The organism is Microbulbifer variabilis (assembly GCF_056232115.1).
On record NZ_CP174325.1, the window covers coordinates 1,615,282 to 1,730,624 of the forward strand.

Here is a 115,343-nt window from a genome sequence, read left to right on the forward strand (position 1 = left end):
TAGATTGGTTGATGCTGGCTTAGGTTGCCCCGATTGGCCTGGTTGTTATGGACACCTCACTTGGCCAGATGAGGCTCATGAAATTCAGTCTGCCAATAAAGCCTTTCCTGATGCTCCTGTGGATGGCAGCAAAACCTGGCCAGAGATGGTTCACCGCTACTTTGCAGGGATACTTTTATTGGTGGTTGCTACTTTGACTTACTTGAGTTGGCGTAGCCCAAATAAACGCACGCTTAAGCAAACTAATTTGTTGATGGCTCTTATTGTTTTGCAAGCAATATTTGGGATGTGGACTGTAACGTTAAAACTCTGGCCGCAAGTGGTTACCGCTCACCTACTGGGAGGCATGGCCACATTGTCTATGTTATGGCTTTTGATAGAACGTATGAGAAAAACCCCCATTTATATTCCGGTGGATAAATACCGTGCTCTACAGAGGTTACGTCCGCTAGCGTTTTTGGCCGTTTTAGTTATCGTATTGCAGATCGCTTTGGGTGGATGGACAAGCTCCAATTACGCAGCACTCGCATGTCCGGACTTTCCTACCTGCCATGGAGAGTGGTGGCCACAGGCTGACTTCCAAGAGGGATTTAATATTACTCAACAAATAGGGCCGAACTATTTGGGGGGGGCTTTGGAGAGTGATGCACGTACGGCTATCCATCTTAGTCATCGGATCGGCGCTCTACTGGTGACCTTGGTAGTGTTCACGTTGGCGATACTGAATTGGAGAGTAGGTCTACATCGTTGGGCACTGATTCTAAGTGGACTTCTTTTATTTCAGTTAGGTCTGGGTATAGCAAATGTCATTATGTTTTTACCTTTACCTATTGCAGTTGCACATAACGCGGGTGCGGCCTTACTACTGTTAGTCACTTTGACTTTTTATTATCGTATTCAGATTGTTCAACCATCGGGTATAGAAGATAGTGAAGCTCAAACTAATTTAGTATTACCAAGGTCTGCTCTGACTGGCGAACTTTAACAAGAATAGGTTCATATCAGGGAAGTTAGGAGATCAATAATATTATGACCATACAAACTGCTAAATTAAATTCAACAAACTGGCGTGACTACTACGAGCTGACTAAACCTCGAGTAGTTATGCTGATGATACTAACTTCAGTAATTGGTATGTTACTTGCGGTGCCGGGTATGGTGCCATTGCATACTTTGATATTGGGGAATATTGGGATTGCACTATGTGCTGGGAGTGCTGCAACAATTAATCATTTAGTTGATCGGTATATCGATACTAAAATGGCGCGCACCAGTAACAGACCAGTAGCGAAGGGGAGGGTTGAGCCACGTAAGGCACTGGTTTTCTCCCTGGCACTTGGACTGCTTGGTATGGTTGTGCTTTTGGTTTTTATAAACGCTTTAACTGCCTGGCTCACACTCATATCGCTATTGGGTTATGCAGTTATTTATACTATGTTCCTTAAGCATGCCACTCCACAAAATATTGTAATTGGCGGCCTTGCCGGGGCTGCGCCGCCTTTACTTGGTTGGACGGCGGTTACTGGTGAAATCCATGGCCATGCCTTGTTGCTTGTGCTGATAATTTTTGCCTGGACCCCACCACATTTCTGGGCGTTGGCAGTACATAGGAAGGATGATTATGCCAGAGCTAATGTTCCTATGCTTCCTGTTACCCATGGCGTGCCATATACCAATTTGCATATTTTGCTGTATACATTCATCTTATTCGCAGTAAGTCTTTTACCCTTTGCCACTGCTATGCTGGGTTGGCTTTACCTCTTGGGTGCGATTGTACTTGGCTTGGGATTTATTTATTGGAGCCTGGTAATGTTGCGTGGCAGAGATCCCAATGCAGGCATAGAGACATTTAGGTATTCCATTATTTATTTGATGGCACTTTTTGGCATTATGTTGCTAGATCACTACTTAATAGCGGTGTAAGAATATGAATCATAGTGGATTAAATAATAATGATATGCTAACTGAGCAACGTCAGAAACGTGGTATTCGTGTCACAATTGCTATTTTACTGTTATTCATAGTAGCAGTATTAGTCGGCTTTGTTCATAAGTTGAGCCAGCCACGAGTAATAACAGATTCCGAATTGCGATTAAATGGTGCGGTAAAACTTCAGAAGGCAAGGATATTAGATAATTTTCAGTTGGTTTCAGATACTGGAGAAGTATTTCATACCGATAGCCTAAAAGGCCAATGGACTTTAGTTTTTTTTGGTTTCACACACTGCCCAGATATTTGTCCTACCACATTATCCACTTTAAATAGTTTTTATCAGCTCCTTGACGGTAATACCCGGAGTAATACCGAAATAATTCTGGTCACTGTTGATCCGGCCAGGGATAATCCAAAAATTTTACATGATTATGTACGTTACTTTAACAAAGAGTTCCATGGAATTACTGGGGATTTTTTTGAAATAAAGCGTTTTGCTAGCCAACTCAATGTTCCTTTCAACAAAGTAATGCTGGATGAGGGCGGTTATACGGTTGATCATGGTTCTCAGGTGGTGTTAATAAACCCCTTTGGCCATTATCATGCTTTTTTTAAGGCACCTTTGGATCCTGCTAAGTTAAAATTAACTTATCGCTCAATTCGGGCGACATTTAATGGTTGATTTTCAGTTATATTCATTATATTTAAAGAGGGGGAGGATCGCTTTCCAAACGGTGATCTGAAGATGCGAAATAGTATTTCTGAGACTAGAAATTTATTAGATAGAGAAGGTATTCCCTGGGGAGCACCAGCTCTTTTATCTCTGTGTGTAATTCCTTTTGGTTGGGCGGGTCTGCTAGCACCAGTTATCTGGTTTGTATTGGTAGGGTTGGAAGTAAGTAAAGGTTGGCGGCGCTTTACCCTATATTTTATTGCGGTTATTTCTATGCTAGTGGCTGCTTCTAATATCATCCCTGGCAGTAATCGCTTACACGTCTTGCCACCTTATTCAGATAGTAGTGGAAATCTCATATATGCTGGTTTTAATGTCGGTAAAGCAATTGTTTCAATTGCAATACTCGCTTTTATGTTACGATTACGTCAGACGATAAGAATTTCTGATCTCCGCTATCTACTCTTGGCTATTATTATTCCTGTAATTACAGGTATGTTCCTTTATGGTCCATCGATAAAATTATCTTGGGTGATTTTTTTTGCCGCGCTTATTAACTTAATTATTGTTTGTGTTAGTGAGGAAGGTTTTTTCCGTTGGATATTACAGAGAGGTCTGGAGGAGGGGCTGGGCCGCTTACGATGGATTTCCGTTCCTATTATTGCAACTCTGTTTGTTCTACTACACACTGGCTGGTCGGCCAATTCTGCTGCTGTTTTGTTATTGGGGATCGCCTCATTATGCTATGCAATACTGTGGTATATGTTTAGAAACTTTTGGATCTGTGTGTTGGCACATTGGGGGGTTAATTTCCTCCATATGCTAACTCTCCCTTATCCGTTGCCTGGCTGATTGATGAATAACAAGCCTTTTAAAACTGATAAATTATCCTGTAAAAAATTGATTAGTCTGGGTGATAATTGAATTCTGGAATTTATTTTATGAAAAAGTATTCTCTTATTCTGATAATACTGTTGACTGCTTGTAGTAATGAAACAAATGTTGACTTGCAGACTCGGGCACGAAAACTGGTTCAAGAAAATATTTTGATTGATGGTCACATCGATGTTCCTTATCGTTTATCTAAGGAAAATGTGGATGTTGGGTTATCGACTACAGGAGGCGATTTTGACTTTCCAAGAGCGAAAAGTGGAGGTTTAAATGCGCCCTTTATGTCGATTTATATCCCGGCAGAAAAAGAGAAAGATGGTAGCGCTAGAGCGTATGCGGATCAGTTAATAGATAATGTTGAAGAACTGGTGGGCAAACACCCTGATAAATTTGCTATTCCTATGTCCTTGAATCAATTGAATAGACAGGTAGCACAGGGCAAGCTCTCCTTCCCTCTAGGAATGGAAAATGGTGCTGCTATTGATGGTAGTATCGAAAACCTCCGGCATTTCTATAATCGAGGGGTGAGATATATCACTCTGACTCACTCAAAGAGTAATCATATCTCTGATTCCTCCTACGATAAAGAGCGCCCTTGGCAGGGGCTAAGTGATTTTGGTAAGCAATTAGTTCAGGAAATGAATGTACTGGGTGTCATGGTTGATGTATCTCATATTTCTGATCAAGCTTTCTGGCAGGTACTGGAGATTTCCCAAGTTCCTGTAATAGCTTCTCATTCATCAGCGAGGCACTTTACGCCTGATTTTGAGCGCAATATGAGTGATGAAATGATCAAGGCCCTCGCCAAAAAGGATGGCGTAATAATGATTAATTTTGGTTCAACGTTTATCAGCGCCAAGTCCAGAACGTCTTATGCTGAAATTAATTCGGCGGTCGATAATTTTATAAAGGAGAGAAACTTAGTAAAAGAAAATACTGAGGTGAAAAAATATACAGAAAAATTACAAAAAGATAAATTCATTTACGCAGATCTAGATGATGTCCTTGATCACTTTGATCATATTCGAGATTTAGTAGGTGTTGATCACATAGGAATCGGTTCTGATTTTGACGGCGTTGGAGATAGTTTACCCGTCGGCTTGAAAGACGTATCTGAATATCCTAATTTGGTTCTTGGTCTGTTGAAACGTGGTTATAGCAATGACGATATTAGAAAGATTCTTGGGGGTAATTTATTACGTGTTTGGCAGAGGAATGAAGATTTTTCTGCCATGCAGAAGATTTAAGTGCCTGTTGAAACGTCATTATTAAACTATGCTGTCACTAGTTTATTCTCTCAGATGTCATAGCGGATAGTAAATCTGTTGAAGAAAAAGGCCGACACCGTTAGTCGTTCTAAGAAATTCCGATTGGTAATTGGTTGGATCGGATTGTTGGTAGCTATGCCATTTTTCTTCTGGGCTTTGTTTGGCCTTTTGGGAATGGTTCCTTCAATACTTCAAGTTTTTGGAATAACAGGGATGCGAATACCTGCAAGCATTACAATAATCGGTTTGTTAATGGCGGCTGTTGGATTTTGGGATTATGACTAGCGTAAAGGGGAAATAAAGTGCTAAAAATGTCTGATCTTTTTATCATGTTGGCAGTTTTCATATCTTTTTTCCTGTCGGGGTTCTTATGGTTCAATGGATATAAAGAACAAGGAATTTTTACTGCCTTGTGGGTGCCGAGTATTTTAGGGTTTGGTATCTACTTTAAAGTGTCTGCACTACTAGCGCGCTGAGGCTAAATGTGTCTGATTCATTTATTTTATTGATTGGAATAGGCGTTTTTATTTGCCTGTTGATTGGTGTTACTTTAACTGTATATGAGTTTCATAAAGCGGGCTCAGAGTTGGTGAAAAAAAAGTCTAACGAGAATTAAGCTATAGAATTGTAAGAACTGAGTATTGTTGCGCTAGTTGATTGTTGAAAATAAAAAAGGGGAAGCTTCAAGCTTCCCCTTTTTTATTGGATCAGTGGTTACTTTTTATTTAAAAGGTGTAAGTCATCTTGCCGTAGATAAAGCGGCCACGAGGATCGTGTTGAGATTCAACATAACCATACAGGTCAGTGTTTCCGTCGCCAATCGCAAATGGTGGCTCTTCATCGAATACATTGTCGGCACCCAAGCTCAGAATCATATTTTCAAAACCGGTAAAGCGTGCCTGTAGATTCATGGTCATAAATGAATCTACGGTGCGTGAGCTGTTGGTGTCATAGTCAAGGGTGCCATCGAAATCAATATCTGGCGTATCCTCAAACTCACCAATGTAACTCAGACCAGCACTGAAGCCGAAAGTATCAAAGGTCCAGTCAGCAGTAGCATTCCATCGATGCTGTGGATACTCGTATTCTCCAGCTAAATCCCTGGTGAGGAAGGCGCTGCCCTCAGAGTTCAGTTCTACTCTTTCAAACTCTGCCAGGTAGGAATAGTCCAGGCGAAGTCCTAAATCACCGCCTGCCAACTCGAGCCCACTATAAACTACGCTTAGATCTACGCCCGATACCTCTTGTTCGCCGATATTAGTGAAGCCGCTGCGAATAGATTGTAGAGCTCCCAAAGACTGACCGGCTACCGGTGTATCCCGACGGCAGATAGTGCTGCTTTGGTCATTACAGTACTTGTTGTAAAGGTAGCCAAAAGGTACTTCATCAATCTTTCCTTCTTGGGTGATATTCCAGTAATCCAGCGATAGCTGTAGGCCTTCGAGGGGCTGGAAAACACCACCGATATTGAAGGATTCTGATTCCTCAGCATCCAAGTCAGGATTTCCGGAATAAATAATGGTGTAGTCGGTCTGGTTGCAATATGTATCGTTAACCTCACATCCATAGGTGTCGATGAAGAATAGAGACTCTTGTGAATCTCCAAGACCAACCTGCGCCAGTGATGGAGCACGGAACCCGGTACCCCAGGACGCGCGAAGGGATAGCATATCGTTGGCTGTCCACAGGAGGTTGGCCATGGGATTGGTGGTGCTGCCGAAATCGCTATAGTCGTCGTAGCGGCCAGCCAGGCTCAACTCAAAATTGGCTGGCAGTGGAATGGCAAACTCAACATAGGCCGAGGTGATATCCCGGCTGGCTTTGGCGGAAACTGATTCTGTACCAAAGATCAGGCCACGCTGGAACTGGTCGTCGGGGATATCTGAGGCTTTTTCCTCACGGTACTCAAGGCCTGCTGCCATGGCGATAGTCCCGTTACTGGTATCAAACAAGTCGCCATTAATGGAGAGGTCGTAAGCGGTAAGATCAGACTTGCCCTGGCGAACCAAACTGGTGGTAATCGCATCAATCACTGAATCGGGGTTTTGGACCCCACCAAAGGGGTTGTAACGCCCGGCATTGATTTCCTGCTGGAGCAGGTCGGTGCGCACCCAGCCCTGGGAACGGTCCCCGGTTTGGGTCGATTCGCTGCGTGAACGCTGTACAGAGGCTTCCCAGTCCCATTCAGCAATACTACCGCGCAGGCCGAAAACACCGCGCAAGTTGTCTGTCTCGATATCCCATTGGCGCGCACCGGCATCCACGGTGCGGTAGCGGAAGATGTCCACATCCTCACCGAAAGGATTGTTGGGGTGATCGGCAGGTACATAGAGGCCTGCATCACCATCCAAGGGCGTTGGGGCTCCTTGGGCTACAGAAGTATTGTGTTGAACAGCGATTTCGCTGAAGAATTCGATATTCTCATTGAGGTCTGTATGGCCCAGCATTAATAGGCCTGTTCGCTCGGCCTCCGGGGTAATTAAGGTCCAGGGGCCGTAGTCATATACACAAACCTCGCCAGTATCGCGATCCTCCGGGCAATTGGGATCAGGCAGAATGGTCCCATTGCCCAGGGTAAAGCTGCCTGGGTAACCGCGGGAAGAGCGAAAATCCATACCGCCACGTCCAGACTGATTCGCTGTATCCAGGCCGCTGCGCTCTGTACTCGCCAGGCGGCTGTTTTTGTGGTGATCCAATATAACGGTGAAATTGGAGTTTTCCCCATTGATGCCCCAAACTGCGGAGAAAGACTGCTCGTCATATCCATCTGCACTGCCATAATCCATGGATACTTCAGTGCCTTCAAAGTCCTTGCGCAGTACCAGGTTGACCACACCGGCTACCGCATCAGAGCCGTAAATAGCCGAGGCGCCATCCTTCAAGACTTCCACACGCTCAACCGCAGCCAGGGGAATACTGTTGATATCCACGAAGTTAGTGGTAATGCTTTCGGCGAAAGCGCTGATAGCGACTCGCCTGCCGTTGACCAGTACCAGGGTGGCGTCGGCGCCCATACCGCGCAAACTAACTGCCGCTGCGCCATTGGCGGTAGAGTCCTGGTTGTTGCCGCGGGTGGAAAAGGTGCCGTTACCAGCTGCGGGGTTTTTCTCAAACAGCTGCTGCAGGTTGGTGTAACCAGACCTCTCGATGCTTTCGCGATCCATTACCTGGACCGGAGTGGCATTTTCAAATTCTGAATTGCGACTGATACGGGAGCCAACAACAGTGACTTCCTCTATAGCACCTTCCTCTGCAGCAAGGAGGGTTTGCGGGGTTGTTGTTGCGGCCGCAGCCAAGATGGCGCTGGCCAATACGTTGCGACGGAGAGTGAATTTTTCCATGTTTTTGCTCAACCTTTTTATTGTCATAGTCCGTGACTGGCCCAAAGTGGCTGGTCGTCGGGCAACACTAGCAATGGCGATAAATTGAAACAATTGGCTGGAGGCGGGGCTCAGGCTTATTGGGGAAATAGGTGATATGAGTCACCTTAAATAGATCATATGTGCGCCAAAATACGACAAGTGGCATTTATCGATTGATTTATACAGTGAATATTATTTTGGCGTTACTTGCTTCTGGATAGGCGTATCTGGCAGACGAGAAAAAATATTGCAGCAGCCAGGACGATAGAGGGGCCGGCGGGCGTATTCCACAAAATTGAAGCCATCAGGCCAAGTATGACGGCAAGGCAGCCGATCAGAGAGGCTAGCAGTGCCATCTGTTCCGGTGTATGGGAAAGTTTTCTGGCGGCTGCTGCGGGAATAATCAGTAATGCAGTGATTAGCAAAACACCGACTACTTTCATGGCAATAGCGATCAGTAGTGCCAGCATCAGCATCAGAGTCATGCGTACCCTTTCCACCGGTACGCCTTCGACGGAAGCCAGCTCTTCGTGCAGGGTAAAAGCCAGAAGTTTTTCCCACAGGAAGTAGAGCAGCGTCAGAATTCCCACCACCGTGATGCACATAAGTAGCAGGTCCTGACCGCCGACAGCGAGAAGGTCGCCAAGTAAAAGGGAGAGTAAGTCCACTTTTATTTTGAACAGGCTTACTGTCACTATGCCAAGGGCCAGCATTGAATGGGATAGAATGCCGAGCAGGGTATCCACTGCCAATTTCTGTCTGCGCTGTAGATACATCAATAATATTGCCAATAGACAGCAAGTGGCGCCTACAGCCAGCGTCGGCATGATATGCAGGATAAAGCCTAGAGTGACGCCGAGTAGAGCGGAGTGAGCCAGAGTGTCACCAAAGTAGGCCATGCGTCGCCATACGGCGAAGCACCCCAGGGGGCCACTTACTACAGCGACTAGCAGGCCGGCACCGAGGGCGAACCAAAGAAATTGACTGTGCAGTAATTCGCCGAATTCCACCACTTATTTTTGCTCTCTTTTTTTGCCGCTGGAGGCTGTATCGGAGTGGTCGTGGGTGCAGTCCCCTACAATCGCTATATCACCGCCTAATTTGTGCTGGTGGTTATGTTGATGGGTGTAGGGAGCCACCTTGTCACCAAAGAGTTCCAGGTATGCGGGATCCCGGCTCACCTGCTCCGGATGACCATGGCAGCAGATATGCTGGTTTAGGCAGAGCACTCTGTCTGTAGCGGCCATTACCAGATGTAGGTCATGTGAAACCAGTAGTACCCCGCAACCGAGCTCGTCGCGGAGAGTGGCGATCAGCTGATACAGCTCGCTCTGTCCACTCACGTCTACTCCCTGAGTGGGCTCATCCAACACTAGTAATTGCGGTTTGCGGGATGCGGCGCGGGCGAGGAGGACTCGCTGCATCTCGCCGCCGGAAAGGTTGGCCAGGTTGGCTTTGAGTAATAGCCCCGCTCCCACTCTATCCAGTGCTTCTTGCGCCTGAAGAGGGGTCATACTGGCTTGGCCCAGCAGCAAAAAGCGCTCGACGGACATTGGCATGGAGCTGTCGATATGCAACCGCTGGGGCATATAGCCAATGCGCAGCCCCTTTTTGCGCCAGATGTTGCCACTGGTTGGCTTAGTAAGGCCAAGTAGTAACCGCAATAATGTGGTCTTGCCGGCACCGTTCGGGCCGATCAGGGTGACAATTTCTCCCTGATCTAGCTCCAGGGAAACGTCCCTAAGCAACTGCCGGCCGGCAAGTTGTAAAGCTATGCTGTCGGCGGTAATTAGTGGCGCTGAAGAACTCAGGTTGTTATCTCCGGAGTTGGCGGGGAAAACCATATTATGTTTGTAGGCCCTTGGGTGCTTGGTTGCCAGATGCACCGAAGGGTAATCGGGCTGGCGGCTTAAGGCCGCTTGTGATTATATCGCAGTTTTGTGTCGTTAAATGTCTCCCATGTCTCTCTCTGTACGTACTTTGTTTTCTTCTGCGCTGATTGTGCTGATTTTATGCCTATTCGCTTGTGGTAAACCTCAACCTGTCGATAGGACGGAGCTGGTTGTGAGTGTGCGTCCTTTGGCATTGATTGCTCGCGAAATCGCTGGTGAGGAGACACCGGTGCGGATACTGATTCAGGGGAGTGATCCACATCATTACGCCCCTAGTGTGTCTGAGCGCGCCCTTCTGGAGCGCTCGCTACTCCTGGTATGGTTGGGGCCGCAGATGGAAGCTGTTCTCGCGAAGCAGGCGACCTTCTTGCCTGAACAAAGGCAGTTGCAACTGCTTGGCGCGGCCGACTATGAGTTCCAGGGTGCGAGTGCCACTGACCCACATGTCTGGCTGCGCCCACGTAATGCGGCGATTGCTGCGGCCCAGATAGCAGAGCGCCTGGCCGAGCTGCAGCCTCAGCGGGCCGAGATCTACCGGGCGCGGGCGCGGGATTTTTCCAAGTCTATGGCCAGCCTGCAAAAGGTGTTAGATCGGGCACTGTGGGGTTACCGCGATGTGCCGGTAGTGGTGACCCACGATGCCTATGGGCATTTCTTCGGCTCTGCCGGGGTACAAACCCATGCCCTCAGTGATAGCAGTGGCGTCAGTCACGGTGTTCGGGCAATGCTTGATCTATCCGCGGTAGAGAAGGGCTGCCTATTTGGCGGGATACCGGAGAATGATCGCGACAGACAGTTGGCCCTGCATTTGGGCCTGGAGTATGCGGCTCTGGATCCTCTAGGGGAGAAATTAGCCGCCGGCGCCAGCTATCAAGACCTGATCGAGTCCCTGTTAATTCAGGCTCGTGCTTGTCTAAGCCAGATTCCTGATAATACAACCAAGCTGGGCGAAGTACCGGGTTGATGTTCAGGAGGCTTGTGGAGTTTGGAGAAGGTGCCCGGCAATAATCTTGCCGGGCATGAAAGAGGTCGGTGGTGGTTAACCAGCATTGGTGGTATCACTTTTCAATTGCTGTAATTTCTCGGCGCGCACCGCTTCGCGTTCAGCTTGCTCGCGCAGTTTTTCCAGTTGGCGCATCTGGCGTTTTAGTAAGGCTTTTTCTTGTTCCCTTGTAGCCTGCTCCAGCATCAACTCGTGCCCCTGCGTGTGTGGAAATACCGCTGTGGCAGAATTTGCCTTTTGGGTCTTCTCCGTTTCACAGGCTGAAACCGCACCAGCCGGTGTGGCCAGAGAGTGGGCGGCAAGTATAAGAGCGGCGTACATCACTCCTCTCATAGTTAGAATCCTTCCTTTAAACATCTGATGGGTATCGTTTTCCGGAAAATAAAAGGTCCCGCGCCGCCTGCAGGCAGCCAGTTGCCAGAAGTTCCCGGGGAGATAGCGAATGGTTAAGTCGCTACCCGCAAGACTAGTAGAGACTGGAAATATGGTGAGGTTGCTGCGCCGATAGTTATCGACCTTACGTCGAGGCGAGTTGGCTTTGATGCAATGTGGGGTACAGAGGCGGCAATTGCCTGTGAAGGATCTCGATAGGCGGAAAAACTATGTGAAGGGCGTTATCCTATCAGCCTGCCATTCGCGCCAAGCGCCCTAATAAGCAAGCAAGATTCCCATAATTTATGAGTAAACAAGATACCCACGCCGCCCCTCTGATCCTGGTGGATGGCTCGTCCTACCTTTACCGCGCTTTTCATGCCCTGCCGCCACTGGCTACCACCCAGGGTAAACCCACCGGGGCAGTGCGTGGTGTGATCAGCATGCTGCGCCGCCATTTGAAGGAGCATCCGGATAGCCCTGTAGTGGTGGTATTTGATGCCAAGGGCAAGACTTTTCGCGATGAGATGTTTGCTGAGTACAAGTCCCATCGCCCGCCTATGCCCGACGATCTGCGTGAGCAGATTCAGCCGATCCACGACATCATCGACGCCATGGGACTGCCGCGCCTGGTAGTTGATGGTGTTGAGGCGGATGACGTAATCGGTACCCTGGCTTTGGAAGCCCAGCGCAAAGGTCAGGAAGTCATTATCTCCACCGGTGATAAAGATATGGCGCAACTCGTGCGCCCCGGCGTCACCCTGGTCAATACCATGTCCAACACTGAAATGGATAGTGATGGTGTTGTAAAAAAATTTGGGGTTGGGCCTGAGCTGATTATCGACTTCCTCGCCCTGATGGGAGATAAGTCCGACAACATACCCGGTGTTCCCGGAGTAGGTGAGAAAACTGCACTGGCATTGTTACAGAATCTAGGCGGAATCAAGGATATTTACGCCAATCTGGATGCTATTGCGCCTCTAGGTTTTCGCGGTGCCAAGACCCTCGGCAAGAAAATGGCGGAGCATCGCGAGGCGGCAGAGCTTTCCTACAAGCTTGCGACCATCAAAACCGATGTAGAAATGCCTTACCATCCACAGGACCTGCACAATGCTGAGCCTAATACAGAGGCATTGATAGAACTGTTTACACAAAATGAATTTCGCGGCTGGTTGGAGGAGCTGACCAGTGAGGAAGCCGATGAAGCTATGGCTGAGGCTGTTGAGCGGGATTACGTTACAGTGACGGATATGGCGGAATTTGATGCTTGGCTGCAGCAGCTAAAAGACTCAGATATGTTCGCCTTTGATACCGAAACCACGAGCCTTAACTATATGCAGGCAAAACTGGTGGGGGTGTCTTTTGCCGTTCAACCACACTGCGCCGCGTACGTTCCCCTGGCCCATGACTATATGGGGGCACCTGAGCAGTTACCCTTTGAAGAGGTTTTGCAAAAACTAAAGCCCCTGCTGGAGGATGCCAGGCAGAAAAAAGTGGGTCAGAATCTCAAGTACGATAGTCATATTCTGGCCAATTACGGCATAGAGCTCAGCGGCATCACACGGGATACCATGTTGGAATCCTATGTGCTTGATAGTACCGGCAGTCGCCATGATATGGACAGCTTGGCGCTCAAGTACCTTGGTGAGCATACGGTGCACTTTGAGGATATTGCAGGAAAAGGTGTAAAGCAGCTCACTTTCAACCAGATTGAGCTGGATAAGGCTGGCCCCTATGCGGCTGAAGACGCGGATATCACCCTACGGTTACACAATGAGTTGGATTCACGGTTGAGGCGGGAGCCAACTCTAATAAAGGTGCTCGATGAGATCGAGATGCCACTGTTGCCGGTACTCGCGCGTATGGAACGTAGTGGTGCCTATATTGATGCGAAGATGCTCGCGGAGCAGAGCGCGGAGCTTGAGCAGAAAATGCGAGAGCTGGAGCAACAGGCCTACGATGTAGCAGGTGAGGAATTTAACCTGGGCTCCACCAAGCAGCTTGGCGCCATCTTATTTGAGAAACTTCAGATTCCGGTAATTAAAAAGACCCCTAAAGGAGCACCTTCTACGGCAGAGGCGGTGCTGCAGGAGCTGGCTCATAACCATGAGCTGCCGGCCCTGATCATGCAGTACCGAGGTTTGGCAAAGTTGAAAAATACCTATACCGATAAACTGCCAAAAATGATCGACCCCAGCAGCGGGCGCGTGCATACCTCTTATCACCAGGCGGTGGCGGCCACAGGTCGCCTGTCTTCCAGTGATCCCAATTTGCAGAATATTCCTATTCGCACTGAGGAAGGACGTCGAATTCGTCGAGCTTTTACTGCCGACCCCCGAATTAATGGTGGCAGCGAAATTATCGCGGCGGATTATTCACAGATTGAGCTTCGTATCATGGCGCATTTGTCTGGCGACAGGGGGCTTCTGGATGCCTTTGCCCAGGGAGCGGATATCCACCGCGCCACCGCAGCCGAGGTCTTTGAAGTGGCTTTGGGCGAGGTGAGCGACGAACAGCGCCGCCGCGCCAAAGCGATCAACTTTGGTTTGATCTATGGCATGTCCGCTTTTGGCCTGGCAAAGCAATTGGATATTCCGCGCGGCGATGCACAGACTTATATCGATCGTTATTTCGAACGCTACCCGGGTGTGTTGCGCTATATGGAGGAAACACGTGCCCAGGCTGCAGAAAAAGGCTATGTCGAGACGCTGTTTGGTCGCCGGCTGTATCTTCCGGAAATTAATTCGCGCAATGGTATGCAGCGCCAAGCCGCTGAGCGTACAGCGATCAATGCGCCCATGCAGGGCACCGCCGCTGACATTATCAAGCGCGCTATGATCGCCGTTGATGCCTGGCTCACTGAAGAAAAGCTGTCTAGTAAGCTGATTATGCAGGTGCACGATGAACTAGTGCTTGAGGTACCCAAAGGGGAGATAGAGACAGTGGCCAATGGTTTAGTGGAACTGATGCAGGGTGCCGCCCAATTGCATGTGCCGTTAATTGTCGATGTCGGCCGTGGCAAAAGCTGGGATGAGGCCCACTGATTTTGCCTTAGCTGGGATGAGGCCCACTGATTTTGCCTTAAAAGCACTTTGGCGCCACAAGATGGATATACCATCGTGACTTTTGTCACCTTGGCGGTTACACAGGTGCTTGTTTGAAGAAAATAGCGCCAATCTTCGTGTTTTGATCGGCGTTTTTACTTTCTTTGCATAAATTCGTGGAACTGTTCCGGCGACAGACTTTCTAAAAAGGCAAGATTGTTGGAATGCGTCATCATCCCCCAAGGAAGTCAGATGTTTGCCCCGGAACTCCCCCAAGTCCGGGGCATTTTTTTTGCCCTAAGACTTCTAACTCCCACAACCTAAACTGTTAATGGTTTAAGCCATTTGGCTCCAATTGGCAGAGCTTCTGGCGTTCTGCTGGTCTAGTCTGAGCACAACAGAGAATTTATTCATTCTGGTTTTTCTTCAGGCTTCTTTATCCCAGGGACACTATCGTGCCTGGCCAATTGTCTGTTGGAGGCAGTGGATGCAGAGCCAAGCCATAGCGCTGGCGACAGAAGACATAACTTTGAACGCCTCGCTCACGCTGCCACAGGGGGCGCGGGCACTGATAGTGTTTGCTCACGGCAGCGGCAGCAACAGGGCCAGTCCGCGCAATCTGACTGTTGCCAGTAGACTGAATGATGCTGGTTTTGCCACATTGTTGTTTGACTTATTGAGTGTCGAAGAGAGTCGCGCCGATGCTTCTACTTGCGAGTACCGCTTTGATATCGACCTGAGCGCAAGGCGCCTTGTGGAAGTTCTGGACTGGTCGGCCCATGAGGAGAGCACTGAGCACCTGAGAGTTGGTTTGTTCGGTGCCAGTACAGGTGCCGCCGTAGCCCTAGTGGCTGCCGCTGAGCGGCCGTCCCTGGTAGGCGCAGTGGTCTCGCGCGGTGGTCGGCCGGATCTTGCTGGCTCTGATCTGCCGCTGGTGAAAGCGCCGACGCTGTTGCTGGTCGGAGGGGATGACAAGCAGGTATTGGAGATGAACAAAGAGGCCCTGACGCATATGGTAAATGGTCCTCGGTTACAGATTATTCCCCATGCGGGTCACCTGTTTGAGGAGCCCGGCGCCATGGATGAGGTAGTGCATCTTACTAGCCGCTGGTTTCGCACGAACCTGTTATGAGCCGTTTGAAACTTTTCAGTCTGGATGCCGGTGCCGATTTTGGCGGGCGAGTGGCGGCAGCCCTTGGAGAGCCACTGGCTCGACATGAAGAGCGCTATTTTGCTGATGGAGAGCACAAAGTGCGCCCCCTTGATGATGTGGAGGGGGCAGACGTATTCCTGGTGCAATCCTTATATGTCGACCCTCATAGCAGTGTGGATGAAAAATTGTTGCGCAGCTTGTTTTTCATTGGAGCTTTGCGGGATGCCGGTGCAATGCGGATAACCGCGGTGATGCCTTACCTGTGTTATGGACGCAAAGATCGGCGCACCAACCTGCGCGACCCACTGCCTACCCGCTATCTCGCCAGCTTATTGGAGGCGGTGGGTGCGCACACAGTAGTGACATTGGATGCCCATAATCTTTCCTCCTTTGAAAATGCTTTCCGCTGTCGCACAGTACATTTATTGGCCGAATCTCCACTGTTGGATTTCGCCGTACCGCGCCTGGCGAATGAAACGCGGCCATTGGTTGTGCTGTCTCCGGATGAGGGTGGCATAAAGCGGGCGGAAAAATTGCGCAAGGCACTGGGTGAGCGATTACAGCGTCCGATTGGTAGGGTGTTTGTCGAGAAGTACCGGCGTGGAGAGCAGCTGACTGGTGGCACATTGGTCGGTAAAGTTGCCGGGGCTGCGGTCGTTATCGTAGATGACTTGATTGCCAGTGGCGCTACGCTCTGCTGTGCCGCAGGTGCTGCGCAGAGAGCAGGAGCGGAACGGTTATTGGCGCTGGCCAGTCACGGCCAATTTAGTGGTGATGCTCGAAATGAATTGGCGCGCCTCCCCTTGGAGTGTCTGGCTGTCACTAATTCTTTGCCTCAGGTGAACTTGCCCAAGAATTGTGAATTGGTGGATTGTGCCCCCCTGGTGGCCGAAGCAATCCGCCGCCTGCATACCGCCGGCCCGGTGAGTGAGCTAACTATTTGAGGGCGCGTGGGAGTTGAGAATAACGCCACAATTGTTACTGGCGCCTGCTTCGTTGATCTGGTTGCGTTGGTTTCAACGGATAGCTGGCAGTTTACATTTATTTACGCAAGCCCTGGGAACAAATGGGGGTGGTGATGTATCAGAAAGTACAGATCATTGTTGCTCCCTAACCCCAAAGCGTTCAGCTTTTTAACCCCGGACTTCCCCAACTCCGGGGTTTTTTTTGTCCCAGAAGATTTTTTCTTACGAGAGTTACCCTCCGTAAGTCTCCTTTTCATTGCGTGAATGGAATCTATTTCCTGAATTTATTTCTCTGTGAGCATAGTATTTACAGTTCTTCGATGATACCGGTTGGTGGCTGGGAATGTTTCTGGCACCAGCCTAGCCTTCAAGTAGGTTAAGGATGTGTTATCAAGGAACCCTCAGGCGTATCCGTCCCCCTGGATACGTCTGGAAGTGCCCCACCCCAAGGGCACTGACCCCTAGCCGGCAGCCCCCATCTGCCGGCTTTTTTTATTCGGTGTAGCCCCCTCGCAGATTTGCAGAAAAACCTTCCTGACTTACTTGCAAATGATAATGGTTCGCATTAATGTTAATTGAGTTCTAACAGGGGGGTTACCGTGAATTTACGTTACCTATGTGCAAATCACCGTCAATGGTTGTTCGATAACAGGGATCGTGCAGAAAAGGCGTGGTTAGACTGGATGGAGCGCGGCAGGCTCCTTATAGAAGATGGACATCACTCGGAGGCTATTCCTTATCTGGGGTGTGCTTTTGATGTTGCCGGTATGTTGCTGGCACGCCAGTGGCCCAGCTATGCCGTTTCTGCGCAGCGCTTTAGCGAGAGCGCGGCCAGCCTGATGGAAGCTTACCGGGAGCAGGGCGATGAAAAATTACACCACTACATCCTCGCGGGAGCCAGTTCAGTACTCGCCCGCCAGCTGGGAGAGCGCGATAAAAATAAGGTTGCCGCTGAATGCATTAGTGCCCTCTACCCAGATGGCTCAGGAGAATTCATGTCAGCAGTCCCCAGAGGCAAAGCCGCAACTGGAGCCGAAACGAGTTGGCGCCTGCACTGAGGAACAGTCTCCCGCTGGGGAGCCTTCGGATTTGCTCACAGTTGCTATTCGCGAGGAGACTCTTGTTGAGTTATTGGCACAGCGGTACCTCTCTGCTGAAGAGCTATTCTGTCCAACGCCCAGGGCGCATCAACGGTTGCGCAAGGTCTTATTACGTGCCCTGATGCCAGTTGCGAAGCGCGGTTAGGCCCAGTGGGGTTAAATAGATCTGGCGGCCTTTGAGTCCCCGACCTCTCTGGTCGCCACCTTATTGATATCTACTGTACAGGTCTTGAGCGGTGGGAAAGGTATTGGTGGCAGTTTGGAGCCTGATCTGGGATTCGTCCCCCCGGTTGAGGCTCCTTCGGCAAGTGATACATTAGCCCCCTGCTGTATTTCCCTCTACTGGTGGGGCAAGCCATGCGTTTAATTTACGCTCCAGTTTGTCCAATCCAGCTTTCTTGGTGGAGGAAAAAGTCTGCACCGTTACACCACGGTCGAGGCCCTGCTGTTTGATGGCCTTTTCTACAGCAAAGCGGGCATTGTTAGCGGGGCCATTTTTTAGTTTGTCTGCCTTGGTGAGTAGGATATGCACAGGCAGACCGGCTTCAACGGCCCATGTGAGCATATGTATATCGAACTCTTTGAGAGGTTGGCGAATATCCATCAATAGCACCAGGCCTTTCAGGCAGGTGCGCTGCTCCAGGTATTCGGCCAGGTGGCGTTGCCATTCGTCCTTCATGGCGCGGGCTACTTTGGCGTAGCCGTATCCCGGCAGGTCCACCAGGCGCTGTTGCTCAGAAAGGCTGAAGAAGTTGATCAGCTGGGTGCGACCAGGGGTTTTAGAGGTGCGTGCTAATTTGTTATTGCCGGTAAGGGCGTTTATGGCGCTGGATTTGCCCGCATTGGAGCGGCCGGCGAACGCTACCTCCGCACCTGAGTCCTCTGGACACTCAGTCAGGGTGGGGGCACTGGTAAGAAATCGTATAGTACGATAGTTCAGTTTTTGCGGTTGGGCTTCAAATTCGGTAATTGACATCGTTTAAGTCTGCTGATTCGGTACACTCGCTTGGCGCGCAAGTATATAATGCCGCGGTTTTCGCGTCGCAGGACTATTGGGGGCGACACGAAACGCCATATCTCAGCGCGCAACGGGACGACGTATGAACAGCATTATCAAGAACACTGCTCTGGCACTCGGTTTGGTTATCGGCCTGGGGGCCGTACCCTTTGCAATGGCCTCGGGCGATGCTGCTGCGGGCAAGGCGAAAGCCGCCCAGTGCGCCGCTTGTCACGGTACTGATGGCAACAGCCTGGCCCCGGCCTTCCCAAAAATTGCCGGCCTCGGCGAAAAATATCTCTATAAGCAGCTCAAGGACATCCAGGACAAAACCCGCGATGTGCCGCAGATGATTGGCCAGCTGGATAACTTCAATGACCAGGATCTGCAGGATATTGCCGCTTACTTCGCTTCCCAGCCCATGCAACTCTCCGGTTCCGAGGCGATCGCCATTAAATTAAACAGTGGAGACAGTGTTGACGGCCTGGCGTTCGGGCGCAAGCTGTACCGAGCCGGCAATATGGAGACCGGGGTGCCCGCATGTATGGGTTGTCACTCTCCCACTGGATTGGGCAATGCGCCCGCTGGTTACCCGCGTCTGTCCGGTCAGTATCCCGAGTACATTGAGGCTCAACTTAAAGCTTTCCGCGCTGGTACCCGCGATAATGATGGCGATACCCGCACCATGCGTACCGTAGCCAAGCAGCTCTCTGATGCAGAGATTAAGGCTGTGGCCAACTACATTGCTGGTCTGACAGAGTAAATCACCCAGTCACAGTAACGAGAGGCCGGTCACACACCGGCCTTTTTTGTACCCGAAGCTCGCTTAAAGGCCGGGGAATTGGGTAAAGTATTGCAGCTTTTACGGCGTTTCCTTGCGAGTGGCAACGGGAACTTAAATAATCTGCGTTGTCTATTGTGTCCTCTGTGGTCCGCCAGCCAGTCGCAAGCCGGTATTCGAATCACGAATGTACAAGTTGGAGAAGACTTATTATGAGAGCAGTTCTCGCCCCAATAACGATGGTAGTGGCTGTATTGTTCAGTCTGGTGGCCTGTGCCCAGGAAAGCGGCGAGTTTAAGGCTGGCCAGCACTATCAGGTACTACCACAGGCGGTTGCACAAAAGAGCAATAACAAAATCGAAGTTACTGAAATGTTCTGGTACGGCTGTGCTCACTGCTACCATTTCGAACCTACTCTGGATCGCTGGAAAAAGAATATGCCCAGTGATGTTGCTCTGCTTAAGTTGCCCGCCATTTGGCAGCCTGTGATGGATGTGCACGCGCGCCTGTTCTACGTGGCTGATGCTATGGGTGTTCTGGAGAAAATGCATACTCCGCTGTTCAATACTATCTACAACCAGCGCCAGATGCTGGCTACCCGCGAGGGACGTAATTGGAAGCCGGACCTGCAGGCAATTGAAGCCTTGTTTAACAAGCACGGTGCTGACGGTGCCAAGGCTGCCAAGCTGATGAACTCCTTCGCCATCAACAGCAAGGTTAAGCAAGGTATGGCCAATCAGCGTGCCTACAAAATGACAGGTACTCCAGAAGTGGTTGTAGCCGGAAAGTATCGTATCAGTTCCTCATTGCCAGGCTATAAGGGCAAGAGCAACTCCCAGGAAGTGATGCTGCAGGTGGCGGATTACCTAATCGCTAAGGAACGCGCAGATCGCGGTTGACATTCCTGTTGAGACAAACCCCGCCTTGAGCGGGGTTTTTTATATCCGGCGTTCCTGTAGGACCAATCTTTAGACCAAACTTGTGCCTATGCGGCGCTCTTTGGCTGCAATGCCCACCGGGAAGTACCCATGAGATACAAATGGATCTGGCTCTGCCTTTGCTTCCTGGCCCTGTCCCCTGAAATTCTGTTGGCACAGCTTGCCCCAGAGAACGACAGGCTGGCTGCGCGAGCCAGCAACCTCCTCTCCTATATCGCAGTGGACTACGGCGACGCTGTGGATGGTGGCAAGTTGCTCGACACCGGGCTCTACCAATTGCAGCAACAACATGCCACTCAGGCTATGCAGTTGGTGCTGCAGCTACCAGATCGGCCTGGCCGTAACTCTCTAGAAAAGGGAATCACCGAATTAAGTAAGGCTATAGAGCGCAGGGAGAGTGGGAAAACGGTGAGGCGGCGCGCCAATGAACTGGCCGACCGATTGGCGGCTCTTTACCAAATGCAAAGGTCACCGGCCCACACACTGCCGGCAGCGAGCCTTGCTATGCCTCTCTATCAAGAGCGTTGTGCCAGCTGTCACGGTGGCCAGGGTGAGGGTGGAGTGAGCGGGCCGGGTTTTCTCGAAGCATCCCGAATAGGCAATTTCAGTCTCTATGACCTCTATAACACTTTGGACCCCACGGTTGATGAGATTCATGGACTTGATATTGATGGCAGTCTGACTGTCTGGCAGCGTTGGGCACTGGCAGTGACCGTGGCTGCTTTTTCAGTTCAAGGTCAGTTGCCTCCGGCTGCAGATATCGCTGAGCGTTACCCAGCCCTGGTGGGCTTGCCCGGTCTGGCGGTCACACGCCCGGTAGAATTGCCAGCTGATGCACAGAAGGCTTTGATGTGGTGGCGTGCCCACCCTCACTTAGTGCGCGCGCTGGAGCCCCCATTGGCCAGGGCTGATGGCCTGCTGCAACTGGCGCTCACGGATTATCGCAGTGGAGATAAAGCCGGTGCCTACCACAAGCTGATGCTCGCCTATCGCGAAGGTTATCTCCCACTGCGGTCACAAATTGAAGTTCGGGACCAAGTACTAATGAGCCAACTACAGTCGCGATGGCAGCTGCTTCGCAGTCAAGTATTAACAGGTGCGCCGAATACTAAGGTAATTGCCTCCTTCCAAGACCTGCGAGCCATGCTGGCTTCGGCACAGACCCGAATCGAACCAGCAGTGGACAGAGGCTATAAATTCTTTGGAGCTTTGCTGCTCTTTATCGTGGCCCTGGTGTTGGGATTAACTCTGTGGTGGGGGCTGCGGCGGAAAAAGCTGTCTAAACTTTAAGGAGGTTTGTGCGCCAGAACAGAGGTCGTTAGCTGAGGAAGTCCCAATGGCAAGATCCTTCGTTGCATCACTGGTTCTTTTTAGTAGTCTAACGGCCCAGGCCGCGGAGCCACTGGACGCCTTCCCGGTGGAAGTGGAGGGAAAGCAGCGCCATGTTATTCAGCTGCCAAAAGTAGTGGATGAAAGCCGTTTTATGGTGGAACTGGTGCCAGGAAAGAGTGAAGTCGCAGATTGTAACCTGCAAAGCTTCTCTGCACCGCTGGAGCGCCAGTTATTACCGGGCTGGGGCTATCCCTACTATGTTTTGTCTGAACTGAAGGCAACACCTGATACACAAAAGGTGTGTGCGCCGGGGTCTGAGTCGAGGCGCTTTATTCGCGTGCGGGCTGAAGGCCTTATACTGCCTTACAGAAGTAGCCTGCCGCTGGTGGTGTACATGCCACAAGGTGTACAGCTCAAGTATCGCGTGTGGCGGGCGGATAAAAATATGTCTGATGCGCGCACCCGGTAAAGACCGCTCTCCTTCTCTTGATCAAACCTATTTATTCCATACGCCTTTCTGGCGTCTCATTTAATATTTTTAATGCTTCTAATGCCACTGTGGGATTTTGCGTCTAGCCTTACTATGCAAAGGATGTGAAAAGGAGCGCCTAAGCAACTTTTCACGCCGGTCGCCAAGGCTGTAACCGGACAGGAAAATTGGTGGCAACCTGGCCGCCGTTCGCAGAAACTCCACCTCGCGGTAGCTTCCGCGGGCTGACACAGTAGAGTAGCGCATGAAGTATTTGCGTCTTTCCCTATCGAATCGTGTCCTGGTTTCCCTCTTTCAGACTTATGCCGTCGTCTTGGTGCTTTTTCTGCTGTTGCCACTAGCAGCTGCAGCGGAGTCAGCGCAACAGAAATGGGCTGGCAACTGGCTGGTGGTTAGTGAGGGTGATGACCAATTGGTTTGGCAGCTGAACGCCGATGGTTCTGGCTATGCCTATGGCTTTAACTCTGGCGGACGCCTGACCCATGGATTCGCAATCAACTGGCAACTCGATGGTGATCGAGTGCGGGTTCGCACCGGCGCTTCGGTTCACTGTAAGGGCGGTGTGGTGTCAGTGGCATTTCGGGGTTGGAGTAAATCCACGCTGCTATTCGCAGTGATTGATGGTCGACACTGGCTGCAGGCGGGAGGTGGCTTACTGAGCTTCCAGCGTCGACTCAGCAGCTGGCGTACACCGAAAGCGGGTAGCAATTGTCCGGATATTGCCAGCTGAGCGCTTTTCAATGTCATTTCAGGCTCGAAATGTCAAAGCCAGGAGTAATCTACTCAGGGAAGAATTTGCCAACCTCCGGAGAAGCTTCGTGATTCAGAGGTGCCTGACTGTCGCTCTGATATTTATGCTCACCTGTACCTCGGTATTTGCGAAAGAGGAAATTAATAAGAAAGAAAAAGAGAAAACGCGAGTCGATGGTTGGCATGCACAGTCTCGCCTTAATGCCAGTCAGTGGGTTGGCGCCTGGTTAATCTCCAGAGATGGTGAAGCCCGCCATGTCTGGAGTTTAAAACCAGATGGTACTGGTCGCTCTTACGCATTTCTACCGAATAAGAAAGGGAAAATGCAGTTTGCTTTTGGGTACGATATACATTGGTACTTTGACCCATTCACACAGATGGCAAATATCAAAACCGGCCGCAGGATTATTTGTCGTCGTGGAAAAATATATCCGTATTTCCTGACCCTGAAATCTTATGAAAGTGACTATGCAGTGCGGGGAAAGTTTGCTTGGCAGACTACCTGGACGGAAGTGAGTATCGGCCGCAATAGGCTGCATAAATCTCTGGTGGTTTTTGTTGCCCCCCTCTCTGCTTGGCACGACCCGGAACGGGATGCGCCTTGCCCGGAATTTCCTAGCCTGGATCTTGAGAAAGATATCGATTCAGCCTTGAAAAGCTGGGAGAGAGAGGAGTCCCCGGATTTAGAAGTGGATACTACTCCGGCTCAAGGTGAACCGGAATTTGAGGGGGAGGAATTAAAAGAAACTGCAAAAAAAGGCGTGAAGAAGCGCAAGCGAAATTAGAATAAAAATCTCCAAGCCTAAGGGGTGCTCCTAAACAGAACATGTTCAGAGCATCTGGTCATTTTTCCAAGAATTCATAGCTGGTGGCTTGTGGATACAAGGTAGCTATTGGTTTTCAATCGCTGAAGGTCTTCAAAAAAATGGCATTAGGATATGAGTGCTGAAGTCTCCCTCGCCAAGATCTTGCGAAATATGTATCCAAAACTGCAGGAAGAAACTTTCGTTTTTTGTCAGGTGTCTGATACTCGTCTCGAGGAAATACTGGCGGAAAGCCTGTGTATCTTCCGCGAAGGGGAGGGCATGAGTGCAATAATGCCTTTACACCTGGCCCAACAATATGGCATCGCCTCTAGCGCACCATTTCGACAGATTACTTTACAGGTATTTTCTGGACTCAGTGCGGTGGGGTTGACTGCAACTATCGCTGGGGAGTTGGCAGAAGCCGGTATCGTTGCCAATGTGGTGACTGCTTTGCGTCACGACCATATCTTTGTTCCGGAAGACAGCGCCGAACGCGCCCTGCAGCTATTGCGGGGTATAAGCAATCGGGTGCAGTACACCTGAGCGAAAGCCAGTGCGAATCAACTATCCACAGGCCCAACCCCACGGAGAGATTCGCCAGCTCTTGCCAGATCTGTTCTGCGTTCCGGGCACCGTAAAACTGGCTCCTGGTGTGACTATTAATCGTAATATGGCCATAGTGCGTTGGCGAGAAGATCTAACTTTGATAAACCCCGTACGTCTGCGTCCTCAACAGGAGGAAAAGTTGCGCGATCTCGGTAGCGTCCGCCATGCAGTCCGTCTCGGTTACCATCATGGCCAAGATGACCTCTATTACCGAGATCATTTCGACCTTACCTTTTGGCGGCAGGTTGGCTCTGATTTTTATCCCCCTGGTGCTGACCGGGTGATCAGGGAGAATGGAGAGTGCCCTATACCTGATGGACGTTTCCTGGAATTTTGCCACAGCCGTTTTCCAGAGGCAGTGCTTTGGTTGCCGTTTAATGGTGGTTTGCTGCTGAGCTGTGATGCCTTGCAGTATTGGGGTAGTTGGGGTGGTTGTAACTGGTTTGGCCGCAATCTCTTGCGCTTATCCGGTTTGCGTTGTGGAATGCAGATTCCACCTGCATGGCGCATGCGTATGACCCCGGATGGAGGTGACCCCAGTTATCATTTACAGGTCGACTTTCGGCGTTTGCTAGGCCTAAGTTTCCTACATCTATTGGCTGCCCACGGTGAATTTTGTCCTGATTGCGCCTATGAAAAGGTAGTTACCGCCGTGGAGCGGGCTTTCCCGGGGATTGATAAGGCAGCCTGAAAGTTATTCCGATACCAATTTTGGGTAAATAATCGCTAACGGTATTCTGCACGCAGTTACTGTCTATCGTGATAAGCTTGCGCCCCTTTTACTGGCGGCATCAACCCGTCGCGATGGTTTATTGAGAAGTAGAGCTCCCATGAGAAGCAAGATCCTGTTCAGTGCCCTTTTGGTGGCCCTGTTGGTGGCCTGCACCACTGTCCCCACGACTTCCGCTCCCAGTGCCAATACCGACCATATCCGCCGGGATGTGGATTACTTGGCATCGGCTGAACTGGAAGGTCGCGATACCGGCAGTGAGGGTTATCGCAAGGCTGCACAGTATGTTGCGGAACAGTTCGAACGTATGGGGTTGGCCCCCGCCGGTGATGAGGGTTACTTCCAGGACGTGCCTTTCCGCAGTGCAAGCTGGAATGGTGCAGAGCCTAGCTTTGTCCTGAAAGGGAAGAGTGGGCATGTCACTTTCCGTTTTGGCGAGGACTTTATCGCAGGTCCATCGGCGGTCAGTGAGCGCAGTAGCCTGGAAGCAGATTTGGTGTTTGTTGGTTACGGAATCGAGGCCCCTGAGTACAACCTCAATGATTATGCTGGCTTAAATGTTCAGGGCAAGGTGGCGGTGATCCTGAGTGGACGTCCCGAGAGCCTACCCAGTGAAGTTGGAGCCCACTACGCTTCAAGCCGTAATAAGCGTGAAACTGCCGCCCGCCACGGGGCCGTCGGCTACATCACCGTATATACCCCGGAAAGGGAAAAGCGTCGCCCCTTTGCCCGCTATGCCGAGCATCGTCACGATGACACCTTTGATTGGGTTAATAGGGAAGGCAACCCGGGCAGTGCAACTTCCGGGTTGCACCCAGGCGTTATGCTCAGCAGCGAAGCAGCGGCCAAGCTATTTGTCGGTGCGCAAAGCAGCCTGGAAAGCATCTTCAGCGATATTGAAAAAGGTCAGAATCCGAAGGGATTTCCACTGCCTTACAGTACAGCACTAGGTACTAGTTCCAAACATAAGGAAATTACCAGTCCCAATGTGGTGGCAGTATTACCTGGCAGTGATCCCCTTTTAAAAAATGAATATGTAGTCTTCTCGGCCCACCTTGATCATATTGGTAAAAAAGAGGATGGCCAAATTTACTATGGTGCCCAGGACAATGCAGCTGGCATAGCAGTAATGCTGGAAACTGCGCGTCTGTTCGTGGAATCCGGTCATGCACCACGGCGCTCACTATTATTTGTGGCTGTGACCGGAGAAGAGAAAGGGCTGTTAGGATCAGATTACTTTGCTGAATATCCTACCGTTCCTTTGCAGTCTATAGTAGCCAATATCAATCTTGATATGCCTATGCTGCTGTACCCGTTTCGCGACATTATCGCCTTCGGTGCCGAGCACTCGTCCTTGGGGCAGATTGCCGAGCGTGCCGCAGTGCGCAGTGGCTTAAAACTGAGCCCAGATCCCATGCCGGAAGAAGTGATCTTTGTTCGCAGTGATCACTACAATTTTGTGCGCCGAGGTATTCCCTCAATTTACCTGATTACTGGACGAGAGGCTCAGGATCCAAATATTGATGGTACCGCTATGCAAGTGGCCTTCCTGAAAGAGAGCTATCACAAGCCCGGGGATGCTCCCGATGCAGGGGTGAATTATATAGCTGCCAAGCAGTTTACCGAGGTAAATTACCTAATTGCCAGGGAAGTGGCAGATGCTGAGGGCAAGCCATCCTGGTATGAGGGGGATTTCTTTGGGGAGTTGTTTGGAAGGTAGCCCGTAAAAACTTCTTATTAAATCTATAAAAAATTTGTGAATGGATTCTTTTCTTCTGCAAGCTATACGATTGAATGCCATATGGCTGGTTACAAAGAGCAGAGCTTTCAAATTCAACCTGGTCTGAATGGTTGGAACATAGGTAATATTCTAATTGGCGGCCTTATTGGTATGCTGATAGTGGATCCTGCTACTGGTGCAATGTGAAAATTACCTAAATCGGCAAATATAACTTTACAGTCAAATACTGCATCTATTCCTAAGGGCGGACTGACAATAGCTTCTATTGATGAAGTTCCAGATGAAGCAAAATCACAGTTGGTACGAGTGAAGTAACTTAGGTAGTTTTGCTGGAAAAACCACCCAAAGGGTGGTTTTTTATTCTGATGATTCCTGTTTACATAACTCCAGCCATCGTTCAATTCCCGCACTTCTATATTTTTGTGTGTGCAAAGCGAAATAAAACTCTCTGTGAAAATCCCGTTGTGGTACAGGCAGCGCAATTAAAGAGCCTCGTTTTAATGCGTCAGCCAGTGAAACTTTAGATAGACAGCTAATTCCAAGACCGGCTTCCACGGCCCGTTTGATAGCCTCTGTGTGCTGTAGCTCTAAAAGAATGTGCAGACTGGGAAGTAAGCCAGCCATAGCCCGGTCAAAAGTCTGGCGTGTACCGGAACCGGGTTCCCGGGTAATCCAGATGGCTTTGAGCAGATCTCTGTCTGTTAGGCGCTTGCGTTTGACCAGGGGATGAGAGGGGGCGCAAAAGACGACCAATTCATCACTGCGCCAGGGAATCATTTCCAGATCCGGGTGATTAAATTCACCCTCGATAAGCCCAAGGTCCAGCTCAAAGTTAAGCACCCGCTCTGTGATTACTGATGTATTAGCGACCTCCAGCTCCACTCGTGTGCCGGGCTGCTCTTCCATGTATCGCGCCATTACGTTTGCTGCCAGGTAATTGCCGATGGTTAGTGTTGCTCCTATTTTTAGGCGCCCGAGATCACGATGACTGGCCAGGCTCTGTTCCAGTTCCTGTGCCCTTTCCAGCAGCTCCTCCGCCTTGGGCCATAGTTGCCTGCCCAGCTCATTCAAGCGCAGGCGCTTGCCGGTGCGCTCAAACAGGCGCAGCTCAAACTGCTGTTCGAACTCCTTAAGGGCGGTGGAGGCGGCGGACTGGGACATGCTCAGGCTCTCTGCTGCGCGGCTCACATTCTCGTGATGAGCACAGGCAAGGAACACCTCCAGTTGGCGCAAGGTATAGCGCAAAGGGAAATCTCCACTTGATCGTTAAAATAGATAAGGAATATCGAAATATCCCACTTTGCCAATAGATCTTCCAGGGCTAAAATTCAACTATCAAGAGACTCGTGGAATAACCGGTTTTAAGTTTATGTCCAAATTGAATATAGAGAAGGTGTTGGAAGTCCGTCATTGGAACGACACGCTGTTTAGCTTCAAGACCACCCGGGATTCGGGTTTTCGCTTTGAGAACGGACATTTCACGATGATCGGCTTACAGCAGGACAACGGTCGTCCACTACTGCGCGCCTATTCCATTGCCAGTGCCAACTACGAAGATGAGTTGGAATTCTTCAGTATCAAGGTTCCCGATGGCCCCCTGACTTCCCGCTTGCAGAAGATTGTGCCGGGCGACGAGATCTACGTGAGCCAAAAACCCACCGGTACCTTGGTGGCCGATCACCTGCTGCCGGGCAAGCGCCTGTGGTTGCTGTCTACGGGCACCGGCTTGGCACCTTTCATGAGCATTATCAAAGACCCCACTGTCTATGAGCGTTTTGACCAGGTAATCCTTACCCACGGGGTGCGCTATGTCTCTGAGCTGGCCTATCAGGAGCAGATCGAGAATGAGCTACCTGAGCATGAGTATTTTGGTGAGATGGTACGCGAGCAACTGCTCTACTACCCGACTGTGACCCGTGAGCCCTACCGCAATACCGGTCGCCTGACCGACTTAATGTTGTCCGGAAAACTTTTTACAGATCTGGATGTGCCCAAGCCGAATGTTGAAGAGGATCGCTTTATGCTGTGCGGTAGCCCGGCAATGCTGAAGGATCTCACCAATATCCTAGATGACTGGGGATTCAAGGAGACACGCGCAGGGGTACCGCACGAGTATGTGATCGAGCGCGCTTTCGTCGAAAAATAAGTTGGCCAGTCCAGCGATAAAAAACCACCCTTGCGGTGGTTTTTTTATGGGTGAAATACAAACTCTCGAAACTATCCTGACCTTGTGAAACCCTTGTCTTCTATTTTGATTTGAGGGTGAATTTGCTGGGAGTGGCTAGATGAAGCAGTTTTCCCTGGGAGTACTACTGTTTTCCTTCCTGTGGTTAGGTGCCTGCACGCGGGTACCGGAGGGGGTTGAGCCAGTACAGAATTTCCAGCTGCAGCGCTATTTAGGCCACTGGTATGAAATAGCCCGTTTGGATCACTCTTTCGAGCGCGGGTTGACCCTGGTAACTGCGGACTACAGCCTCAATCCTGATGGTTCCGTCGCGGTCATCAATACGGGTTACTCAAAAGCACGTGATGCCTGGCAATTAGCGGAGGGGCGGGCTGAGTTTGTCGGTTCCAAGGATGTAGGCCACTTGAAAGTATCTTTCCTTGGTCCCTTTTACTCTTCCTATATCGTAATTGCCCTGGCAGATGATTATAAATATGCGATGGTGTCCGGATATGACAAATCCTATTTGTGGATATTGTCCCGCACCCCAACTATGCCAAAGGATGTACTGGAGCAATTTATACAGAAAGCCAAGGCGATGGGTTATCCCGTCGATCAGCTGATATTCCCCAAGCAGGAGGCGCAGCCGGGTAATAAACCCTCCGCGCAGTCTTCAAGATAAGGGCCTGTTTAAGATTCTGCGCTCCCTCCACCAGCTTGTGCAGACCAATAACAGCAAAATCAAAGCCGGCCATTGGCGCTCAATAGGCATTTTGCCTGAGTGACGATTATCAACTGGCCCCAAGCGTGCGGCGGCCATTTGTCGGGCCTCCCTGGCATTTAGGGACCGTTGCCACTTGGGCCAGTCCTGTTTGGCAAAGATATAGAAGTTTAATACCGGCTCCCCATCCATATCAGTCTTAAGCTGATGCCAGCCAGAACCCTGTGGCCAGAAGCTGTAGCACTGGCCCTGGGAATTACTACTTACGGCGACACCACTGATGGGTAGGGAGTTTTCTTGGGAGCTTAATAATATTGGTCTCTGATTAGAAAAAAGTGGGCTGCATAGGGTGGTGCGTTCCTGAGTCCGCGGTAACTTATTGGAGAGGGTTACTGGCGGCTGACTACCCAAATGCTTGAGTTGGTAATCAATAATGGACTTCCACAGGCTGGCGAATTCAGTAGCAAACCCACTGGTTAGCCAGCGGTGGCTGTCGCTAAATAGAATAAAACCCAAGTGCTGCGTCTGGGTTGAACGTCCCCAGAAAAGGGGAGTTTCTTCATTATCCAGTAAGAAGTCACTGGAGCTGGGCTGCACGGCTATAAAGCCAGAATTGCGCAGTGGGGGAATCTCCGCATTGGCCGCTTTTTGGTAGCCAAAGCCGGAGTGTAAACGGGTATCTTCTCCCTTTTGCAGAGGCATGGATTGGGCTGCAGCGTATTGGAGAAACTCTTCAGAGCTATCGCCACTGACTAACCATAACAGTGACTTTGTGGTGGCCAGCTCGCTGAGCTGATGTTTTTGTTGAGAGGAGAGTTGCGGCCACAAACTGCTATCGAGAATGACTAAATCGAAGGGACTTTCCTTTGTGAGTAGATCCGCAGACTCGGTAAGTGGAAGCCCATTGAGAGTCTCTTTTCTACTAATTTCAGGTGCCAACTGGGTCATCACTTGTGCTGCTACACCGGATTGACGCAGCCAGCGGGAGAGGGCGGCTGTCTCAAAAGAGGGGCGTGCCAGCCACAGTAACAATTTGGGCTGGAGCGGTTCTCGCACCAGGATGGGTAAAGGATCTGTATGGATTTCGCCGGTTTCGCTTTCCGTCCGTACCCGGTATAGCTGGGGGCCCGCGAGTTTTGGAGTGGCAGTGAGTTGTGCCTGAATTGCTTCTCCCACTTTCAGCTCAAGACTGTCTTCAATATGGCCGTAGGGATTGAGCAGACTAATTTGTCGGTTTTCAGTCAGTGGCTGGTTGTTGTGAACCTTTAACTTTAAAGAATCACCCAGGGTAATTCGCCGCTGCCAGTCGAATTCCCAGCTGCTATCAGATTCCTGGATATTCGATAGCTCCAGGCGCACTGGTGCCAGGTCCCGCAGTTTGTCGCGGCCGAGTGGCTCCCCATTGAGGGAGATATTTTCCACACCATTGAGATTTATTGGATGTGAACTCGCCAGCGCTTTGCTGTCGATAGAGATATTGCGCTCGGCGGGAATGATTGCCGGTGGCTGCCAGAGCATCCAGGCACTCAGCCAAATCGCCAGTTGCAGGCCATAGTCGAACGGTTTGGCGCCTCGGCGCAACAGTACGAGTGATGCTAAACAGGCCAACAGGCACAGGCCGGGTATCAAGAAATCAATCACAATGATTTCCCCCCTTGCTGGTGTAGCCAACGGCTGAAATGGCCGTCGGCCTCTGTTTGCAAAGGCAGTGAAGGCGCAGATTCCGGTGCTGGCAGTAGCTGATAGAGCAGCTGATTCAGGGAGTTTGTGCAATCAATGCAATTCGGTTGCTGGTGGCGCTGCTGGTATAAACGCAGCTGTTTGGATAGCTCCAGGCCAAGATCCAGTGATTGCTCTGTGGCTAGCTCATTTATCTGCACCAGCAGATCGGTATCGAGTTCGGCGCCAGCATCTACCTGGGCCATTAGGGCGAGCACCTGTGCTCTTTGTTTTTGTTCAAAGGCACTGTCGACAGTTTCTGGCGCTACGTCTTCCCGTTCACCGCTAAGCCGGCGGCTTTCGTCTATGGGGGGCGCCTCGAACCCGACTCTCTGTAAGTAAATACGCGAAGCCTGCTGTACTTCCTTGATAAAGCGCAGAGCTCGGTGCTGATGGGGCAGGGAGGCCTGGGGCTCTATAACCGACAGGTCGCGCCAGGAACTCCACATGGCATTTAGCGCGTTGCGCAGTAGCTCCTTGGTCTGGGGGTCGAACAGGGTGGCATGTTCAGAGCTGTCATGCTGATGCCCGGCGGAAGCGACTATGCGTGCTGCCTGTTGGAAGTGGGAATCCCGCTGTACGAAGGGAGTCGCATTTTCTTCGCCATGTGCCTGGTGCTCACCTTGTTCTGTATGATCGTGGCTATGGCCGTGTTCGGACTCCTCTTCATCATCGTGCTCCTCGGTCTCTGCGCCAGAATGCTCCGCTTCCGAATCCTCTTCGCCGAGAAAGCGGCCGTAGCGCATGCGCAGCAAATTCTGTTCATAGGCTAAACCCTCGGAGCGTTTGCGAAATGCCTCCGGATGCAGCTGTTCTCGCTCGGATAGCAGGGCCTCGGTATCAATAATCAGCTGGCGTTGGCTGCGGAAGTACTCCGGCAATATTTTAATCGCCATACCCTCGCTGTCGCTCAGCCCGAAAATCTCTTCTTGCGGCCAGCGCAAGATAAAGTGTTGGCTCTTGGCAACGTTGGCGCTGGGCTCGCGGTTATCCCTGGCTTCCAGATACCAGTAGAGTTCATCTCCCGCTTCCATGGAAAACTGGTGGATGGGCAGGGTGAAATCGTAGCGAGCTGCTTTCTTATCTTCCGAGGGGCTTGTTGATAAAGCAGTGGATTGCAAACTGGTGAGTGGAATACGCTCTTCGCGAAAGCGTAAATTTTCCCCGGTGCCGCTGGCGAGGGTGACCAATAAATCTGCAGAACTCACCTGGTAATCATCACTAATTATTACTTTCACGGGAATACCTTGGGTGCTCCCTTGAATGGTATCGACGCGCAGGCTGGGTGCCTCAAAGGTAAACTCCGGGGCACTGTCTTTATGCACCCGAATATTATGGATTTCCGGCAAAAGTATTTGGCTCTCCGCGAATTGCACTGAAAGCTGGTAAAAGTCTGCCTTAGCGATAGTGCGTTGTAATTGCCATTTTTTACTGGGTAGATTACCTAGCGGAGAAAAGGCGAAGCGCTCAGTTTCGGCCAACATTTCCAGCCCTTGCACCGGCTGATTCAATTCGAGTTGCCACTCGACCTTGGACTGCTCCGGCACATCGATTTGTAGGGATTGGCTTTCGGCTGTGAGCCCAGTGTAGGCGGGCGGCTGGATATGGGTTGCCGCGCGCATTATGGCAAGCTTTTCGGCAACGGGAATAGCTGTATTTTGTTGCGTGGTCTCAGTTTTATCCCCGGTGAAGTGAGAATCGCTCAGTACAAATAACAATAGTCCCAGGCAGGCACCAAAAGCATTTGTCAGGGCACTGCGGAGTTTTTTTGGACCGAGAGGCGACCGGTCGCCACTTTCCAGCAGTTGTTGCAGCGCTGTTTCGATACGCGCGCGCTGTAATTGCTGCAATGGACTTAGGTTGGTTTTCTGTTGGCTAAGCAACTGGCTGCTGTCTTGCAGCTGTGGATATTGTCCATCCAACTGTCGACATAGGCTTTCAGGGCTTGGGCGCCAGCTGCGATCCAATAGAATGGCTACAACAATAATTCCGAGCCAGGCGAGCAATAGCCACTGTGGCCAGCCGAATACAAAAATACCCAAGCCAGCCAGAAGGCTGAGGCCAGTGGCAAGCCAGAGATAGGGCCGCAGGGCTGCCAGTTGCCAGCGCCTGCGCACAGCGTTAAGGGTTAACTGACGCTTATCCATGGTCAGCCTCCCCATTACTAACAGTTGCCATAATGGCTGCAGGTCGCGATAGGGCAATTAGGCGTTCAAAAGCCAGAAGTAACAGTAGGGCGATAATTAACCAGGGTTGCAGTTGTTCAATACGACGGTTTTCCACCTCGCTGTCTTCTACAGGAAGGCCTGCCATTATTTTGCTAGCAGACCAGTGGCCACGATTTTCGTGCTGTAGCGACCAGTCTTGCCCAGACCACTGCTGCCATAAACGTTCAGGTAAATCTGCGCGGCGATAAAACACCTCGCTGTACCAGTCACTTTCGTAGCGCAGCCAACTTCCCCGTCCCACTGAGGCCACCTGAGTTGACTGGCTGTTATCCACAGCAACGAAGTTGAGATTATCGGTAGGGGGGATACTGTTGTCGGTGATTAACAGGCCGCCATCTGTAACAAATTCCAGCACGGCTTGTGGCAGGGGTGCGAGGCCTGTGTAGATCAACCAATCTGTCTGTTCGGCGCTGGGCGCCTTTTCTTGTTCCTGAATATGCACCGATAGTCCTGGCATTTTACTTTGCCAGTCTTCCAGCACTGGCGCCCACCAACTGGGCGGTTTGCCCATTAAAGCGATACTCGGTAATACCGGGCTCGGAGCTGTGGATGCTTTATCGAGGCCATGCCACTGCCAATGGGGACTGACTCTTAGTGCCTGGTGGGACGCTGGAACACCGTTGTTTATCAACAGGATATGAGCCCTACGCAAATCCGCCCGGCGTGATAGTGCTGATAGAGTTTTCCACAGGTCCACATTTTGTGGTGGGGGTGAGGTTACGGAAGGTGTTTCTGGGGATAACCACAGCACTTTATAACCTTCCCCCACAAGCTGCGGCAGTGAATTGTGGATAAATGTATTCGCTTCGCCCGCCCCAATTCTGGGGTCCACCAGTATCACGCCCTCTTGGGGATAAATTTCCCGTTTAATCAGCGGCTGAGCCAACAAACTTGTCAGCAGGGCGACGATTAGCAGGCGCAATAGCAGCAACCACTTGTTATCCACAATAGGGCGGCGCGCGCGACTCTGTGAATATCTTTGTACCCATTGCAGCGCAGCAAAGGAGATCTGCTGTGGATTACTTCGGCGCAGCAAATGAATGGCGATAGGGATAATCAGGGCTGTGAATAGCCATAGCCACTGTGGGGATTGAAATAAGTTATTTATCCACAACATCTCAGCATAACCTGCCGTGCAGTTGAATAAATTGCCGCAATGACTTTTCCACAGGCTGCTCGATAAGGTCGGTCTGTAGTGAACATTCCTGTGTGGCAAAGCGTGCTTTTAACTCGCTCTGTGCATGAGCAAAAGCATTCAGGTAAGACTGGCGTTGCCGCTCGGCGTCCACTTCTAAAGTTGCGGGCGTACTGGCGCTTACTTCTGGATTGAGCAGCTTTAGCTCTCCGCCAAAAGGAAAAGTCTGTTCTGCCTCAATTAACAATTGCAGTGGCAGGCAGGGGCGGCCGGCGGCATGCAGGCGTGCGACAAAATCGCCGATCTCATTACCTTGTTCAAAAAAATCACTCAGCAATACCACCTGACAGGGCCGCTCAAAGTATTGCCACAGCGGCGCCAGTTGAGTGTGATCTGGCCAGTGGTCGCTGGCGTCGAGTTGTTGTAGCTGAAGAGCGATTTGACGCTGGTGGCTCTCGCCCTGGCCTTCCGGCACATAAACCGTCCGACTGCTGTTAAACGCCAATAGAGAAAAGCTGTCTCCCTGGGCGTTGAGCAGCCAGCATAGGCTGGCAATCCAGCACTTGGCGTAATGCAGTTTATTCAGGCTGGGCTCGACAAAGCTTGCCTGGCCCAGGGAGGCGCTGGTATCGAGCACAAAGCACACGTGCATACGGCTCTCCTGCTCGGTCTCGCGCACATAGTAGCGATCACTGCGGGCAAACAGTTTCCAGTCGATATGGCGGATGGAATCACCCGCTTGATAGCCTCGGTATTGATGAAATTCCAGGCCGGTGCCTCGGCGCTGGCTGTGTTGCACACCGAGCATCACGCCCTCGGCGATATGCCGCGACAGCCACACCAGGTCGCGACAACTGGCCAGGGTTTTGGGGGACAGGTATTCCACGCTGATCAGTCCCGGCCCGGTTCCGGCACCGCTGTCAGTAATTCGTCAATCAGCTGTGGCATCTGCACGCCATCGGCCTGGGCCTGGAAGCTGAGCAGCACCCGATGGCGCAGCACTGGCAGTAACAGGCTGCGGATATCCTCGCGGGTGACGGCGAGGCGTCGTTGCAAAAGGGCCCGCGCCTTGGCGGCGAGAATCAGAGCCTGCCCCGCGCGGGGACCGGCGCCCCACTTGATCCACTGTTGCAGGGTATCGCTGCCGCTGGTTTCCATGCGTGTAGCGCGCACTAGTGTCGCCACGTAGCGGTACAGATCGTCGCTGACATGAATTTCCCGCACCAGTTTCTGCATTTCGCGCAATTGCTCTGCATCCAGGCTGGGGCTGGGTTTGACCCTGCTGGCACCGGTGGTGGAGCGCAGGATTTCAACTTCATCCCGCTCATCGGGATAGTCGATATGAATATTTAACAGGAAGCGGTCCAGCTGAGCTTCCGGCAGTGGATAGGTGCCGGCCTGTTCGATGGGGTTTTGTGTGGCCAGTACGAAATAGGGATCGGGCAATTTGAGTGTTTTACCGCCCACCGTTACCGAGCCTTCCTGCATGGACTCCAATAGGGCTGCCTGGGTTTTCGGCGGTGTGCGGTTAATTTCATCGGCGAGCAGGATATTGGTGAAAACCGGGCCCTGCTGGAATTTAAAAAAGCGCTTGCCGGTGCTGTGATCCTCTTCGAGGATCTCACTGCCAAGAATATCTCCGGGCATTAAATCCGGGGTGAACTGTACCCGCTTAAAATCCAGCGCACTGGCATCGGCGAGGGTTTTTACCAGCAGGGTCTTACCCAGCCCCGGCACCCCTTCGAGCAGGGCGTGGCCCCCGGCCAACAGGCAGATCAACATCTGCTCCACCACGGGTTTCTGGCCGACAATCACTCGCGCAATCTCCTGTTGCAGATTGTCGAGGCTGTGCAGTTGTTCTTCGATACTATTTTCCAGGGTGGTCAGCATAATCAGCTCGTCAGTGCGTAAATAACAATGTTCACCGCAAATTTTGTGTTATCGATGGCGAGCCAGCGTTTGTTGCGGTAGTCGTAGTCCCATTCGCAGCCAAAATCTTTGTTGCTGTAGAGCACGGCGATACGGCTGTTTACAACAATGGCTTTCAGGTAGTCGTGTACCAGATCATCACCCCAGCCATTTAATTCAAAGCTGGTTACCGGCAATTCATCGAATTGAAAGAAACAGCGGTAGAGGTCGTGATCGTCCGGGAGCTTTTGCAGGCAGTCTTCGCCAAACAGCTCGGTCATTTGCGCTTCGAAGGATTTGGCAAAGAGACCGTCGATATCGTGGTTGCAGTCGTCGACAAATATAAAGCCACCGCGATTGACGTAATCGCGAAAATTCTTTGCCTCTTCCGTGGTGAACTGCACCAGCTTGTGTCCGGCCAGGTAGCAGAAGGGCGCCAGCAGCATTTTCTTATCGGCCAACGGCACTATGTGTTCTTTGGGGTCAACCCTGAGATTGGTGTACTCCACCAGAGAATTGAGCAGGTTGGAGGGCATGCGCTGATCTACATCCCAGTCACCGGATTCGTACATCAAGCGGGTGAAATAAAAATCGTAGTGCTCCTGCGCACTACCCGGTGCGGTATTTTGCGCGCGTGTACCCAGCGGCAGCGCTGCGGCGCAGCTACCCAGGATCAGGCGCTGGAGAAAAGCCTTGCGGGTGAGGGACACGGGATAACTCTGTTACTGCGTTGGTTTTTATTGTTGAGAGCAAAGGAAAAAAGGTGCTCCATTCGAGACACGCTGTAAATACATCCCTGTACGCTCGTAATCGGCATCCATGCCTCATACGGTCTCAAACGGAGCACTTTCTTTCCTTCTACCCATTTATTTTCAATGCTGGGAGCTGACTGGTTTGCTGGCCAGCTCCCGCCTGGATCAATGGCTAGCCCAGCTTGCGCTTGGTGTTAATCACATTGATACTGTCGAAGCGTGCAGTGGAACTACCGTGGGATACCGCACTGGTTTGCATCGGCTGTCCCTTACCGTCAAAGAAGGAACCACCCAGGCGGTAATCATCTTTGTCGCAGACCTGCGAACAGGCATTCCAGAATTCCTGGGTGTTGGACTGGTAAGCGACGTCCTCCACCATGCCGGTAATCTTGCCGTCTTCAATTTCGTAGAACAGCTGTCCACCAAACTGGAAGTTGTAGCGCTGCTGATCGATGGAGAAGGAACCGGCACCCACAATATAAATGCCTTTCTCCACATCCTTGATCATATCGTCGACGCTCAGCTCCTCCTTGCCAGGCAACAGCGAAACGTTGGACATGCGCTGGAATTGCACGCTGGACCAACTATCTGCGTAGCAGCAGCCGTGGGATTTCTTTTGCCCCAGCATATGTACCTGATCGCGGGTGGCCTGGTAGTTCACCAGCACACCGTCTTTTACCAGATCCCAGTTGCGGGTCTTCACGCCTTCATCATCGTAGCCGACGGCACCGAGAGAGCCGGGCTGTACCTTATCGGCAAACAGATTGACCTTGTCACTGCCGTATTGGAATTTGCCGCTGCGCCATTTATCGATAGTGGCGAAAGAGGTACCGGCAAAATTGGCCTCGTAGCCGAGTACGCGGTCCAGCTCCAATGGATGGCCGACAGATTCATGGATGGTGAGCCACAGGTGGCTTGGGTCCAACACCAGGTCGTACTTGCCCGGTTTGACCGATTTAGCCGTGAGCTTTTCCTTGGCTTGTTGCGCCGCCAGGCGTGCGTCTTCGGCCATATCGTAGGAATCGCGGTAGAGCACTGTCTGCGCTTGGATCTTGTCTTCGGCGCGGCCATCCAGGTATTCAAAGCCGCGTCCTACCGGCTGGCTGAGGCCCTGGCGGGTGCGGAAGCCGCCGGTTTTCTTGTCCACTGCGGTAACCGAGAAGGGCGCCCACAAACGGTGAACATCCTGGTCGATATAGGAGCCGTCGGTAGAGGCAAAATACTTTTGTTCATTCACCAGGTACAACATGGAGTTGATATAGCTGGCGCCGGCATCCATAGCGGACTTGTTCACGTCCATCAACAGATCCACCTTGTCGGCCAGGGGGATCTGCATAGCGTTTTTCTGGATGGGTGTCTGCCAGCTCACCTCGCCGTGGCCTTTTACCGGAGCCAGCTGTACTGGCTCCTGCTGGTATTTGGAGTTGGCCTTGGCCGTGGCTACTGCCTGGCGGGTGGCGCGAGCGACGCCATCGGCTGTCAGGTCATTGGTGGCGGCAAAGCCCCAGGTGCCGTTGGCAATAACCCGAATCCCCATGCCGATAGATTCGGTGTTCACCACGTCCTGCACTTTCATCTCGCGGGTGATCACGTATTGATTCAGGTAGCGACCAATACGCACATCGGCATAAGTGGCGCCGAGTTTAGTGGCGGTATTCAGGGCGACATCGGCAAATTCTTTTTTTACCGAGAGATCAATACCGCTTTGGGTCAGTTTGCTCTCGGCCACCAGATTGCCGGACAGCGGCAACATGGAAACACCCAGGCCGGCACCGCTGAGCTGGAGAAATTTTCTTCTATCCATTTCGTTATCCTCGATGGGTGCTGGCGGTTAAACGGCGTCGGAAAGGCTGCTGAAAGTAAAATCGCGTACTTTCAGTGCGGGAATCATGGCTGATATGCCCCACATCCCCACTCGCTGGGGTACGCCCATATCCTCAATATTGTTGAGCATGATTACCGGGCTCTCGTTGAAGCGGAAGTTCTTCACCGGGTATTTGATCTTGCCGTTTTCGATATAGAAGGTGCCGTCACGAGTGAGGCCGGTGAGCAACATGGACTGGGGATCGACCATACGGATATACCAGGTGCGGGATACCAAAATGCCGCGGCGGGTATTTTTGATCAGTTCTTCGGTGGATTTATCGCCGCCCACCATAATCAGGTTGTTGGGCTCGGGGACCACTTCGCCTTTGCTTTGCTCGGCCCAGTAGCGACTGCGCGCCAGGTTTTTCACCACGCCATTTTTCACCCACTCGATGCGTCCAAGCTGCATAAAGTCATCGTCGGTCCAGGGTTGAGCTGGCACATCGAGACTGGTGGGGTCGGAGTAGAAATTTACGCGCTTGTCGAACATCTTCTCGCCGGTACGGTTGCCGCCGCCCTTCTTGCTCATAAAGCTGCGGCCTTCGTCGGCACTGCGCGCATCGAAGCCGCTCATCATGTAACCCACCAGGCCGGACACCGCATTGGGCTCCAGGATCACGGTGTACTTGCCCGGTTCCAGGGCGCGGGCTTCCTGGGACAGGACCGCCTTGTCGATGGCCACAGAGGAAGTGCTGCCAGTATTCATCGCGCCGAAATCGGTAACGTCACTTTCAGCCCAACCGGAACCCAGGCCATTCTCGGTGCGCATGGTTACGGTGAAGTTGGCAGAGGTAGAAGCGTGGTAACCGAACAGGCCTTTGCTGGTGGCGACTGCCGCAAAAGAGCGCTGGTCTTCCAGGTAACCTGCGGCAACCACTTTCTTTTCCTTGGCTGCAATAATGGAATCTGCCGCAGCCTTGGCGCGCTGGTCTGGAGTGATATCTGCGGTGGACTTGGCGAAGCCGTCTACGCTGACATATTTCTGCGGTCCCAGCATCGGCATGGCTTCCGGGTTTTCCGGAGACAGCTTGGCCAGCTCTTCGGCGCGACGCATCACTTTTTCCAGGGAGGCATCGCTGAATTCATTGATGGTGGCCACACCGGATTTCTTGCCGAAACGGGCCTCTACAGCCAGCTCGATATCGTTGACGATGCCACTGGTGGAAACACTGTTGCGCGCGTAGCGAATATTGCCGGTCTCGCTGCCGGCCAGTTGCGCGCTGGCTTCATCGGCGCGGCTGTATTTTAAAACCTTGTCGAGAATACGCTTCGCTTCACTTCTACTCAGAATTGCCATTGCCTTTTCTCCAATTACTTATTCTTGTGCGCCCTTCAGGAAATCTTGCGCTTGGTATTGATTACATTAATTTTGTCAAAACGGGTGGTGGAGCAGCCGTGGGATACGGCGCTCACCTGGCTGGGCTGGCCTTTGCCATCGAAGAAGGTTCCGCCCAGGCGGTAATCACTGCTGTCGCATATCGCCGAGCAGGAATTCCAAAATTCCTGGGTGTTGGACTGGTAGGCGACGTCCTCAACCTGGCCGACGATCTCCCCGTTTTTGATCTCGTAGAACAGCTGTCCGCCGAACTGGAAGTTGTAGCGCTGCTGATCAATGGAGTAGGAGCCGCGCCCGACGATGTAAATGCCTTTTTCCACATCGCGGATCATGTCTTTGGCTGAGTACTTCTTCTCGCTCGGAGCCAGGGAGACATTGGGCATGCGCTGGAATTGCACGCTGGACCAGCTATCGCCATAGCTGCAGCCGTGGGATTCCTTTTGGTCGATCATATGTACCTGATCGCGGGTAGCCTGGTAGTTCACCAGGATGCCGTCTTTTACCAGGTCCCAACGCTTGGTTTTAACCCCTTCGTCGTCATAAGCGACGGCACCGAGGGAGCCCGGTTGTACTTTGTCGGCAAACAGGGTGACTTTGTCGCTGCCGTACTGGAACTTGCCGCTGCGCCACTTATCCAGGGTGGCGAAGGAGGTTCCCGCATAGTTGGCCTCGTAACCCAGCACGCGGTCCAGCTCTAATGGGTGGCCCACAGATTCGTGGATGGTCAGGCATAGGTGCGAGGGTTCCAGTACCAAGTCGTACTTGCCCGGATCGATGGATTTAGCCGAAAGCTTGGCCTTGGCCTGCTCTGCCGCGAGCACCGCATCCTCGGCCATATCGTAGGAGGCTTTGTAGAGCGTGGTCTGTCCGCGAATCTTGTCTTTATCGTGGCCAGCCAGGTATTCATAACCTCTTCCCACTGGATCGCTGAGGCCATTGCGCGTTTTGAAAGCACCACTCTTTTTATCTACAGCGGTCACCTGCATGGGCGCCCACAGGCGGTGGATATCCTGGTCGATGTAGGAGCCGTCGCTGGAAGCAAAGTATTTCTGCTCATTGACTAAATACAAGGAAGAGCGGATATAGCTGGCTCCGGCTTTGAGTGCACCGTTATTAACATCCATCAGGAAATCGACTTTCTCACTGATGGGCACCTGCAGGGCATTCTGTTTGATCGGTGTCTGCCAGGAAACCGCGCCTGCGCCTTTAACCGGTGCCAAGCGCACTGGCTCGGTCTGGTATTTCGCGTTGGCCTTGGCAACCGCAACCGCCTGGCGTGCGGCGCGGGCAACGCCATCGGCAGTCAGATCGTTGGTGGCGGCGAAACCCCAGGTGCCATTGGCGATTACGCGGATACCGGCGCCGAGGGATTCCGTATTGACGATATTCTCCACGTTGGTTTCGCGGGTCATAACGTACTGATTGAGATAGCGACCGATGCGCACATCGGTATAACTGGCTCCGGCTTTGCGCGCCGTATTCAGCGCGACATCTGCCAAGTGTCGTTTGTGCGAGCTGTGCATGCCCTCATTGAGCAGTTGCTCGGCGCTGACCTGAATGCCCTGTAGTGGTAATAAAATACCACTGGAGCCGACGCCGGCGATCTTGAGGAATTTTCTTCTTTCCATTGGCTACCTTTATCCCCCCAATAGGGTTTGGGGGTGTGCTTATTGTTATTGTGCCCGATACATACAAGAGGCCCGGCCGGGCGCCTTGTCCAGACAACAAACCTATACAGGTAACAGGCCATGATTGCTTTTGTAAAGTGTTGGTTCGGTGAAATGAGGTTTGCTAGGGGCAAATGGTTACGGAAAGAGGAGGCGGATGAATCAAGTTGCTAGATGGCTGCGCGTTGGCGTACCTCAGAAAAAGTCGTTTCTGTAAGCAGTTTACCATTACGAAACACTGGTCTCAGTAAATTCTTGTAATGATTTACATCCTCCAGACGAATGGTTCTGAAGTCGCCATTTTCGCATTGAATCAGGGCCAGGCGTCCGCGCTTGGATTTTTTCTCTGGCCCTGTGCGCGGGTCCTTGTAGATGTCCCGCCAGATACCATTGATGCGAATAGCACTGGCTTTCATGGCAAAGCTCATTAAATCCCTATCGACTTTTTGCAGCAGCCCGCCTCCCATACCGAAAGCTACATTCTCAGCACTTTGCTTATGCTTCTGCATTGCCTGCAGTATTTTGGGAATAGTGAAGCGAGAGATGCTATCTCCCTGGATAACACGAATATACTCAGGCAAAACACGGTAACCTTTGCTGTTGATGTGAGCTCCAAATATATGCATCAATCGCTCTATACAATCGACAACGATCTGCACAGGGTTGCCGGAGTCTGGGCGGATAACCAAGGTCCCACCACTGTTTTGAATCGTGTTTTTTAATTGGCCACCCCAGATATTTTCCACTGCGTGCCATAAATCATAGCTATCACTGACCACAGCAACGGTTTTATTTTTACCGGAAAAATGCTGCAGAATGTTTTGATAGGCCAATGCTTCCCCATCTCGGCCCCACGCAGTGATGGTGCTATGCTCTGCCGCCGGAATAGAAAATCCGGGCATATCGGCATGGTAAAAATTTCTCGCACCTATTATTCCCGAGAGAGTATCTGTTCCGTGAAAATTCACCAGATGAGCCATACCGCCCAACATGGCACTTTCCAAGCTACTGGCCCCACGCGCACCGAAATCGTGTAATTGGAAGGGGAGACTCTTTTGGCTGTCGGCCGTTTGCTGTAAATAATGCGCAATGAGTTTTTTAATTTCCCGGCTCTGTGTGGCGACAGTACAGGGATACCAGAGAGCACGCACTAGTGCGGTCTCAAGATAACTGGTCAACCAGAAACAGGATGGGCAGGTATTAACAATTTGTGCCATGACATTGTGTAAAGGAATGATGCCTCCCTCCTCTACAGCACAAATCTCTAAAGGCAGCAGTCCTCGATGTTTACTGACGATATGTTCCCAGCCTGCGCGATTAAAGGGCAAACCGTGGGTTTCTAGTAGCTTTTTTGCCTCTTCGATATTGGCAATTGTGATAGGTCTTTGTAGGTACTGCTTGATAAAAGCTTGTAAACCAAAAAATACCGTTTCAGAAAATTCCCCGCCGCGGCACTCGATATAGCTGCTAATAAATTCCGTACCTGGTGGATATTGCAGGTAGTGGCTGGCTTTATAGCTATCGACATTGAGAATCAGGTTTTCTATCGACATTACATCCGTCAGTTGGCGATGGAACTACTGGGTGTGTCGCCAAAAGCCCGTTTCTGGGTGTGGGAAACAAAAATATTTTTGCGGAAATTCATCTCTGTTAGGATGTGTAAATTAAAACAACTGGCGGTAATAAGAACAATTCCTTACAAAAGTCTCCTGAATTATAGATAGCACAGTTACTAGCATAATATTTTCCTGCGTCGGTTGGTTCTGCCGTACTAATAAGCCATATGAGTTTTAATTGACCCTGTGCATAGTGGTGTGTACTTTTGTATACATGGCAGGTAAGGGATCATTATGCTCAATAAAACACAATCTATATCGGCACGCCTATCGGCGGAAGATTATGCATATTTGATGTCGATTGATCGCAATGGGGCGGTCACCCAAAGTGAAAAAGTACGCGAAATTATTGCAATGGCGAGGGAGTCTATTGGCGGGGATTGTCTTTCCCGCAGCTATCTCTCCTCTGCAGAGGCCATGCTGCCATTAAAGGCTCGTTATCTGGAGGAAAACCAGCGGAGTCTGTTGATTGAGGCGGTAATGGAGTTGCTCACAGAAGGTGCCGCCATTATCAAAGTTTGTGCGGGTAAAGAGCCAATGGCACCGGAATTGGAGAAAGACTTGTTGCCGAGTGTCGAGGCTTTCCTGGAAAAAATGTTGCTGATGTCACAACAGAGTAATCCACGGAGCATTCACCGTGATTCCGCCGTGAGAATTCGTGAATGCCTAGAAGGTGAAACTGCGGAATAAGTATCCGCACAAATGAGTTTTATGCTTAAACAAGCAGCAGTATTCATCTTGAAATAAAAGCGGTAATTCAGCAGCCCGTTTTGGGAAGTAATTAATAAAGTTTGTCAGAATTTGAGGGACTTGGTCTGGCTTTATTGGAAATTGAAATAGTAAAAGGAAAGATGATCTTGAGAGAAGGATTAATTAAGCGCATTTCACGCTTAATCTCTGTGTCTGCGAATTCAGTCGTGGGCTCAGTTGAAGCCGCTGCGCCAGAGTCAGTAATGGAACAGGCAATTCGGGATGTGGATGATGCGATTAAGGATGTGCGAGGCCAGCTAGGGAAAGCAGAGGCATCTAAGTATCTAAATAGTAGAACGTTAAACGACGAAAATACACGTCATAAAAATTTAGCTGAACAAATTACCATCGCTATAAATGAAGGTCGTGATGATTTGGCTGAAGCCGCCATTGCCAAGCAAATGGATATTGAGGTGCAGCTTCCAATTTTAGAGAAAGCGATCAGTGAAAATGAGATAGAAATAAAGGAGCTAGGCTCCTATATTCTTGCTCTGCAAGGTAAGAAGCGGGAAATGCGTGAGAAATTGCAAGAATTTATCGCGGTCAATAAAAATGTAAGAGGTAGCGTTGTTGCTGATGAATATGGTAGGGATAGAAATTCGAAAGCCCAGGTAGAACAAGCTACAGATGCATTTAATCGAGCAATAGATAGTACAGCTATATCGACATTTGATTCCGAAATAGATGCCAGCAAGTTAGCAGAGCTTGAGGAGTTTGCACGAAAGAATCGTGTGAAAGAACGTTTAGCCAAAATTAAGTCGGGGGGCTGATGATATTCTTGTTGCAAGATCAAAACCTGATCTTCACTGGTGCGCTAATTTTAATGTTTATGATAGCGCTTCTTGAAGGTGTGATGACATTGATTGGTGTTGGTATTTCAGATCTACTCGATAACATGCTGCCGGATATTGATATCGATGGGCCGGATGGTGGTGCAACAGGTGGATTGACTAAAGTTTTGGGCTGGTTGCGCTTTGGCGAAGTACCAGCACTGATTCTTTTAGTGGCATTCTTGGTTGGCTTTGGTGTTACCGGTTTACTGATCCAGGTGTTTGTTGAGTCTACTTTGGGTCTGTTATTACCGGGCGGCCTGTTGGCCCTGGTAGTTTTTTTCCTGGCGCTGCCACAGGTGCGCTTTGTTGGTAATTTACTGCGGCGTTTCGCTGTCGGTGATGAGTCTGAAGCGGTGAGAAGAAACTCCTTTATTGGCAGAGTCGCGGTAATTACTGTCGGTAAAGCCGAGGCAGGATCACCCGCAGAAGCACGCTTTAACGATGAATATGGCACCACGCACTATGTGATGGTGGAGCCTGATGAGAGTGAAACTTTTAACCAGGGGGAAAAGGTGTTACTGGTAGAGGAGTTGGGTGTGCATTTCCGTGTGACTCGTCCAACCAGCGAGCACCTGATGGAAAGTAATTAACTGGAGAATCTAGAAGTGATAGGAAACCTACCCATTGTAGTATTTATTGCCGGTGCAATACTGGTTGGCCTGATTGTAATCGGTACCATTTTCGCGCGGCTTTATACCCGTGCCTCTAAAGAACGTTCGTTTGTACGTACCGGCATGGGCGGGCAAAAAGTCATCATGAATGGCGGTGCATTGGTATTACCGGTTTTACATGAAATTATTCCGGTAAATATGAATACCTTACGTCTTGCGGTATCCCGCAAAGAGCATCAGGCGCTAATTACCAAGGACCGTATGCGCGTCGATGTGCTCGCTGAGTTCTATTTGCGTGTAAAGCCCGATGTCGAGGCGATAGCCAACGCGGCACAAACTTTAGGCCTGCGTACTTTGGACCCCGAAGCCTTGAAGGAAATGATTGAGGGCAAGTTTGTCGATGCGTTGCGCTCTGTGGCCGCTGAAATGGAAATGGCGGAGTTGCATGAACAACGCAGCCAGTTTGTACAAAAAGTACAACAGGTGGTTTCTGAGGATCTGTTGAAAAACGGACTGGAACTGGAGTCTGTTTCTTTGACCGGCCTGGACCAGACTCACAAAGAGTTTTTTAACCAGGATAATGTCTTCGATGCTGAAGGCCTTGCCAGCATGACCCGTTCTATTGAAGCGCGTCGTAAAGAAGTTAACGACGTTGAGCAAGAGACTATGGTACAGATCGAGAAGAAAAATCTCGAGGCAGAGCGTCAGAAACTGGAGATCGATAAAGAAAAACGCTACGCACACTTGGAGCAGCAGCGCGAGTTGGAAAATCGTGAAGCAGCACAAAAAGCAGATATCGCCCGTGAATTGGCTGCACAAGAGAGAGGCGCACGTCAGGCGGAGATCGAAGCTCAGCGTGAGGTTAGCCAGTCCCAGATTGCTGCAGAGCAGGCTACAAAATTGTTGGAGATTGAAAAGGAACGTCGCCTAAAGGAACAGGAAATTGAACGTGAACGTATCCTTGATGAGCAGCGTATCTCCAAAGAGAAATCTGTAGAAATTGCGGAGCAAGAGCGGGCAATTGCTGTTGCGGAAAAATCCAAAGAGCAGTCCCAGGCAGACCAGCAGGCCAACGTTGCACTGGCTGAAGCGGTAAAAGCAGAAGAGCAGGTGCGCACCGCCAAGGACGTGGAAGTGGCAGAGCGTGATAAACGTATCGAGATTATCGAAGCCCAGAAAGTGGCTGAGCGTCAGGCTACCGGTATTAAAGTAATGGCCGAAGCGGAGAAGTCAGCTGCAGAAGATAAAGCCGAAGCACTTCGCCTGCAGGCTTCTGCAGAGGCAGAGGCAATTCGTATTAAGGTTGAAGCAGATCGTGAGAAATATGCGGTGGATGCTGAAGGTCAGCGTCTGATGAACGAGGCATACAACAGTCTCAATGAAGCTCAGATTGCACTCAAGAAGGTGCTGAGCCTGCATGAGAATCTGCCCAATATTATCCGTGAGAGTGTTAAACCGATGGAAAGTATTGAGGGAATGAAAATTATTTCTGTTGAAGGTTTAAATGGTGTGGAAGGTCGTGCGTCCAGTGGAATTCTGGATGGAGAATCGGAAGCTAAAGGCCAAAGCCTGCCGGAAGCTTTAGTCGGTAGCGCTCTGAAGCACCGAGCGATGGCCCCTTTAGTGGATTCTCTCTTGAAAGAAGCGGGTGTAGGTAACTTAAGCAACCCCGTTGAGACTGAGGTTTAATATTTTTCAGATTTTGTAGATAAATGTTATTCAGGCTTTATTTACAAGTTATTCAACTGATAAAAACTCTAATTTATCAACCCAGGTCTTTAAAAAAAACCTGGGTTATTTTCTTAGGGAAAGGAAATTATGAAACGCTGTACCAGTTGTAAAAAAGGTGTGCTCAAACCAGTTGTTATTGAGGAGTTGTTTCGTGCACATACCTGCTCTAGCTGCGGGGGAAACTGGATTCTGGTTGAAGACTATCTGACTTGGAAAAGAAAAACCCCCGAAAATCATTTTTCAGATAACTTAGATGTGCTGAATGAAGTGGTGGCAGAAGATACCAAGAAAGCTATTTTATGTCCGGTAACAGGCATGATCATGCAGAAGTTAAAAATTACTGCAGGCAGTGAACACCGTTTAGATTATAGCCCGGCAATTGGTGGTATTTGGCTGGATAAGGGAGAGTGGGAGCTTCTGAAGGCTGAGGGGCTTGCTGCTTCTCTGAACTCTCTAGTCACTCATGAGTGGCAGAAAAAGGTTAGGGATACTAAAGCACAAGAGACTTTTTCTGAAGTTTATCGGAGCAGATTTGGCGAAGAGCTATATGAGAAAGTAAAAGAGGTCCGTGAGTGGTTGCACTCCCAAGAACAGAAAGCGGATATGCTTGCCTATTTGATAGCGGAAGACCCTTATTCTGCCGAGCGCTAGTTGCCAGTTTTTATAGTGTTATTGATCTGGGGGCAAGATTCACTCCTGTCCCCTTTAGCTAAATAATTGCTACCCAATTGTTATTCAAGTTGACTGTTGTTGGCTCGCTTCTTGATGGCATTAAGAATCACTAAAATCGATTATAAGATCGCTTTAATTATGATATAGAAGCTGCCTACATTTTTGTGATTGAATTTCTTCGTTTCTAAACGAGACGATAGGCTATCTAAGAATGGGAATTGTTTTCCTTATTTAATCGAGGAAAACCTCATTGTCACCTAAATCATCCGTCTCTGGATTTTCTAAATCAATGTTTTAATAGTAAAAAATATTTGTATGAAATTGATAATTTGTTCTCATTTTTTTTCGAGAGGATTTTGTAGGCGTCTTTGAAAATTAAAATCTTGATGTTAATCTAATTTAGGTCGCTAATTTGTTTAACTGTGACAATTAACATATAAAAAAATAATTGAGTTAGGAAGATGACTATTAAAAAATTATTCTTAGCGGTTTCTTTAATTGTTTGTTCTTTTACTGCATTCCCTGCATTTTCTGCAGATCTGGTGTGCAACCTTAATGTGAAAGCTGGAGGAAGTGTATTTGGTAATGGCACGAACCGCTGTGGTGGTCTCGATTTCAGTTTTGGGAATTCAACTTCGGGAAGCTGGGAAATTACTAATATCACCAAGTCTATCGATCGTATTAATTGGGTGAAAGGTTGCAGCTCGGGCTTATACTGTTCCGTGACAGTAAGGGCTTATTCGCCTAACCAAGCTGAAGTCTATATACATTATGTTGATGGAAGTATTGAATACTTGGAAGGCTCAATGTTTTACGAAACTGGACATTAAGTTAGTAATTTAAGCTAGTAATTTGGCGCCGATTGTTCTATCGGCGCTTCTATCTATCAGTGGACATCTGCTTAATCAGATAATACTCACGCCAATTTTCTCGCTTCAATTACATGGCGAACCCTCTCATCATCGGCTTTTATTAAAGCCATGGAATACAAGGACTATTACAAGATTCTCGGTCTGGAGCGAAACGCTGATCAGGCGGAGATTAAACGTGCCTATCGAAAGCTGGCACGTAAATATCACCCGGATGTCAGTAACGAGGAGGGTGCAGAAGAGCATTTCAAGGAGGTAAATGAGGCCTATGAGGTGCTTAAAGACCCCGAAAAGCGTGCAGCCTATGATCAGCTAGGCGCCGGTTATCAGTCTGGACAGGACTTTCGGCCGCCTCCAAATTGGGATCAGGGATTTGAGTTTCATGGTGGTGGTTATACCAATGCTGACCCAGAGGCTTTTAGTGACTTCTTCGAAAGTCTTTTTGGTCGGGGTGGATTCAGCCAGGGTTACGGTGGCAGGCAGAGGCGCCAATTTAGTGCCCAGGGAGAAAATACCTATGCGCGAATTGCCATAGACCTGGAGGATAGCTACCGCGGTGCCACCCGCCAGATCACTCTGAAGCACTCGGTATTGGGTGCGGATGGGCGCCCGCATATGCAGGAGCGTACCCTCAACGTAAAAATTCCTAAGGGTATTACTGAGGGGCAGCAAATAAGACTGGCAGGACAAGGTGAACCGGGTATTGGTGAGGGGAAGCCGGGCGATCTGTATCTGGAGATCAACTTTAATCCCCACCCTCTTTATCGTATTGAGGCTAAGACCGTCTACTTGGAACTGCCTCTTGCACCTTGGGAAATCGCATTGGGCGCTAAGGTACAGGTGCCAACACCAGAGGGGGCTATCAAGCTGACAATTCCAGCTAACAGTGAAAATGGCAAAAAGCTTCGCCTTAAAGGCCGCGGCATTCCCGCCAAACAGCCGGGGGACATGTATGTTGTGTTGCAGACGGTAACACCGTCGGCGTCTACAGATGCACAGCGCGATGCTTACCATAAATTCAGCGAAGCGTTTGAATATAACCCGCGTAAGTCTATGGGGGGTTGGGAGTGAGGATCAAAAAACTTGAGCGGGTGACCGGCATCCTCTTGGATGAAGATAGTGAGCTAAGCCTGAGCGAATTGTGCCGGGCTTGTGGAGTTCCTGCAGAGCGAATAATTGCCCTGGTGGAGGAGGGTGTAATCGAACCCCGCCACCGGGAACCACAGTGGCGCTTCAGTGGTATCTGCGTGCGCCGAGTTCGGCGGGCATATACCCTGGAGCGTGATTTAGGTGTCAATTTGGCCGGTGCGGCTCTGGCTATCGAATTACTAGAGGAAATTGAGAGGTTACAGGCACACTTGGCGCGGCTAGAGGCGCGCCACAGGCGTAAATAATATCTAGCGCACTGATCGCATGTGTGGACCTATAACCTCAATTTTTTCAATCCAAATGGCCCCACTGTAATCTTGTGGCAAGTAGTCTAACTCCTCCGGTTCATAGATACCGGCAAGGCCCCGCTTGCCACCTTGGTGATTTACCGCCATAACCAAGCTTCCCACCTGAGCTACCCGCGCAGAATAGCGATTGGGCCAGCCCCAAAGGGCCCATTTCCAAGTGTTGGGGGCAACCACTATGCTGTTGCGGCAGGCATCAGGCATGTAGCCACTCCAACCAATAAGCACATATTGCAGTGCACATTTCTTTGCACTGGTCTTGCTGAAGGCTAGTGCGTTTGGTCGTAATTCCCGGATCCTTTCTATTGGGCGGGTACCCCCATAAACCATCAGGCGGGAGTCAGTGAGTAATTGGTGCTGGCGTAGATAGGCATCCAGTCGGTCTGCTTCCGTTGGGTCATTGCTTTTTATATTGATAAGGAATTGTCGATTCGGGAAGTGTTGCAGAACCTCCTTTAAAGTAGGTAGCTGTCCAATACCTTGGCCGCGAAAGGGAAAAGTTTCACCACCATCGAAGGTATAGCCGTAGCCAATATCGAGCTTCTTTAAGTCTGCGAGGGAATGTTCCCGAGTAACGCCATTTCCATCTGTACGGCAATCCAGGGTCCAGTCATGAAAAACGGCAAACTCACCATCAGTGGTGGGGTGAATGTCTAGTTCAACAATATTTGCACCGTGAGCAAAGGCAGCCTCCATGGAGGGTATAGTGTTTTCCAGGTAGCTGTGTTCAGGTCGGAATATACGAATAGCTGTGCAATCGTCACGTCCCAGGTTATCGCGATTGTAGGTTTGGTAGACTCCACGATGGGAAATCAGGATGGGGTCCCCCTGGGGAGCCGGTGCCAGCCAGGAAGCATTGAGTAGATAAATCACCCCAAATCCGAGAAGAGAAGTCAGTACTCCAATTTTGATGATAGGACCCCGCCCCATAAAATTGTCTCCGTATTTCCTGTTGAAGGTGCGCCAATACTAGCTGGCTTTGGCTCAAAAAAATGGGCGCTGGGAGGGCAAATTATGGCGAATTGAGGCGGGGAACAGGGCGGCTGGAACCGCCCCGGATCTGACTAGAGTGCGGCCTTCGTGATAGTAACAGTCAGGTAACCAGTGTAGACAAGGTAGGCCGTCAATAGTGCGGCGCCTTCCCACCGATTGATACGTCCCTGGCCGCGGAAGCCGTAGGCGAATATAAATAAAGCAATGGTGAGGCCAATCACCATGGGCCAGTCCCTGGACAAGACTTCAGGGGGTACGCTCGACATAGGTGCAATGGTTCCGGCGATACCCACGACTGCGAGCAGGTTAAACATATTGGAGCCGACCACATTGCCGATAGCGATATCGTGCTCGCCTTTGCGTGCCGCAACTATAGTAGCGGCCAGCTCTGGCAGGGAAGTGCCGAGAGCAACGATAGTAAGACCGATAACCAGGTCGCTGACTCCGAGGGATTCAGCAATCGTAACCGCGCCCCATACCAGCATGCGGGAACTGATAATCAATAAGGCTAGGCCGGCCACCACCCAGAAAATAGCCCGGCCGAGGGGCATGGAGTGCTCCTCCAGTTCGCCAGCTACTTCGCCTTCTAATTGATCGCCCTTGTTACGCAAGGCCGAGAAAACACTCCAGCCGATGAGGGCGAAGAAGCCCATAAGCAGAATAACGGCTTCCCAGCGCTCCAGTTTGCCATTCCACAGGAATGCGCCACCTAATAAGGTAATTGCCAGCAATAGCGGCAGTTCCTTGCGTACGATTTTTGAGTGCACCGTAAGGGGAATAATGAGTGCACTCAGGCCGAGGATCAGGCCGGTATTGGCAATATTGGAACCGTAGGCATTACCCAAGGCGAGACCGGGGCTGCCGTCCAAGGCGGCAATAGCGGAAACCACCATCTCTGGTGCGGAGGTACCGAAGCCAACGATCACCATGCCGATCAATAGTGTGGGCATTCCGGCATGTTTGGCAGTGGCTGCAGCGCCTTCTACAAAGCGGTCAGCACTCCAAACCAGCACAACAAAACCGGCGATAATGGCGAGAGCGGCAAGAAGCATAGGCGATCCTCAATAGTGGGCATTCAGATTGGGGCATTGCCCGACAAACGGGTGGCGATTGTACCGGCTCTCTGCGCTACAAACAGGGTGTTACCCCGATCAACGGCGCGATAAGTGAAAATAAACGTAAATGTCCCGCCAGTCAGACGGTTCTGCTGCCAGTGTGAACTACAGTCAATGCATGGCCCGGTAAATCTGCGGGGTGACCTATGGGCAGCGCACTTTGGCGCGGCGCCTCGTTCAGCTGGTGGAGATGTCGGGTAAATCTACGCGGGTCGCACAAAGCAATGCGCGGCAGATTCCGCGATATCCATGTCACCGGCCACTCGCCGGGTATCTAGGAGGCCTATATGCAACTCAAAGCTTCAATTGGAATACTGGCCGCGGCGCTGGTGCTGACCCTGTCCGCTTGCGAACATCGCAAAAAGGAAGAGGAGATGGACAAGAAAGGGATGGCGACCATGGAGACTGGATGTTGCCAGCACGCAGAGAGCGCCTGCGCGGGTGATGTCACCAAGTCTCAATGTGACCAGATGAGCGGCAAGTTTCACAAAGACCATATGTGCCGCACTGATAATGGTAAGTGTGCCCGTAAGGAGCGCTAGTGATATCGGGTGTGGTTAGAGGCTCATAGGCTAAGGCCACACCCGAATTCCATCCGCTCAATACATTTCCCCATTATCTTTCCCTGATGGGTCATTTCCTGTCTTTTATTTAACTCTCCATCTGAACAAATCTCTGTGACTGAAATTAACCTCTTGGTAACCGCTGTAGGGTCCAATAACAGGGGCCCTTGACATTAGTTACATCTGCAACTAACTTCGTTTGCGCTTTAAATCCACAATCCGCAGCCCCCATCAAAGGCGCTGCGATGATAAGAAATGGAGGACCGCATGGCGGACTTATTTGAAAACCCGATGGGTCTTAACGGCTTCGAATTCGTAGAGTTTACTGCGCCAGAAAAAGGTATCCTTGAAACCGTATTTACTGCCATGGGCTTTGAGAAAGTCGCCCGCCACCGCTCCAAGGATGTTGAGCTATGGCGCCAGGGTGATATTAACTTTATCACTAACTACGAGCCCAACAGCCACGCCTATTACTATGCCCAGGAGCACGGCCCCTCCGCTTGTGGCCTGGCTTTCCGTGTGAAAGACGCAAAGTTCGCCTATGAAGAGGCCCTGCGTAAAGGCGCACAACCTGTACAGGTGAATACCGGCCCGATGGAGTTGCACTTACCCGCGATTAAGGGAATTGGCGGCGCTACCCTGTATTTGATCGACCGCTACGAAGATGGCGAATCCATTTACGATATCGACTTTAATTGGGAAGAGGGCGTCGATCGCCGCCCTGAAGGCTGTGGTTTCCATACCCTGGACCACCTGACCCACAACGTATATCGCGGTCGTATGGACTATTGGGCCAAGTACTACGAAGACCTGTTTAATTTCCGCGAGATCCGCTACTTCGATATCAAAGGCGAGTACACCGGCCTGCTGTCCAAGGCTATGACCGCGCCCGATGGCAAGATCCGTATCCCGCTGAACGAAGAAGCGGCCGGTGGCGGTGGCCAGATCGAAGAATTCCTGATGAAGTACAACGGTGAGGGTATCCAGCATATCGCCTTCGCCTGTGACGACTTGATTGCCTGTTGGGATCGCCTGAAAGAGCGCGGTATGGAGTTTATGACTCCGCCGCCGGACACTTACTACGAAATGCTGGAAGAGCGCCTGCCCGGCCACGGTGAGCCCACCGAAGAATTCCAAAGCCGCGGCATCCTGCTCGATGGCACTACCGAAGGCGGACAGCCGCGCCTGCTGCTGCAGATCTTCTCCGCCAATATGCTAGGCCCCGTATTTTTCGAGTTTATCCAGCGCAAGGAAGACGAAGGATTTGGAGAGGGTAACTTTAAGGCCCTGTTCGAATCTATTGAGCGCGACCAGCTCAAGCGCGGCGTCATTAAAGAAAAGGAATAAAAAACGGAGGCTTCAATGGGTATTAAGCGCATTCACCACGTGGCGTATCGCTGCAGGGACGCCAAGGAGACCGTGGAATTCTACCGCGACCTTCTCGGTATGGACTTCCAGCTGGCCATTGCCGAAAACGAGGTACCCTCAACCGGTGAGCCGGACCCTTACATGCATGTCTTTATGGATGCGGGTATGGGGAATGTGCTTGCCTTCTTCGAAATCCCCAACTCTCCAGAGATGGGGCGCGATGAAAATACCCCCAAGTGGGTGCAGCATATCGCTTTCGAAGTGGAATCTATGGAAGAGATGCTAGCGACCAAAGAAAAGCTGGAAGCGGCCGGGGTCGACGTGCTCGGCCCTACCGATCACACTATTTTCCAGTCGATCTATTTCTTTGATCCCAACGGCCACCGTATCGAGCTGGCCGCCAATACCGCCAAGCCTGGTATGCACAAGGAACTGAAGCGGGTTGCTGAGGATATGTTGGAAGAGTGGTCTCGTACGAAAAAAGCCCCAAGGCATGCCGCCTGGATGCATGGGGAAGAAGAATTTGTGGAAAAAACTGAAGGGGAGGCACAGTGAAGTTAGCCAGCCTTAAATCCGGCCGCGATGGTCAACTGGTTGTTGTCAGCGACGATCTTACCCGCATGGTGCCGGCCGGCGATATTGCCCCAACCATGCAGAGTGCGTTGGACAACTGGGCATCAGTCAGTGGTGAGCTGGAGAAACTGCACGAGCGCCTGCAAAACGGTGAGATCCAGGGGGAGACATTTGATCAAGCCCTGTGCGCTTCACCTCTACCACGCGCTTATCATTGGGCCGATGGCAGCGCTTACGTGAATCATGTTGAGCTGGTGCGTAAAGCCCGCGGTGCAGAGGTACCGGAGAGCTTTTACAGTGATCCGCTCATGTATCAGGGCGGTTCCGATACCTTCCTGGCTCCGCGCGAGCCGGTGAAGATGCCGCAAAGCAATGGCTTTGGCATCGACTTCGAAGCAGAAATAGCCGTGATTACCGACGATGTGCCTATGGGGGTGTCCGCCGAGGATGCGCTGTCCCACATCAAACTGATAATGCTGGTGAACGATGTTTCCCTGCGTGGTTTGATTCCTGCGGAATTGGCTAAGGGGTTTGGCTTCTACCAATCCAAACCCTCCAGTGCTTTCTCACCGGTATGCGTGACTCCAGAGCAGCTGGGTGAAAACTGGCGTGAAGGCAAACTGCACTTGCCACTGGTTTCCCACCTGAATGGCGAGAAGTTTGGTGAGCCCAATGCCGGAGTGGATATGACGTTCCACTTTGGCCAGCTGGTTGCCCATGCAGCCAGAACCCGCCCACTTTGTGCGGGCACCATTATTGGTTCCGGTACTGTATCCAATAAGTTGGATGGTGGCCCTGGTAAGCCTGTCGCAGAGGGTGGAGTCGGCTACAGCTGCATTGCAGAGATCCGTATGATTGAGACCATCCAGAATGGCTCAGCGAGCACGCCGTTTATGGACTTTGGCAATAGCATTGCTATCGAAATGCTCGATGATAAAGGCCAGTCAATTTTTGGTCGTATTGAGCAGACAGTGGAGAAGGTTTAATACCATTTTTTTGCGACGGCTTATACCATAGAAAGGGGTACCCGATGGGGCCCCTTTTTTATTATTTATATTCCAAGTTGGCGCATGGAAAGTAATGGCATTTGCCGCCGTATATTGGTCAGCTTTTCAGCTTCCAACGTGGCAGTGATGACTGCTTCACCCTCGCCGGCTCCGGCCAGGATTTCACCCCAGGGATCGATAATCGCTGAATGTCCCCAGGTACGTCTTTTCTCCGAGTGGATCCCCCCCTGATTGGCTGCAATTACAAAGCAGCCGTTCTCGATCGCACGGGCTTGCAGCAGGGTCATCCAGTGTGCCCGCCCTGTGGTGTGGGTAAATGCTGCTGGCACCAAAAAAATCTCAGCACCGGCTATGGCCAGCTGGCGGTAGAGTTCGGGAAAGCGCAAATCAAAACAGATACTGAGCCCCAGGGCACCCCAGGGCGATGTCGCCACACAGGGCTCGTTGCCGGGTTCAATACTGGCGGATTCACGATAGCTGCCGGTAGCGTCCTCAACTTCCACATCAAATAAATGTATTTTGTCATAGCGAGCCATTAAAGTGCCTCGATCGCCGAATAGCAGGCACGCTGAGCGGCTGCGCTTTCCCTCGGTAGGGCTACCGTCGGCTCGCTCCAGTAAGGGTATCGAGCCTGCGACCAGCCAGATACCCAGCTCCTCTGCCCAACTCGCAAGCGCGTGTTGAATGGGTTGTCTATCTGAATTGGTTTTACCAGAAATGCAAAATGGTTCGGCCACGGAAAAACTACCTTTATCCGAAAAATGTGCAAAGTTTTCCGGTAGCAGTATTAGTTTCGCGCCTCGTCCGGCGGCTTCCTTAAGCAGCTTGTAGGCCTGTGAAAGATTCTCTGTAACGCTTTCGCCGCTTACCATTTGCACCGCTGCGACACAAAGATTTTTCACTGGGGATCTCCTTTTTCTCCAATAGTTTTACGGAGTATGATAAAGCTGGAACCTTACGGGATAAATCTCAAGTACGCTTAAGTGTGCCAACTGTGGGCAGGTTGAGTATGCAATACTTGATAGTGATATTTTTCTCATTGTTAGCCCCGCTTGTCTAAATGTGTTTGTTGATGATTCCTTATCGGTTTAGCAATCTCTTGTTAGCGTAGATCCAAATTTTCAGAAAAATAATTTTCTGTAGATTTACAAAAAAAAATCTATAGAGATTTGTGTTACATGTTATTCATAGTTTTATATCAAATAAAAGAACTATAGATTCTTAGAGGGCATGGTAATTTCGAAGGAATCTCTGATCAGTTAAATTTCTTTATTGAGTGGCTTTAGAGGTTAGCTACCTTTTTATATTAGGTAATAGAAAAACTCATCTTTAATCAACGAAATTTGGTCAGCGTCTCTCAATAATCCCCTTCAAATAACTGTTTATGCGGCGTGAAAAAATAGTGCCAGAGTCGATTTAAAAAGCTTTTTTATTCCCTGTTGAAGTTGAAAATTTTCTGCTTCAATATGATTTAACTTGTTGAATTGGTTGATTTTTTGTGGAGTTGTCAAAGCGGATGGCTCTGAATGCCCAATAGATTAGTCGAATTTAATCAGCTAAATATTGATAATTTTCACTATAAAATTGACCATAAGTTATGGAGAGAAAACATGCCAATGTTAACAGGTAGACGAGGCGAGCTGACTCGTTCAAAACAAGATGTTATTAATGCTGGAGGGTTGGTTCCTAAATTAGGTTTAAATGCCCATAAGGGCGGCTTCAAAGGATTTCTCGATTGTAAAAAAAAGGTCAATGGCGTAATGGGCTGCCAATGTCCAAATATGGATGAAAAATGGCTTTATTACAGGGGCGTGGCTATGATGCGTGGCTTTGCCTTAGATCCGGGGTTACTTACCGTTCATGTAAAAGCTAATACTGCTGGTCTTCTTTCGTGGGCTGGACCTGGTAATGAGTGCTATGCCGGTCAGCAAACTCGATATACCTCACCTGACATGGCTGTATTTGGCTGGGAAGATGGCAAAGAAGCGTTGAAAGAGGTTTATAGAAGGCTCGAGATACCCAGTGCACCAACTAAGACTGCGTTCGATCTTTTTAGGCAACATCAAGTAAAGTTTGCCATGAGCCCTGACATGAAAGTTTTAGCAATGATCGTGAAGAATGGAGTCGAATATAGCTATTTTACACCAATCAAAACAAAAGACATTGAATTTGGTGGCATATATGATGGTGGCCTTCAGCCAAAAGAAGATCCGATACTTAAAATACTGAGAATTAGAAGAATACCGAAAGATTCGTCTCAATATCAAGAAGCTCTTAGGAAAATTGAGCGGGACAAAGCGATTGAATCTAAGCCATTTTTAGACATTGTGACAAAAGCACAACCAGTCAATTTAAAATGGTACCCAGTTAATTTTAGGCTTCCTCAGCCATATAGTGGCCTTGGTGTGGGGAGAAAGGAAAAAATAGGATTGTAATAATTCAAATATGCAACTAAGCCCATGTCAATTTGAATGTTGTGTTCAGGTAGGAGACTTCCGCAACTATCACTAAGTGCGTTGGTTATTGTGGAAATGCAGGGTTTACTCAGTCTTCTGGTATCAGCTCATGTACTTCATGTTCCTGAAGGGTAGCTCTGCTATTAGATCTTACAAGAGCGAGGGACTAGCTGCGTATATTGTGGGGCCGTAGGCATAACGGTTCCCACAATGATTTCACTTTGCACCTTTTCATGTAATCAACTTTCCATAAATCACAACCTTTCTTGGTTCATGGGTCATAGAAAGCAATCTCGCAGAGGGCAACCCATGTTAAGGTTGGTCGATCTAATTCTGATAACTAAAAACCGAGCGATTTAATGGAGAGCAGCGTGAAATCCGGCAAGGCCCTGGCAAAACACATTAAGCGGGTATCTGGTGTTATCTTGGCTACTTGTGTACTAACCCCCGTATCTTGGTCCCTAACAGCAACAGAACAGCTCCAGGGTGTGATTGAAGACCACTGGCAATACAGTCTGCGTGAGGACCCGATTACTGCGGGTCGTATGGGTGTGTCGGACTATAATCGCCAATTGCCGGGGGTGGCTGCCGAGGACAGGGCACGTCGACTCAAAGCCGAAGAGGAATTGCTCCGGCGTCTGCAAGCGGTGGACACCAATGAATTGAACGATTCGGATAGGGTTAATCGCGAGTTACTCGCCTGGGTTTTGGAAAACTCTATTGAAGCCAATGAATTGTTCCTGGAGCGGGTGCCCCTCAATACTTTTTACAGTTTTTATAGCGCTGCCCTGGATGCCAATAGTGGTTTGGCGATGACCCGTGTTGGCGATTATGAGGACTATATCGCCCGCATCCGGGAATTTGGCCGGTATTTCGATGAGAATATTGCCAATATGCGTGAAGGAGTTCGCACAGGTTTTGTCTTGCCCAAAATAGTGGTGCAGGGCATAGCCCCCACCGTGCGAGCTCAAGTTTATAAGGATCCCACTAAGAGCAGCTTGTACAAACCTTTTGTTGAGATGCCTATATCAATTCCCCCTGCAGAGCAGCAACGTCTGCGTGAAACTGGAAAAGCGGCAATTGAACAGGTAGCTATTCCAGCCTTTGCTCGGGTGGCAAACTTCCTTGAGGGAGATTATCTCAAAGCTGCCAGCGAAACTATCGGTGCCGAGAAAATGCGCGGAGGTAGTGACTATTATCGCCACAATATCCGTAACTATGTGACTCTGGATATGGACCCGTCAGAGATCCATCGAACCGGCCTTGCTGAAGTCAAGCGTATCCGTGCAGAGATGGAGGAGCTGATTAAGGAGTCCGGCTTTAAAGGGACTTTTGAAGAGTTTACCCATTTCCTGCGCACCGACCCGCAATTCTATGCTCAGACTCCGGAAGAGTTACTTAAAGAGACTGCCTATATCTCCAAGCGCATCGATTACCTGCTGCCAGAGTTCTTTAACCTGCTGCCACGCACTCCTTACGGAGTGGTTCCGGTACCTAGCGAGATCGCGCCCAACTACACCACGGCTTCCTATAATCCTGCCGCTATTGGTGGTACCCGCGGTGGAGCTTACTGGTTGAATACTTACGGCTTGGATCAGCGCCCTCTGTACGAGTTACCCGCTTTGACCCTGCATGAGGCGGTGCCTGGCCACCATCTGCAGAATGCCCTGTCCCAGGAGCTTGAAAATGTGCCGGACTTTCGACGGAATCTTTATTTGAGTGCTTTTGGGGAGGGTTGGGCACTTTACTCCGAGCGTCTCGGCAAAGAAATGGGCCTGTACACTACGCCTTATGAGCATTTTGGGCGTCTCAGTTATGAAATGTGGCGTGCGGCACGCCTGGTAATTGATACCGGCATCCACTCCCAGGGCTGGACCCGTCAGCAAGCGCTCGATTTTCTATCCAGCAATACTTCACTTTCTCCCGCGAATGTGCGTGCAGAAGTGGATCGTTATATTTCCTGGCCGGGCCAAGCCCTCTCTTACAAAATGGGAGAAATTAAGATCCGCCAGCTGCGTGCGCAGGCGGAAAAAGAGCTTGGTGATCGGTTTGACTTACGTGTCTTCCACGATGCGCTGTTAAAAAATGGAGCCTTACCTCTCTCCATGTTGGAAGAGCAGATGCAAGGTTTTATAGAGGAGCAGAAATCTTCTTAAAATATCGTTTTGCAATCCCGCTCTCAATTGCTAAAGCGGGATTGCAAATGAGAAAACAGATGCGCTTCTGGCTAATTTCCTATTCACGCTAATAGTTCACATAAAGTCTACCCACCCCATGGAGTGGGCGTACTTTATTAGCATCCCGCTACACATAAGAACGACTACTCCTCTCAGGTAGGTAGGATTAATTCTAAATAGGCAGTGTGACCCTATCCACGCACCTATGATTTGTCCAATCATCATTAGGATGCCTACTATCCACGCAATATGTCCGGCAAGTAAAAATATAATTAAAGAGGCTAAATTGGTGGAGAAGTTTAGAGGTTTTGCCATCGCAGTAGATGTCAATATATCTTGTCCCCGGCAAGCTATACCTGACAGGGTAAAAAATGACCCTGTTCCAGGTCCGAACATGCCATCGTAGTACCCAATCAATGGAATTACCCCATATTTATATTTTCTGCTGGATAATTTTGGCTCCTCATTATTCTGAGTCAATGACGGGGAAATTAGGAAATAAACGGCAATAAATAAAAGCACTACAGGAATTATATATGACAAGATGTCAGTGTTAATAAATTGTACTGCTATTGTTCCAATAGCCGCACCAATAAAAGCCGGTAGCATTAAGCTCTTAATCCCACTCCAGCTTATTTTACTGCTCTTAATCATCATATAAGTTGCAGTTGCTGTACCGATACTGCCTTGCAATTTATTGGTGCCTAGGGCGGTTAAGGGCGGTACACCACTCAGAATTAAGGCCGGTACTGTTATCAGGCCGCCACCACCTGCCAATGTATCGAGTAGGCCGGCTATTACGGCAATAAAAAACAAAATAGACAATAATTCAATAGAGAAGCTTGCGAACTCCAAGAGAATACCTCCTATCGCATGTTGCTAAGACTTAACTTTCAATAACCGTCTTTATTTTTCTTCCACCATGTTAGGAAATTTTCCCCAATGGAATGCTGTGGTAGGGAATGGGAATCTCTTTCTATCCCCTGTTCCTTTTCCATTTCAGTGACCTTTTTATTCGCCGTGCTAAACCAAACCTTGGGGTCTTTTATTCCCTGCTGTAGAGCATCGCCATAGAGTGCAGAACTGAACCAGGTGCGCTGGGAGTCGTCGCTGCAACCAAAAGAGGTTCTGTTATCGGCAGCGGAGGTAAATACGATACGATTTGGGGTGCTCAAAGGCTCAATCCACTGGCCGGAATAGCAGGCTGAAATTACTATCCACTGGTACCTTACATTAAGGTTATCCAGCCATTTTTTTCCGTCTGCCACAGAGAGATCCTTTAGTGGCATTTTACCCTCAGCAATTGTTAAGTCGCCATTGCGTGCACCGTGACTGACAAGGTGCACTAGCAGTAGGTCTTCCTGTGGGTCCAGTAACTGATCCAGGGCATTGAGACTTTCTTGGATACTGGTGCGGGTGGCGAGAGGAAAACTGTAGCCGCCACCGTTACTGAGGCGCAGTACACGCTCATCAATACCAAAGGCCTTATCAAGGCGTTCTGACACCCAATCCAATTCTCTGGCAAATACCGGAGAGGTGCCATCACCGCCTACTAACAGCGTGTACACATCGCGTACACCAGGCCTCTGCGGTGCCAGTGCATCAATAGCGCTTTGTAAGCGATCACTCTCGCTGTAAAGGCGTGTTTCCGCCTCGGCTTCAGGAATTTCTTGTTGTGTACGCCAGGCCGCCTCACTGGGAAAATAGATGCCCTTAGCAAAATAGCCGGACTCTTCAATAGTATTTCCCTCGCCATCAATGCTCACACGCTGGCCTTCTCCATCCGCCTCTCCGTAGCGAAAGTTGGCGCGAATAGTGGTCCCATCAGGTTGGGTCAATTCACCAGCGCCAGAGTAAAAGCCGTATTCGAAGTCGCCTTTGTATCTGTAGCCTTTGTTATCTGAGTAGTCTCCGCGTAGAAACATTCCCTGCTCGAAAGTGCCTTTATATTGACTGCCATCTTCAGTGGTCAGCTCACCTTCACCGTGTGGACCGTAATCCAGAAACTCACCACTATAAGTTTCTCTGCCATCCCATTTTGCTGTGCCTCTTTGCAACTCCCCATCATTGAAATGACCCGACCATTCATTTTCACCACAGGTATAGCGGCCTTCGCCATGTGGTTCTCCATTGAGGAATTCACCCTCATAAGTACAGCCATCTGTTTTGGTAAGTAATCCCTGGCCGCTAATGCGGCCATTGTGAAATTCCCCGCGATAGTGATTACCATCGGGCCATTGCAACTGGCCCTGACCATGGAAAAGGCCATCTTGTAAGTCACCTTTGTATACAGAACCATCTGGCAGGGCGGTGCCGCCTGCAAACTGTGTTGGCTCGCAGGCACTGAGAAGAAGAAAAAGAGGGGTTAAGTAGGCGTATCTCATTCCATGGTCCATCATTGATGCTCTGGAGTGAGATTAACAAAATGGTGCCAACAGGGCTCTAGGCTTTATTCAGCTGCTCGAACTTAAGCCCGTATTTTTCCAGCAGCTGGCGTACCCGGTGGGAATCGTTGTTGGATTTTTTAGCTGTGCGGCTTATCTGAAAAAGCCGGCGCCCGGCTTCCGCCATGGAGCTGGATTCCTCACAGACTTGGATCAGTCCTGCCAGTTTGATCTGCTCGTAGTAATCCATCTGTTCAATATTGCCGGGGCCCAGTAGCGCTTCAATACGTGCAATGGGTAGCGATGACTCATTGGTAGAGGCTTGCCACTTTAAGCACAGTCGCTGGATTTCCTCTTCCACCACTTCAGTGGTAATACGCCCACCATCGGCGAGAGTGCCCATGCGCAGGATACTGGCGTTAAGGTCGCGAAAGTTAGCGGACCAGCTGGCCTCTCCTGAATGGCCAAAGTTGAGATATCTCTCCCGTGCCGCTTTATTGAAGCTCACTAAATGGCCAGACTTTCTGGAAAAAGCCTCCAGCTCAAAGTCGATATTGGGTTCCAGGTCTTCAATACGTTCACGCAGGGAGGGCAGGCGGTAAGTCCACAGGTCAATTCGGGCAAGCAGGTCCGCACGAAACTTACCTTCGCGGCTGTGCTGGACAAGATCCCGGTTAGTACCGGCGATCAGCTGGAAGTGACTGCTCACCTCTTTGTCTGAGCCAAAGGGCATAAAACGTTTGTGTTCTATAGCGCGTAACAGCATGGCTTGCTCGTCCAGTCCCAGCTCGCCGATCTCGTCCAGAAAAAGTAGGCCCTTATCAGCTTCCATCAACAGCCCGGGACGATGTGCGGTGGCACCGGTAAAGGCGCCTTTGCGGTGGCCGAACAGAGCGGACATGGCATTTTCGCCGCGCAGAGTAGCGCAGTTTACTGCTACCAACCCGCCTTCCAGCTTACCGCGCTGTTTGCGCAGCTCATAAACACGCTGGGCCAGTTGTGATTTACCCGCCCCCGTAGGGCCGGTTATTAATATTGGGGCGTCAGAGCGGATAGAGACCTGCTCCAGCTGCTCGATCATCTGGTTAAAAGCGAGATTATTAGTTTCAATGCCACCTTTCAGGTAGGTGGTGCCCTCTTGGTGTTCCCTCTGGAATCGCGAGGCAATCTGATCGTATTTGGATAGATCCAAATCGATAATTTGGTACTCGCCCGGCAAACCACTGTGCTTGCGTGCCGGGGATGTTTGTAGCAGGCGCCCGGGGAAATACCCCGCTTCTGTTAATAGATATAGGCAGATCTGGGCCACATGGGTGCCCGTGGTGATATGTACCAGGTACTGCTCATCATCCGGCTTGAAGCTATAGGCGTGGGCGAAATCCAGCAGGTTGCTGTATACGCTCTCGAAATCCCAAGGGTCGTTAAAGTTCACCCGGTGGTGGACCACTTCAGTCTCTGGAGAGACCCGTGCAATATCTTCGGTGACCTGGTCTGCCAGGTTCTTTGAGTGATTGTCGAACAGAAGTTCCAGACGGTCGATAAGCAGGTCTTCGTGCTGGCACATGGATATGTTTGGGCGCCATTTGTCCCAGCGCTTGTCACCTTTGCCGCGCCGATCTTTGCTGGTACCGAGAATACTGATAGCAATTGTCTTCATGATATCTAAAATATTATTTTACTATCAAAAAAGATAGATATTCATGGCTTTGTTATTTCAAAAAAACTCTCAAGAGTTTTGGTATTAAAAATAAATTCCATAAAAAACAACAAGTTATAAAAAATTTCCAACTTTGATAAAAAGTTGGCACTCAATTCGCTATATCAATAGAAAAGTGAAGCGTAAGAATATCGAGCGCGGTTTCAAAAGGAGTTAAAGATGAAACCAATGCCATATGAAGTGATGCAGGCAGGTGGGGTGCCGATTAAGTCCTGGACCCTGGGAGTGCCCTTTGAGGATGAAGCCAAGGCGCAGCTCAAAAATATTTCTCAGATGCCCTTTATCCACAAATGGGTGGCAGCGATGCCCGATGTACACCTGGGCAAAGGCGCCACGATTGGCAGTGTGGTACCTACCCTGGGGGCGGTAATTCCCGCCGCTGTGGGTGTGGATATCGGCTGCGGCATGATGGCGGTGCGAACCAGCCTTACAGCGGCGCAACTTCCGGATAACCTGGCAGGGGTGCGCAGCGCTATTGAACGCGCAGTGCCCCATGGCCGTACGGGCCGGCACCGGGGCAGGGGGAGGGATAAAGGTGCCTGGGAGAATCCGCCGGATGATGCACTTGCCGGTTGGGCGCCATTGGCAGCGCAGTTTGAGTGGCTTAAAGAAAAGCACCCTGTATTAAAAAATACTAATAACATCAACCACTTGGGAACATTGGGCACCGGCAACCACTTTATTGAGATGTGCCTGGATGAGCACGGTAGCGTATGGCTGATGCTGCATAGCGGTTCCCGTGGTGTGGGTAACCGTATTGGTACCTACTTTATCGAGAAAGCCAAGCGGGATATGGAGCGTTGGCATATCCATCTGCCGGATAGTGACTTAGCATATTTCCCCGAAGGCACAGAGCATTTCGATGACTATGTACTAGCGGTGGAATGGGCACAGGAGTTTGCTCGTATCAATCGTGAAGTAATGATGACGCGTACTATCGGTGCGGTGAAGCAGGCTCTGGGCATGGATTTCGAAGCGCGCATGGAGGCAGTGAATTGCCATCACAATTATGTTTCCCGAGAGCACCACTACGGCAAGGATGTGCTGGTGACGCGCAAGGGGGCTGTAAGAGCTCGTGTTGATGAAATGGGCATTATTCCCGGGAGTATGGGGGCCAAATCTTTTATTGTGCGGGGGCTGGGTAATGAGGAAAGCTTCTGCAGTTGTAGCCATGGTGCTGGGCGAGTGATGTCGCGTACCAAGGCAAAAAAACTGGTGTCCCTGGAGGAGCACCGCGCGGCTACCATCGACGTAGAGTGCCGTAAAGACGAAGGTGTGATCGACGAAACCCCATCGGCCTACAAACCTATTGAGAAGGTTATGGCAGCACAAAAAGACCTGGTGGAAATCGTTTACACCCTCAAGCAGGTAGTCTGCGTCAAAGGATAATCGGTGTCGGTCAGGGATAAGGCCTTCAGTATATAAAGAATGCCGGAGATAGTGCCCAACGGGCCGGTTCTCCGCAAACAAGTTTGAGTGTTTTTGTTCCAGTCAGCGGAGCCGGTTCTGTATGCCGGCCTGGCACCACCGCCGCTGGCGGCAGGTGTACCCTCTGGGCCAATCCTCAAACGCTAACTTTGTAGCTCAATTGGTAGAGCAACCGTTTTGTCGGTTGGTTACGGGTTCAATTCCCGTCAAAGTCACGTCGCCTGGAAAGCGATCTTAAGGGAAGGCGAGAGCCTGGGGTTCGAATCCCCGCAAAGAAACCCTCTTTGTTGAAATCTATCCGGGGCCCATTGTGCCTTATGGTTTCGGCAATTCGGTATTATACCAATTGCCAAACAAAAAGGTACTTCGGTGACAGTGTCGCCTTTCGTGGGTTTACACTGTGCGAGCGGATTACAGGTTATGCATTGACTCTATTTTGACCAGGGATGTTGGCTGTATTTCCCAGGAGAGGAGAAAGAAAAAGTCTGCAAAACCGCTGTATTTTGCTCCTACTTTGTACAAGCGCTGGGCCACCCTGGGATCGGGTGGGCCCCACCCAAAAGGAATAAAAGATAAGAGATCGGAGAAATGAAGTCTCTCTTTAAAATATGGAAGATTGTGGATGTGGCTGATAACGAGCGTGCATTGCTGTTTCGCCGCAGTCGATTTGAAAGGGTATTGCCTCCTGGACGTCACCGTATCTGGCTGCTTTCCGGTGATGTGCGGGTGGAGACCTATGATATTACCGAAGTGGTTTTTGATGCGATTAAAGCAAAATTCCTTCTGAATACTTATGGACAAATATTGAGTGAATATTTGCAGTCCTATGAGTTATCTGATCATCAGGTAGGCCTTTTTTACCAGGATGGTCACCTGGTGGATATCCTTCCTCCTGGTACTTATCGCGCTGTGTGGAAGGGTAGTGAAACTGTGCGTGTAGGTATTGTAGATATTTCAAAGGAGTATTCCATTGATGACAATATATTGGGATTGCTTGGTCGTGGGGTGAAGGTCGGACAAATGCGTATTGCCGCTCAGGCGGTTAGCTACAACGAAATTCCCGATGAGCACGTAGGCCTTCTGGTTGTTAATGGCAAACTGGAAAAAACCCTGCAGCCCGGTCGTTATGGATTCTGGAAGTACAATCGCTCCATCCTGGTGAAATTGATGGACATGCGCTTGCAAACTATTGAAGTGAGTGGCCAGGAAATTCTTACCAAGGACCGGGTAAGTTTGCGTATAAACCTGAGCGGTAATTTCAAGATTACTGATCCAAAGCGGGTAGCATTAAAACTCAGTGACTACAAAAGCTATATTTATCGTGAATTGCAACTATATCTGCGTGAAGCAGTGGGTACCCAGACTCTGGATAGCTTGTTGGCGGATAAGGATCGGCTGAATATTGTTATTGCTACGGGCATTCGTAAAAAAATAGCGGAGTACGGTATCGAGATCGTCAGTGTCGGTGTGAAAGACATTATTTTACCAGGCGATATGAAAATGATTCTAAATCAGGTAGTGGAAGCACAAAAAGAATCTGAAGCGAATTTAATAAAACGCCGGGAAGAGACCCAGGCCATGCGTTCCATGCATAACACCGCCAAGATGATGGATAACAATCCTGTGTTACTGCGGTTAAAAGAATTAGAGTCGCTGGAAAAGGTCAGTAATCGTATCGATAAAATTTCAGTATACGGCGGTCTTGAGGGTGTGCTTAATGATTTAGTGAAACTGCGCCCAACTGCTTGAATAAAATAAAGGCATCGAAACCATTTAGTGGTATTTAAGGGAATTATTAGTGATTGAGATTGATGGCGCCCAGGGGGAGGGTGGCGGCCAGATTTTACGGACTTCCCTCACTTTGTCCATGTGCCAGGGAATACCGATTCGTATTAAAAATATTCGAGCAGGCCGCAATAAGCCTGGACTATTACGCCAACATCTCACTTGCTTACGCGCTGCCAAAGCTATTAGTGATGCTGATGTTAGCGGTGAGCAGCTGGGGGCTACGGAAGTTACTTTTATTCCGGGAAAAGTACGATCTGGCGAGTTTCATTTTTCCATCGGCTCGGCCGGTAGTACCAGCTTGGTATTGCAAACGGTGTTGCTGCCTCTTTTATTTGCTGATGGTATTAGTGAGCTGCACTTGGAAGGGGGTACCCACAATAAAAAGGCCCCAAGCTTTGATTTTATAGCCCAGGTTTATTTGCCTCTATTAGCGCGTATGGGCGCGGGAGTGGAGGTGGAGCTAACGGATTATGGTTTTTATCCAGCTGGTGGCGGTGCCTGGCGTGCGCGTATCCACCCCCTCTCCAATTTATCAAAACTGGAACTGACTGAAAGAGGAGAGCTGCTGGAGCGCAAAGCTGTAGCCATATCCGCGAATATACCGGCTCATATTGGCTTGCGTGAACTGGCGCAGGTGAGTAAGCAATGTGAGTGGCCGGCTGAGTATTTGCAGCGAAAACAGGTGCGTTCCCAAGGGCCCGGTAATTTGCTGTCGCTGCGGTTGCAATCTGAACAGGTAACTGAAATCTTCGATTCCATGGGCGAGCAGGGCGTAAGTTCAGAGCGGGTTGCCCAGCGTGCGATTCGGCAGATGCAGCGTTATCTGAATTCTGGTGCGCCGGTAGGTGAATATCTGGCCGATCAACTGTTATTGCCTATGGCTTTGGGCAATGGTGGTCGCTTTTATACATTGAAGCCCAGCCAGCATTTATTGACCAATATTCAGGTGATCCAGAAAATTGCCGGAGTTAATATTCAGTTGCGCGAGTTAGGTGAAGATACTTGGGAAGTAACGGTTGGTGCTATTTAGATGCAAAATTGTAATTGAGGGATACGGGAGTAGCTCTAATGGCGAAAAGTTGGATACAGTTTTTCCTTGTTTTTTGATACTGGGAACGGCACATAATTTCCTTGGCCGGATTCCCGGTTTGCATATTGTTTATTAAATGATTCAGCAAACTCCTTTTCCTCGCTATGTTGCTGATCTTTGAAAACTCAGCTTTATACAAATTGAAGACCAGCGGTTGTAATGGAAAGTGGCCCTACTCTCTATGTTACTCTGGTGGTTGAAAATCATCTAATGATTAATCGTCGCAGTGAGGATTACCGTCAATACAGCACTCCTCCTGCAGGAATTCCACCAGCCTGAATAGTTCTTCATACTGAGGCACACAATAGAGGGTGCGGCCCTCTCGTCGTTGAATGACCAACCCCACAGATACCAAACGGTTAATGTGGTGGGAGAGAGTGGAGCCAGGAACATCCAGCGCTTCCTGTATTTCTCCAACAGGCATGCCCTCTGGGCCACCTCTGACCAATAGGCGGAATATTTCCAGGCGGGTTAAATGGCCTAATTCAGCGAAGCACTTGGCGGCTATGTCTGTCTGCATTGTTGTGTTCCTGGGGCTCCAACATTTCTATATTACTAGAAATAACTTGTAGTCACAAAAAAGCTGCACTAATATATTTCCATGAATCTAGAAATACGGAATTAATGCAATGTCTCCAGAAGTTCTTGTAATGCTTGAAGAGGCGCTGGGCATGTTTGTATTGCTCGGTATCGAGCTGACAGCGTTATTTTTGGTAATCAGTTTTATTATTGGCGTAATTCAGGAATACCTGCCGTCAGGAAAAATCCAGGCTATTCTCAGCTCAAAGAATGGCCGTGGCTACTTTTCTGCAGCGATACTCGGTGGTCTGACACCATTCTGTAGTTGCTCAACCATCCCTATGCTGAGCGGCCTGTTGAAAGCCCGAGCCGGTTTTGGACCAACAGTCACCTTTTTATTCACTTCGCCACTTTTGAATCCCATCATTATTGGTCTATTCCTTGTGACCTTCGGCCTTAATATCACTTTGGTTTATGCCGCAACGGCACTGGCAGTTTCAGTGACTGCTGGGTATGTATTGGAGCGGCTCAACTTTGCTCGCTTCATTCGCCCGGAAGTATTGAAGGGGAATACTGGAAGCGGCTGCTCTGGTGCGAGTAAACCCAGGAAACCAGAGACTGGCGGCTGTGGTGCCAGTGCATCTGCAACTACTTGTACAGAAGAGAAAGCTTGCAATGGACCGCTTCCCCAAGTCGCCGCTTGCGATGGTACCGTTGCATTGAGTGCCGTGCAGGACAATCGCTGGGTGCGGATCTGGCGGGAAACCTGGAGCCAGTTTAAGAAAGTACTGCCCTACCTGTTGATTGGGATCGCAATCGGTGCTTTCACCTACGGCTTTATACCTGCAGATTTCATTGCAAAGTATGCTGGAGCCGGTAACCCTCTCGCCATCCCTTTCGCGGCAGTAATTGGGGTCCCGCTATATATCCGTGCTGAGGCCGTAATCCCCTTATCTGCGGCGCTGCTCGCAAAAGGCATGAGTATGGGGGCAGTAATGGCATTGATTATTGGCAGTGCCGGTGCCAGCCTAACTGAGGTGATCCTACTGAAGTCGATGTTCCGCAAACCAATGGTAGCGGCTTTCCTGCTAGTGATCTTCGGTATGGCAATTTTTGCAGGTCTGCTGTTCCACCTGTTTTTCTCATAAACCCCTGAACCACATGTAGGAGCAATGATGGACTTTGATAAAAATAATTCCGGTGCTGAAAATCACTTTGTGCGTAACAGCCCATCGGCACTTAAAAATATTTTTGGCACAGAGAAAGTAACTCCCTTTTGGGTAGCGGATATGGATTTCAATGTAGCCGACCCTATTAGAGCAGAATTGCAAAGGTTGGTGGATAGAGGGCAGTTCGCCTACGAGTTCTACCCCGAGGGGATCTTTAGTGCAATTAGTAGTTGGTATCAGCGGCGTCACAATTTGCGGTTAGAAACGGATAAATTTGTTCAGGTTACAGGCGTTTTGACTGGTATTGCGCTATTGATCCGTGAGCTTACTGAAAAGGGTAATTCCGTTCTGGTTCAGCCCCCGGTCTATCACCAATTTAGTAAAGTGATCCAAAGTGCAGGCCGTAAAATTGTTAAAAGTCCGTTGCGAATGAGTGATGGAAGGTACCGGATGAACTTTACGGATCTGGATAAGCAGTTCGCAGATCCGGAAGTAAAAGCAATGATCCTTTGCAATCCGCACAACCCGGTTGGGAGGGTCTGGCAAAAGGAAGAGCTGGAAAAGCTCCTGCAATTAGCCAATAAATATAATGTGACCATTATCAGCGATGAAATCCATGGTGATATTATTTATTCGGGTCATCAATTTACCAGCTTGATGGCTCTGGATTCAGAGAAACATGTAGCCTTGATTGGCTCGCCAGCTAAGACTTTTGGTATGCAGAGTATTTCCAATGGATACATCTATACCCAAAACAGCAGGTTGCTACAGGCAGTTAGTGATAAAAGTGAATCCATGTATCTGAATCACGGCAATGCCTTCACCACTTTTGCAACTATTGCTGCTTTTGAAAAGGGGGATGCCTGGCTGGATCAGTTACTGGCTTATCTTCAGGATAACTTGGGTTGGATAAAGGAGTTTTTGCTGGAGGAATTATCGGTTGTAAAAATGACGTCCGTAGAAGGTACCTATCAGGTCTGGCTGGACTTTTCAGAAACTGGCTTTGCGGGTAGAGAGCTTACTACAAAATTGGCTGAAGCCGGCTTTGGCGCATCGCCAGGAACCTGGTTCGACGACACAGCAACACAGTTTGTACGGATGAACTTTGCTGTACCCAGGGCCGATATAAAAAAGGCCTTCCTGCGTTTAAAAGAGGTTTTTGCAAAGCCCAATACAAGTTCTGGGAGCAGTGCCGGTGATAGAAAGTGTTGTGGCTGCTGCGATTAGCTCAAAGTATCATCGTTTGCTAGTTGTCTATTGTTAGTAAGTATTTGGGCGGCCTCCAGTGCCGCTCAAGAAGTTCTTAAGGCTACCAGGTAGATAATGGTCCCAGCCACTTTTGCACATATCCCAACATTTCATCTCAGGGGAAAGGCCAATGTGGGTAAAAGTAACCAGAGTTCCCTTATTTTCCTCAGAAAACTCGAAGCGCAGGGTACTGCCCTTCCACTCCTCGGGGTCATCCACGTTATCGGACACCATATTCGACTCGATGCATTCGAGCTCAATCAGTTTTTCTGGCTTCAATGTTTTGGCGCGGAAAACCCAGTAAGACTCTCCCTTAAAACCGGTTTTGGCAGTGTCGCCCACCTTTAGAAAGGGTGCGCTTACCGGTGTCCACCACTGGGACATTTTTTCGGCTACCGCTTTATAAGCATCTCCCTGGGAGCTTGGGCTAAAAAATGAGGTGGTGTAGTTGGACATTACCGCTCTCCATAAGGTTGTTGTAATTGGCCCAGCAGGGCATTCATTAAATACTATTTATCTTTTACCAATAATCCAGAGACTTCGCCTTTGGGGTCCAGTTTTGTATGCAAGTTAATGAACACTTTATTATCCATTAATCCTTTCCGATAAGGTTCCTCGACAAGCCATTTCCCCATAATAAAACCGCTGTTGCCCTCAGAGCATTTCTTTTTAAGTCCGTGTTTATCCTTGTCTGTTTTGGTAGCGGGCCAGTCTGGGACCATCCCCGGTTGGGTTGGCATACCACAGATAGTTTGAATAATCGGGCCGCTCGCCTTGCCAGGCTTGCAAATAGGAGGTTCCTTGCCGTCGCCCGAACACTGGAGGTGGAAATGCGACATGGCGACTCCACCCTGTGATAGATCACTGTACCCAACCATAAAGCTCAGCATATGCGTCTGGTTGTTATAGGCGCCGATTAAGAAACCATTAGCATCTTTAGGGGTTTGCGGATTGACTTTTTTACCGAGCATATTTTCATTAGCAGTGGTTAGGTCAGCTTTAAAGATGGTAAACCGCTTGTCATCTCCCGCATCAGACCAGGCTTTCTCGCCAGCACCATGTTTAGCGGTTGATGTATCTTTTTCTTTTTTATTGTGGCTATCGGCAGTTGTGAAAGTGGAATAGGCCAGTACAAGCATCGCCATTATTGAAAAAACGGCGATGGGCAATGAATTCAGTTTCATTAACCTCTCCTCTTTATTAAATCAATATTGTCATTGCACGGTGGAAAATGGGATGCCAGCCCCTAAACAAGACTTATTCACCATGATGAATGGGGACAAATCATGGGGTGTATTGGCGATAAGTACTTGTAGCATATGTGGTAGGTATTGGCCTTACGGGGCCAATTTAAAAGACAGTATTTTTTACCCTATTTTTTATCCTGGACATGTTTAAGGTTGGGCGAACCCCGCGGTGGGAGCCTGGTTCACAGCGACCTACTGGCTCACGGAGTGGGGAATCAATCGGAAAATATTGGGATATTTCGCTGAATTTTATTAACAGAGGTATTTGCCAAATTTAAAAAACTGGTTACGGAGCTTATTTATCCGTGCCCAATGATTCTTCCATCTAAAGTGGGGTGCTATCACCCCACATCCTTCCAAACCAATTCCCGCTCCCGGGCATACAGGGGAATAAAGTTAAACCGCACTTCTGTGCCCCCCTCATCGCGCCGGCGAATATTTAATTTGCCGTTCAGGTTGCTGGCGCGCTCCTGCATAATCGACATGCCAAAGTGATTGCGCTTTTCCGGAGAATTGCTGATACCGACGCCATTGTCACGGATACGCACGTTGAGAGAGTGATTCTCGGCCTGGGTAAGGCTGATCTGTACCATATCCCCTTGGGAGTGGTAGACGGCATTTTGCGAGGCCTCGCGCACCAACTGCAAAAGGTGAATTTCCTCATGGGGAGTGAGAGGCACCTCGTTGAGGTGATAGTCGAGCAGGATGGTGATTTGCGGGTGTTGCTCACGGTAAGCGAGGATGGATTGCTCGAGGATATTACGCAGGCCACCGGGGCCTATTTGCAGGCGGAAGGTGGTGAGCAGTTCGCGCAACTGGCGATAGGAGGAGTCCAGCCCCTCCTTCAATTCGGTAATAATTTCCTCCACCTTGGCTTTGTCCATCTGCTCATTGCGGTTGGCGCGATTGAGCCGGGTAACCTGGATTTTCAGGTAGGAGAGGGATTGTGCCAATGAGTCGTGCAGTTCCCGCGCGATTATTGCGCGTTCATCCAGCAGGGCGACGCGGCGTTCCTGGGCTTCACGCTCGTTGATGGCGATGGCAGCGGTAACGCTGTCGGCAAAGGTAGCCAAGCGTTGTTGCTGCTCCTCATCGAGGCTTTCACCGCGGGGTAGGGTGCACATCAGTACGCCGTAATTGCGCTTGTCCACTTCCAGCGGGAAGCGGTACACGCGGTAGTCGCCCTCGTCGGAGGGACCACAGGTGCTTACGCACATGCGGCACTCATTACCGTCACACTGGCTGTTGCCGAGGCCCTGCACCAGGTGCTCGTAAGGAGCTTCGCCCTCGGGAGTCATCAGGCAAAGGTCCAGGTTGCTCAGATCGGCCACATTAGCGAACTCTCCCAGCCATTGTCCCAGCTCAGCACTTGCCAGGGGCCCCTCGCTGATACGTCGCGCCAGGCGGTATTGGAAGTCCAGTGCCTCGTGACTCTTTTGTAATTGTGCAGTTTTGAGTTCTACACGATGGGCAAGGTCACGGTGGGTTGCGTGGATCTCATCGCTCATGTAATTGATGGTGCGCGCCAACACCCCCAGCTCATCCTCACTGTCGATTTCCAGGCGGTGCCCGTTGAAGTCTCCCTGTGCAATGCTCAGGGAGCGGTTGGTGAGTTGCTTGAGTGGTTGTTCCACGGAGCGGTGGAGTATGTAAAGAGACAGGTACACTAGCGCCACTATGGCGAACAGGGAGCCCACCTGTACCAAGCGCAGCAAGCTGATCTTCTCTTCAGCGATGGTTTGGTAGTCGGATACCAGGGTATCTACATCGCCAATAAACGGTTCCAGGCGGTTAGCCAGCTGCAGAGAGTCCATGGGCAAGCGGCCGGCGGCAATGGATTCCAGCAGGGGGCGTATCTCCCCTTCCCAACTATCGATCACCTTGCGGTAGTTGTGTGCTGCGCGCAGGTTGTCGCTGGCGTTGAAGTCGGAGATGCTCAATACCCGAGCCAGGCGCGATGCAACCTCATCGGCGAGTTCGGTAGTGGCATCAATATCGCCGGAGGGGGCGGTAGCGGCCAGCCGGTAGCTCATGGCGCGCAGGGAGCCAGCCAGGTTTACCGCGGCGGCATCGTTTTCGGCGGCATCGGAGATGATATAGGACGCCACCATGGAGCTCAGGGCCACCAGCACGGTGAGCAGCATCAGGGTACCGATGCGGTAGACGATGGATTGTCGGATTCGGTTCAGCATATCTGATTCACTTCGCCCCTGGGCGGTTGTGGGAACTCCTCCCTATTGTGCCGCCCACGGGTGCTCAAATTTGTGAGTACCACCAAAGAACGCCAGTTTTGCACAAAATTTAACCTGATGCCTGCTTTTTAAGCGGAGGCCCAGCCACTCTGCGGTTCGCGCAATACCTTAGCCATGAGTTGGCGCCATTTCCCTACCCACTCTGGGGTAGTTCGTCGCTTTTCTACCCCTTTTTGGTCAGGTGATCCTTCCGCACAGCGCTTTTATATTCCCCGCTAAACCGATGCTTTAACCGCATTTCGATGCCCTGGGAGTACCGCATGAGCCATTTCCTGGACCGACTGAAATACCTGAAGAAACAAAAAGAGCCTTTTTCCGGAGGACACGGGGAAAAGACCGATGACGACCGCAGCTGGGAAGATGGCTATCGTCGTCGCTGGCAGTTCGACAAGATTGTGCGCTCCACCCACGGGGTGAACTGCACCGGCTCCTGCAGCTGGAAGATCTACGTCAAAGACGGCCTGGTCACCTGGGAGACCCAGCAGACCGACTACCCGCGCACCCGCCCGGACCTGCCCAACCACGAGCCGCGGGGTTGCCCCCGTGGTGCCAGCTACTCCTGGTATATGTACTCGGCCAACCGCCTCAAGTACCCGAAGATCCGCAAGCGTCTGGTAAAACTCTGGCGCGAAGCCAAGTTGAGACACAGCGATCCGGTAGAGGCCTGGGCCAGCATTGTTGAGGACCCGGCCAAGGCCAGGTCCTACAAAGAGCGCCGCGGTATGGGCGGATTTGTGCGGATCAAATGGGATGAAGCCAATGAGCTGATCGCCGCTGCCAATGTATACACCACCAAGAAATACGGACCCGACCGGGTAACCGGCTTCTCGCCGATTCCCGCCATGTCCATGGTCTCCTACGCTGCCGGTGCCCGCTATTTGTCATTGATCGGCGGCAACTGCCTGAGTTTCTACGACTGGTACTGCGACCTGCCGCCCGCCTCTCCGCAGATTTGGGGTGAGCAGACCGACGTGCCCGAGTCCGCCGACTGGTACAACTCCAATTACCTGATCGTCTGGGGTTCCAATGTGCCGCAGACCCGTACCCCGGATGCGCACTTCCTCAGCGAGGTGCGTTACAAGGGTGCCAAGACCTGCGTAATCACTTCCGACTACTCCGAGTGCTCCAAGTTTGGCGATACCTGGCTGGCACCGCGCCAGGGTACCGATGCGGCCCTGGCGATGGCCTTCGGCCACGTGATTTTGAAAGAATTCCACGTCGACAAGCCCAGTGCTTACTTCACCGAATATGTGCGCACCACCACCGATATGCCGATGCTGGTGACCCTGGAAGAGCGCGACGGCAAGCTTGTACAGGGCCGCTTCCTGCGCGCCTCCGACCTGGCGGATGACCTCGGCCAGGACAACAACCCCGAGTGGAAGACCATCGCCGTCAACCATGATGGCCAGCTGGTGTCCCCCCAGGGTTCTGTAGGTTACCGCTGGGGCGAGCAGGGAAAATGGAATATCGAACAGCGCGACGGCCTTAGTGGCGAAGAGGTAGAGTTGAAACTCAGCCTGAAAGACTGCGCCGATGAAATTGCCCAGGTGGCCTTCCCTTACTTCGGTGGCCAGAGCCACGAGCACGACTACTTCCAGCACACCGACCACAGCGATGTGATCGACTACAAGGTGCCGGTGAAGTACGTGCGGAACAAAGACGGCGAGGTGCTCAAAGTTGCCAGCGTCTACGACCTGACCCTGGCCAACTACGGCGTGGAGCACGGCCTCGACGATCCCAACTGTGCCCACAGTTACGACGAAGACAAGCCCTACACTCCCGCCTGGCAGGAGAAGATCACTGGCTGTCGCCGTGAGAACGTTATCCAGGTAGCGCGCGAATTCGCCAATACCGCCGACAAGACCCGTGGACGCTCCATGGTGATTGTGGGTGCCGCCCTCAACCACTGGTACCACATGGATATGAACTACCGTGGCCTCATCAATATGTTGATGATGTGCGGTTGTATCGGCCAGAGCGGCGGTGGCTGGGCCCACTATGTGGGGCAGGAAAAACTGCGCCCGCAAACCGGCTGGACCCCCCTCGCTTTCGGCCTCGACTGGCAGCGTCCGCCGCGCCATATGAACGGCACCTCCTTCTTCTACAACCACGCCAGCCAATGGCGCTACGAGAAGTTGGAGATGGACGAAGTGGTTTCGCCGTTGGCCGACAAGAGCAAGTGGCAGGCTTCCATTATCGATTACAACAGCCGCGCCGAGCGTATGGGCTGGCTGCCCTCCGCACCGCAGCTGGGTATGAACCCGCTGCAACTGACCAAAGACGCCGCCGCTGCGGGTATGTCCGCCAAGGATTACACCGTGCAGCAGCTCAAGCGTGGCGCGCTCAAGTTCGCCAACCAGGACCCGGATAATCCGCAGAACTACCCGCGCAATCTATTTATCTGGCGCTCCAACCTGCTCGGTTCCTCCGGTAAGGGCCACGAGTATATGCTGCGCCACCTGCTCGGCACCAAGCACGGCCTGATGGGTAAGGACCTGGGTGAAGCCGGCGGCAAGAAACCGGAAGATGTGGCCTGGCACGATACCCCCAGTGAGGGCAAAGTCGATCTGTTGGTGACACTGGACTTCCGTATGTCCACCACCTGTCTCTACTCCGACATCGTGCTGCCAACGGCCACCTGGTATGAGAAGGACGATCTCAATACCTCCGATATGCACCCCTTTATCCACCCGCTCACCAAAGCGGTGGACCCGGCCTGGGAAGCGCGCAGCGACTGGGACATCTTCAAAGGTGTGGCGAAGAAATTTTCCGAACTCACCGATGGCCACCTGGGGGTGGAGAAGGATCTGGTAACCCTGCCGATCCACCACGATACCCCCACCGAAATCGCCCAGCCCTTTGGGGTGAAGGCCTGGTGGAAAGGCGAGTGTGACCTGATCCCCGGCGTTACCGCGCCGAGCATGATCGAGGTGGAGCGCGACTACCCCAACACCTACAACCGCTTTACCTCTATCGGCCCATTGCTGGAAAAACTCGGCAACGGCGGTAAGGGCATCAGCTGGAATACCGATGACGAGGTGGACTTCCTCAAGAAGCTCAACCGCACCTGGAAAGATGAAAGCGCCCGCGATGGCCGCGCCCGTATCGACAGCGCCGTGGATGCCGCCGAGATGATCCTGTCTCTGGCTCCTGAAACCAATGGACAGGTAGCGGTGAAGGCCTGGGAAGCCCTGGGCAAGATTACCGGTCGCGATCACACCCATCTGGCCAAACCCAAGGAAGACGAGAAGATCCGCTTCTCCGATATCGTGGCGCAGCCCCGCAAGATCATCTCCTCGCCCACATGGTCCGGCCTGGAAGATGAGCATGTGAGCTACAACGCCGGCTACACCAACGTGCACGAGATGATTCCCTGGCGCACCATCACCGGCCGCCAGCAGTTCTACCAGGATCATGAGTGGATGCGCGACTTCGGCGAGACCATGTGTGTGTACAAGCCGCCCATCAACCTGAAAACCGTACAGCCGGTGCTGAACCAGAAGCCCAACGGTAACAAGGAGATCCTGCTGAACTGGATCACCCCGCACCAGAAGTGGGGTATCCACAGTACCTACTCCGACAACCTGCTGATGCTCACCCTGTCTCGCGGTGGCCCCATCGTGTGGATGAGTGAGAACGACGCCAAGCTGGCGGGTATTGAAGACAACGACTGGATCGAAATCTTCAACGTCAACGGCGCCATTGCTGCCCGCGCGGTGGTGTCCCAGCGGGTGCCAGACGGCATGGCCATGATGTACCACGCCCAGGAGCGCATCGTGAATACACCGGGAGCGGAAACCACCGGCACCCGCGGCGGTATCCACAACTCCGTAACCCGCGCGGTGATGAAACCCACCCATATGATCGGCGGCTACGCCCAGCAGTCCTACGGCTTTAACTACTACGGCACTGTGGGCTGTAACCGGGACGAGTTTGTGGTGGTGAGAAAAATGAACAAGGTCGACTGGCTGGATGGCGAAGACGTCAAAGAGCCGACCCGAGAGGAGGTGTAGCAATGAAAGTTAGAGCCCAGATCGGCATGGTGCTGAACCTCGATAAGTGTATCGGCTGTCACACCTGCTCGGTGACCTGTAAAAATGTCTGGACCTCCCGCGAGGGGGTCGAGTATGCCTGGTTTAACAACGTCGAGACCAAACCCGGTGTCGGCTATCCCAAAGAGTGGGAAAACCAGGACAAGTGGAACGGCGGCTGGACCCGCAAGAAAAACGGCAAGTTGCAGCCGAAGATCGGCAGCAAGCACCGGGTGCTGGCGAATATTTTCGGCAACCCGGATATGCCGGAAATCGACGACTACTACGAGCCGTTCGACTTCGACTACCAGACCCTGCACAAGGCGCCGGAGCAGAAGCACCAGCCGGTGGCCCGCCCGCGCTCGCTGATCAGTGGCGAGCGTATGGAGAAGATCGAGTGGGGTCCCAACTGGGAAGAAATTCTCGGTACCGAATTCGACAAGCGCAAGAAGGACAAGAACTTCGAGCAGGTCCAGGCAGATATCTACGGTGAGTTCGAAAACACCTTTATGATGTACCTGCCGCGCCTGTGTGAGCACTGCCTCAATCCCGCCTGTGTGGCCTCCTGCCCAAGTGGTGCCATCTACAAGCGCGAAGAGGACGGCATCGTCCTGATCGATCAGGACAAATGTCGCGGCTGGCGCATGTGCGTATCCGCCTGCCCCTACAAGAAGATCTACTACAACTGGAAAACCGGTAAATCCGAGAAGTGTATCTTCTGCTACCCGCGTATTGAGGCGGGCCAGCCAACTATCTGTTCCGAGACCTGCGTGGGCCGTATCCGTTACCTGGGGGTGCTGCTCTATGACGCCGACCGCATCGAGGAAGCTGCTGCGGTAGAAGACGAAAAAGCCCTCTACCAGGCCCAGTGCGATATCTTCCTCGACCCCAGCGATCCCAAGGTCCAGGAAGCTGCCCGCGCCGAGGGTATCCCCGAAGCCTGGCTCGAAGCTGCGCAGAAATCCCCGGTGTACAAGATGGCCATCGACTGGCAGATCGCCCTGCCGCTACACCCGGAGTACCGCACCCTGCCCATGGTTTGGTACGTGCCGCCGCTGTCTCCGATCCAGAACGCAGTGCAGGCCGGCCAAGTGGAAACCGTCACCGTGGGCCGCAGCGCCGAGATCCCGGATCTCTCCACCCTGCGCATCCCGCTGCAATACCTCGCCAACCTGCTCACCGCCGGCGACGAGAAGCCAGTGGCCCGCGCCCTGGAGCGCATGATTGTGATGCGCGCCTATATGCGCGGCATCCATGTGGACGGCGTGCAGGAACGCGAACTACTGGAAGAGGCGGGCCTGACCGTACAGCAGGTAGAAGAAATGTATCGCTATATGGCCCTGGCCAACTACGAAGACCGCTTCGTAGTGCCCTCAAGTCATAAGGCCTACGCGGAAAACGCCTACGACATGAAGTCCTCCTGTGGTTTCAGCTTCGGCAACGGCTGTAGCACCGGCAACGACAGCACCAATATCTTCGGCGGCAAGCAGCACGCAGTGCGCGAAGTAATACCAGCCAAAGTGGTCGACTGAGGCCGAGGGGAGAATACCGATGAAAGTGTTAAACCTGATTGCCCGCCTACTGGATTATCCATCCGAAGAGCTGGTGGCACACCTGGATGAGCTGACCAACTGGGTGGCGGAGTCCGATGAGCTGGATGCACCCCTGCGGGATATGTTGCTGGCATTTATTTCCCACTACGAGTGTATGGATGCGCTCGACTGGCAGAGTGAATACGACGGCCTGTTTGAGCGCGGCCGCGCCGTGTCCCTGCACCTGTTCGAGCATATTCACGGCGAATCCCGCGATCGCGGCCAGGCCATGGTGGACCTGACCGCGCGCTATCGCAGTGCCGGTCTTGAACTGAATGAACGCGAGTTACCGGACTATCTGCCCACCTATCTGGAGTTCTGCGCAACCCAGGGTGAAGAGGCCTACGGCTGGGTGCATGACATCACTCATGTCATCGCCTTGTTGAGCGCGCGCCTGTCCAAGCGCGAAAGCCCCTATCACTTGTTGATGGACTCACTGCTGCTGATGGCAGGTGTTTTTGTCGATCTGACTGCACTTAAGGAAGAAGTGGCCAACGAGGAACGCGACGACACCCCGGAAGCCCTGGACAAAATCTGGGAGGAAGAGGTGGTCAGTTTTACCGGCGCCAACAATTGCGACCAGTCCATAACGCGGCCCAGCGCAGCGCAGCTGCGCGACGGCCAGCCCCTAACCTGGGCCCCCAGTGCCAAAGATGCAGCGCAGAATTCTGCCCAGCCCGCACCACAGGAGTAACAAGATGAACTATCTGAATACGCTGCTCTTCGCCATTTACCCTTTCGTCGCCCTCACGGTCTTCCTGGTGGGGAGCCTGATCCGCTACGACCGCGACCAATACACCTGGCGCACCGGCTCCAGTCAGTTATTGGAGCGCAAACAATTGCGCATCGGCAGTTACCTGTTCCATATCGGGGTGATCGCCATTCTCGCGGGCCATTTTGTCGGCCTGCTCACGCCCAAAGCGGTGTGGCACTTCCTCGGCATTGAAGCCTCCACCAAGCAGATGATGGCAATGGGGATCGGTGGTTTCTTCGGGGTGATCTGCTTTATTGGCCTTACCATTTTGATCAAGCGCCGCCTCACCAATCCGCGAGTGCGCGCCACCACTTCCAAAATGGACCTGACCATACTGTTGATGCTCTACGCCCAGTTAATCCTCGGCCTGATCAGCATCCTGGTTTCCGCCGGCCATATGGACGGTGCTGAGATGCTCAAACTGATGGCCTGGGCCCAGTCCATTGTCACCCTCGATGGCTCCGCAGCCGCAGCGGCTATCGCCGACGTGAATATCATCTACAAACTGCATATTTTCCTCGGCATGACCCTGTTCCTGCTGTTCCCCTTCAGCCGCCTGGTACACGTATGGAGTGTTCCGGTGCAGTACTTCCGCCGCAATTACCAAATAGTCCGCGCCAAAGCCGCGCGCTAATCCCAGCAATTGTTAACCCGGCCCGCTATGAGCGGGCCTTGTGTGGAGTAGAGTCATGAGTGCATTACTGGCCTCCGACGCCGCCGGGCGCGAATTCGAACTGGCTGAAGCCGTGGCCGTTAACGGCAATGAAATCCCCGCAGACCTGATTTACCAGGAGATGCAATACCAGACCGCCAACTCCCCGCGCCAAGCGATTTACCGCGCAGCGCGGGCCCTGGTTATCGGTTGGCTTTTACGGGAAAAGGCCGCGGGGCAGGGGCTTTGCGCCGCCGATGAAGACCTGCATAGCGAAGCTTTCGATCACGCAGTTTCAGACCTTTTAAAAGGCGAGCTACAAGTGAGCCCGGCCAGTGAAGCCGAGTGCCGCGCCTATTTCGCAGCCCATCCACATAAATTCCGCTCCGATCCCCTCGCCGAAGTGCGCCATATCCTGATTCCGGCCGCACCGGATGACTCCGAAGCTTGCGCCAAAGCGCGCGCCGCCGCCGAGGATATGCTCAAGCAGATCCGTGCCGATGCCAATCCGCTACAGGCCTTCGCCCAGTTGGCCCAATCCCACTCCGCCTGTTCCTCCGCCGAAGCCGGCGGCAGTCTCGGCCAAGTGGGGCGCGGTGATACCGTCGCCTCCTTCGAGCGCGCAGTGTTCGAGCAGGGCACCGGTTTGGTAGCGGAACCCGTGGAAACACCTTACGGTGTACACCTGATTTATGTAGAGCAATGCGAGCCGGGCCGCCCGCTGGAATATGAATATGTTGCGGAGCGAATCGAGGAATACCTGACCGAAAAACGCCGCCGCCAAATGACCAGCGACTACCTGCAAAAAATGGTGCAGGCCGCGCAAATATCCGGCCTGGACTTATCGGGGGAGGCCCACTGAGGTGGCAGAGATTCGCCAACTGTTCGCGCGCAATCGCGCCTGGGCAGAGGAGAGGACGGCAAAGGACCCGGAATTTTTCCAACGTCTGAGCCGTCTGCAGGTTCCCAAATATTTATGGATCGGCTGCTCCGACTCCCGCGTGCCCGCCAACGAGATTGTGGGCATGGCACCGGGGGAGCTATTCGTACACCGCAATATCGCCAACGTGGTGGTACATACAGACTTTAATTGCCTCTCGGTGCTGCAATACGCCGTAGAAGTACTCAAGGTGGAACACGTGGTGGTGTGTGGCCATTACGGTTGTGGCGGCGTACAGGCCGCCATGGGCCACAGCGAATGTGGCCTGGTGGATAACTGGCTGCGCCATATCAAGGATGTCTACGCCCGCCACCAGCAGGAACTGGAATCCCTCGATAAAGAATCGCGTTCGGCAAGATTGTGCGAATTAAATGTGATGGCACAGGTACAAAACCTGGCCATGACCAAGATAGTGCAGCACGCCTGGGACCGAGGCCAACGCCTCAGCCTGCACGGCTGGATCTACGATATTCGCGATGGCCTGATTCGTGACCTGGGTATGCGGATGGACGATCGCGGCCAGGTGCCGGAGATTTATCATGTTTATGGTGGAGTGTCGGAGGAGGGGTGAGGCTTTACTGCGTATCTTAATCAGAAAATCCCTAAGTTATTTTCTGCTCAAGCTTCTAATAATTGGGCGCAGTATAACACCCGTGGTATACACGGCTTTGAAATGAAGGCAAAGTCGAAATGGAAAAGCCGATACCGAGCCTGTGAGTGTTATGTGGCTAGCTCGCTTCCGATCTGCACCTCAGGTGCAATATGATGCAAATCAATATAAAGCTCAAGCGTTGGTCTTCAGCCATAATCATCTCAGTTACAATTTACAGAAATTAACTACTGCTCATCAGCTTGTATTTGTTTCTCGGCCAGAATTTCTTGCTGCTTCTGTTTGGCACGCTCTTCGCGCAGCCTGTTAGACTTTACAACGAACTTACCATCAATAAAGTCAAAGTTTTTTGTAGAAATAAGCGTATATAAATCGTCTTTTTCACCAGAACCCTCTGTAACAAAGACAAAATAATTTTTCCCAACTTGGTCATCCGGTATTCTTAAGGTACAACTGGTATTATAATCATGTACTGCTGAAATAAAATTCTTCTTTTCCCCTTTATATATTTTTATCACTTCAAACTTAGCGACCTGCAGATATGCTGGGACATACATTAAAGATAAAAGTTTGCCTTTAAATACGGATTTTGAACGTTTAATAACTTTCTGAGGGTTTTGAAGAGCAATCGTTCCAGGGGCAATTATACAGGCTGATGTATTCAGGCTAATCAGTATAAAAAAAAGAGCTATAAGAAATTTCATAAAACAAAACATCATTAGCAATTGTAAATTAAGGGGCTGAAGTGATTTTTCCGTTCACCTAAGTTTATTAATTTTGTCCTGCTCCATATGTAGCAGAGGATACGGTTTTCCTTGACCATCTAGCGGAGATCTACTTACTACAGTAAAACCTAAATGCTTATAGAACTCTAGGGCTTGAAGATTCTGTTCGTTGACGTCAACTTTTGTCACACCTAGATTTTCAATGGCATACTTAGTTAAAAAAGTTCCAACGCCTGAGCCTCTTGATTCAGGCGCAATGAACAACATTTCAATATTCCCGTTAAGAACTCCACAGAATCCAAGAATCTTTCCATCCTCATTTTTTGCACACATCAGGTCTACTGAGTCGAAGTATTGTTCTAATATGAGCGGTTTAAGAATGACAATATCCTCTTCTTGCAAAAAATCGTGAGTAGCTCGAACAGAATCCTCCCATATTTCGATCAGCGTTGAATAATCGCTTTTACCTGTTGTCTCTACTTTCATATATTATTCTGATAGATATGTAATACCGTGAGAATCGGCATGCCGTGTGAGGCGTAGCATTTCCAGTAGGGCCTGTAAGGCCGAAATAAAAAGCATATACCTTAGTATATGAGCTTCACTCCTTACATTTTAATTTCTTGAACTTTCGCACTTTTGTACGAATATTTTTCATTGGGGATGAAGTGTTAAATTGAATCATTCGTCCCAGTGTGTAATTTTTATACCAACTTCTAGCATAGAGTTCATCGTTGCTCAGTGACTCGATTAGCTGCAATATTTGCTCGGTAGTTAATTGAAACTCTGATAGCAGATTTTTATAAGACCAATCTCGATATTGCCTGTGAAAATGATGAGCTAACCGACCAAGTTCATTCCATTGATAACCTGTTTCAGGAAAGTCTACCTTAAGTCCTCTTGATGTGAGGTCATACCATTTCAGGACCAGTTTTCCCCATCCAATCAAATATGACAGTGTATCGCAAACACTTATCTCAGTATTCTTTATATTACCTTCAACACCAATTTGTCGTGAGTATTCTTCCGGGATTTCTGAATAATCCGTAAGAAGTTTATCAAAAGTGGTTCGAATGGCTTGATGCAACTCTTCTTTATTATTGGGTATTGATGACATAGTTGATTAATTTACATAATGCCCGGCATAGCGGAAGTTTTGTAGCAAAATGGTTTGCATGCTAATGTCATAGCAAACATAAATGAGCTGAAGGAAAACTATTCAGCTGATGCTAATTGTTTATCTCCAAGAGTACCCTTGGAAATTTTAAATATCCAATGAGCACCAACTAAAATTGGTAAAATCCATGGCGTGGTTACCGGCTTAAACAATTGACTGACACTAACTTCACCAACTAAAAATAAGCAAGCGATACTTAGTACTCCAGACAAATAATAATAAGTACATTTTGTTAATATTAAGCTCACCCTAAACTCAAGAAACAGAAACATTCTCCATAATGAATATACTCCAAGAATACCACCAATGTAAGCTGGAATAATGAATTCAGGACGGAGTAATATTCCAAATGGAAAAAGTAAAGTGGCAAACAAAATAATGGCTGTAGATGGTAGTACCACCACAGTGAACTCAGTCCAATGTATGAAACGCTCAATCATAAAAAGCTAATGCTCTAAAGCGGGTAGCCGTAGAAGCTAGGGTTGCCGGATGCACGTTTTCCGTGCATGAAATTGGTTGGCTTGTATGATAAATATTATCCAATTCCTTAGCACGGAACTAGACTCCCCGCCTGGCCAATAGCTTTAAGGCAGGCATTGAGTGCTTCTGTTGTTATCCTGGCTCCATTAAAAACGATGTCACATAAGATAGCAAAGACAAAGCTCAAGTAACTAACATATGCGAAACCGGTATAGTCATTGTAAATTATGGTGTAGAACCAATTCTGCTCAAAGAGATAAAAATATGAGCATATACCTGTTGATGCCAGCATTAACCCAGTAGGCAAGAATAATTGTTTGATAGCCCTAGGCTGCATAAATGAAGCAATTAATAAGAGGATAAAAACAATTGAGTTAGTGGCCAAAAAAATACGTACGTCCAAAGTTAATTTATGGACAATTTCCATGTACTTGATATGGCTGAAATCAATTAGTTTGGTCTTGGCAGTCTCAAGCGAGGCAAGCTTTGACTGCATAGATACCCTGATTGATCGTTCCCATTTTCTTCGACATTCGCAATCCAGATTTCGAAGTTTTGCAATTTGATTTGCAAGAATGGCTGGTGCATCTTCTTTGAGCTGTTGCTTTACCTTTTCAAGATCCCGCTCAGTTTTAGCTCGAAACTCTCGCGCTTTGGCACCTAGCAGACCTTCTAGCTTCGTTGGCGCAGGAAGTCGTAAGGCATCAATCCTTTTATCGGCTTCAGATTTAAGCTTCCATTCGATAAAGGAACTGCCTGATTTTTCTATGATATGAGGAGCGGCGAATGTAAATAGAAATAGAGGAACAAATAAAAGCACCCCTAGAAGCCCCCAAATTCTTAGTGACACTTTTTCCATGTATTACTCTGGTACCATTTAATAGCGTATTAAAAATAAATTATATTATATCTTGTTATTCTATTCCTTTAGATCACAGGGTCAAATCGTTAAAACTCAATAAGTTTGAATTACCATGGCACTAGCACCGACAAAAGTTGCAAGAAAGCTTCAACCAGGCACTATTTATTTCCTGCACAACTTATATCTTGCAGCTCGACTAAAAAAGTGACTGTCAACTTCTCAGCTTTTGTTACAGCAATACCCTTGTAGCTTGGGCGGGTCCTATTTTCATAGGCTTTTAATGCCGAATTTTTGGGGCCGGAGTCTAGAAGCGGAGTGATGGAACGGAGGTCTCAGTCGCAATACGGCGACAATAACAGCGAGCAATCTATGGGTGGGCAAGATCGCCAGGTAGAACAAGCAATACTACGGTGCATTGAGTTTAGCCACAGACGCCTCAATAGAAGAGAGGACATTTCTCACACGTAAGCGCAACATCTCGACCTGTGTAACTGTTTCACGTGCTCCGACTTCACCGTACCAAAAAAAGTGATTGCCAGGGACACGGGCGTTTAGTGCACCAGAGGTTGCATAACTAAACTGATCCATTAAATTCTGCCAATTCTCCGGGTCAATCTCTTCAGATTTTGACAAAGCAGGAAGCGCGATATTTCGATATAAATGCTGAACCTGATAAAGCCCCCAATTGCCTCGATCAGTTAGCGCGTGGTCATTGTCTAGCACTTTATTACCAGAGATTGTGACGACCATGGGAAAGTCGGTAAATTTAAGGGCTCCTGTATCGGCAATTGCCCAATCCAGATCCTGTACAAAGTTGCCGTTATCATAGCGAGATGCAATCATAATCGCATTTAGGGCTACCGGAATTTCTCCGAGTACATCACTTTCGAACGTCTCCCAAGGAATAATAACGTGCCCGTTCATCTTGTTCTGAGCAGTCACGTACTTCTTAAACAACTCGTAGAATTGCGGCGCTTTCGAAAGCCCATTCTTTGACTTTGAGATTGCACCTGGTGCAGCCAGTAGCAAAGGGATAGGTGGGGTTGATGCAATTGAAACGTAAAGGCTCATATCCAGCCCGGCCGCCTGTGAAGCCTCGTAAACTGATTGAGTAATCTGCCCGCCTGCGCTCCAACCAAGAACAATGATCTCACCCGAAAGCCCATGCTTGTCCACGTAGTGTTTGGCGACCGCAGCTACTTGGTTGCCCCAATCACGGATCGAGAATGCAGGGTAGACCTTGGAATAGACCTTGTTTCCAGTCGGATAAGATGCGCCAAGAAAAGAAAACCCTTTCTGCCCAAACCAATAGGCGAGAAAATCCTTCTCGTCGCCACCAGGGTAGCCATAGGCGACACGAGCTAGATGAAACCCACCCGGAACGAAGATCACCAGAGGTTTTTGAGGATCGCCGGCTTTGAAATAATTCAGTGTTTCTATGCCGTTGGTTAGTAGCATCTCCTCACCTGGATAAAGGTGAGCATTTACCTTGGTTTTTTCGACCGTCCAACTCTGCACAGCCTGGGCTCCCAAAGAGACTAAAGAAAAGAATAACGCATGCAACACCTTAATATATAGCCTCATTTTTAGGCTCCTATATGGGCTTAATACCTATTTATAGGCTTTTCTCATCATTAATCACTGAAATATTTCTTTCTATAAAGCTTCTATAAGCTTTTTGGGGGAGGAATGGGGATTTGTTCTTCACATTGAATTTTTCCAAAATATCCTTAACTTGTGTATCTATCATTATTCCTCCCACACTCCCCCCTTTTTGATGAAACTCTCGAATTTTGTTTACTCATTCGAAAGTATTTTTCCTAAATTCAAGTAATGAGAGTTTACTTGATGGAACACCATGCCCCGGTATTATCAAGCTTTGCTCATCACCTAGATTTAAAATAGCATCAATCGCTTCATTAAAGCCTTTAATTCCGCCAGAATAAAATACTGGGTGCCAGCTGGTATCGAATACATCACCGACAAATATTGAATTACTTTCCTTAAGGTAATAGATATTGTCGATTGCTGAATGAGACTTGACTTTAATGTGGGTAAAGCTATCCAAGTTAAAGGTATTCTTTTTAAGTTTTCCTCCTCGCTTTTCAAAGCACTCGTTTCCACCGGTGTGGTCAGAATGTGCGTGTGTGTTTAAAATGAAAGAGATTGGCTTGTTGTGAATTAATGTTTGCTGGTGAGAACTAGCTATTTCATTGAATGAAAACCGATATTATTTCCTTCGGTATCTTGCGCTATTGCGATAAAACCATGCTCCCCAATAGACATTTTAGGCACTACTAGCTTCCCACCTGCTGGTTCGACTCTGGCCAGTTCAACAGAACAATCTTCGCAATCAAAATACACTAGGGTGCTATTACCTCCAGCTTCAACACCATCCATTTTACAAATTGCCCCGCTTGCACCCGGTTCTTGTTTCATTGGAAATGCCCACATCTCGGGCTGAGGAAAATCTTTTACTTCGTCGGGATTGTCTAGTCGAGTTAACTCCTGCTTGAGCACAGCTTCATAAAAGGACTTTGCGCGTACCATATCATTTACATAAATTTCAAACCAACAAACTGCATTTGTATTCATTTGAGTATCCTCACTGTTAAGTATCTAAGTATGGTTTGTATTTCTGGAGACATAACGAAGTTTTAGAAAAATCATCCATATTTTACGTTGGCGCGGAGCTAGTCTCTATTTGGCTAGTAAGGCCAATATACCCGCCGCCTTCAGCTCACCCTATTATGAGTCAATTTTACGCGCAATAATGAAAACTACCATATTATGCATTCCATGTTGCCATTGAACTTCAATGGTAAAACCAGCGTCTTGAATTTCTTTCGCTAATTTTACTTTTGTTAGGATGAAGACATCGGGCATTATGCCCATGAATTTTCCCAGAGGTGCTAAGAGCTTAATAAACCGTATATAGGAATTGCCCATACAAACGGTACTACTCACGAAAACACCACCAGGCTTGAGGATTCTAGCAGCTTCTGCCAAAACATCTTTTCTATCTGGTAGTAAGTGAATAACATTTAAACCCAATACTGCATCAAAACTCTCAGACTCAGCATTGAATTCGGTTAACGTACCTCTGGTAAATCTAATATTATCGATGCAGGCTTCCCTGGCCTTAGTTCGACCAATCTCAAGCATGTTTTCAGATATATCTACCGCTTCAATATGTTGCACATACGGAGCGTGGTAAATCGCCGTAGTCCCTGTTCCGCAGCCAAACTCCAAAATATTCATATCGGGCGTAAAGAATTTTTGGGTATCTGAGAGCTTCTTCTGATAACTTGCCTCGTCAGAAATAGGGCTCCTAGCATACTCCTCTGCTTTTCTATCCCAGAACTTATCAGACCTAGTCATATCAGTTCCTATATAAACGCCAAGGCGTTATCGACGCTGTTTATTTACTCCCTGATTCATAAAGCCTCAAGCTGCGGACCGAAGCGTCCGAAAGCTTTAATATTTTATGTTTTTAAAACCCATTAAGGACACCCCACAACTTATCCCAGCGTTCAAGCTTTTCATCGGCACTCAAGAGTCTTGGCTGAATTTGAATAGGATTGCCAAGTTGATTCACGCCTTCCAATAAATTGGAATTTACTGCCCCGCGAAGCTGACCATTTATATTGCAGCCTACGGCTAGTAGTTCATTACAAGCTTTGCAATGGTAGAAATTAGCAAGCTGATCACCATTTTGTTTGGTTGAAATCCCATCACCAATGAAAGCCACTGACATATTCGGATCACTTATAATAAGTGACGGGTTGGCTTGGCAATAATTACAATCGCAAACGCGCGGATTCAAACCTTCGAGCGGTCCAGCTAACTGAACTTCAACCCGCCAACGGTTACATTTACACGATCCCTTAAAGAGCATAATAATTAGTGCCAATTACGATGAAAGATACGCTTGCCTCAATTGCCGGAGGCTACTGGCGCATTTTTTGCCGGTATTGTGGCAAAAAAAGGTAACAGCAACCGGGGATCAGATTGCAGGCATTTGGTACGCCCAGCATAGGCGTGAACTAATAGGATGAAACTTCCCTGTAGGAAGATCACCATTTAATGGCATTCCATTAAATGCTAACTACCAGCGAATGGCAACTGCAACATAGAGAGAAAGAGGCCATTAGCAAAACTACCAGCTGATGAACAGAAATGTCATATAAAGCTTAACCTAAAGGCGAGTTGGCCAAGGACGCCGGAGCCATGTGATCCAATGGGTAGAGTAACTGATGCAGTTGTGTAGTGAAAGTTCACATTCTTATCTGGGGAGATCTGTTTAACTTGCTGTTGCTGTTGCTGTTGCTGCCAGTGTGGTCGCAGACTCATAAGTAGGCCCACCCGCCACCATCGCGGGGGTAGAACAAAGTGGTGGGACACACCAGCGCCTCGGTCAGCATTACCAAAGTGATTTGGCAGAACTCAGCCGACTGTATAGTAGCCTAATGCCAAGATTAATACCTTGGTCATGGTGAAGGCTTGAACCTAAATCCATGAGTTAAAAGACAGGGCTAGCCTACCGATATGTTTCCAATCGGATATAAAGTTCAGGTAGCGCACTGACATGGCACTCGACTCAAATGAAGACCTGCTCGACACTATCGTTGAGTAGAAATTCATTACGGATAGGGAGCCGCCCATTGCGGACCCGTACGATGGATGGTGTGGAGGCCGGTAGCTAGAAACTACCGGTTACCCGATTTAATTTTCTGCTACCTCACTTTCAGATTCATAAACAATGGAAAATCCATTTTACACGGTGAACCCGAACATTTAGCGGGCTTAAATTCGGTCTCCCTCAATACCACAATTGCTAATTTAGTCATAAGTTCGCTCGGAGTATCGAATACAGAAATACTCTCTACCTTACCCTCTTCATCAATTAAAGCTATGATATGTAATTTCCCTTTTTTCAATAGCTTTTTATGCCCAGCATATATAGGCATATAGAGTTCCTGAAGCCCATTAACAGGAAATGGAGGCTCATCGCCTTCATTTAGATTTTCATATATGGAAGTGAATCTTTTCTTCTGATCTTCGCTGAGTTTTCCATAAGGTTTATCAAACGGGATATTCCAAGATATCGCCACTTGTTTGATGCGGCTTCCGTTACCTGGTTCAGTCTTAACATTGAATACTTCCGCACATATGCTGCTTGAGGAAATTAGTAACCAGATATATAAAATATATTTTCTCATCGTCCATTCTATACTTAAAAAAGTAAGCGATATTACCAGATCGTAGGTGAGAGTTGTATTTAGAGTACAGGGATAGCACCGCTGAACGCCAGGGCCTGGAAAGCTCAAAGGGGTGTGACATCAACAGACAAATACGGCTATTCAACAGAGGTCCACCTTCTTGCGAGCAGCACCGCACGATGGGCGGTGTGGGGCCGGTAGCTAGAAGCTACCGGCTACCCGATTTATATCCTTAGCTAAATAGTGGCACATCATCATGGATGTTCGACCAAGGTGGTTTTTCTGAGGTATACACTTGGATTTGTGGTGCTAGCTCATCAGTATAATTTTTAATTACACCTAGTGGTAAAACAAAATCGGCCGGGAAATGCTTCCCGTTAATAAGGTGAGTTGGTGTTCCACATGTGGAGCAGAAATTTTTGCATGATTTTTCGGTAGCTTGGTAACTGATAACCGAGTCTTCACCTTTAGATAATGAGAATTGTTCTTTTGGAACAACAGCATATGTACTGTGATCAGAGCCTTGTAACTTTCTACACATAGAGCAATGACACTTCACTACTGTCTTAATAGGAAGATCAAATTCCCAAGCTACAGAACCACAATGACAGCCTCCTTTTATTTTATTCAATTCCAGATCTCCGTGAAATATAACCGTTGATTATATTCATTTATTTTATTTTCTCCGGCTTAAGAGAAGGCTACATGTTAAACGAGATATAATATATGATATAGATCATATTAAATTGTAGGCACATAATAACTCATGCCTTATACAAAAGAGCACAAGGAAATTACTCGTAGACGAATTCTTGAAAGCGCATTCAGGCTTTTTACGGTCAAGGGTTTTGATGGCGTTACAGTAGATGGAGTGATGAAAGATTGCGGGCTCACCAGAGGAGCGTTTTATGCTCATTTTGACAGCAAGGCGGTGTTGTATCGCGAGTCCTTAAAATTTGCAGTCAATGGCACTAAGCTTGCTGAACTTAAACCAGATGGCACTACCGATAAGGAATGGCTATGCCTACTGCTTGATGGATACCTTAGCTTAGAGCATGTGCGGGGTGAATACCCATGTCCACTTGCATTTCTAGCTACGGATATAACCATGCAGGATGAAGAAACAAAAGCAACTTATGCAAGCATCTACGATGGCATGAACAAAGCAATTTTGGAATACGCCAAAAGCTATGTTGATTGCGACGAAGATGATATTTTGTCAGTAACTGCAATGCTCATTGGTGCAGTAGCCATAGCAAGAATCATAGGTAACGAGAGTTCCGTTACAAAATTATTGCAAGCGTGCCGCCAACAGGCGGGGTTGAAATTGGGTGGAATATAACGCTGCATACATGGGCGGTCGAAACAAAGTGAAGCGGCGTATAGACCGCCCCAAACCGCGCTATTTGCAGAAGAGTACTGCGCTTGTATGGTTGATTAAATACAACCCTCCGCCAATATTAATTGACTATTAGTTGTCTTGTGACGTATCTCAAATAGATCCTGTGCTTCTGGATCAGCTAAAAATTCTTTTGCTTTTTCAGTTGATGGAAATTCCAATATCACTAACCTTTCCGGAATCCAATTGCCTTCCATTTTTTCTGGAATCACTCCTTTTACAATGTATCTGCCGCCATGCTTTTCAATAAATGCCGGTATTTTTTCAGCGTATTCTAAGAAGCTCTCTAATACTTTAATTGAGAAATCTAGAACCAAATACCCTTTCATTTGCATTTACTCCATAATCTCTTTTGATGCATAATGCTGCGCTCAGCCGCGGATAACCTTGTGTGCTTTATGCACGGTAATGGGAACGCAGCGACCACACATAAAGTTCACAAAGTTCACAAAGTTCACAAAGTTAGCCGTTGGCCTGCAACGCATTGTTATGATTCTTGCCGGTTATTTTGTTTCTCAATTTCCTCGACCTTCCTATGCAACTCAACTAGAGAAGTAGAAATCTCAGTTAGAACAGGATTTGATTTAGAGTGGTTCCTTATTTCTTCTTCTCTCAATCCTAACTTAGAATCAATATAACCCAGTACCAAAGAGCAGAATACGAAGACAACAAGAGTTATTGGGATAGATACATAGGGAAATTGAAAAACTAGATCTGTGAAGGTGTTTTCTCCAAAAGACTTGATGAAAACGAAAATTATCAGCAAAAACTGAATATAACCGATATACATCTTTGAACGATCTATATAGACCTTCCATCGAATTAAAGTTCTTTTATTTAACTTATTTCTCAATTGACCTCCCAGGTTATAACGCCGCCAGCAGGGGGTAGAGCACCCAGTACTGGCCTTGTATGGTTGTTCTTGCCCGATTCTAATGTTGAAAACCTTTCGCTAACGGGTAAATTGAGACCCACCTTCGGCGGCCACCGAAGGCTTTGTTTGCCACAGTTCGTTGTATTGCCGGCTCTTAAAAGACCGATAACAAGTAGGAAAGTGACAGACACTCACTAGGCATAACTCGAATAGTCATGTGGGCCTCGAGCCCGAATAACAAGGTAGAGATAGCTTATCTTATGGAACCTCAAGAGATCAATGTCGGTATCGATACTGGCAGCAAGCAGCTCGATATTTTTGTGAGACCAACTGGCCAATTCTTTAGTATTACCAATGATAAAAATGGTATTAAGCACGACATTAAACGACTGCAACCCCTTAAACCCAAAAGAGCACTTATCGAGTCCACCGAAAGGCTAGAACTGGAGTTTGTCTGTGCTGCCCACAAAGCGGAAATGCCGATTATTGTTTGTAATATCATCCCAAATTAAAGCAGATGTTTAAACGATTAGTCGACGCTGGCAAACCCAAAAAATTGGCTCTCATTTCCTGTATGAGAAAGCAACTTACCATCCTGAATACCATGGTGGAAAATAAAACCTACTAGGATGAAAATATGGCTTAAAGGCTTGACGAGCAACCATAGTCACTTGTTATGTGATATGTCCTCGTACCAGTTGGCATGTGAGTAACGGACTGGGGGATGCTTTGGTTAGCACTTGCGTGTTGCCTTCGATGATCATGAATCTCTGGGCGACTCGTAAGCTGATTAAGCAATTCGAGAGGAAGTTGGAGGACTTCGCCAAAACCGATGCCTGGAGGCGGTTCGCGTTATCATCTCCAGTGAAACCGAGGTCCAGCGGCCGATCGCCTCATTCACCACGCACGAGTAATTGCAGGTCCTCCGGATTCCCTTCGATAAGGCGGCTAAGGGATTCGGCGCGCGAGATCCGACCGTCTCTTAGCGTGTACAGGCTGATTACCTTGATTGTGAGCTGTTGGCCATCTTTCGCCGTCGCGCGCACCAGATGCACATCAGCTATCCGATCGCCCTCGCCAATCACGGAAAGGTAGTCGAACCTGACGGCCGAGTACTCCATTCGGAACAAATTGATACGCGAATCGAGTTGGGATCGGCCAATCGTTGTGTCGTCGATAACCTGCACGAAGTCTTCGGTAAAGTAGCGGTCGGTGACCTTAGAATCAGCGTTTGGATCACATACCGCTTTGGCCATCTCATCCAGGAACGCTTCGGCCTGTTCACTATTCATTTTTCGATTCTTCTCCGTTCGCGTCCGATTGTGGTCGAACGCATGGACAGACATCTACCACTGTCTAACGTTAAGGTTGACCGAGCCGTCATGCAGATCGCAAGAATTTAACAAACTAGGCGAAGCCTATCCCGCGAATTTGATTATAGCGGTTTCGGGCCAGCGCTTTGTTATGCGCAAGTTGGTCCGTACAAACCCTCGGTAGCGGGGTGGCAGTAAAGACAACCGCCGCCCTGAAAGTCGAAAGTGAGTAATGCACGAGTATTGCACCGGTTCATGATACTCGGGTCAGAATTTCCATGGAATGCGTGTACAACCCTGTTTCTATCAATCCAGAAAGCTCCCCATGCGTCACATGTCTCCAGGCGGAGATTGCTGTGAATGGGTTTGGGCCTGAAGCGGAGCGTAGGCTGCACAGCCCAGCCAATGGCTGGGCGAACCTGCTTGGCCTATGGGGCACCACTGTATAGTAAGTACCCCTGAATTACCCCATAAAAGAATACGCTCATCACAACACTACTTGGAACATAGTAACGAGCGTTATTTACCGGTAGAGTCGCAGCCAATAATGCTGAGCAAACCGATGAAATCACAGCAACCCCATACCAATTTCCCTTTAACCCCGGTGAAACCACCCATAGAACATATGCCATGGGAATCAAGCTTGACGCAAAAAGACAAGCCGTAAATTTCCACAGATATACACTTAATTTTTGGCCTTTGTGAATTCGGTTCAATTTACAGCCCTATAACGCCCTGCATAATCGGCAGGCTGCGCGAAGCCTGGGCTGTCCGGTGGAAGCCACGTAGTGTCTGGAGCGAGGTTGATGCACTTGTTATGCATAGTCTGTCCACCGTCGTTGTTTACCAACCTTTTGCTTGTGCTCAGGATTATTATCAATAAATTCGGAGATGTCAGATTTACTTTTAGGTATTGCCGGATCACTGTGATAGCCGCTACCCACAAAACGAAACCCAGCTTCCCATAATCTCTTTGCTGCTTCCCAAGCAGAAGAATCTGCTTTTGATGGTGCTGCAAAATTACGCCCCATGAATGCCATGCGATGACCGCAATTTAGGCACGCATGGATCATATCCGAATCTGGCTGATGAGCCGAGCCAGACGACGTACCTTCAATTGCTCGCCGCTTAAATGCAACTTGGCAATCAAATCATGCAAACTTATGTAGGAACTCAGTCATAGTGCATAACGCCCAACACAGCGGCTAGAAAAGCTACAAGTAATTGCGAAACAATTTGAGTGACTGGTTTGACAGTCCGTTGCTGCTGCTTGTTAGGGCTACCGTGCTAATTACTCTTGGGGGATTGGCAAACCATGTTGTTTTAGAAAAGAAAGCTTATCCCAATACCCTCTTTGAAATACGATCTTTCCATATTGGACTTGAAAGAAACCACATCCACGCAAACCTAGAGGGTCTTTCCATTCTAAAATTGCCCAATCTCCATCTTGAAAGATATGCTCTACAATGCAGACCATTTCTGCCGAGGTAAATTCTTCTTCAAATCTAGCTCGAATTGCTTCTTTGCCAACCACCTTATCATTAGCTACTTGATGGTTAATCGCATTGTCAGAATAGAAGCTCACTATCTGATCTACATCAGCTTTATTAAAGGCTTCTACCCAAGCTTGAACAACTTCTTTTGGCTCCATAACTCGAATCCTCTTAGGACCTAACAGTGTATTCAAAAGAAGCTGCATCATATCACCTGTCAACATATCCCTAGAGTGGGAGGTCACTCTTATCAGGAAAAAGCAGATAAATCAGTACGTTAGCTATTACCGGTGAGAAATTGCTCTATTGGATTTGCTGTGGCCGCAATATATTTTGTTCATTTGATCACAAGTGTAAACCATTAAGAACCAGCAAGTTAGGTTATATGTTGCTGTGGATATGTGAAGCTGCTCTTGATCATTGGTGTGAAATTACAATAAATTGTCAGAGGTTGAACTGAATCTAAGGAGAGTATAAAAGGTGTGATAGATGATATCCGCTCAAATGATCTGCTAAAGCAGAGTGCTTTATTAATATTCGGGGCCAATGTATTCGAAAATAGTTACCACCGTACCGGATAACCTTACCTTAAACGCTTGATGAAAACAGCATTGCCTTCGCTAATTGGGTAACCACTAAAGATCCACATCAATAACCTAAAAAACTGCAAGAAACTTAGGCTATCGAGAGATCATTCCCATAGGTACAGGGGAGGTGTTTCTAGTGGCTGTATTGATGGTCTATTGTTTCTTAAATTTAATATGGGAATCGGTGAAGAGTACTCATCCATTCTCCCTTTTCTATAGGCAACTGAAAGTTTTCGCAGTATGAGCATTCAGAAATATAGGCACAAAAATGATCTTATTGGATTTTATTCAGTTTGTTTTAGTGTCAAAGCTGCGTAAAATCGATAGATAGTTATTGGTATTTTGGCCGGAATTGGGTGGCCTTTTGTAGGCAGATGACCAAAGACCAAAGGGATTCGAGAGAATCAAGACATCTAAGAGTTTTCTAAAGAACCATCTTCTCACAGGAGAACGGTAGCGTGACGTAACAGTAAGTAAAAGGCGCTGACCCAAGGTGCAGCAACACCAGGGGCCAGCTGACCAAATTGATAACATGACTATCAAAATGGCTATATGGATCATACGCTAGAAACCCGCTCGTCTTCAATAAAGTGGAGAACATCCAACGGCTTGGAGCGATTCCCCAAGCTCTGGAAGCGTTGTGTCTGCCTTTTCTTCTTCTACGCCTACCGTTCCCGCGCACCACCCGGTATTTCCTCACAACGTTACTTTCTCAGCCTTCTATTAAGGAAGGTATATCCATGGTTTGAGTATCAGTAGGAAATAAATATGTTGATCTTAAAGCGCCGGACTGGTGAAAACTTAAGGATTGGAGCCAATGTTTCAGTCACAGTATTAGAAGTTAAGGGGAATCAGGTGAAGATAGGAATACGTGCTCCCAAATCTCTAGCCGTTCACCGTGAAGAAATATATATTCGCTTACAAAAAGGGTCTAACCTGGGAAACGGAGATCGGTGAAAAACTTTACGCGACTGCGGAACGTCCAAAGAGCGACAAATTACGGAGCCGAAAACGGAGTAATTTGTCCGCTTGCCTAAATTTTTGTGATTATAGTCTAACCATTGTGTGTTAAAACCAAGATTTTGTGATCAGGTATTACCATGAGAACTTTTTCTTGTCCGTGGGAGTAGAAAGAGCCTGGTGCTGTTGCACTATCAATAATGATCCCTTGTAGTTTTGCCGGCATCTTTGCGCACATCAGTTCATAGGCCCAGTTTTCAGGTCTTTTCCAATCCTTTCTTGGAGTATGCATCCATTCTCCATAGCTATAATAAAATCTGCTATGCCCTCGTGCCTGTTTGGCTGTATTGAGAAATTCAAGACCCTCCGCTTTGATTTTATCTAAAGTTGTTTCTTCAAGCTTATATATATGAACACCACAAGCTTCTCTTATACCTTGTAAATCACTGTTACTGTGGAGCGTGCTACCTAGATCGAATTCTATAGGTATTATGTCTCTCCAATTTTGATCATCTAGCCAAACGAGGTAGCAACTCCCTAAAAATAATATAATTAATATAGAAGCCGCTACTTTCATCATGTTTTCTCATTCACATATTGTCTTATAACGGGCAGTATGCTGGCAAGACCACCCCATAGGCTATCCAACCATGCAGTGACGTTCGTTGATAAAGTTGTTAATTATTTTCATTGCTAAACAGCTTTGTTTGCTCAATACAAATATCTAGATATTCGGCCGCCTTTGTTCCCTTTAAAATTTTTGGAATTTTTCTAGATAAAATAGTAGCTGGAATATCAATACTACTATTCACACCAATTTTATTTAACTCGGATTTAACTTGCAGGAAATTAATTCCAATTTTACGTGCAAAATCCTGCTCTGATTTTGCAATAATTTCTCCACCGTAGCCAACAATTTTGATATTTAAGTCAATCTAGTAGTTATTGTGGACTGCGATACCCCATAACATCTTTATTAGATCAGGCTTCGAATTCATATTAATATTCTAGACACTTAATGCTCGGGACACCGAGCAAATTGAAGCGCAGTGTAAATTGGGTCCGAGTGCTTGTTATAAATCATCTTGTACCTCTGTACATAACTTCGCCTTCATTTATTCCAAGGTCAACACGCATAGCATTTAGCATTTAGCATTGAGTCAGCCTTTTCTCTTAATTCAGCCCATGTTGCATGCTCACCTTCGTAAAGCAGTGGTATAAAGAAGTCAATCATTTCATTGTATCTGTCCAAAACATCTTGGCATGAAACTAGCGATATGTAACCGTAAGCTTTATTTCGATTTAATGCGAACGAATGCTCAATTTCTGAACTGATAGATTCTTGCTTTGATGTAGCAACAGCTTCTAACTCTCGTAGAATTTCTGAAATAATATGAATTACATCTTTATAGATCGCTAGTTTATCAAAGTGGCGATTCAACTCTTTTTGTTTCAGAGTGTCTATTTGAGCTTTCAAGTCTTCTAGGATAGCCTCATTCTTAGCTTTTAATTTTTGAAGGCTTTCTTCATGCTTTGCTCTTTCATCTTGCAGCATTCGCCTAGCCCATAAGCTTCCTAACCAATGAGAGAAAGCGCCAAGTAATAATGCACTGCCGCCCAATGAAGCGATAATTGCTGCAGCTATTTTAAATATTTCTTCGGTACTCATAATGATTTATAACAGCGTATTCAAAAGAAGCTACATCATATCACTTGTCAATATACTTCAAGAATGGAAAGCCAGCTTAACCAGAAAAAGACATATCATTCATCAGGTTGGCCAGCATCGACTAAAATTACCTTAGTGGATATATTGCGACTGTACTATACCTTGTTATTTTTTTTAAAAACTTAAACTATTAAAAATTAACAAGTAAGCGCATCCGTTACTGTAAATTTACGAAGCTACTCTTGATCTGCACTAATAACAAAATATGAAATCGTTAAGTGCAGCGGTGTATATCAAAGCGAAACAGAGAAAGTGTGATGGATGATATACGCCCAAAACTATCTGCTAAACCAGAGCCCTTTATAGATATTCTGAGTCTGCATATTCTTAAGTGGGTCTATCGTACCTGGTATCCCGGGTCTCAACCACTAGAAGAAAACAAAGCCGCCACCGCCAACAAAGTAGCCACCCAAATCCCACAAAGAATCTTCCAGAACAAAGACGCATCCCCTTTCTCAGCAGGATCTTCCCTTAGGTAATCCGGGTTTGGGTTGGCCAGGTCGCGCATAAATTCCGTTAGAGTGGAGTAGCGCTGTTCCAGGTCGATACTGCATCCGCGTTCCAGGGCGCGGTCGAACCAGATGGGGACTACCGGATTAAACTGGCTGGCGGTGCGGTAGCGCAGGCGCTCGAAGTCGGCGTGGGAGCGGCAGTTTTCGATTTCCTCGCCGTAGGGCAGTTCGCCGGTAAACATTTCGTAGGCGATAGTGGCGAGGGCATAGATATCGCCGCGGATACCGCTGTTGTGCCCGAGGATATAGTGGGGGTCGGAGTAGCTGGCGGTGCCCAGCGCTTCCGGGTGCTCCAGGGGGCGAAAAATCTCGGCGCTGCCGGCTACATAAACTGAGCCGAAGTCGATAATTTTTACCCGCCCGTCGCCGTCGATCATGATATTGGCCGGGCGCAAATCCTGGTGAATGGTTTCCTGATCGTGGAAGGCTTGTAGCCCGGTGGCAATTTCCTTAAGAATACGAAACGCTTCCGCCGGTTTGGGAAAGCGGTTATTGGTGATCCACTGCTCCAGGGTGCTGCCCTGCACATACTCCATCAGGTAATAGAGCGCGGTGCGCGGGCGGGTCTGGCGGTGCAGGCGCACTACCTGGGGGCTGCGAATACGCAGGCCTATCCACTCCTCTTGAATAAAGCGATCGATATAGTGGATATCGTCCTCGTAATTTACCGAGGGGGTTTTCATTACCAGGATTTTCCTGGTGGCACTGTCGCGCACCAGGTACAGCTGGCTGCGCTGGGAGGAGAACAGCTCCCGCTCTACCTGGTAACCATCCAATACCATGCCTGGTTCCAACTCCGGTGGAAAGGGCAGGCGGGTAAGCTGGCGGCTGTAGTCGTCCAGGGTGGTTTGTGGCAATGCCTTTACCTTTATCACTAATGCGGAGAGGTTATCGTCACTGCCGTTTTCCTCGGCGAGGCGCACCAGGGTTTCCGCTGTTTCCTGTTCGCTTGTTTGGGTATCTGCCAGCAGCTCGCGCAGCAAATCCTGTTTGATAAAGTCGTGCACGCCGTCGCTGGTAATCAGCAGCACATCGTCCTTAGTCAGGCTGAGCTGGCCGTAATCCACTTGCAGGCCAGTATCCATTCCCAGCGCGCGGGATAGCATCTGTTGGCGGTGGGCCAGGGTGATGTTGTGGTCCCGGGTGAGGCATTTAAGGTTGTCACCGCGCAGGTGATAGATACGGCTGTCGCCGATATGGAAATAGTGGGCGGTGCGGGATTTAAAAATCAGGGCAGAGAAGGTGCAGAGGAAGCCTTTTTCCTGTTGGGGAAAGTCATGGCTTTTGCGGTATAGCTTGCTGTTAATGGAGGCGAGGATTTTCTGTCCGGCGTGGGCCACAGACCAGGTATCCGGCACCTTGTAATAGTCCCGCACAAACTGCTCTGTAGCGGTGTGGCTGGCGAGGGCGCCGGCTTCGGCAGAGCTGACTCCGTCTGCCAGTGCGGCTACCGCGCCCAGGTATTCCTGCAAGTGCGGGTTGTCCGGCCAGTGATAGATTGCGGCATCTTCGTTCTGCGGTTTGATGCCGGCACTGGTGCAGAGGCCGTGGCTCAATCGCGGTGTCTGGGCTTCGGGGTTTGCCTCGGTTTCTGTTTGCACCCCGGAATTGGTTTCGCTCACAGCTTTCTCCACTCTCTTTTCGTGCCCTCAGACCAACGGCGAAAAACAAAGAAGGGCCATTGGCCCTCCTTTGCGTTTGTTGCTGGATAACTGCTTTAAGATCACCCTTTCCGGATCACTCCACGCTGATCAGCTGCACTGTGCCATCCGGTAGCACTTCGGCGATATTGCCTTTGGGCTCTTCCAGGAACAGGCAGGCGAAGAAGATCACCGCTGCTGCGCCGCAGATAATCAGGAAGAACTGGCTGTAGCTGACATAAGACAGGGCGGTAAGGAAAGTAACCGCACCCACGTTGCCGTAGGCTCCGGCCATACCGGCGATCTGCCCGGTCATGCGACGCTTCACCAGGGGTACGACGGCGAATACGGCACCCTCACCGGCCTGCACGAAGAAAGAGCAGCACATGGTGGCAACTACCGCAGCGGGAATCCACCAGCCGCCGTTGATCTGGCTCAGTACAAAGTAACCCACTGCCAGGCCGCCGATCAGGAACATCAGGCTGCGGCGGCGTCCCAGTTTGTCAGAGAAGTATCCACCGGTTGGGCGAGCCACCAGGTTCATAAAGGCGAAGCCAGAGGCGAGCAGGCCGGCCTTCACCGGGCTCAATCCTTCAAAGGTTTCCAGGAAGAACAGGGGCAGCATAGAAACCACGGCCAGCTCTGAGCCGAAGGTGACGAAGTAGGCCAGGTCGAGGATAGCTACCTGCTTGAAGTTGTATTTCTCCAGCTCGGGCACGCCTTCACGCAGGTGATCTTTGTTTACATTCCAGATCATGCGGGTCTGGAAGGCAAACAGTGCTACCAGCAGTCCCCACATTGCGTAGGTGGCATTCTGGCTCAGCAGGGCTACGCCGCTGGGAGACAGTTTGTAAGCCAGCGCTGCCAGTGCCAGGTACATGGGCACATTCATCAGCAGGTAGAAGTAGAAATCCCGCTTGCTGGTCACTTCCAGGCCGCCGCTTTTTTTCGGCTTGAAATAAGTGGAGCCTTTAGGGGTATTGCGGGCAACGCGGTAGTAGATGATGCCGTACAGGCCGGCGATGATGCCGGTGAGGCCCAGGGCGTAGCGCCAGCCGTCTTCACCGCCGAACAGCAGGGCGATGGTGGGCAGGGTCATGGCACCGGCAGCAGAACCGAAATTCCCCCAGCCGCCGTAAACACCTTCAGCCAGACCTACCTGCTTGGCTGGGAACCATTCACCCACCATGCGGATACCAATTACAAAGCCGGCACCCACAAATCCCAGCAGGAAGCGGAACAGGGCCAGGGACTCATAACTGTCTGCGGTGGCGAAGCCTAAACAGATTAAAGATGAGGTCATCAGCAGACCGCTGTACACCAGGCGCGGCCCCAATTTATCCACCAGCATACCGATAATGATTCGGGCGGGGATGGTGAGTGCCACATTAAGGATTAACAGGGCTTTTACCTGCTGGCTGGTGAGGTCGAACGCTTCCTTGATAAAGACCATCAGCGGAGCGTGGGAGAACCACACCACGAAAGTCAGGAAAAACGCAAACCAGGTAACGTGCAGCGTCTTTATTTTGGGATCGCCCCAATTAAATAAATTGAGGCCGCTGGATTGACTCATGACTATTTTCTCCGGCTTCTCAGAAATTTTTACAGGTGGATAGGGATATGGTCGATAGTATTTGAGCAGCGTCACAGGAAAAGCGCGCAAAAGGGGTAGCCAGGGGAGGTAGTGATATCCGAATGGTGTGGAGTAATCCCTTTGGATTAGTGCTTTGGAGTGGTGAGCATCGTGAATATCTTGCTAACTACCCCATGGTGAGTAGTAGCGAAAAATTGTCTTATCACCGAAAGGTTTTTGGGAGTAATTGTCGGCCTTAGGGTTTTTGTGCATCTTGCAAGCAGGTGGCTTCGAACAATCATGCAAACGTTACTGTATTTTTACTGCTTCTGTCTGTGAAGGGAGTAACTACCGTTCGGGGTATCGGCGTGATGGCCAAATATATTTTCCGAAAAATTGAAAAAATTGGGAGAAAACTGCCGTGCAATATACACAGCAACTCGCCGGACGTGCGCTGATATTTGCCTCGGCCATGTTTGCCGCAAACTTTTCTGTTTGGACACTCTATGCAGTGCTCGGAGTGGAAATCGGCGAGCAGCTGGATCTCTCAGCTACAGAATACGGCATCTTGCTGGCCGCGCCGATCTTAAGCGGTGCGCTACTGCGTTTTCCCGCCGGGTTGATGGTGGAATATTTCTCTGCAAAAAAACTCATCCTCTTGCAAATGCTATTACTGCTGCCGGTACTTTTACTCTTGCCCTATATCGAGAGTTACGGTGCGCACCTCCTGGCCGGTTTGTGGTTGGGGATTTCCGGAGTCTCCTTCGTGTTGGGTATTCGCTATATCAACCCATGGTTCGAAAGGAGGCAGCAGGGCACGGCAATGGGCATTTTTGGTGCAGGCAATGCTGGGGCAGCCATCACCCTGGCCCTGGCGCCGGCGATCCAAAATTGGCTGGGGCGTGAATGGATCGGGCCGATTTACGGTATTGGTATAGTGATCATGATGGTGCTATTCGAATTTTGTGCACCTGAAGAAACCCGCTATATGCGCAGCCGCAGCAAGGTGGATATTCACAATCACCTAAGACCACTGATGCAGATCAAGGTGTGGCGCTATGGGCTCTATTACTATTTTGTCTTCGGCAGCTTTCTCGCACTTTTACTGTGGCTGCCGAATTACTACCTGGCGGTGTACGAAGTGAGTACACAGGTGGCGATGGCTCTGACACTGCTGTTTGTGGCCCTGTCCAGTTCACTGCGTGCCCTGGGTGGCTGGTTTGCAGATCGCTATGGTGCGCGCACGGTGAATTGGAGTGTTTTCTGGACTTGTCTGGTATGCCTTTTTTTCCTCAGTTACCCCCCAACCAGTATGACGATTCATGGGGTGGAACGGGATGTGCATCTAAATATCGAGGTGGGCATTGAGTTGTTTACCTTGTTGTTACTGGTGATTGGCATTGCCCAGGGGTTTGGTCGCGCCTCGGTATACAAGGCGCTACACGATAATTTTCCGGCACATATGGGCAGTGTCGGTGGCACTGTAGCCACAATCGGTGCGCTGGGTGGTTTTACCCTGCCAGTGCTGTTTGGTATCGCACAGGATTTAGTGGGTATTCACAGTGCTGCGTTTATGTTGCTCTATGGTGTGCTGGCAGTTTGTATGTTGGTAATGTACCTGGCAATTCAGAGAGAGCATCATCAACAGCGTTTGGCTTTCGCTCAGCAAAATAATTTTTTGCATGAGGATGCGAGTAACTCTGCGGCTTTGCCAGATAGGTAGTACCCACTACCAAAATGGAATTATGTGTGCGTAGAAGGTAGGGGGTAATGATTTTTTCTGTTGAAAAAACTGTGGTTTCAACCACGTCTGAAAAATTGTAATTTGTCACTGTTCACTCCGTTGTTGCAAAGGAAAAGCGTAATGACCATTTCCAGATTCCCCAAAATATTCGGTGCTTTACTGTTGGGTGCCTGCAGCACTGTCGCATTGCAGGCCGCTGCGCAGGATGGTGAAAATGCCACTCTTGTCGACGCGCTAAAATCCGGTGAGGTCGGGTTGAATCTGCGCTATCGCGTGGAGATCGTCGACCAGGAAGATTATGACCAGGATGGTATTAATGGAGACGCAACCGCGTCCACTCTGAGAACCCGCCTCAACTGGCGCAGCGGCAGCTACCGCGGCTTCAGCGGTTTCCTAGAGATGGACGATGTTACTTCAGTCGGCAACGATAATTACAACTCTACCGTCAATGGTAAAACCAATTACCCGGTTGTGGCCGATCCAGATGGTACCGAGGTTAACCAGGCCTATATCCGCTATAACGGTGAAAATTCCGTAGTCACTGCCGGTCGTCAGCGTATTAACCTGGATGGCCAGCGCTTTGTCGGTGGTGTTGGCTGGAGGCAGAACGAGCAGACTTACGACGGCGTACGTTATCAGTATGGTAGCGCTGACAGTCTGCAGTTGGACTACAGCTATGTGTACAACGTAAACCGGATTTTTGGTGAAGATAGCGCCGGCGCTGAATTTGAAGGCAATATCCAGTTATTCCATGCCAGCTACCCGGTGGCTGAAAACCACAAAGTCAGCGGTTTCGTTTACAACCTGGATTTAGAGAATTTCGTTGAAAATGCCAGCCGCACTTATGGGGTGGACTACAAAGGGAATTTCGGCCCTGTAAAAGCCAATCTGAGTTATGCACGCCAGAACGATATTGGAGATAACACCTTCGATTACAGTGCGGACTACTACCTGGCAGAAGTGGGTACCGACCTGGGCCCGGTCACTGCGAAACTCGGTTATGAAGTATTGGGTTCCGATAATGGTGTCGGTTTCAGAACGCCTCTGGCTACCCTGCATAAATTCCAGGGCTACACCGACCAGTTCCTGACAACCCCCGGTGATGGCATAGAGGATATGTACATCAGCGGCGCTATGAAAATAGCCGGCGGTAACTTGAATATGGCCTATCACAATTTTGATGCGAATGAAGGTTCCGCAAATTATGGCCATGAGTGGAATATCAGCTACGGGCGCAAGCTGACAGAGGAAATTTCTGCACTGGTGAAATACGCCTCTTATCAGGCTGACGACCACAAGGTGGATACCGACAAGTTCTGGTTAATGGTGACCGCCAATTTCTAATTAAATAAAGCAGCTCCATAGCGAGGCCCCCGGCTCCGCCGGGGTTTTCCCTGTAAAAACCGATCAATTTCTGTAGAGGAATTTTTCGGTTTTTAGTAATTCTGCCCACTGAATTTCCATTTTGTGATGTTATTTCCCTTAACGGTTGGCATCACTTTGAGTACCTAAGGAGTACCACCTTTGCCCCAAGCATAAATTAACCAGCTTGATACACTGACATCAGTTTAAACACCGAGTCCCGCTACCTAAACAGCGCTGATTTTTATTGTCGCTACAAGGTGCCGGGACCGTGGCCGTACCGGCCACCAGGGTCTAGCGGGAAACTGCGCGGCCTCCCGAAATTGGAAAGGCGTTTAATGTTACAAGACAATTTTGGCCGTAGGTTTTACTACCTGCGCCTGTCCGTGACGGACATCTGCAACTACCGCTGCAACTATTGCCTGCCTGAGGGCATCGGTTGCGGACGTTCCCTGGAAGGGGAAAATCCTCTCTCAGTGGCTGAGGTGGGCACATTGGTGCGCGCTTTCGCTTCCCTGGGTACGGAAAAGGTACGCCTTACCGGCGGGGAGCCCTCCCTGCGCAAAGACCTGGTGCCGCTGCTCGAAGCCGTGCGCGCTAGCGATAAGATTCGCCGCTTGGCCATCACCACCAACGGTTACCGCCTGCCCAGTCAGATTGACGACTGGCACCGCGCCGGCCTGGATCAGGTGAATGTCAGTATCGACAGCCTCGACCCGGCTCAATTCCACCATATCACCGGGCACAATCGCCTGGATAAAGCCTTAGCCGGCCTGGATCGCGCCCTGGCCTTGGGTATCGATACCAAGGTCAACGCAGTGCTGATGCGCCAGTACAACCTGGCCGAGCTGGATAATTTCCTCGCCTGGATTCGCGAGACTCCGGTGACCCTGCGCTTTATTGAATTAATGCGTACCGGCGATAACCGCGAGTTCTTCGCCAGCAACCATGTCTCCGGCGGCGATATAGAAACCCTGTTGCTGCGGGAAGGCTGGGAGCAGGTGATCCGCACCCGCGATGCCGGCCCGGCGCGGGAGTATTTCCACCCGGATTACGCCGGTCGTATCGGCCTGATTACCCCTTACGGCAAAGACTTCTGTGCAAGCTGCAACCGCCTGCGGGTATCGGCCCAGGGCAAGTTGCACCTATGCCTGTTTGCGGACCAGGGTTTTGATATGCGCGAAATCATCGCCGATGGCGATAGCGAGGCGCTGGCAGCTCATATCCGCGAGTTGATTGTGGATAAGACCGCAGGCCACCAGCTGCACGAAGGTTTTACCGGCGCTACCCGCAATCTGGCGATGCTGGGGGGCTAGGGTTATGGCCAGGGCTCTTGTTAGTAAATCGACAATCGGCGTGGTGCTGGCCGGCGGTCGCTCCAGCCGGATGGGCCGTGATAAGGCATTGCTGGCCCACCCCCAACGGGGCAATTTCTTGCAGCATGCTGAGGCATTGCTGAGTGAGCTTCCGCTGGCAAAAGTCGTCACCAGCGGCGCCCGCCCCGGAGCGATTGAAGACCTGGTGCCAGAGCGGGGTCCACTGGGCGGCCTTTATTCGGTGGCCCTGACAACCGGTGCCGATGCGGCCCTGGTGATTCCGGTAGATATGCCCCTGCTCGGGCGGGAGCATCTCGCAGAGTTATTGGCTGAAGGGCAGACAAGTGGCCGGCCCTGTTATTTTGAAAAATTCTTTTTCCCCCTGTGGCTGCCTTTAAATGGCGATTGCCTGGATTATTTGCGCCGCGCCGTTGAGGGCAGTGCGCGCAATTCTGTCGGCGCACTGTTGCGTCACCTGGGGGCCAAATCCATACCCATAAAAAGTGCCGGCGATTGGCATCGCAATATCAATACGCCGGCAGATTATCTCGGCTTGAGTACGCCGGATAAAACTCCAGAAAACAGTTTTTTGAGAGACCACTGATTATGTCCGCACACGCTAGCAAAGAATTTGTACCGCTCAATATCGCGGTACTTACCGTATCCGATACCCGCAACGAGCAGACTGATACCTCTGGCCAGTACCTGGTGGAAGCCCTTAAAACTGCCGGCCATCAGCTCGCGGATAAGCGCATTACCCCGGACGATGTTTATCAGATGCGCGCGCTGGTCTCCGCCTGGGTTGCCGATCCGAAAGTGCAGGTGGTATTGGTGACCGGCGGTACCGGTTTTACCGATCGCGACTCCACGCCGGAGGCCCTGAGTCCGCTGTTCGATAAGACTGTCGACGGCTTTGGCGAGCTGTTCCGCCATATTTCCCTGGGGGATATCGGCAGCTCTACCGTGCAATCCCGCGCGCTTGCCGGCCTCGCGAATCGCACGCTGATATGTTGTATGCCCGGTTCCACCGGAGCCTGCCGCACGGCTTGGGAAGGCATATTGCTGGAGCAGCTGGATGCCCGCCACAAGCCCTGTAACTTTATCCCCCATGTGCGCTTTGCCAGCGCGCCCTGCGAGAGCCGGGGGTAATTCATGAGTCAGTTAACCCACTTAAACCAGCGCGGCGAAGCCAGCATGGTGGATGTTACCGAGAAGGACATCACTGACCGCAGCGCCCTGGCCGAGAGCAGCATCTGTATGAGTGCAGAGGCTTTTGCACTGCTGAGCGAGGGGGCGCACAAGAAAGGCGACGTCTTGTCTGTAGCTCGCATCGCCGGTATCCAGGCTGCCAAGAAAACCTCGGATTTAATTCCCCTGTGCCATCCACTGGCACTAACCAAGGTAGCGGTGGATTTCGAATTACAGCCGGAAAAACACAGTGTGCATATCACCGCTTTCTGCCGCTTAGCCGGGCGCACCGGGGTAGAGATGGAAGCGTTAACCGCAGCTTCGGTAGCGGCGCTGACCATTTACGATATGTGCAAAGCCGTGGACCCGGCGATGGAAATCGGCCCGACCCGCCTGCTGCAAAAAACCGGCGGTAAGCGCGGCCACTGGCGCGGCGATGCTGCGGACAAGGCGTAACAATTTCAGAGGTGTAAAGCGATGGTAAAGGTTCTGTTTTTCGCGCGTCTGCGCCAGCAACTGGGCATGGGCGAGACTACCCTGCCGGACTTTTCCGGCAGTCTCAGCGAGTTGCGCAAAACCCTATGTGAACAGCACCCGGATTGGAGCCCGCACCTGCAAAGAGACGATATCCGCATGGCCTTGAACCAGGAGCTGGTAGAAACCGGAGCCCAGGTGAAGGCTGGGGATGAAGTTGCATTTTTCCCGCCGGTTACCGGCGGCTAGTGGTGCCAATATGAAAGCCGTTGATTGTATTGAAGTCTGTGAAACGCCCCTCGACGTAGCGGCTGAATATACCGCGCTGCAGGGCAACAGTGGTGATGGTGCCTGCGCCCTGTTTGTGGGTTCGGTGCGGGACTTCAATGCCGGTAGTGATGTCTGCAGCCTGGCCCTGGAACACTATCCGGGCATGACGGAAAAAAGCCTGCAGCAGATTATCAATGATGCCCGCGATCGCTGGTCCCTGGGCCGTGTGACTATCGTCCACCGTGTTGGTCCCATGCAGATCAACGACGAGATTGTTTTTGTCGGCGTTACCAGCCCCCACCGTCAGGCCGCCTTTGCCGCCTGCCAATACATCATGGATCGCCTCAAAACTGAGGCGCCTTTCTGGAAGCGCGAAGCGGTTGCGGATGAGTCCGGTAAGCCTTCAGAGCGCTGGGTTGAAGCCCGGGCCAGCGATGCTGCGGAGATGGAAAAGTGGTCCGTCGGCTGAGCCCGCTGCTATCCGCTTTACTGGTGGCCATCGCGCTACCGGTTAATGCGGATAACTGCACCTTGCGGGTGGCGGTAGCGGCCAGCTTTCGCCCGGCACTGGAAGAGGTACTGCCGGAATTTGAGCGTCGCCATGCCTGTGTGGTGCAAATCAGCAGTGGCAGCTCCGGGGTGCTCTACCAACAAATAGCGCACCGCGCGCCCTTCGATTTATTCCTGTCCGCCGATCGCGAGCGACCTGAACGGTTGGAAAAGCAGGGCGGGGCACTGGGCAACAGTCGCCAGACTTACGCCCTGGGTTTACTCGCACTTTGGCACCCAAAATCGGAATCGAATATCGAACAGCTACTGCAAACCTGGCCCAATAAAATTGTATTAGCCGATCCGAAAGTAGCGCCCTTCGGCAGTGCCGCCCGGCAAGCGCTGCAAAGCCTGGATTTGTGGAAGAAAAAACAAACTCAATTAGCCCGGGCCCACAATGCAGGTCAAGCCTATTTAATGCTGGATTCCGGCAATGCGCAGCTGGGCTTTGTCGCCGCCAGCCAGATGCAAGCGGCCGGCCGCGATAACTACTGGTTGTTGCCGCAGCATTTGTACAAACCCATTGAACAGCAGCTGCTGATTCCCACCCAGAGTCGCCGACCTAAAGAGGCACAATCCCTCGCTGACTATTTGCGTTCAGGGGAAGTGCAGGCGCAGTTATACCACTTGGGTTACGGTGTTTTGCCAACTCAAGATCGAAGTAGAGATGGAGGGAGTGGCTTATGAATATCGCCGCTGCCGACTGGCAGGCCCTGTGGCTAACTTTAAAATTGGCCGGCTTAACTACTTTACTGCTATTTATTATCGGCGTGCCCCTGGCCTGGAAGTTGAGCCAATGGCAGAGCCGCTGGCGCCACGGTATAGAAGTATTAATTACCCTGCCGCTGGTACTGCCACCCACGGTTTTGGGCTTTTATTTACTGCTTTTATTTTCCCCCAACTATGCCTCCGGGCAGTGGCTGTCACAACTTTTTGATGGCCCGCTGGTGTTTTCCTTCACTGGCCTGGTGTTTGCGTCAGTGATTTATTCCCTGCCGTTTATGGTGCAGCCGTTGCTAGCCGCGTTTAATGCCAATGGCCAGCGATTGACCCAGGCTGCCGCAGCACTGGGTATTCCGCCCTGGGTGGCATTATTAAAAGTTCTTTTACCGGCGAGTCGCGCCGCTATTGTGAGTGCCTGTGCTTTAACGTTTGCCCATACCCTGGGTGAGTTTGGGGTAGTGCTGATGATTGGTGGCGCTATTCCCGGTGAGACCCAGGTAGTTTCCATTGCTCTTTATCAACATGTGGAGGCGATGGAATACGGTGCGGCGCATCGTCTGGCTTTGATGTTGATGGGAATTACTACCGTACTGCTACTCGCTGCCCGTTGGTTGGGACATAGATTGGCTCCACGTGGATTAGACAGTGAGCGCGCTAAACCGGTAATGGGGGTGCTGGGTTAATGGAAATCACCTTACCCCTATTCGGTACTGCGTCTACCATTTCTGATTCCACCGGATTGAGTGTTACAGGGCTGGTGACTCCGCTTAATGCTGCGGCTCCCTGGCAATTAGAGCTGCCTGCCTCTGGGATTTTTGGTCTTACCGGCCCCTCCGGCAGCGGCAAGAGTACATTGTTGGCAGCCCTGGCTGGCCAGCGCCATTGCCGTGGCAATATCACTTTTGCCAATACAGTCTGGCAGCGCGGACGCCGCGCCCTGGCTACCCACAAAAGAACGCTTTCTTTGGGCTTTCAGGACAGCCGCCTGTTTGCCGGCCAGTCGGTGGCAGATAACCTGGCACTGGCCCGCCGTTACAGCCGCAGGCCATTGCCCGAGGAAGAGTGTGATCGGCTGCTAAAGGCTTTTGGTATTGAACCGCTACTCCATCAGCCGGTAGAGCTATTGTCTGGTGGAGAGGCCCAGCGTGTGGCTGTATTACGCCAGCTTCTTAATAATGCGCCGCTGCAATTATTTGATGAGCCACTATCAGCGGTTGACCGCGCCCAAGTACTGCGGCGCCTATTGCCGACCCTACGGGATTTCTGGGCTCGATATCCGGCGCTGGTAATCTGGACCAGTCACGACTTTGATGAAATCCAGCTGCTGGCCCAGCGCTGTTTATGGATGGATTCTGCCAATTTGTCCGCGCCACTTCCTTTACCTGAAGTTGCCCAGCGCCTGGATAGCCACGGCGTAGGGGATAGCTGTCGCAGCCGGATTGAAGCGCGAGTGGAATCTCTAAACGATGGTTTACTCACTTTGGATTTAGGTGGGATTTCCATCTTTGCAGATAGGGTGGCAGGCCATTATCGCAAAGGCGATACCGCCGCTTTTCTGCTGGAAGCTGGAGATATCAGCCTCAGTGTAGAGAGGCCGGGCCTGTCCAGTATCCTCAATTGCCTGCCGGTAACTTTAGTTGCTAAGCAGAACCTTACCGATGGCCGCATACGCTTACAGTTAGCCGCTGCTGATCAGGTGTTCTACGCAGATATTTCCCGTCTCTCCTGCGAGCGCCTAGAACTGCGTGAAGGCACTACCTACTTTGCCCAGTTTAAGGCCGGTAGTCTTGCCGGTTTGTAAGTAGTTCCAGGGCAATTTCTGAGAGTGCATTTCTTCGATCCCTAAAACCCTGGCAATTTTTTTGCTAAGTTTGAATACTAGCTAATAATTGGTGCTCCTATGGGCGTTGTGTTGGGAATTTCTCTCTTTAACGAGGGCGATAAGTTTTACCGGGAAAAAGCACAGGTCGAGGGCTTACCTGTAGCGAAAGCTGTGACCATTGAGGATCTACACCCAGTACTTATTCGCTGCATAGAAGAAGGCGGGCACAACTATCGAGTAAGCCGCCTGGAATCGGGTGAGCTGGAAATTGCCGAGCTACTTGAGGATTGTGAGCCCTACCGGATCGATGCTTTCCGCTATCTGCTTTGCCGAAAGGGCGATGCTATCGTTATCCACTCTACTTACAAAGACGATGCCTTGTACTTTCATCTGGCTTGCCGCGCAGCCAGTGGACAGAGGGTTAAGATAGATTTCCACGGCGAGCACCCCTTTTATAACTATGACTCCATAGCGGAATACCAGGGTGGTGGTAACTATCATCTGGCCAATTTCTTTGACCTTCAATATTTGCCCGGTTATATCGAAGAGCACTGCCGGCGATTTATTCGCTGCCCGGAGTACTGGTCCTTTACCTTCTTTATCCCGTATTTGGGCAAGGTAGAGCTGAATAACCACACTTCCGATCCAGAACAGCCTCTCTACCACCTCGATTTCTATTGCCCGGAGCGCAAGCTAAACATCTTCCAGTCGGCGATTGAGAGAGAAGGCTCTTACTATTTTCGCGACGCCATCTCGGCAGAAAAGCTGGTGCAATTGCTTGAAGCCATGGCGACTGAACTGCTGCCAGAGCTGCAAGA

At 50.0% G+C, this 115,343-nt stretch carries 109 protein-coding genes, 2 pseudogenes and 1 riboswitch (2 of these 112 only partly in view); of the genes and pseudogenes, 64 read left to right on the forward strand and 47 right to left on the reverse strand.

All coding sequences use genetic code 11. The features are described from left to right. From ACJJI7_RS07050 to ACJJI7_RS07075, 6 genes are all read left to right on the forward strand, one after another. Window positions 1-985: the 3' portion of a COX15/CtaA family protein gene (locus ACJJI7_RS07050; protein WP_020413830.1), read on the forward strand. It extends 140 nt beyond the left edge of the window; only the last 985 of its 1,125 coding nucleotides appear in the window; the start codon falls outside the window, past its left edge; it ends in the stop codon at window positions 983-985. A gap of 44 nt (window positions 986-1,029) precedes the next feature. Next, window positions 1,030-1,923: a heme o synthase gene (gene cyoE, locus ACJJI7_RS07055; protein WP_444902415.1), complete on the forward strand. Its 894-nt coding sequence runs from the start codon at window positions 1,030-1,032 to the stop codon at window positions 1,921-1,923. 4 nt (window positions 1,924-1,927) lie between these two features. After that, on the forward strand, window positions 1,928-2,614 hold the full coding sequence (locus ACJJI7_RS07060) for an SCO family protein (RefSeq protein WP_444902414.1): 687 nt from the start codon (window positions 1,928-1,930) through the stop codon (window positions 2,612-2,614). A gap of 63 nt (window positions 2,615-2,677) precedes the next feature. Next, a complete protein-coding gene (locus ACJJI7_RS07065) occupies window positions 2,678-3,457 on the forward strand; it encodes a CPBP family intramembrane glutamic endopeptidase (RefSeq protein WP_444902413.1) in 780 nt (259 codons plus the stop codon). A gap of 89 nt (window positions 3,458-3,546) precedes the next feature. Next, a complete protein-coding gene (locus ACJJI7_RS07070; RefSeq protein WP_444902412.1) occupies window positions 3,547-4,743 on the forward strand; it encodes a dipeptidase in 1,197 nt (398 codons plus the stop codon). A gap of 78 nt (window positions 4,744-4,821) precedes the next feature. Beyond that, window positions 4,822-5,049: a hypothetical protein gene (locus tag ACJJI7_RS07075; protein ID WP_282952004.1), complete on the forward strand. Its 228-nt coding sequence runs from the start codon at window positions 4,822-4,824 to the stop codon at window positions 5,047-5,049. A 440-nt stretch (window positions 5,050-5,489) separates the two neighbouring features. Here ACJJI7_RS07075 and ACJJI7_RS07080 read toward each other — a convergent pair whose 3' ends face one another. From ACJJI7_RS07080 to znuC, 3 genes are all read right to left on the reverse strand, one after another. Then, the gene (locus ACJJI7_RS07080; RefSeq protein ID WP_020413823.1) at window positions 5,490-8,105 is read right to left on the reverse strand and encodes a TonB-dependent receptor; all 2,616 of its coding nucleotides are present in this window, start codon (window positions 8,103-8,105) and stop codon (window positions 5,490-5,492) included. Between the two features lie 224 nt (window positions 8,106-8,329). Further along, window positions 8,330-9,139 carry an iron chelate uptake ABC transporter family permease subunit gene (locus ACJJI7_RS07085; RefSeq protein ID WP_282952003.1) on the reverse strand — a complete coding sequence of 270 codons (810 nt, stop codon included), beginning with the start codon at window positions 9,137-9,139 and terminating at the stop codon, window positions 8,330-8,332. Further along, a complete protein-coding gene (gene znuC / locus ACJJI7_RS07090) occupies window positions 9,140-9,970 on the reverse strand; it encodes a zinc ABC transporter ATP-binding protein ZnuC (protein ID WP_020413821.1) in 831 nt (276 codons plus the stop codon). Window positions 9,971-10,076: 106 nt separating this feature from the next. Between znuC and ACJJI7_RS07095 the strand changes: the two genes are divergently transcribed. Then, window positions 10,077-10,982: a metal ABC transporter substrate-binding protein gene (locus tag ACJJI7_RS07095; RefSeq protein WP_282952001.1), complete on the forward strand. Its 906-nt coding sequence runs from the start codon at window positions 10,077-10,079 to the stop codon at window positions 10,980-10,982. A gap of 75 nt (window positions 10,983-11,057) precedes the next feature. On the opposite strand, the gene ACJJI7_RS07100 is transcribed toward ACJJI7_RS07095, so the two are convergent. Then, on the reverse strand, window positions 11,058-11,354 hold the full coding sequence (locus ACJJI7_RS07100; protein WP_353375824.1) for a hypothetical protein: 297 nt from the start codon (window positions 11,352-11,354) through the stop codon (window positions 11,058-11,060). Between the two features lie 344 nt (window positions 11,355-11,698). Between ACJJI7_RS07100 and polA the strand changes: the two genes are divergently transcribed. The 5 genes from polA to ACJJI7_RS07125 all read left to right on the forward strand — a co-directional run bounded on the left by polA (window position 11,699) and on the right by ACJJI7_RS07125 (window position 17,800). Beyond that, complete coding sequence (gene polA, locus ACJJI7_RS07105) at window positions 11,699-14,437, forward strand: DNA polymerase I (RefSeq protein ID WP_282951999.1); 2,739 nt, start codon at window positions 11,699-11,701, stop codon at window positions 14,435-14,437. A 487-nt stretch (window positions 14,438-14,924) separates the two neighbouring features. Then, the gene (locus tag ACJJI7_RS07110) at window positions 14,925-15,569 is read left to right on the forward strand and encodes a dienelactone hydrolase family protein (protein WP_282951998.1); all 645 of its coding nucleotides are present in this window, start codon (window positions 14,925-14,927) and stop codon (window positions 15,567-15,569) included. Then, window positions 15,566-16,534, forward strand: coding sequence for a ribose-phosphate diphosphokinase (locus ACJJI7_RS07115; protein ID WP_282951997.1), 969 nt, complete (start codon window positions 15,566-15,568; stop codon window positions 16,532-16,534). The genes ACJJI7_RS07110 and ACJJI7_RS07115 overlap by 4 nt, the downstream gene beginning before the upstream one ends. Window positions 16,535-17,154: 620 nt before the next feature. Then, window positions 17,155-17,613 (forward strand): hypothetical protein, encoded by a 459-nt coding sequence (locus tag ACJJI7_RS07120; protein WP_020413815.1) that lies wholly within the window; start codon window positions 17,155-17,157, stop codon window positions 17,611-17,613. 31 nt (window positions 17,614-17,644) lie between these two features. Next, window positions 17,645-17,800 (forward strand): hypothetical protein, encoded by a 156-nt coding sequence (locus ACJJI7_RS07125; RefSeq protein WP_157533525.1) that lies wholly within the window; start codon window positions 17,645-17,647, stop codon window positions 17,798-17,800. Between the two features lie 171 nt (window positions 17,801-17,971). Here ACJJI7_RS07125 and yihA read toward each other — a convergent pair whose 3' ends face one another. Then, window positions 17,972-18,631: a ribosome biogenesis GTP-binding protein YihA/YsxC gene (gene yihA / locus ACJJI7_RS07130; RefSeq protein WP_020413814.1), complete on the reverse strand. Its 660-nt coding sequence runs from the start codon at window positions 18,629-18,631 to the stop codon at window positions 17,972-17,974. 124 nt (window positions 18,632-18,755) lie between these two features. Between yihA and ACJJI7_RS07135 the strand changes: the two genes are divergently transcribed. From ACJJI7_RS07135 to ACJJI7_RS07175, 9 genes are all read left to right on the forward strand, one after another. Then, window positions 18,756-19,415 carry a c-type cytochrome gene (locus tag ACJJI7_RS07135; protein WP_020413813.1) on the forward strand — a complete coding sequence of 220 codons (660 nt, stop codon included), beginning with the start codon at window positions 18,756-18,758 and terminating at the stop codon, window positions 19,413-19,415. 230 nt (window positions 19,416-19,645) lie between these two features. Next, on the forward strand, window positions 19,646-20,332 hold the full coding sequence (locus ACJJI7_RS07140) for a thiol:disulfide interchange protein DsbA/DsbL (RefSeq protein ID WP_020413812.1): 687 nt from the start codon (window positions 19,646-19,648) through the stop codon (window positions 20,330-20,332). Between the two features lie 129 nt (window positions 20,333-20,461). Beyond that, window positions 20,462-21,661, forward strand: a complete 1,200-nt coding sequence (locus ACJJI7_RS07145) for a hypothetical protein (protein WP_444902411.1) — start codon at window positions 20,462-20,464, stop codon at window positions 21,659-21,661. A 46-nt stretch (window positions 21,662-21,707) separates the two neighbouring features. Then, window positions 21,708-22,172 (forward strand): ecotin family protein, encoded by a 465-nt coding sequence (locus ACJJI7_RS07150; protein WP_282951995.1) that lies wholly within the window; start codon window positions 21,708-21,710, stop codon window positions 22,170-22,172. Between the two features lie 265 nt (window positions 22,173-22,437). Continuing rightward, window positions 22,438-22,923, forward strand: coding sequence for a hypothetical protein (locus ACJJI7_RS07155; protein ID WP_020413808.1), 486 nt, complete (start codon window positions 22,438-22,440; stop codon window positions 22,921-22,923). 88 nt (window positions 22,924-23,011) lie between these two features. Next, a complete protein-coding gene (locus ACJJI7_RS07160) occupies window positions 23,012-23,728 on the forward strand; it encodes a hypothetical protein (RefSeq protein WP_020413807.1) in 717 nt (238 codons plus the stop codon). Window positions 23,729-23,881: 153 nt separating this feature from the next. Further along, window positions 23,882-24,292, forward strand: coding sequence for an ACT domain-containing protein (locus tag ACJJI7_RS07165; protein ID WP_020413806.1), 411 nt, complete (start codon window positions 23,882-23,884; stop codon window positions 24,290-24,292). A gap of 10 nt (window positions 24,293-24,302) precedes the next feature. Beyond that, on the forward strand, window positions 24,303-25,046 hold the full coding sequence (locus ACJJI7_RS07170; RefSeq protein WP_444902410.1) for a hypothetical protein: 744 nt from the start codon (window positions 24,303-24,305) through the stop codon (window positions 25,044-25,046). A 139-nt stretch (window positions 25,047-25,185) separates the two neighbouring features. Then, window positions 25,186-26,805, forward strand: a complete 1,620-nt coding sequence (locus ACJJI7_RS07175; protein WP_444902409.1) for a M28 family metallopeptidase — start codon at window positions 25,186-25,188, stop codon at window positions 26,803-26,805. Window positions 26,806-27,183: 378 nt separating this feature from the next. Here the strand turns inward: ACJJI7_RS07175 and ACJJI7_RS07180 are convergent, their stop codons facing one another. Next, the gene (locus tag ACJJI7_RS07180; RefSeq protein ID WP_444902408.1) at window positions 27,184-28,071 is read right to left on the reverse strand and encodes a LysR family transcriptional regulator; all 888 of its coding nucleotides are present in this window, start codon (window positions 28,069-28,071) and stop codon (window positions 27,184-27,186) included. A 124-nt stretch (window positions 28,072-28,195) separates the two neighbouring features. On the opposite strand from ACJJI7_RS07180, the gene ACJJI7_RS07185 reads away from it, so the two are divergent. Both ACJJI7_RS07185 and ACJJI7_RS07190 read left to right on the forward strand, forming a co-directional pair. Continuing rightward, window positions 28,196-28,972 carry a ferredoxin--NADP reductase gene (locus tag ACJJI7_RS07185; RefSeq protein WP_020413801.1) on the forward strand — a complete coding sequence of 259 codons (777 nt, stop codon included), beginning with the start codon at window positions 28,196-28,198 and terminating at the stop codon, window positions 28,970-28,972. Between the two features lie 139 nt (window positions 28,973-29,111). After that, window positions 29,112-29,672, forward strand: coding sequence for a lipocalin family protein (locus ACJJI7_RS07190; RefSeq protein ID WP_020413800.1), 561 nt, complete (start codon window positions 29,112-29,114; stop codon window positions 29,670-29,672). Here the strand turns inward: ACJJI7_RS07190 and ACJJI7_RS07195 are convergent. The 10 genes from ACJJI7_RS07195 to ACJJI7_RS07240 form a co-directional block, all read right to left on the reverse strand. Beyond that, a complete protein-coding gene (locus tag ACJJI7_RS07195) occupies window positions 29,664-31,352 on the reverse strand; it encodes a hypothetical protein (protein WP_444902407.1) in 1,689 nt (562 codons plus the stop codon). The two genes, ACJJI7_RS07190 and ACJJI7_RS07195, sit on opposite strands and share 9 nt — an antisense overlap. After that, on the reverse strand, window positions 31,349-33,577 hold the full coding sequence (locus ACJJI7_RS07200) for a hypothetical protein (RefSeq protein ID WP_020413798.1): 2,229 nt from the start codon (window positions 33,575-33,577) through the stop codon (window positions 31,349-31,351). Before ACJJI7_RS07200 ends, ACJJI7_RS07195 begins: the two co-directional genes overlap by 4 nt. After that, entirely contained in the window at window positions 33,570-34,775 is a 1,206-nt protein-coding gene (locus ACJJI7_RS07205; RefSeq protein ID WP_020413797.1) for a BatA domain-containing protein, read from the reverse strand. Before ACJJI7_RS07205 ends, ACJJI7_RS07200 begins: the two co-directional genes overlap by 8 nt. A gap of 1 nt (window position 34,776) precedes the next feature. Further along, window positions 34,777-35,679, reverse strand: coding sequence for a DUF58 domain-containing protein (locus ACJJI7_RS07210; RefSeq protein WP_444902406.1), 903 nt, complete (start codon window positions 35,677-35,679; stop codon window positions 34,777-34,779). Between the two features lie 5 nt (window positions 35,680-35,684). Beyond that, a complete protein-coding gene (locus tag ACJJI7_RS07215; protein ID WP_353375814.1) occupies window positions 35,685-36,683 on the reverse strand; it encodes an AAA family ATPase in 999 nt (332 codons plus the stop codon). Between the two features lie 2 nt (window positions 36,684-36,685). Beyond that, window positions 36,686-37,411, reverse strand: a complete 726-nt coding sequence (locus tag ACJJI7_RS07220; protein ID WP_444902405.1) for a DUF4159 domain-containing protein — start codon at window positions 37,409-37,411, stop codon at window positions 36,686-36,688. A 214-nt stretch (window positions 37,412-37,625) separates the two neighbouring features. Continuing rightward, complete coding sequence (locus ACJJI7_RS07225; protein WP_444902404.1) at window positions 37,626-39,257, reverse strand: TldD/PmbA family protein; 1,632 nt, start codon at window positions 39,255-39,257, stop codon at window positions 37,626-37,628. 27 nt (window positions 39,258-39,284) lie between these two features. Then, window positions 39,285-40,616, reverse strand: coding sequence for a TldD/PmbA family protein (locus tag ACJJI7_RS07230; RefSeq protein WP_282951987.1), 1,332 nt, complete (start codon window positions 40,614-40,616; stop codon window positions 39,285-39,287). Between the two features lie 35 nt (window positions 40,617-40,651). Continuing rightward, on the reverse strand, window positions 40,652-42,283 hold the full coding sequence (locus ACJJI7_RS07235; RefSeq protein WP_020413791.1) for a TldD/PmbA family protein: 1,632 nt from the start codon (window positions 42,281-42,283) through the stop codon (window positions 40,652-40,654). Window positions 42,284-42,492: 209 nt separating this feature from the next. Further along, window positions 42,493-43,875 (reverse strand): nicotinate phosphoribosyltransferase, encoded by a 1,383-nt coding sequence (locus ACJJI7_RS07240; RefSeq protein ID WP_020413790.1) that lies wholly within the window; start codon window positions 43,873-43,875, stop codon window positions 42,493-42,495. A gap of 297 nt (window positions 43,876-44,172) precedes the next feature. Between ACJJI7_RS07240 and ACJJI7_RS07245 the strand changes: the two genes are divergently transcribed. The 8 genes from ACJJI7_RS07245 (at window position 44,173) to ACJJI7_RS07280 (ending at window position 50,798) form a co-directional block, all read left to right on the forward strand. Continuing rightward, window positions 44,173-44,628 (forward strand): hypothetical protein, encoded by a 456-nt coding sequence (locus ACJJI7_RS07245; RefSeq protein ID WP_020413789.1) that lies wholly within the window; start codon window positions 44,173-44,175, stop codon window positions 44,626-44,628. A 101-nt stretch (window positions 44,629-44,729) separates the two neighbouring features. Beyond that, window positions 44,730-45,458 (forward strand): PspA/IM30 family protein, encoded by a 729-nt coding sequence (locus ACJJI7_RS07250; protein WP_020413788.1) that lies wholly within the window; start codon window positions 44,730-44,732, stop codon window positions 45,456-45,458. After that, on the forward strand, window positions 45,458-46,111 hold the full coding sequence (locus ACJJI7_RS07255) for a YqiJ family protein (protein WP_020413787.1): 654 nt from the start codon (window positions 45,458-45,460) through the stop codon (window positions 46,109-46,111). The genes ACJJI7_RS07250 and ACJJI7_RS07255 overlap by 1 nt, the downstream gene beginning before the upstream one ends. A 15-nt stretch (window positions 46,112-46,126) precedes the next feature. Further along, window positions 46,127-47,821 (forward strand): flotillin family protein, encoded by a 1,695-nt coding sequence (locus tag ACJJI7_RS07260; protein ID WP_020413786.1) that lies wholly within the window; start codon window positions 46,127-46,129, stop codon window positions 47,819-47,821. Window positions 47,822-47,950: 129 nt separating this feature from the next. Then, complete coding sequence (locus ACJJI7_RS07265; RefSeq protein WP_282951983.1) at window positions 47,951-48,514, forward strand: TFIIB-type zinc ribbon-containing protein; 564 nt, start codon at window positions 47,951-47,953, stop codon at window positions 48,512-48,514. Window positions 48,515-48,996: 482 nt separating this feature from the next. Continuing rightward, window positions 48,997-49,365, forward strand: a complete 369-nt coding sequence (locus ACJJI7_RS07270) for a hypothetical protein (protein WP_020413784.1) — start codon at window positions 48,997-48,999, stop codon at window positions 49,363-49,365. A 150-nt stretch (window positions 49,366-49,515) separates the two neighbouring features. Continuing rightward, complete coding sequence (locus ACJJI7_RS07275) at window positions 49,516-50,475, forward strand: DnaJ C-terminal domain-containing protein (protein WP_020413783.1); 960 nt, start codon at window positions 49,516-49,518, stop codon at window positions 50,473-50,475. Next, window positions 50,472-50,798, forward strand: coding sequence for a chaperone modulator CbpM (locus ACJJI7_RS07280; RefSeq protein WP_020413782.1), 327 nt, complete (start codon window positions 50,472-50,474; stop codon window positions 50,796-50,798). Before ACJJI7_RS07275 ends, ACJJI7_RS07280 begins: the two co-directional genes overlap by 4 nt. A gap of 3 nt (window positions 50,799-50,801) precedes the next feature. Here ACJJI7_RS07280 and ACJJI7_RS07285 read toward each other — a convergent pair whose 3' ends face one another. Together ACJJI7_RS07285 and ACJJI7_RS07290 are read right to left on the reverse strand one after the other, a co-directional pair. Continuing rightward, on the reverse strand, window positions 50,802-51,788 hold the full coding sequence (locus ACJJI7_RS07285) for a glycerophosphodiester phosphodiesterase family protein (RefSeq protein ID WP_444902403.1): 987 nt from the start codon (window positions 51,786-51,788) through the stop codon (window positions 50,802-50,804). A gap of 134 nt (window positions 51,789-51,922) precedes the next feature. After that, the gene (locus ACJJI7_RS07290; RefSeq protein WP_020413780.1) at window positions 51,923-52,903 is read right to left on the reverse strand and encodes a calcium/sodium antiporter; all 981 of its coding nucleotides are present in this window, start codon (window positions 52,901-52,903) and stop codon (window positions 51,923-51,925) included. A gap of 350 nt (window positions 52,904-53,253) precedes the next feature. On the opposite strand from ACJJI7_RS07290, the gene ACJJI7_RS07295 reads away from it, so the two are divergent. The 4 genes from ACJJI7_RS07295 (at window position 53,254) to ACJJI7_RS07310 (ending at window position 56,456) form a co-directional block, all read left to right on the forward strand. Continuing rightward, window positions 53,254-53,508, forward strand: a complete 255-nt coding sequence (locus ACJJI7_RS07295; RefSeq protein ID WP_282951980.1) for a hypothetical protein — start codon at window positions 53,254-53,256, stop codon at window positions 53,506-53,508. A gap of 288 nt (window positions 53,509-53,796) precedes the next feature. Further along, a complete protein-coding gene (hppD, locus tag ACJJI7_RS07300) occupies window positions 53,797-54,876 on the forward strand; it encodes a 4-hydroxyphenylpyruvate dioxygenase (RefSeq protein ID WP_020413778.1) in 1,080 nt (359 codons plus the stop codon). Window positions 54,877-54,891: 15 nt separating this feature from the next. Continuing rightward, window positions 54,892-55,452, forward strand: coding sequence for a VOC family protein (locus tag ACJJI7_RS07305; RefSeq protein ID WP_020413777.1), 561 nt, complete (start codon window positions 54,892-54,894; stop codon window positions 55,450-55,452). Beyond that, window positions 55,449-56,456 (forward strand): fumarylacetoacetate hydrolase family protein, encoded by a 1,008-nt coding sequence (locus ACJJI7_RS07310; RefSeq protein ID WP_020413776.1) that lies wholly within the window; start codon window positions 55,449-55,451, stop codon window positions 56,454-56,456. The genes ACJJI7_RS07305 and ACJJI7_RS07310 overlap by 4 nt, the downstream gene beginning before the upstream one ends. A 65-nt stretch (window positions 56,457-56,521) precedes the next feature. Here ACJJI7_RS07310 and ACJJI7_RS07315 read toward each other — a convergent pair whose 3' ends face one another. Further along, the gene (locus tag ACJJI7_RS07315; RefSeq protein WP_020413775.1) at window positions 56,522-57,379 is read right to left on the reverse strand and encodes a carbon-nitrogen hydrolase family protein; all 858 of its coding nucleotides are present in this window, start codon (window positions 57,377-57,379) and stop codon (window positions 56,522-56,524) included. A 624-nt stretch (window positions 57,380-58,003) separates the two neighbouring features. Here ACJJI7_RS07315 and ACJJI7_RS07320 point away from each other — a divergent pair. Then, complete coding sequence (locus ACJJI7_RS07320) at window positions 58,004-58,912, forward strand: hypothetical protein (RefSeq protein WP_020413774.1); 909 nt, start codon at window positions 58,004-58,006, stop codon at window positions 58,910-58,912. Between the two features lie 392 nt (window positions 58,913-59,304). After that, entirely contained in the window at window positions 59,305-61,089 is a 1,785-nt protein-coding gene (locus ACJJI7_RS07325) for a DUF885 domain-containing protein (protein ID WP_444902402.1), read from the forward strand. 96 nt (window positions 61,090-61,185) lie between these two features. On the opposite strand, the gene ACJJI7_RS07330 is transcribed toward ACJJI7_RS07325, so the two are convergent. Genes ACJJI7_RS07330 through rtcR form a run of 3 tightly spaced genes read right to left on the reverse strand, consistent with a single transcriptional unit; the run spans window position 61,186 to window position 65,151 of the window. Continuing rightward, window positions 61,186-61,965: a TSUP family transporter gene (locus tag ACJJI7_RS07330; protein WP_444902401.1), complete on the reverse strand. Its 780-nt coding sequence runs from the start codon at window positions 61,963-61,965 to the stop codon at window positions 61,186-61,188. 38 nt (window positions 61,966-62,003) lie between these two features. Beyond that, window positions 62,004-63,494, reverse strand: coding sequence for a C13 family peptidase (locus tag ACJJI7_RS07335; RefSeq protein WP_444902400.1), 1,491 nt, complete (start codon window positions 63,492-63,494; stop codon window positions 62,004-62,006). A 58-nt stretch (window positions 63,495-63,552) separates the two neighbouring features. Further along, window positions 63,553-65,151 carry an RNA repair transcriptional activator RtcR gene (rtcR, locus tag ACJJI7_RS07340; RefSeq protein ID WP_282951972.1) on the reverse strand — a complete coding sequence of 533 codons (1,599 nt, stop codon included), beginning with the start codon at window positions 65,149-65,151 and terminating at the stop codon, window positions 63,553-63,555. A gap of 219 nt (window positions 65,152-65,370) precedes the next feature. Between rtcR and ACJJI7_RS07345 the strand changes: the two genes are divergently transcribed. The 3 genes from ACJJI7_RS07345 (at window position 65,371) to rtcA (ending at window position 69,457) form a co-directional block, all read left to right on the forward strand. Then, window positions 65,371-66,600 (forward strand): RtcB family protein, encoded by a 1,230-nt coding sequence (locus tag ACJJI7_RS07345; protein WP_444902399.1) that lies wholly within the window; start codon window positions 65,371-65,373, stop codon window positions 66,598-66,600. Between the two features lie 627 nt (window positions 66,601-67,227). Then, window positions 67,228-68,388: a slipin family protein gene (locus ACJJI7_RS07350; RefSeq protein WP_444902398.1), complete on the forward strand. Its 1,161-nt coding sequence runs from the start codon at window positions 67,228-67,230 to the stop codon at window positions 68,386-68,388. A 49-nt stretch (window positions 68,389-68,437) separates the two neighbouring features. After that, window positions 68,438-69,457: an RNA 3'-terminal phosphate cyclase gene (gene rtcA, locus ACJJI7_RS07355; RefSeq protein ID WP_444902397.1), complete on the forward strand. Its 1,020-nt coding sequence runs from the start codon at window positions 68,438-68,440 to the stop codon at window positions 69,455-69,457. Window positions 69,458-69,731: 274 nt separating this feature from the next. Here rtcA and ACJJI7_RS07360 read toward each other — a convergent pair whose 3' ends face one another. Next, window positions 69,732-70,037, reverse strand: coding sequence for an ArsR/SmtB family transcription factor (locus tag ACJJI7_RS07360; RefSeq protein WP_020413766.1), 306 nt, complete (start codon window positions 70,035-70,037; stop codon window positions 69,732-69,734). Between the two features lie 109 nt (window positions 70,038-70,146). On the opposite strand from ACJJI7_RS07360, the gene ACJJI7_RS07365 reads away from it, so the two are divergent. Continuing rightward, window positions 70,147-71,184 carry a permease gene (locus tag ACJJI7_RS07365; protein ID WP_444902396.1) on the forward strand — a complete coding sequence of 346 codons (1,038 nt, stop codon included), beginning with the start codon at window positions 70,147-70,149 and terminating at the stop codon, window positions 71,182-71,184. Window positions 71,185-71,211: 27 nt separating this feature from the next. Then, window positions 71,212-72,432: a MalY/PatB family protein gene (locus ACJJI7_RS07370; protein ID WP_444902395.1), complete on the forward strand. Its 1,221-nt coding sequence runs from the start codon at window positions 71,212-71,214 to the stop codon at window positions 72,430-72,432. 33 nt (window positions 72,433-72,465) lie between these two features. Here ACJJI7_RS07370 and ACJJI7_RS07375 read toward each other — a convergent pair whose 3' ends face one another. The 3 genes from ACJJI7_RS07375 to ACJJI7_RS07385 form a co-directional block, all read right to left on the reverse strand. Further along, window positions 72,466-72,909, reverse strand: a complete 444-nt coding sequence (locus ACJJI7_RS07375; RefSeq protein ID WP_444902394.1) for an SRPBCC family protein — start codon at window positions 72,907-72,909, stop codon at window positions 72,466-72,468. A 53-nt stretch (window positions 72,910-72,962) separates the two neighbouring features. After that, window positions 72,963-73,637 (reverse strand): CHRD domain-containing protein, encoded by a 675-nt coding sequence (locus ACJJI7_RS07380; RefSeq protein WP_020413762.1) that lies wholly within the window; start codon window positions 73,635-73,637, stop codon window positions 72,963-72,965. A gap of 404 nt (window positions 73,638-74,041) precedes the next feature. Next, window positions 74,042-75,892, reverse strand: a complete 1,851-nt coding sequence (locus tag ACJJI7_RS07385) for a histidine kinase (protein ID WP_020413761.1) — start codon at window positions 75,890-75,892, stop codon at window positions 74,042-74,044. Between the two features lie 320 nt (window positions 75,893-76,212). Here ACJJI7_RS07385 and ACJJI7_RS07390 point away from each other — a divergent pair, with 320 nt between their 5' ends. From ACJJI7_RS07390 to can, 6 genes are read left to right on the forward strand one after another with little or no spacing between them, the layout of a single operon-like run. Continuing rightward, on the forward strand, window positions 76,213-79,965 hold the full coding sequence (locus tag ACJJI7_RS07390; RefSeq protein WP_444902393.1) for a nitrate reductase subunit alpha: 3,753 nt from the start codon (window positions 76,213-76,215) through the stop codon (window positions 79,963-79,965). 2 nt (window positions 79,966-79,967) lie between these two features. After that, complete coding sequence (gene narH, locus ACJJI7_RS07395; RefSeq protein WP_282951963.1) at window positions 79,968-81,515, forward strand: nitrate reductase subunit beta; 1,548 nt, start codon at window positions 79,968-79,970, stop codon at window positions 81,513-81,515. 19 nt (window positions 81,516-81,534) lie between these two features. Then, the gene (gene narJ, locus ACJJI7_RS07400; protein ID WP_444902392.1) at window positions 81,535-82,269 is read left to right on the forward strand and encodes a nitrate reductase molybdenum cofactor assembly chaperone; all 735 of its coding nucleotides are present in this window, start codon (window positions 81,535-81,537) and stop codon (window positions 82,267-82,269) included. Between the two features lie 4 nt (window positions 82,270-82,273). Continuing rightward, window positions 82,274-82,963, forward strand: coding sequence for a respiratory nitrate reductase subunit gamma (narI, locus tag ACJJI7_RS07405; protein WP_020413756.1), 690 nt, complete (start codon window positions 82,274-82,276; stop codon window positions 82,961-82,963). 55 nt (window positions 82,964-83,018) lie between these two features. After that, window positions 83,019-83,843: a peptidylprolyl isomerase gene (locus tag ACJJI7_RS07410; protein ID WP_282951960.1), complete on the forward strand. Its 825-nt coding sequence runs from the start codon at window positions 83,019-83,021 to the stop codon at window positions 83,841-83,843. Window position 83,844: 1 nt separating this feature from the next. Then, window positions 83,845-84,492 carry a carbonate dehydratase gene (can, locus tag ACJJI7_RS07415; protein WP_353375799.1) on the forward strand — a complete coding sequence of 216 codons (648 nt, stop codon included), beginning with the start codon at window positions 83,845-83,847 and terminating at the stop codon, window positions 84,490-84,492. A gap of 266 nt (window positions 84,493-84,758) precedes the next feature. Here the strand turns inward: can and ACJJI7_RS07420 are convergent, their stop codons facing one another. From ACJJI7_RS07420 to ACJJI7_RS07480, 13 genes and pseudogenes are all read right to left on the reverse strand, one after another. Beyond that, window positions 84,759-85,235, reverse strand: a complete 477-nt coding sequence (locus ACJJI7_RS07420) for a hypothetical protein (RefSeq protein WP_157533522.1) — start codon at window positions 85,233-85,235, stop codon at window positions 84,759-84,761. Between the two features lie 54 nt (window positions 85,236-85,289). Next, window positions 85,290-85,742, reverse strand: coding sequence for a GNAT family N-acetyltransferase (locus tag ACJJI7_RS07425; RefSeq protein WP_444902391.1), 453 nt, complete (start codon window positions 85,740-85,742; stop codon window positions 85,290-85,292). A gap of 115 nt (window positions 85,743-85,857) precedes the next feature. After that, on the reverse strand, window positions 85,858-86,373 hold the full coding sequence (locus tag ACJJI7_RS07430; protein ID WP_020413751.1) for a ClbS/DfsB family four-helix bundle protein: 516 nt from the start codon (window positions 86,371-86,373) through the stop codon (window positions 85,858-85,860). 98 nt (window positions 86,374-86,471) lie between these two features. Continuing rightward, entirely contained in the window at window positions 86,472-86,873 is a 402-nt protein-coding gene (locus tag ACJJI7_RS07435) for a hypothetical protein (protein ID WP_020413750.1), read from the reverse strand. Between the two features lie 107 nt (window positions 86,874-86,980). After that, on the reverse strand, window positions 86,981-87,772 hold the full coding sequence (locus ACJJI7_RS07440; RefSeq protein WP_444902390.1) for a hypothetical protein: 792 nt from the start codon (window positions 87,770-87,772) through the stop codon (window positions 86,981-86,983). A 408-nt stretch (window positions 87,773-88,180) separates the two neighbouring features. Beyond that, on the reverse strand, window positions 88,181-89,359 hold the full coding sequence (locus tag ACJJI7_RS07445) for an alpha/beta hydrolase (RefSeq protein ID WP_444902389.1): 1,179 nt from the start codon (window positions 89,357-89,359) through the stop codon (window positions 88,181-88,183). Between the two features lie 217 nt (window positions 89,360-89,576). Continuing rightward, complete coding sequence (locus ACJJI7_RS07450; protein ID WP_282951952.1) at window positions 89,577-89,843, reverse strand: MBL fold metallo-hydrolase; 267 nt, start codon at window positions 89,841-89,843, stop codon at window positions 89,577-89,579. Window positions 89,844-89,909: 66 nt separating this feature from the next. After that, a pseudogene (locus ACJJI7_RS07455) lies at window positions 89,910-89,984 on the reverse strand (hypothetical protein); the annotation flags it as partial. Continuing rightward, window positions 89,981-90,370 carry a VOC family protein gene (locus ACJJI7_RS07460; RefSeq protein WP_282951951.1) on the reverse strand — a complete coding sequence of 130 codons (390 nt, stop codon included), beginning with the start codon at window positions 90,368-90,370 and terminating at the stop codon, window positions 89,981-89,983. The gene ACJJI7_RS07460 and the pseudogene ACJJI7_RS07455, both read right to left, overlap by 4 nt. A 153-nt stretch (window positions 90,371-90,523) precedes the next feature. Then, complete coding sequence (locus tag ACJJI7_RS07465; RefSeq protein WP_020413744.1) at window positions 90,524-91,156, reverse strand: class I SAM-dependent methyltransferase; 633 nt, start codon at window positions 91,154-91,156, stop codon at window positions 90,524-90,526. Between the two features lie 112 nt (window positions 91,157-91,268). Then, on the reverse strand, window positions 91,269-91,532 hold the full coding sequence (locus ACJJI7_RS07470; protein WP_020413743.1) for a hypothetical protein: 264 nt from the start codon (window positions 91,530-91,532) through the stop codon (window positions 91,269-91,271). 979 nt (window positions 91,533-92,511) lie between these two features. Further along, the gene (locus ACJJI7_RS07475) at window positions 92,512-92,997 is read right to left on the reverse strand and encodes a hypothetical protein (protein ID WP_353375792.1); all 486 of its coding nucleotides are present in this window, start codon (window positions 92,995-92,997) and stop codon (window positions 92,512-92,514) included. A gap of 232 nt (window positions 92,998-93,229) precedes the next feature. Further along, window positions 93,230-93,628, reverse strand: a complete 399-nt coding sequence (locus tag ACJJI7_RS07480) for a GFA family protein (RefSeq protein WP_444902388.1) — start codon at window positions 93,626-93,628, stop codon at window positions 93,230-93,232. A 135-nt stretch (window positions 93,629-93,763) separates the two neighbouring features. Here ACJJI7_RS07480 and ACJJI7_RS07485 point away from each other — a divergent pair, with 135 nt between their 5' ends. Further along, window positions 93,764-94,339: a TetR/AcrR family transcriptional regulator gene (locus ACJJI7_RS07485; protein WP_143729755.1), complete on the forward strand. Its 576-nt coding sequence runs from the start codon at window positions 93,764-93,766 to the stop codon at window positions 94,337-94,339. Window positions 94,340-94,434: 95 nt separating this feature from the next. On the opposite strand, the gene ACJJI7_RS07490 is transcribed toward ACJJI7_RS07485, so the two are convergent. Continuing rightward, window positions 94,435-94,725 carry a DUF1330 domain-containing protein gene (locus tag ACJJI7_RS07490; protein WP_143732803.1) on the reverse strand — a complete coding sequence of 97 codons (291 nt, stop codon included), beginning with the start codon at window positions 94,723-94,725 and terminating at the stop codon, window positions 94,435-94,437. Window positions 94,726-95,530: 805 nt separating this feature from the next. On the opposite strand from ACJJI7_RS07490, the gene ACJJI7_RS07495 reads away from it, so the two are divergent. Continuing rightward, entirely contained in the window at window positions 95,531-95,782 is a 252-nt protein-coding gene (locus ACJJI7_RS07495; protein WP_444902387.1) for a hypothetical protein, read from the forward strand. Between the two features lie 14 nt (window positions 95,783-95,796). Then, window positions 95,797-95,898: pseudogene (locus ACJJI7_RS07500) on the forward strand (IS110 family transposase); the annotation flags it as partial. A gap of 265 nt (window positions 95,899-96,163) precedes the next feature. Here the strand turns inward: ACJJI7_RS07500 and ACJJI7_RS07505 are convergent. The 3 genes from ACJJI7_RS07505 to ACJJI7_RS07515 form a co-directional block, all read right to left on the reverse strand. Then, the gene (locus ACJJI7_RS07505; protein WP_444902386.1) at window positions 96,164-96,562 is read right to left on the reverse strand and encodes a nuclear transport factor 2 family protein; all 399 of its coding nucleotides are present in this window, start codon (window positions 96,560-96,562) and stop codon (window positions 96,164-96,166) included. Between the two features lie 836 nt (window positions 96,563-97,398). After that, window positions 97,399-97,623, reverse strand: a complete 225-nt coding sequence (locus ACJJI7_RS07510) for a hypothetical protein (protein WP_444902385.1) — start codon at window positions 97,621-97,623, stop codon at window positions 97,399-97,401. 251 nt (window positions 97,624-97,874) lie between these two features. Further along, entirely contained in the window at window positions 97,875-98,234 is a 360-nt protein-coding gene (locus ACJJI7_RS07515) for a nuclear transport factor 2 family protein (RefSeq protein WP_444902384.1), read from the reverse strand. A gap of 1,197 nt (window positions 98,235-99,431) precedes the next feature. Here ACJJI7_RS07515 and csrA point away from each other — a divergent pair. Beyond that, window positions 99,432-99,620, forward strand: coding sequence for a carbon storage regulator CsrA (csrA, locus tag ACJJI7_RS07520; protein ID WP_444902383.1), 189 nt, complete (start codon window positions 99,432-99,434; stop codon window positions 99,618-99,620). 97 nt (window positions 99,621-99,717) lie between these two features. Here csrA and ACJJI7_RS07525 read toward each other — a convergent pair whose 3' ends face one another. From ACJJI7_RS07525 to ACJJI7_RS07540, 4 genes are all read right to left on the reverse strand, one after another. Continuing rightward, window positions 99,718-100,203 (reverse strand): hypothetical protein, encoded by a 486-nt coding sequence (locus ACJJI7_RS07525; protein ID WP_444902382.1) that lies wholly within the window; start codon window positions 100,201-100,203, stop codon window positions 99,718-99,720. A 546-nt stretch (window positions 100,204-100,749) separates the two neighbouring features. Then, complete coding sequence (locus ACJJI7_RS07530; protein ID WP_444902381.1) at window positions 100,750-101,292, reverse strand: hypothetical protein; 543 nt, start codon at window positions 101,290-101,292, stop codon at window positions 100,750-100,752. 421 nt (window positions 101,293-101,713) lie between these two features. After that, window positions 101,714-103,486, reverse strand: a complete 1,773-nt coding sequence (locus ACJJI7_RS07535; protein WP_444902380.1) for a bifunctional protein-serine/threonine kinase/phosphatase — start codon at window positions 103,484-103,486, stop codon at window positions 101,714-101,716. Window positions 103,487-103,601: 115 nt separating this feature from the next. Next, window positions 103,602-105,077 carry a NarK family nitrate/nitrite MFS transporter gene (locus ACJJI7_RS07540; RefSeq protein WP_020413728.1) on the reverse strand — a complete coding sequence of 492 codons (1,476 nt, stop codon included), beginning with the start codon at window positions 105,075-105,077 and terminating at the stop codon, window positions 103,602-103,604. Between the two features lie 421 nt (window positions 105,078-105,498). Between ACJJI7_RS07540 and ACJJI7_RS07545 the strand changes: the two genes are divergently transcribed. The 12 genes from ACJJI7_RS07545 to ACJJI7_RS07600 all read left to right on the forward strand — a co-directional run. Next, a complete protein-coding gene (locus tag ACJJI7_RS07545; protein ID WP_444902379.1) occupies window positions 105,499-106,800 on the forward strand; it encodes an MFS transporter in 1,302 nt (433 codons plus the stop codon). Between the two features lie 141 nt (window positions 106,801-106,941). Then, window positions 106,942-108,165, forward strand: coding sequence for an alginate export family protein (locus ACJJI7_RS07550; protein WP_020413726.1), 1,224 nt, complete (start codon window positions 106,942-106,944; stop codon window positions 108,163-108,165). Between the two features lie 217 nt (window positions 108,166-108,382). After that, a riboswitch (molybdenum cofactor riboswitch) is annotated at window positions 108,383-108,533 on the forward strand. Then, window positions 108,522-109,499 carry a GTP 3',8-cyclase MoaA gene (moaA, locus tag ACJJI7_RS07555; protein ID WP_020413725.1) on the forward strand — a complete coding sequence of 326 codons (978 nt, stop codon included), beginning with the start codon at window positions 108,522-108,524 and terminating at the stop codon, window positions 109,497-109,499. (Overlaps the previous riboswitch by 12 nt.) Before the next feature lie 4 nt (window positions 109,500-109,503). Further along, window positions 109,504-110,103 carry a molybdenum cofactor guanylyltransferase gene (gene mobA / locus ACJJI7_RS07560; RefSeq protein WP_444902378.1) on the forward strand — a complete coding sequence of 200 codons (600 nt, stop codon included), beginning with the start codon at window positions 109,504-109,506 and terminating at the stop codon, window positions 110,101-110,103. 2 nt (window positions 110,104-110,105) lie between these two features. Next, window positions 110,106-110,648 carry a molybdenum cofactor biosynthesis protein B gene (gene moaB, locus ACJJI7_RS07565; RefSeq protein WP_444902377.1) on the forward strand — a complete coding sequence of 181 codons (543 nt, stop codon included), beginning with the start codon at window positions 110,106-110,108 and terminating at the stop codon, window positions 110,646-110,648. 3 nt (window positions 110,649-110,651) lie between these two features. Then, on the forward strand, window positions 110,652-111,143 hold the full coding sequence (gene moaC / locus ACJJI7_RS07570; protein WP_020413722.1) for a cyclic pyranopterin monophosphate synthase MoaC: 492 nt from the start codon (window positions 110,652-110,654) through the stop codon (window positions 111,141-111,143). A gap of 21 nt (window positions 111,144-111,164) precedes the next feature. Beyond that, window positions 111,165-111,410: a molybdopterin converting factor subunit 1 gene (gene moaD / locus ACJJI7_RS07575; RefSeq protein WP_444902376.1), complete on the forward strand. Its 246-nt coding sequence runs from the start codon at window positions 111,165-111,167 to the stop codon at window positions 111,408-111,410. Between the two features lie 10 nt (window positions 111,411-111,420). Continuing rightward, window positions 111,421-111,900, forward strand: a complete 480-nt coding sequence (gene moaE / locus ACJJI7_RS07580; RefSeq protein ID WP_444902375.1) for a molybdopterin synthase catalytic subunit MoaE — start codon at window positions 111,421-111,423, stop codon at window positions 111,898-111,900. Beyond that, a complete protein-coding gene (gene modA / locus ACJJI7_RS07585) occupies window positions 111,885-112,667 on the forward strand; it encodes a molybdate ABC transporter substrate-binding protein (protein ID WP_444902374.1) in 783 nt (260 codons plus the stop codon). The genes moaE and modA overlap by 16 nt, the downstream gene beginning before the upstream one ends. Then, a complete protein-coding gene (gene modB, locus ACJJI7_RS07590) occupies window positions 112,664-113,386 on the forward strand; it encodes a molybdate ABC transporter permease subunit (protein ID WP_444902373.1) in 723 nt (240 codons plus the stop codon). Before modA ends, modB begins: the two co-directional genes overlap by 4 nt. After that, entirely contained in the window at window positions 113,386-114,504 is a 1,119-nt protein-coding gene (locus tag ACJJI7_RS07595) for an ATP-binding cassette domain-containing protein (protein WP_444902372.1), read from the forward strand. The genes modB and ACJJI7_RS07595 overlap by 1 nt, the downstream gene beginning before the upstream one ends. Before the next feature lie 99 nt (window positions 114,505-114,603). Further along, window positions 114,604-115,343, forward strand: partial view of a hypothetical protein gene (locus tag ACJJI7_RS07600; RefSeq protein WP_444902371.1) — the 5' portion only. The gene runs 463 nt beyond the window's last position; only the first 740 of its 1,203 coding nucleotides appear in the window; its start codon is at window positions 114,604-114,606; the stop codon falls past the right edge of the window.

Excerpts from the sequence above, each read along its gene's own strand:
- cyoE (WP_444902415.1), top strand. The coding sequence starts at position 1,030 with ATGACCATACAAACTGCTAAATTAAATTCAACAAACTGGCGTGACTAC.
- ACJJI7_RS07060 (WP_444902414.1), top strand. The coding sequence starts at position 1,928 with ATGAATCATAGTGGATTAAATAATAATGATATGCTAACTGAGCAACGT.
- ACJJI7_RS07065 (WP_444902413.1), top strand. The coding sequence starts at position 2,678 with ATGCGAAATAGTATTTCTGAGACTAGAAATTTATTAGATAGAGAAGGT.
- ACJJI7_RS07070 (WP_444902412.1), top strand. The coding sequence starts at position 3,547 with ATGAAAAAGTATTCTCTTATTCTGATAATACTGTTGACTGCTTGTAGT.
- ACJJI7_RS07080 (WP_020413823.1), bottom strand. The coding sequence starts at position 8,105 with ATGGAAAAATTCACTCTCCGTCGCAACGTATTGGCCAGCGCCATCTTG.
- znuC (WP_020413821.1), bottom strand. The coding sequence starts at position 9,970 with ATGGTTTTCCCCGCCAACTCCGGAGATAACAACCTGAGTTCTTCAGCG.
- ACJJI7_RS07095 (WP_282952001.1), top strand. The coding sequence starts at position 10,077 with ATGTCTCCCATGTCTCTCTCTGTACGTACTTTGTTTTCTTCTGCGCTG.
- ACJJI7_RS07100 (WP_353375824.1), bottom strand. The coding sequence starts at position 11,354 with ATGAGAGGAGTGATGTACGCCGCTCTTATACTTGCCGCCCACTCTCTG.
- polA (WP_282951999.1), top strand. The coding sequence starts at position 11,699 with ATGAGTAAACAAGATACCCACGCCGCCCCTCTGATCCTGGTGGATGGC.
- ACJJI7_RS07110 (WP_282951998.1), top strand. The coding sequence starts at position 14,925 with ATGCAGAGCCAAGCCATAGCGCTGGCGACAGAAGACATAACTTTGAAC.
- ACJJI7_RS07115 (WP_282951997.1), top strand. The coding sequence starts at position 15,566 with ATGAGCCGTTTGAAACTTTTCAGTCTGGATGCCGGTGCCGATTTTGGC.
- yihA (WP_020413814.1), bottom strand. The coding sequence starts at position 18,631 with ATGTCAATTACCGAATTTGAAGCCCAACCGCAAAAACTGAACTATCGT.
- ACJJI7_RS07135 (WP_020413813.1), top strand. The coding sequence starts at position 18,756 with ATGAACAGCATTATCAAGAACACTGCTCTGGCACTCGGTTTGGTTATC.
- ACJJI7_RS07140 (WP_020413812.1), top strand. The coding sequence starts at position 19,646 with ATGAGAGCAGTTCTCGCCCCAATAACGATGGTAGTGGCTGTATTGTTC.
- ACJJI7_RS07145 (WP_444902411.1), top strand. The coding sequence starts at position 20,462 with ATGAGATACAAATGGATCTGGCTCTGCCTTTGCTTCCTGGCCCTGTCC.
- ACJJI7_RS07150 (WP_282951995.1), top strand. The coding sequence starts at position 21,708 with ATGGCAAGATCCTTCGTTGCATCACTGGTTCTTTTTAGTAGTCTAACG.
- ACJJI7_RS07155 (WP_020413808.1), top strand. The coding sequence starts at position 22,438 with ATGAAGTATTTGCGTCTTTCCCTATCGAATCGTGTCCTGGTTTCCCTC.
- ACJJI7_RS07165 (WP_020413806.1), top strand. The coding sequence starts at position 23,882 with ATGAGTGCTGAAGTCTCCCTCGCCAAGATCTTGCGAAATATGTATCCA.
- ACJJI7_RS07175 (WP_444902409.1), top strand. The coding sequence starts at position 25,186 with ATGAGAAGCAAGATCCTGTTCAGTGCCCTTTTGGTGGCCCTGTTGGTG.
- ACJJI7_RS07185 (WP_020413801.1), top strand. The coding sequence starts at position 28,196 with ATGTCCAAATTGAATATAGAGAAGGTGTTGGAAGTCCGTCATTGGAAC.
- ACJJI7_RS07190 (WP_020413800.1), top strand. The coding sequence starts at position 29,112 with ATGAAGCAGTTTTCCCTGGGAGTACTACTGTTTTCCTTCCTGTGGTTA.
- ACJJI7_RS07200 (WP_020413798.1), bottom strand. The coding sequence starts at position 33,577 with ATGGATAAGCGTCAGTTAACCCTTAACGCTGTGCGCAGGCGCTGGCAA.
- ACJJI7_RS07205 (WP_020413797.1), bottom strand. The coding sequence starts at position 34,775 with ATGTTGTGGATAAATAACTTATTTCAATCCCCACAGTGGCTATGGCTA.
- ACJJI7_RS07215 (WP_353375814.1), bottom strand. The coding sequence starts at position 36,683 with ATGCTGACCACCCTGGAAAATAGTATCGAAGAACAACTGCACAGCCTC.
- ACJJI7_RS07225 (WP_444902404.1), bottom strand. The coding sequence starts at position 39,257 with ATGGATAGAAGAAAATTTCTCCAGCTCAGCGGTGCCGGCCTGGGTGTT.
- ACJJI7_RS07230 (WP_282951987.1), bottom strand. The coding sequence starts at position 40,616 with ATGGCAATTCTGAGTAGAAGTGAAGCGAAGCGTATTCTCGACAAGGTT.
- ACJJI7_RS07235 (WP_020413791.1), bottom strand. The coding sequence starts at position 42,283 with ATGGAAAGAAGAAAATTCCTCAAGATCGCCGGCGTCGGCTCCAGTGGT.
- ACJJI7_RS07240 (WP_020413790.1), bottom strand. The coding sequence starts at position 43,875 with ATGTCGATAGAAAACCTGATTCTCAATGTCGATAGCTATAAAGCCAGC.
- ACJJI7_RS07245 (WP_020413789.1), top strand. The coding sequence starts at position 44,173 with ATGCTCAATAAAACACAATCTATATCGGCACGCCTATCGGCGGAAGAT.
- ACJJI7_RS07255 (WP_020413787.1), top strand. The coding sequence starts at position 45,458 with ATGATATTCTTGTTGCAAGATCAAAACCTGATCTTCACTGGTGCGCTA.
- ACJJI7_RS07265 (WP_282951983.1), top strand. The coding sequence starts at position 47,951 with ATGAAACGCTGTACCAGTTGTAAAAAAGGTGTGCTCAAACCAGTTGTT.
- ACJJI7_RS07270 (WP_020413784.1), top strand. The coding sequence starts at position 48,997 with ATGACTATTAAAAAATTATTCTTAGCGGTTTCTTTAATTGTTTGTTCT.
- ACJJI7_RS07275 (WP_020413783.1), top strand. The coding sequence starts at position 49,516 with ATGGAATACAAGGACTATTACAAGATTCTCGGTCTGGAGCGAAACGCT.
- ACJJI7_RS07285 (WP_444902403.1), bottom strand. The coding sequence starts at position 51,788 with ATGGGGCGGGGTCCTATCATCAAAATTGGAGTACTGACTTCTCTTCTC.
- ACJJI7_RS07290 (WP_020413780.1), bottom strand. The coding sequence starts at position 52,903 with ATGCTTCTTGCCGCTCTCGCCATTATCGCCGGTTTTGTTGTGCTGGTT.
- ACJJI7_RS07295 (WP_282951980.1), top strand. The coding sequence starts at position 53,254 with ATGCAACTCAAAGCTTCAATTGGAATACTGGCCGCGGCGCTGGTGCTG.
- hppD (WP_020413778.1), top strand. The coding sequence starts at position 53,797 with ATGGCGGACTTATTTGAAAACCCGATGGGTCTTAACGGCTTCGAATTC.
- ACJJI7_RS07305 (WP_020413777.1), top strand. The coding sequence starts at position 54,892 with ATGGGTATTAAGCGCATTCACCACGTGGCGTATCGCTGCAGGGACGCC.
- ACJJI7_RS07320 (WP_020413774.1), top strand. The coding sequence starts at position 58,004 with ATGCCCAATAGATTAGTCGAATTTAATCAGCTAAATATTGATAATTTT.
- ACJJI7_RS07335 (WP_444902400.1), bottom strand. The coding sequence starts at position 63,494 with ATGAGATACGCCTACTTAACCCCTCTTTTTCTTCTTCTCAGTGCCTGC.
- rtcR (WP_282951972.1), bottom strand. The coding sequence starts at position 65,151 with ATGAAGACAATTGCTATCAGTATTCTCGGTACCAGCAAAGATCGGCGC.
- ACJJI7_RS07345 (WP_444902399.1), top strand. The coding sequence starts at position 65,371 with ATGAAACCAATGCCATATGAAGTGATGCAGGCAGGTGGGGTGCCGATT.
- ACJJI7_RS07350 (WP_444902398.1), top strand. The coding sequence starts at position 67,228 with ATGAAGTCTCTCTTTAAAATATGGAAGATTGTGGATGTGGCTGATAAC.
- ACJJI7_RS07360 (WP_020413766.1), bottom strand. The coding sequence starts at position 70,037 with ATGCAGACAGACATAGCCGCCAAGTGCTTCGCTGAATTAGGCCATTTA.
- ACJJI7_RS07365 (WP_444902396.1), top strand. The coding sequence starts at position 70,147 with ATGTCTCCAGAAGTTCTTGTAATGCTTGAAGAGGCGCTGGGCATGTTT.
- ACJJI7_RS07370 (WP_444902395.1), top strand. The coding sequence starts at position 71,212 with ATGGACTTTGATAAAAATAATTCCGGTGCTGAAAATCACTTTGTGCGT.
- ACJJI7_RS07375 (WP_444902394.1), bottom strand. The coding sequence starts at position 72,909 with ATGTCCAACTACACCACCTCATTTTTTAGCCCAAGCTCCCAGGGAGAT.
- ACJJI7_RS07380 (WP_020413762.1), bottom strand. The coding sequence starts at position 73,637 with ATGAAACTGAATTCATTGCCCATCGCCGTTTTTTCAATAATGGCGATG.
- ACJJI7_RS07385 (WP_020413761.1), bottom strand. The coding sequence starts at position 75,892 with ATGCTGAACCGAATCCGACAATCCATCGTCTACCGCATCGGTACCCTG.
- ACJJI7_RS07390 (WP_444902393.1), top strand. The coding sequence starts at position 76,213 with ATGAGCCATTTCCTGGACCGACTGAAATACCTGAAGAAACAAAAAGAG.
- narH (WP_282951963.1), top strand. The coding sequence starts at position 79,968 with ATGAAAGTTAGAGCCCAGATCGGCATGGTGCTGAACCTCGATAAGTGT.
- narJ (WP_444902392.1), top strand. The coding sequence starts at position 81,535 with ATGAAAGTGTTAAACCTGATTGCCCGCCTACTGGATTATCCATCCGAA.
- narI (WP_020413756.1), top strand. The coding sequence starts at position 82,274 with ATGAACTATCTGAATACGCTGCTCTTCGCCATTTACCCTTTCGTCGCC.
- ACJJI7_RS07410 (WP_282951960.1), top strand. The coding sequence starts at position 83,019 with ATGAGTGCATTACTGGCCTCCGACGCCGCCGGGCGCGAATTCGAACTG.
- ACJJI7_RS07420 (WP_157533522.1), bottom strand. The coding sequence starts at position 85,235 with ATGAAATTTCTTATAGCTCTTTTTTTTATACTGATTAGCCTGAATACA.
- ACJJI7_RS07425 (WP_444902391.1), bottom strand. The coding sequence starts at position 85,742 with ATGAAAGTAGAGACAACAGGTAAAAGCGATTATTCAACGCTGATCGAA.
- ACJJI7_RS07430 (WP_020413751.1), bottom strand. The coding sequence starts at position 86,373 with ATGTCATCAATACCCAATAATAAAGAAGAGTTGCATCAAGCCATTCGA.
- ACJJI7_RS07435 (WP_020413750.1), bottom strand. The coding sequence starts at position 86,873 with ATGATTGAGCGTTTCATACATTGGACTGAGTTCACTGTGGTGGTACTA.
- ACJJI7_RS07440 (WP_444902390.1), bottom strand. The coding sequence starts at position 87,772 with ATGGAAAAAGTGTCACTAAGAATTTGGGGGCTTCTAGGGGTGCTTTTA.
- ACJJI7_RS07445 (WP_444902389.1), bottom strand. The coding sequence starts at position 89,359 with ATGAGGCTATATATTAAGGTGTTGCATGCGTTATTCTTTTCTTTAGTC.
- ACJJI7_RS07460 (WP_282951951.1), bottom strand. The coding sequence starts at position 90,370 with ATGAATACAAATGCAGTTTGTTGGTTTGAAATTTATGTAAATGATATG.
- ACJJI7_RS07465 (WP_020413744.1), bottom strand. The coding sequence starts at position 91,156 with ATGACTAGGTCTGATAAGTTCTGGGATAGAAAAGCAGAGGAGTATGCT.
- ACJJI7_RS07470 (WP_020413743.1), bottom strand. The coding sequence starts at position 91,532 with ATGTCAGTGGCTTTCATTGGTGATGGGATTTCAACCAAACAAAATGGT.
- ACJJI7_RS07475 (WP_353375792.1), bottom strand. The coding sequence starts at position 92,997 with ATGAGAAAATATATTTTATATATCTGGTTACTAATTTCCTCAAGCAGC.
- ACJJI7_RS07485 (WP_143729755.1), top strand. The coding sequence starts at position 93,764 with ATGCCTTATACAAAAGAGCACAAGGAAATTACTCGTAGACGAATTCTT.
- ACJJI7_RS07490 (WP_143732803.1), bottom strand. The coding sequence starts at position 94,725 with ATGAAAGGGTATTTGGTTCTAGATTTCTCAATTAAAGTATTAGAGAGC.
- ACJJI7_RS07495 (WP_444902387.1), top strand. The coding sequence starts at position 95,531 with ATGGAACCTCAAGAGATCAATGTCGGTATCGATACTGGCAGCAAGCAG.
- ACJJI7_RS07505 (WP_444902386.1), bottom strand. The coding sequence starts at position 96,562 with ATGAATAGTGAACAGGCCGAAGCGTTCCTGGATGAGATGGCCAAAGCG.
- ACJJI7_RS07510 (WP_444902385.1), bottom strand. The coding sequence starts at position 97,623 with ATGGCATTCATGGGGCGTAATTTTGCAGCACCATCAAAAGCAGATTCT.
- ACJJI7_RS07515 (WP_444902384.1), bottom strand. The coding sequence starts at position 98,234 with ATGGAGCCAAAAGAAGTTGTTCAAGCTTGGGTAGAAGCCTTTAATAAA.
- csrA (WP_444902383.1), top strand. The coding sequence starts at position 99,432 with ATGTTGATCTTAAAGCGCCGGACTGGTGAAAACTTAAGGATTGGAGCC.
- ACJJI7_RS07525 (WP_444902382.1), bottom strand. The coding sequence starts at position 100,203 with ATGATGAAAGTAGCGGCTTCTATATTAATTATATTATTTTTAGGGAGT.
- ACJJI7_RS07530 (WP_444902381.1), bottom strand. The coding sequence starts at position 101,292 with ATGAGTACCGAAGAAATATTTAAAATAGCTGCAGCAATTATCGCTTCA.
- ACJJI7_RS07540 (WP_020413728.1), bottom strand. The coding sequence starts at position 105,077 with ATGAGTCAATCCAGCGGCCTCAATTTATTTAATTGGGGCGATCCCAAA.
- ACJJI7_RS07550 (WP_020413726.1), top strand. The coding sequence starts at position 106,942 with ATGACCATTTCCAGATTCCCCAAAATATTCGGTGCTTTACTGTTGGGT.
- moaA (WP_020413725.1), top strand. The coding sequence starts at position 108,522 with ATGTTACAAGACAATTTTGGCCGTAGGTTTTACTACCTGCGCCTGTCC.
- mobA (WP_444902378.1), top strand. The coding sequence starts at position 109,504 with ATGGCCAGGGCTCTTGTTAGTAAATCGACAATCGGCGTGGTGCTGGCC.
- moaB (WP_444902377.1), top strand. The coding sequence starts at position 110,106 with ATGTCCGCACACGCTAGCAAAGAATTTGTACCGCTCAATATCGCGGTA.
- moaC (WP_020413722.1), top strand. The coding sequence starts at position 110,652 with ATGAGTCAGTTAACCCACTTAAACCAGCGCGGCGAAGCCAGCATGGTG.
- moaD (WP_444902376.1), top strand. The coding sequence starts at position 111,165 with ATGGTAAAGGTTCTGTTTTTCGCGCGTCTGCGCCAGCAACTGGGCATG.
- moaE (WP_444902375.1), top strand. The coding sequence starts at position 111,421 with ATGAAAGCCGTTGATTGTATTGAAGTCTGTGAAACGCCCCTCGACGTA.
- modB (WP_444902373.1), top strand. The coding sequence starts at position 112,664 with ATGAATATCGCCGCTGCCGACTGGCAGGCCCTGTGGCTAACTTTAAAA.
- ACJJI7_RS07595 (WP_444902372.1), top strand. The coding sequence starts at position 113,386 with ATGGAAATCACCTTACCCCTATTCGGTACTGCGTCTACCATTTCTGAT.